General features: G+C 35.2%; 107 protein-coding genes (2 of these 107 only partly in view). 65 read left to right on the plus strand and 42 right to left on the minus strand.

What is annotated here, in order from left to right; translation table 11 throughout:
- Both ACQUQZ_RS17015 and ACQUQZ_RS17020 read left to right on the plus strand, forming a co-directional pair.
- A protein-coding gene (locus ACQUQZ_RS17015) for a M13 family metallopeptidase (RefSeq protein ID WP_435356225.1) crosses the window boundary here: on the plus strand, nt 1–1,021 show its 3' portion. 992 nt of this gene lie to the left of the window's left edge; 1,021 of the gene's 2,013 nt are visible here — the last part of the coding sequence; its start codon lies off the left edge, out of view; it ends in the stop codon at nt 1,019–1,021.
- Nucleotides 1,022–1,204: 183 nt separating this feature from the next.
- On the plus strand, nt 1,205–1,825 hold the full coding sequence (locus tag ACQUQZ_RS17020) for a Uma2 family endonuclease (RefSeq protein WP_435356226.1): 621 nt from the start codon (nt 1,205–1,207) through the stop codon (nt 1,823–1,825).
- A 60-nt stretch (nt 1,826–1,885) separates the two neighbouring features.
- On the opposite strand, the gene ACQUQZ_RS17025 is transcribed toward ACQUQZ_RS17020, so the two are convergent.
- The 15 genes from ACQUQZ_RS17025 to ACQUQZ_RS17095 form a co-directional block, all read right to left on the minus strand.
- Nucleotides 1,886–2,599: a thioredoxin domain-containing protein gene (locus ACQUQZ_RS17025; protein WP_435356227.1), complete on the minus strand. Its 714-nt coding sequence runs from the start codon at nt 2,597–2,599 to the stop codon at nt 1,886–1,888.
- A gap of 1 nt (nt 2,600) precedes the next feature.
- Entirely contained in the window at nt 2,601–3,032 is a 432-nt protein-coding gene (locus tag ACQUQZ_RS17030; RefSeq protein WP_435356228.1) for an OsmC family protein, read from the minus strand.
- A 2-nt stretch (nt 3,033–3,034) separates the two neighbouring features.
- Complete coding sequence (locus ACQUQZ_RS17035; protein WP_435356229.1) at nt 3,035–3,289, minus strand: hypothetical protein; 255 nt, start codon at nt 3,287–3,289, stop codon at nt 3,035–3,037.
- Nucleotides 3,286–3,600, minus strand: a complete 315-nt coding sequence (locus ACQUQZ_RS17040) for a rhodanese-like domain-containing protein (protein ID WP_435356230.1) — start codon at nt 3,598–3,600, stop codon at nt 3,286–3,288. The genes ACQUQZ_RS17035 and ACQUQZ_RS17040 overlap by 4 nt, the downstream gene beginning before the upstream one ends.
- 1 nt (nt 3,601) lies before the next feature.
- Nucleotides 3,602–3,889: a rhodanese-like domain-containing protein gene (locus ACQUQZ_RS17045; protein WP_435356231.1), complete on the minus strand. Its 288-nt coding sequence runs from the start codon at nt 3,887–3,889 to the stop codon at nt 3,602–3,604.
- Nucleotides 3,890–3,925: 36 nt separating this feature from the next.
- Nucleotides 3,926–4,117 (minus strand): DUF6132 family protein, encoded by a 192-nt coding sequence (locus tag ACQUQZ_RS17050; protein WP_435356232.1) that lies wholly within the window; start codon nt 4,115–4,117, stop codon nt 3,926–3,928.
- A gap of 67 nt (nt 4,118–4,184) precedes the next feature.
- The gene (locus ACQUQZ_RS17055) at nt 4,185–4,391 is read right to left on the minus strand and encodes a YgaP family membrane protein (RefSeq protein ID WP_435356233.1); all 207 of its coding nucleotides are present in this window, start codon (nt 4,389–4,391) and stop codon (nt 4,185–4,187) included.
- A gap of 71 nt (nt 4,392–4,462) precedes the next feature.
- Entirely contained in the window at nt 4,463–5,083 is a 621-nt protein-coding gene (locus ACQUQZ_RS17060) for a Crp/Fnr family transcriptional regulator (protein ID WP_435356235.1), read from the minus strand.
- Between the two features lie 103 nt (nt 5,084–5,186).
- Nucleotides 5,187–5,966 carry an alpha/beta hydrolase gene (locus ACQUQZ_RS17065; RefSeq protein WP_435356236.1) on the minus strand — a complete coding sequence of 260 codons (780 nt, stop codon included), beginning with the start codon at nt 5,964–5,966 and terminating at the stop codon, nt 5,187–5,189.
- 92 nt (nt 5,967–6,058) lie between these two features.
- A complete protein-coding gene (locus tag ACQUQZ_RS17070; RefSeq protein ID WP_435356238.1) occupies nt 6,059–6,646 on the minus strand; it encodes a Crp/Fnr family transcriptional regulator in 588 nt (195 codons plus the stop codon).
- 121 nt (nt 6,647–6,767) lie between these two features.
- A complete protein-coding gene (locus ACQUQZ_RS17075) occupies nt 6,768–8,111 on the minus strand; it encodes a RagB/SusD family nutrient uptake outer membrane protein (protein WP_435356239.1) in 1,344 nt (447 codons plus the stop codon).
- 41 nt (nt 8,112–8,152) lie between these two features.
- On the minus strand, nt 8,153–11,227 hold the full coding sequence (locus ACQUQZ_RS17080) for a SusC/RagA family TonB-linked outer membrane protein (RefSeq protein WP_435356241.1): 3,075 nt from the start codon (nt 11,225–11,227) through the stop codon (nt 8,153–8,155).
- A gap of 205 nt (nt 11,228–11,432) precedes the next feature.
- A complete protein-coding gene (locus ACQUQZ_RS17085) occupies nt 11,433–12,272 on the minus strand; it encodes a ThuA domain-containing protein (RefSeq protein ID WP_435356242.1) in 840 nt (279 codons plus the stop codon).
- A 74-nt stretch (nt 12,273–12,346) separates the two neighbouring features.
- Nucleotides 12,347–13,744, minus strand: coding sequence for a serine hydrolase (locus tag ACQUQZ_RS17090; RefSeq protein ID WP_435356244.1), 1,398 nt, complete (start codon nt 13,742–13,744; stop codon nt 12,347–12,349).
- 22 nt (nt 13,745–13,766) lie between these two features.
- Nucleotides 13,767–14,147 carry a hypothetical protein gene (locus ACQUQZ_RS17095; RefSeq protein ID WP_435356246.1) on the minus strand — a complete coding sequence of 127 codons (381 nt, stop codon included), beginning with the start codon at nt 14,145–14,147 and terminating at the stop codon, nt 13,767–13,769.
- Between the two features lie 211 nt (nt 14,148–14,358).
- On the opposite strand from ACQUQZ_RS17095, the gene ACQUQZ_RS17100 reads away from it, so the two are divergent.
- From ACQUQZ_RS17100 to ACQUQZ_RS17125, 6 genes are all read left to right on the plus strand, one after another.
- Nucleotides 14,359–16,767 (plus strand): penicillin acylase family protein, encoded by a 2,409-nt coding sequence (locus tag ACQUQZ_RS17100; RefSeq protein ID WP_435356248.1) that lies wholly within the window; start codon nt 14,359–14,361, stop codon nt 16,765–16,767.
- Nucleotides 16,768–16,891: 124 nt separating this feature from the next.
- Nucleotides 16,892–17,350: a (2Fe-2S)-binding protein gene (locus ACQUQZ_RS17105; protein WP_435356250.1), complete on the plus strand. Its 459-nt coding sequence runs from the start codon at nt 16,892–16,894 to the stop codon at nt 17,348–17,350.
- Nucleotides 17,351–17,453: 103 nt separating this feature from the next.
- Nucleotides 17,454–19,595: a molybdopterin cofactor-binding domain-containing protein gene (locus ACQUQZ_RS17110; protein WP_435356252.1), complete on the plus strand. Its 2,142-nt coding sequence runs from the start codon at nt 17,454–17,456 to the stop codon at nt 19,593–19,595.
- Between the two features lie 135 nt (nt 19,596–19,730).
- Nucleotides 19,731–20,102 carry a malonate transporter subunit MadL gene (gene madL, locus ACQUQZ_RS17115; RefSeq protein WP_435356254.1) on the plus strand — a complete coding sequence of 124 codons (372 nt, stop codon included), beginning with the start codon at nt 19,731–19,733 and terminating at the stop codon, nt 20,100–20,102.
- Nucleotides 20,103–20,160: 58 nt separating this feature from the next.
- Entirely contained in the window at nt 20,161–20,922 is a 762-nt protein-coding gene (madM, locus tag ACQUQZ_RS17120) for a malonate transporter subunit MadM (protein ID WP_435356256.1), read from the plus strand.
- A 41-nt stretch (nt 20,923–20,963) separates the two neighbouring features.
- Entirely contained in the window at nt 20,964–22,118 is a 1,155-nt protein-coding gene (locus ACQUQZ_RS17125) for a dipeptidase (protein WP_435356258.1), read from the plus strand.
- A 33-nt stretch (nt 22,119–22,151) separates the two neighbouring features.
- Here the strand turns inward: ACQUQZ_RS17125 and ACQUQZ_RS17130 are convergent, their stop codons facing one another.
- The 3 genes from ACQUQZ_RS17130 to ACQUQZ_RS17140 all read right to left on the minus strand — a co-directional run bounded on the left by ACQUQZ_RS17130 (nt 22,152) and on the right by ACQUQZ_RS17140 (nt 23,884).
- Nucleotides 22,152–22,685 carry a DinB family protein gene (locus ACQUQZ_RS17130; RefSeq protein WP_435356260.1) on the minus strand — a complete coding sequence of 178 codons (534 nt, stop codon included), beginning with the start codon at nt 22,683–22,685 and terminating at the stop codon, nt 22,152–22,154.
- 81 nt (nt 22,686–22,766) lie between these two features.
- Entirely contained in the window at nt 22,767–23,396 is a 630-nt protein-coding gene (locus ACQUQZ_RS17135) for a hypothetical protein (protein ID WP_435356262.1), read from the minus strand.
- The gene (locus tag ACQUQZ_RS17140) at nt 23,393–23,884 is read right to left on the minus strand and encodes an RNA polymerase sigma factor (protein WP_435356264.1); all 492 of its coding nucleotides are present in this window, start codon (nt 23,882–23,884) and stop codon (nt 23,393–23,395) included. Before ACQUQZ_RS17140 ends, ACQUQZ_RS17135 begins: the two co-directional genes overlap by 4 nt.
- A 187-nt stretch (nt 23,885–24,071) precedes the next feature.
- Between ACQUQZ_RS17140 and ACQUQZ_RS17145 the strand changes: the two genes are divergently transcribed.
- Nucleotides 24,072–25,376, plus strand: coding sequence for a glycosyltransferase family 4 protein (locus ACQUQZ_RS17145; RefSeq protein WP_435356266.1), 1,305 nt, complete (start codon nt 24,072–24,074; stop codon nt 25,374–25,376).
- 23 nt (nt 25,377–25,399) lie between these two features.
- Here ACQUQZ_RS17145 and ACQUQZ_RS17150 read toward each other — a convergent pair whose 3' ends face one another.
- The gene (locus tag ACQUQZ_RS17150) at nt 25,400–26,611 is read right to left on the minus strand and encodes a hypothetical protein (protein WP_435356268.1); all 1,212 of its coding nucleotides are present in this window, start codon (nt 26,609–26,611) and stop codon (nt 25,400–25,402) included.
- A 24-nt stretch (nt 26,612–26,635) separates the two neighbouring features.
- A complete protein-coding gene (locus tag ACQUQZ_RS17155; RefSeq protein ID WP_435356270.1) occupies nt 26,636–27,469 on the minus strand; it encodes a hypothetical protein in 834 nt (277 codons plus the stop codon).
- Between the two features lie 278 nt (nt 27,470–27,747).
- Here ACQUQZ_RS17155 and ACQUQZ_RS17160 point away from each other — a divergent pair, with 278 nt between their 5' ends.
- Both ACQUQZ_RS17160 and ACQUQZ_RS17165 read left to right on the plus strand, forming a co-directional pair.
- Nucleotides 27,748–28,935 carry a phosphoglycerate kinase gene (locus tag ACQUQZ_RS17160; protein WP_435356272.1) on the plus strand — a complete coding sequence of 396 codons (1,188 nt, stop codon included), beginning with the start codon at nt 27,748–27,750 and terminating at the stop codon, nt 28,933–28,935.
- A 470-nt stretch (nt 28,936–29,405) separates the two neighbouring features.
- Nucleotides 29,406–30,617 carry a saccharopine dehydrogenase C-terminal domain-containing protein gene (locus ACQUQZ_RS17165; RefSeq protein WP_435356274.1) on the plus strand — a complete coding sequence of 404 codons (1,212 nt, stop codon included), beginning with the start codon at nt 29,406–29,408 and terminating at the stop codon, nt 30,615–30,617.
- 39 nt (nt 30,618–30,656) lie between these two features.
- On the opposite strand, the gene ACQUQZ_RS17170 is transcribed toward ACQUQZ_RS17165, so the two are convergent.
- The gene (locus ACQUQZ_RS17170; protein WP_435356276.1) at nt 30,657–31,493 is read right to left on the minus strand and encodes a transglutaminase-like domain-containing protein; all 837 of its coding nucleotides are present in this window, start codon (nt 31,491–31,493) and stop codon (nt 30,657–30,659) included.
- 220 nt (nt 31,494–31,713) lie between these two features.
- On the opposite strand from ACQUQZ_RS17170, the gene galE reads away from it, so the two are divergent.
- The 8 genes from galE to pseI all read left to right on the plus strand — a co-directional run bounded on the left by galE (nt 31,714) and on the right by pseI (nt 38,769).
- Complete coding sequence (gene galE / locus ACQUQZ_RS17175; protein WP_435356277.1) at nt 31,714–32,727, plus strand: UDP-glucose 4-epimerase GalE; 1,014 nt, start codon at nt 31,714–31,716, stop codon at nt 32,725–32,727.
- A 209-nt stretch (nt 32,728–32,936) separates the two neighbouring features.
- On the plus strand, nt 32,937–33,998 hold the full coding sequence (gene rfbB / locus ACQUQZ_RS17180) for a dTDP-glucose 4,6-dehydratase (protein WP_435356279.1): 1,062 nt from the start codon (nt 32,937–32,939) through the stop codon (nt 33,996–33,998).
- A gap of 33 nt (nt 33,999–34,031) precedes the next feature.
- A complete protein-coding gene (locus ACQUQZ_RS17185) occupies nt 34,032–34,556 on the plus strand; it encodes a DinB family protein (protein ID WP_435356281.1) in 525 nt (174 codons plus the stop codon).
- Nucleotides 34,557–34,611: 55 nt separating this feature from the next.
- Nucleotides 34,612–35,301, plus strand: a complete 690-nt coding sequence (pseF, locus tag ACQUQZ_RS17190) for a pseudaminic acid cytidylyltransferase (RefSeq protein WP_435356283.1) — start codon at nt 34,612–34,614, stop codon at nt 35,299–35,301.
- 28 nt (nt 35,302–35,329) lie between these two features.
- Nucleotides 35,330–35,911, plus strand: coding sequence for a GNAT family N-acetyltransferase (locus ACQUQZ_RS17195; RefSeq protein WP_435356284.1), 582 nt, complete (start codon nt 35,330–35,332; stop codon nt 35,909–35,911).
- The gene (pseH, locus tag ACQUQZ_RS17200; protein WP_435356285.1) at nt 35,902–36,444 is read left to right on the plus strand and encodes a UDP-4-amino-4,6-dideoxy-N-acetyl-beta-L-altrosamine N-acetyltransferase; all 543 of its coding nucleotides are present in this window, start codon (nt 35,902–35,904) and stop codon (nt 36,442–36,444) included. The genes ACQUQZ_RS17195 and pseH overlap by 10 nt, the downstream gene beginning before the upstream one ends.
- A gap of 17 nt (nt 36,445–36,461) precedes the next feature.
- Complete coding sequence (locus ACQUQZ_RS17205) at nt 36,462–37,610, plus strand: tail fiber domain-containing protein (protein ID WP_435356286.1); 1,149 nt, start codon at nt 36,462–36,464, stop codon at nt 37,608–37,610.
- A 112-nt stretch (nt 37,611–37,722) separates the two neighbouring features.
- The gene (pseI, locus tag ACQUQZ_RS17210) at nt 37,723–38,769 is read left to right on the plus strand and encodes a pseudaminic acid synthase (RefSeq protein ID WP_435356287.1); all 1,047 of its coding nucleotides are present in this window, start codon (nt 37,723–37,725) and stop codon (nt 38,767–38,769) included.
- A 50-nt stretch (nt 38,770–38,819) separates the two neighbouring features.
- Here the strand turns inward: pseI and ACQUQZ_RS17215 are convergent, their stop codons facing one another.
- From ACQUQZ_RS17215 to ACQUQZ_RS17225, 3 genes are all read right to left on the minus strand, one after another.
- The gene (locus tag ACQUQZ_RS17215; RefSeq protein ID WP_435356288.1) at nt 38,820–40,487 is read right to left on the minus strand and encodes a DUF6044 family protein; all 1,668 of its coding nucleotides are present in this window, start codon (nt 40,485–40,487) and stop codon (nt 38,820–38,822) included.
- 6 nt (nt 40,488–40,493) lie between these two features.
- Nucleotides 40,494–41,618: a dTDP-4-amino-4,6-dideoxygalactose transaminase gene (gene rffA / locus ACQUQZ_RS17220; RefSeq protein WP_435356289.1), complete on the minus strand. Its 1,125-nt coding sequence runs from the start codon at nt 41,616–41,618 to the stop codon at nt 40,494–40,496.
- Between the two features lie 103 nt (nt 41,619–41,721).
- On the minus strand, nt 41,722–42,567 hold the full coding sequence (locus ACQUQZ_RS17225; protein ID WP_435356291.1) for a methyltransferase domain-containing protein: 846 nt from the start codon (nt 42,565–42,567) through the stop codon (nt 41,722–41,724).
- Between the two features lie 164 nt (nt 42,568–42,731).
- On the opposite strand from ACQUQZ_RS17225, the gene ACQUQZ_RS17230 reads away from it, so the two are divergent.
- Together ACQUQZ_RS17230 and ACQUQZ_RS17235 are read left to right on the plus strand one after the other, a co-directional pair.
- A complete protein-coding gene (locus tag ACQUQZ_RS17230; protein ID WP_435356292.1) occupies nt 42,732–44,243 on the plus strand; it encodes an oligosaccharide flippase family protein in 1,512 nt (503 codons plus the stop codon).
- Nucleotides 44,244–44,366: 123 nt separating this feature from the next.
- Entirely contained in the window at nt 44,367–45,260 is an 894-nt protein-coding gene (locus ACQUQZ_RS17235; protein WP_435356293.1) for a hypothetical protein, read from the plus strand.
- Between the two features lie 18 nt (nt 45,261–45,278).
- Here ACQUQZ_RS17235 and ACQUQZ_RS17240 read toward each other — a convergent pair whose 3' ends face one another.
- A complete protein-coding gene (locus tag ACQUQZ_RS17240; protein WP_435356294.1) occupies nt 45,279–46,493 on the minus strand; it encodes a PQQ-dependent sugar dehydrogenase in 1,215 nt (404 codons plus the stop codon).
- 312 nt (nt 46,494–46,805) lie between these two features.
- On the opposite strand from ACQUQZ_RS17240, the gene ACQUQZ_RS17245 reads away from it, so the two are divergent.
- The 9 genes from ACQUQZ_RS17245 (at nt 46,806) to ACQUQZ_RS17285 (ending at nt 55,672) form a co-directional block, all read left to right on the plus strand.
- The gene (locus ACQUQZ_RS17245; protein WP_435356296.1) at nt 46,806–49,256 is read left to right on the plus strand and encodes a glutaminase domain-containing protein; all 2,451 of its coding nucleotides are present in this window, start codon (nt 46,806–46,808) and stop codon (nt 49,254–49,256) included.
- Nucleotides 49,257–49,632: 376 nt separating this feature from the next.
- The gene (locus ACQUQZ_RS17250) at nt 49,633–50,106 is read left to right on the plus strand and encodes a nuclear transport factor 2 family protein (protein WP_435356298.1); all 474 of its coding nucleotides are present in this window, start codon (nt 49,633–49,635) and stop codon (nt 50,104–50,106) included.
- A gap of 114 nt (nt 50,107–50,220) precedes the next feature.
- Nucleotides 50,221–51,789, plus strand: coding sequence for a glycoside hydrolase family 43 protein (locus ACQUQZ_RS17255; RefSeq protein ID WP_435356300.1), 1,569 nt, complete (start codon nt 50,221–50,223; stop codon nt 51,787–51,789).
- Nucleotides 51,790–51,951: 162 nt separating this feature from the next.
- The gene (locus tag ACQUQZ_RS17260; protein WP_435356301.1) at nt 51,952–52,911 is read left to right on the plus strand and encodes a bifunctional methionine sulfoxide reductase B/A protein; all 960 of its coding nucleotides are present in this window, start codon (nt 51,952–51,954) and stop codon (nt 52,909–52,911) included.
- A 281-nt stretch (nt 52,912–53,192) separates the two neighbouring features.
- Nucleotides 53,193–53,522 carry an ArsR/SmtB family transcription factor gene (locus tag ACQUQZ_RS17265; protein WP_435356303.1) on the plus strand — a complete coding sequence of 110 codons (330 nt, stop codon included), beginning with the start codon at nt 53,193–53,195 and terminating at the stop codon, nt 53,520–53,522.
- A gap of 1 nt (nt 53,523) precedes the next feature.
- Complete coding sequence (locus ACQUQZ_RS17270) at nt 53,524–53,985, plus strand: SRPBCC family protein (protein WP_435356304.1); 462 nt, start codon at nt 53,524–53,526, stop codon at nt 53,983–53,985.
- A gap of 9 nt (nt 53,986–53,994) precedes the next feature.
- Nucleotides 53,995–54,378, plus strand: coding sequence for a DoxX family protein (locus ACQUQZ_RS17275; RefSeq protein ID WP_435356305.1), 384 nt, complete (start codon nt 53,995–53,997; stop codon nt 54,376–54,378).
- A gap of 5 nt (nt 54,379–54,383) precedes the next feature.
- On the plus strand, nt 54,384–54,962 hold the full coding sequence (locus tag ACQUQZ_RS17280) for a YdeI/OmpD-associated family protein (RefSeq protein ID WP_435356306.1): 579 nt from the start codon (nt 54,384–54,386) through the stop codon (nt 54,960–54,962).
- Between the two features lie 89 nt (nt 54,963–55,051).
- Nucleotides 55,052–55,672 (plus strand): YdeI/OmpD-associated family protein, encoded by a 621-nt coding sequence (locus tag ACQUQZ_RS17285; RefSeq protein WP_435356308.1) that lies wholly within the window; start codon nt 55,052–55,054, stop codon nt 55,670–55,672.
- Nucleotides 55,673–55,780: 108 nt separating this feature from the next.
- Here ACQUQZ_RS17285 and ACQUQZ_RS17290 read toward each other — a convergent pair whose 3' ends face one another.
- The 7 genes from ACQUQZ_RS17290 to ACQUQZ_RS17320 all read right to left on the minus strand — a co-directional run bounded on the left by ACQUQZ_RS17290 (nt 55,781) and on the right by ACQUQZ_RS17320 (nt 62,673).
- The gene (locus ACQUQZ_RS17290; RefSeq protein ID WP_435356309.1) at nt 55,781–58,996 is read right to left on the minus strand and encodes a S41 family peptidase; all 3,216 of its coding nucleotides are present in this window, start codon (nt 58,994–58,996) and stop codon (nt 55,781–55,783) included.
- A gap of 49 nt (nt 58,997–59,045) precedes the next feature.
- Complete coding sequence (locus tag ACQUQZ_RS17295) at nt 59,046–59,756, minus strand: SCO family protein (RefSeq protein WP_435356310.1); 711 nt, start codon at nt 59,754–59,756, stop codon at nt 59,046–59,048.
- Nucleotides 59,753–60,367, minus strand: a complete 615-nt coding sequence (locus tag ACQUQZ_RS17300) for a toxin-antitoxin system YwqK family antitoxin (RefSeq protein ID WP_435356312.1) — start codon at nt 60,365–60,367, stop codon at nt 59,753–59,755. The genes ACQUQZ_RS17295 and ACQUQZ_RS17300 overlap by 4 nt, the downstream gene beginning before the upstream one ends.
- Nucleotides 60,306–61,082: a YHYH protein gene (locus tag ACQUQZ_RS17305; RefSeq protein ID WP_435356314.1), complete on the minus strand. Its 777-nt coding sequence runs from the start codon at nt 61,080–61,082 to the stop codon at nt 60,306–60,308. The genes ACQUQZ_RS17300 and ACQUQZ_RS17305 overlap by 62 nt, the downstream gene beginning before the upstream one ends.
- 142 nt (nt 61,083–61,224) lie before the next feature.
- Nucleotides 61,225–61,770, minus strand: coding sequence for a Spy/CpxP family protein refolding chaperone (locus tag ACQUQZ_RS17310; protein WP_435356316.1), 546 nt, complete (start codon nt 61,768–61,770; stop codon nt 61,225–61,227).
- Nucleotides 61,771–61,774: 4 nt separating this feature from the next.
- Nucleotides 61,775–62,080: a hypothetical protein gene (locus ACQUQZ_RS17315; RefSeq protein ID WP_435356317.1), complete on the minus strand. Its 306-nt coding sequence runs from the start codon at nt 62,078–62,080 to the stop codon at nt 61,775–61,777.
- Nucleotides 62,081–62,097: 17 nt separating this feature from the next.
- Nucleotides 62,098–62,673, minus strand: coding sequence for an RNA polymerase sigma factor (locus ACQUQZ_RS17320; protein WP_435356319.1), 576 nt, complete (start codon nt 62,671–62,673; stop codon nt 62,098–62,100).
- Nucleotides 62,674–62,817: 144 nt separating this feature from the next.
- Between ACQUQZ_RS17320 and ACQUQZ_RS17325 the strand changes: the two genes are divergently transcribed.
- From ACQUQZ_RS17325 to ACQUQZ_RS17335, 3 genes are all read left to right on the plus strand, one after another.
- Nucleotides 62,818–63,699: a serine hydrolase gene (locus ACQUQZ_RS17325; protein ID WP_435356320.1), complete on the plus strand. Its 882-nt coding sequence runs from the start codon at nt 62,818–62,820 to the stop codon at nt 63,697–63,699.
- Between the two features lie 70 nt (nt 63,700–63,769).
- Complete coding sequence (locus ACQUQZ_RS17330) at nt 63,770–65,242, plus strand: multicopper oxidase family protein (protein ID WP_435356322.1); 1,473 nt, start codon at nt 63,770–63,772, stop codon at nt 65,240–65,242.
- An 11-nt stretch (nt 65,243–65,253) separates the two neighbouring features.
- Nucleotides 65,254–65,802, plus strand: coding sequence for a toxin-antitoxin system YwqK family antitoxin (locus ACQUQZ_RS17335; protein ID WP_435356324.1), 549 nt, complete (start codon nt 65,254–65,256; stop codon nt 65,800–65,802).
- A 90-nt stretch (nt 65,803–65,892) separates the two neighbouring features.
- Here ACQUQZ_RS17335 and ACQUQZ_RS17340 read toward each other — a convergent pair whose 3' ends face one another.
- Nucleotides 65,893–66,159, minus strand: coding sequence for a hypothetical protein (locus tag ACQUQZ_RS17340; RefSeq protein ID WP_435356326.1), 267 nt, complete (start codon nt 66,157–66,159; stop codon nt 65,893–65,895).
- A gap of 100 nt (nt 66,160–66,259) precedes the next feature.
- On the opposite strand from ACQUQZ_RS17340, the gene ACQUQZ_RS17345 reads away from it, so the two are divergent.
- The 4 genes from ACQUQZ_RS17345 to ACQUQZ_RS17360 all read left to right on the plus strand — a co-directional run bounded on the left by ACQUQZ_RS17345 (nt 66,260) and on the right by ACQUQZ_RS17360 (nt 70,042).
- Nucleotides 66,260–66,628, plus strand: coding sequence for a winged helix-turn-helix transcriptional regulator (locus ACQUQZ_RS17345; protein WP_435356328.1), 369 nt, complete (start codon nt 66,260–66,262; stop codon nt 66,626–66,628).
- Nucleotides 66,629–66,826: 198 nt separating this feature from the next.
- On the plus strand, nt 66,827–68,086 hold the full coding sequence (nhaD, locus tag ACQUQZ_RS17350) for a sodium:proton antiporter NhaD (protein ID WP_435356329.1): 1,260 nt from the start codon (nt 66,827–66,829) through the stop codon (nt 68,084–68,086).
- Between the two features lie 293 nt (nt 68,087–68,379).
- Nucleotides 68,380–69,078 (plus strand): hypothetical protein, encoded by a 699-nt coding sequence (locus ACQUQZ_RS17355; RefSeq protein ID WP_435356331.1) that lies wholly within the window; start codon nt 68,380–68,382, stop codon nt 69,076–69,078.
- Between the two features lie 31 nt (nt 69,079–69,109).
- The gene (locus tag ACQUQZ_RS17360) at nt 69,110–70,042 is read left to right on the plus strand and encodes an FAD:protein FMN transferase (protein WP_435356332.1); all 933 of its coding nucleotides are present in this window, start codon (nt 69,110–69,112) and stop codon (nt 70,040–70,042) included.
- 2 nt (nt 70,043–70,044) lie between these two features.
- On the opposite strand, the gene ACQUQZ_RS17365 is transcribed toward ACQUQZ_RS17360, so the two are convergent.
- The 3 genes from ACQUQZ_RS17365 to ACQUQZ_RS17375 all read right to left on the minus strand — a co-directional run bounded on the left by ACQUQZ_RS17365 (nt 70,045) and on the right by ACQUQZ_RS17375 (nt 72,908).
- Complete coding sequence (locus ACQUQZ_RS17365; protein WP_435356334.1) at nt 70,045–71,544, minus strand: hypothetical protein; 1,500 nt, start codon at nt 71,542–71,544, stop codon at nt 70,045–70,047.
- A gap of 21 nt (nt 71,545–71,565) precedes the next feature.
- Nucleotides 71,566–72,069, minus strand: coding sequence for a metallophosphoesterase family protein (locus ACQUQZ_RS17370; RefSeq protein ID WP_435356335.1), 504 nt, complete (start codon nt 72,067–72,069; stop codon nt 71,566–71,568).
- Nucleotides 72,070–72,164: 95 nt separating this feature from the next.
- Nucleotides 72,165–72,908 carry a glycosyltransferase family 2 protein gene (locus ACQUQZ_RS17375; protein ID WP_435356337.1) on the minus strand — a complete coding sequence of 248 codons (744 nt, stop codon included), beginning with the start codon at nt 72,906–72,908 and terminating at the stop codon, nt 72,165–72,167.
- 119 nt (nt 72,909–73,027) lie between these two features.
- Here ACQUQZ_RS17375 and ACQUQZ_RS17380 point away from each other — a divergent pair, with 119 nt between their 5' ends.
- The 8 genes from ACQUQZ_RS17380 to ACQUQZ_RS17415 all read left to right on the plus strand — a co-directional run bounded on the left by ACQUQZ_RS17380 (nt 73,028) and on the right by ACQUQZ_RS17415 (nt 80,335).
- Entirely contained in the window at nt 73,028–73,813 is a 786-nt protein-coding gene (locus ACQUQZ_RS17380; protein ID WP_435356339.1) for a TatD family hydrolase, read from the plus strand.
- 10 nt (nt 73,814–73,823) lie between these two features.
- Nucleotides 73,824–75,062 (plus strand): cation:proton antiporter, encoded by a 1,239-nt coding sequence (locus ACQUQZ_RS17385; RefSeq protein ID WP_435356341.1) that lies wholly within the window; start codon nt 73,824–73,826, stop codon nt 75,060–75,062.
- Between the two features lie 98 nt (nt 75,063–75,160).
- Complete coding sequence (locus ACQUQZ_RS17390) at nt 75,161–76,027, plus strand: DMT family transporter (protein WP_435356342.1); 867 nt, start codon at nt 75,161–75,163, stop codon at nt 76,025–76,027.
- Between the two features lie 65 nt (nt 76,028–76,092).
- On the plus strand, nt 76,093–77,448 hold the full coding sequence (locus tag ACQUQZ_RS17395) for a hypothetical protein (RefSeq protein WP_435356344.1): 1,356 nt from the start codon (nt 76,093–76,095) through the stop codon (nt 77,446–77,448).
- A gap of 35 nt (nt 77,449–77,483) precedes the next feature.
- Nucleotides 77,484–77,864 (plus strand): hypothetical protein, encoded by a 381-nt coding sequence (locus tag ACQUQZ_RS17400; RefSeq protein ID WP_435356345.1) that lies wholly within the window; start codon nt 77,484–77,486, stop codon nt 77,862–77,864.
- Nucleotides 77,865–77,942: 78 nt separating this feature from the next.
- On the plus strand, nt 77,943–78,392 hold the full coding sequence (locus ACQUQZ_RS17405) for a nuclear transport factor 2 family protein (protein ID WP_435356347.1): 450 nt from the start codon (nt 77,943–77,945) through the stop codon (nt 78,390–78,392).
- 138 nt (nt 78,393–78,530) lie between these two features.
- The gene (locus tag ACQUQZ_RS17410; RefSeq protein WP_435356348.1) at nt 78,531–79,895 is read left to right on the plus strand and encodes a CotH kinase family protein; all 1,365 of its coding nucleotides are present in this window, start codon (nt 78,531–78,533) and stop codon (nt 79,893–79,895) included.
- Between the two features lie 35 nt (nt 79,896–79,930).
- Nucleotides 79,931–80,335 (plus strand): OmpA family protein, encoded by a 405-nt coding sequence (locus ACQUQZ_RS17415; RefSeq protein WP_435356349.1) that lies wholly within the window; start codon nt 79,931–79,933, stop codon nt 80,333–80,335.
- A gap of 13 nt (nt 80,336–80,348) precedes the next feature.
- Here ACQUQZ_RS17415 and ACQUQZ_RS17420 read toward each other — a convergent pair whose 3' ends face one another.
- Nucleotides 80,349–80,828 (minus strand): lysozyme inhibitor LprI family protein, encoded by a 480-nt coding sequence (locus ACQUQZ_RS17420; RefSeq protein WP_435356351.1) that lies wholly within the window; start codon nt 80,826–80,828, stop codon nt 80,349–80,351.
- A gap of 217 nt (nt 80,829–81,045) precedes the next feature.
- On the opposite strand from ACQUQZ_RS17420, the gene ACQUQZ_RS17425 reads away from it, so the two are divergent.
- The 3 genes from ACQUQZ_RS17425 to ACQUQZ_RS17435 all read left to right on the plus strand — a co-directional run bounded on the left by ACQUQZ_RS17425 (nt 81,046) and on the right by ACQUQZ_RS17435 (nt 87,058).
- Nucleotides 81,046–82,332 (plus strand): Gfo/Idh/MocA family protein, encoded by a 1,287-nt coding sequence (locus ACQUQZ_RS17425; protein WP_435356353.1) that lies wholly within the window; start codon nt 81,046–81,048, stop codon nt 82,330–82,332.
- 233 nt (nt 82,333–82,565) lie between these two features.
- The gene (locus tag ACQUQZ_RS17430; protein ID WP_435356354.1) at nt 82,566–86,297 is read left to right on the plus strand and encodes a 7TM diverse intracellular signaling domain-containing protein; all 3,732 of its coding nucleotides are present in this window, start codon (nt 82,566–82,568) and stop codon (nt 86,295–86,297) included.
- A 110-nt stretch (nt 86,298–86,407) separates the two neighbouring features.
- Nucleotides 86,408–87,058, plus strand: a complete 651-nt coding sequence (locus ACQUQZ_RS17435) for a response regulator (protein WP_435356356.1) — start codon at nt 86,408–86,410, stop codon at nt 87,056–87,058.
- A 2-nt stretch (nt 87,059–87,060) separates the two neighbouring features.
- On the opposite strand, the gene ACQUQZ_RS17440 is transcribed toward ACQUQZ_RS17435, so the two are convergent.
- Complete coding sequence (locus tag ACQUQZ_RS17440; RefSeq protein ID WP_435356358.1) at nt 87,061–87,867, minus strand: response regulator transcription factor; 807 nt, start codon at nt 87,865–87,867, stop codon at nt 87,061–87,063.
- A gap of 96 nt (nt 87,868–87,963) precedes the next feature.
- The gene (locus ACQUQZ_RS17445; RefSeq protein WP_435356359.1) at nt 87,964–88,770 is read right to left on the minus strand and encodes a response regulator transcription factor; all 807 of its coding nucleotides are present in this window, start codon (nt 88,768–88,770) and stop codon (nt 87,964–87,966) included.
- A gap of 162 nt (nt 88,771–88,932) precedes the next feature.
- On the opposite strand from ACQUQZ_RS17445, the gene ACQUQZ_RS17450 reads away from it, so the two are divergent.
- The 11 genes from ACQUQZ_RS17450 to ACQUQZ_RS17500 all read left to right on the plus strand — a co-directional run bounded on the left by ACQUQZ_RS17450 (nt 88,933) and on the right by ACQUQZ_RS17500 (nt 104,304).
- Entirely contained in the window at nt 88,933–90,141 is a 1,209-nt protein-coding gene (locus ACQUQZ_RS17450) for a hypothetical protein (RefSeq protein ID WP_435356361.1), read from the plus strand.
- A gap of 75 nt (nt 90,142–90,216) precedes the next feature.
- Complete coding sequence (locus ACQUQZ_RS17455; protein ID WP_435356362.1) at nt 90,217–91,326, plus strand: hypothetical protein; 1,110 nt, start codon at nt 90,217–90,219, stop codon at nt 91,324–91,326.
- 13 nt (nt 91,327–91,339) lie between these two features.
- Nucleotides 91,340–92,308 carry a 3-coathanger stack domain-containing protein gene (locus tag ACQUQZ_RS17460; protein WP_435356363.1) on the plus strand — a complete coding sequence of 323 codons (969 nt, stop codon included), beginning with the start codon at nt 91,340–91,342 and terminating at the stop codon, nt 92,306–92,308.
- Nucleotides 92,309–92,450: 142 nt separating this feature from the next.
- Nucleotides 92,451–92,777: a LytR/AlgR family response regulator transcription factor gene (locus ACQUQZ_RS17465; protein WP_435356365.1), complete on the plus strand. Its 327-nt coding sequence runs from the start codon at nt 92,451–92,453 to the stop codon at nt 92,775–92,777.
- A 33-nt stretch (nt 92,778–92,810) separates the two neighbouring features.
- Nucleotides 92,811–93,587: a hypothetical protein gene (locus ACQUQZ_RS17470; protein ID WP_435356367.1), complete on the plus strand. Its 777-nt coding sequence runs from the start codon at nt 92,811–92,813 to the stop codon at nt 93,585–93,587.
- 82 nt (nt 93,588–93,669) lie between these two features.
- Nucleotides 93,670–95,472 (plus strand): hypothetical protein, encoded by a 1,803-nt coding sequence (locus ACQUQZ_RS17475; protein ID WP_435356368.1) that lies wholly within the window; start codon nt 93,670–93,672, stop codon nt 95,470–95,472.
- 61 nt (nt 95,473–95,533) lie between these two features.
- The gene (locus ACQUQZ_RS17480) at nt 95,534–96,823 is read left to right on the plus strand and encodes a 3-coathanger stack domain-containing protein (RefSeq protein WP_435356370.1); all 1,290 of its coding nucleotides are present in this window, start codon (nt 95,534–95,536) and stop codon (nt 96,821–96,823) included.
- A gap of 190 nt (nt 96,824–97,013) precedes the next feature.
- On the plus strand, nt 97,014–99,005 hold the full coding sequence (locus ACQUQZ_RS17485) for a tetratricopeptide repeat-containing sensor histidine kinase (RefSeq protein ID WP_435356371.1): 1,992 nt from the start codon (nt 97,014–97,016) through the stop codon (nt 99,003–99,005).
- A gap of 38 nt (nt 99,006–99,043) precedes the next feature.
- Nucleotides 99,044–100,579 carry a serine hydrolase gene (locus tag ACQUQZ_RS17490; RefSeq protein ID WP_435356372.1) on the plus strand — a complete coding sequence of 512 codons (1,536 nt, stop codon included), beginning with the start codon at nt 99,044–99,046 and terminating at the stop codon, nt 100,577–100,579.
- Between the two features lie 103 nt (nt 100,580–100,682).
- Nucleotides 100,683–102,194, plus strand: coding sequence for a DUF4394 domain-containing protein (locus tag ACQUQZ_RS17495; protein ID WP_435356373.1), 1,512 nt, complete (start codon nt 100,683–100,685; stop codon nt 102,192–102,194).
- A gap of 370 nt (nt 102,195–102,564) precedes the next feature.
- The gene (locus ACQUQZ_RS17500) at nt 102,565–104,304 is read left to right on the plus strand and encodes a gliding motility-associated C-terminal domain-containing protein (protein ID WP_435356374.1); all 1,740 of its coding nucleotides are present in this window, start codon (nt 102,565–102,567) and stop codon (nt 104,302–104,304) included.
- Here the strand turns inward: ACQUQZ_RS17500 and ACQUQZ_RS17505 are convergent.
- The gene (locus ACQUQZ_RS17505; protein ID WP_435356375.1) at nt 104,297–104,797 is read right to left on the minus strand and encodes a dihydrofolate reductase; all 501 of its coding nucleotides are present in this window, start codon (nt 104,795–104,797) and stop codon (nt 104,297–104,299) included. The two genes, ACQUQZ_RS17500 and ACQUQZ_RS17505, sit on opposite strands and share 8 nt — an antisense overlap.
- Nucleotides 104,798–104,970: 173 nt before the next feature.
- Between ACQUQZ_RS17505 and ACQUQZ_RS17510 the strand changes: the two genes are divergently transcribed.
- The 3 genes from ACQUQZ_RS17510 (at nt 104,971) to ACQUQZ_RS17520 (ending at nt 109,280) form a co-directional block, all read left to right on the plus strand.
- Nucleotides 104,971–106,386 carry an inorganic phosphate transporter gene (locus ACQUQZ_RS17510; RefSeq protein ID WP_435356376.1) on the plus strand — a complete coding sequence of 472 codons (1,416 nt, stop codon included), beginning with the start codon at nt 104,971–104,973 and terminating at the stop codon, nt 106,384–106,386.
- 175 nt (nt 106,387–106,561) lie between these two features.
- Nucleotides 106,562–107,875 (plus strand): porin, encoded by a 1,314-nt coding sequence (locus ACQUQZ_RS17515; RefSeq protein WP_435356377.1) that lies wholly within the window; start codon nt 106,562–106,564, stop codon nt 107,873–107,875.
- Between the two features lie 133 nt (nt 107,876–108,008).
- On the plus strand, nt 108,009–109,280 hold the full coding sequence (locus tag ACQUQZ_RS17520) for a sterol desaturase family protein (protein ID WP_435356378.1): 1,272 nt from the start codon (nt 108,009–108,011) through the stop codon (nt 109,278–109,280).
- A 40-nt stretch (nt 109,281–109,320) separates the two neighbouring features.
- Here ACQUQZ_RS17520 and ACQUQZ_RS17525 read toward each other — a convergent pair whose 3' ends face one another.
- Nucleotides 109,321–110,238: a patatin-like phospholipase family protein gene (locus ACQUQZ_RS17525; RefSeq protein WP_435356379.1), complete on the minus strand. Its 918-nt coding sequence runs from the start codon at nt 110,236–110,238 to the stop codon at nt 109,321–109,323.
- 330 nt (nt 110,239–110,568) lie between these two features.
- Here ACQUQZ_RS17525 and ACQUQZ_RS17530 point away from each other — a divergent pair, with 330 nt between their 5' ends.
- The 3 genes from ACQUQZ_RS17530 to ACQUQZ_RS17540 all read left to right on the plus strand — a co-directional run bounded on the left by ACQUQZ_RS17530 (nt 110,569) and on the right by ACQUQZ_RS17540 (nt 114,862).
- Nucleotides 110,569–111,543 (plus strand): polyprenyl synthetase family protein, encoded by a 975-nt coding sequence (locus ACQUQZ_RS17530; RefSeq protein ID WP_435356380.1) that lies wholly within the window; start codon nt 110,569–110,571, stop codon nt 111,541–111,543.
- Between the two features lie 82 nt (nt 111,544–111,625).
- Nucleotides 111,626–112,474, plus strand: a complete 849-nt coding sequence (locus ACQUQZ_RS17535) for a serine hydrolase (RefSeq protein WP_435356381.1) — start codon at nt 111,626–111,628, stop codon at nt 112,472–112,474.
- 156 nt (nt 112,475–112,630) lie between these two features.
- Complete coding sequence (locus ACQUQZ_RS17540; protein WP_435356382.1) at nt 112,631–114,862, plus strand: transferrin receptor-like dimerization domain-containing protein; 2,232 nt, start codon at nt 112,631–112,633, stop codon at nt 114,860–114,862.
- A gap of 45 nt (nt 114,863–114,907) precedes the next feature.
- Here ACQUQZ_RS17540 and ACQUQZ_RS17545 read toward each other — a convergent pair whose 3' ends face one another.
- Nucleotides 114,908–115,343 carry the 3' portion of an Fpg/Nei family DNA glycosylase gene (locus ACQUQZ_RS17545; protein WP_435356383.1) on the minus strand. The gene runs 371 nt beyond the window's last position, so the window shows 436 of its 807 coding nt (coding positions 372–807); its start codon lies off the right edge, out of view; it ends in the stop codon at nt 114,908–114,910.

Here is a 115,343-nt window from a genome sequence, read left to right on the forward strand (position 1 = left end):
ACAATCTATTCAAAAACCACGTGGCGAAGAAATTACCGATGCTGTAGATAAGTCGCTTGGGCATGGTTTGGCACAATTGTATGTAAAAAAGTACTTTCCTGAAGAAGCAAAGAAACGTATGCGAGTGTTGGTCGATAATTTGAAAAAAGCTTTTGAAAACAGAATCAATAATCTGGAATGGATGAGCGATTCGACAAAAGCAAAGGCAAAAGAAAAACTGTACGCATTCAGTGAAAAAATTGGTTATCCAGATAAATGGAGAGATTACTCGAAGGTAACAATCAATCGTTCAACCTACTTTGAAAATCGTTTGGCTACCAATCAAAACGATTTTAATTATGCCATCTCAAAAGTTGGTAAAGTAGTTGACCGTACCGAATGGGGAACAACTCCACCGACAGTTACGGCGTACAATAATCCACCATTGAATGAAATTGTTTTTCCTGCTGGTATTTTACAACCACCATATTTTGATTTGAATGCCGATGATGCTCTCAATTACGGCGGAATAGGCATGGTGATTGGACATGAGATTACGCACTCATTCGATGACCAAGGTGCTCAATATGACAAAGTAGGGAATGTCAAAAATTGGTGGAAAGAAGATGATTTTAAGAAGTTCAAAGCCAAAACTCAACAAGTAATTGACCAGTATAATCAATTTACTGTACTTGATTCGCTACATGTAAAAGGAGCTTTGACAGTTGGCGAAAATACAGCAGACATTGCAGGAATAGCCATTGCCTTTGATGCCTTTAAATTGACCCAGCAAGGACAAAGTGGTGTAAAAATAGATGGTTTTACGCCAGAGCAACGTTTCTTTATTTCGATTGCAAGAATATGGCGAGTAAAAACCAAAGACGCATTTATGAGGATGTATGTAAACACTAACCCACACTCGCCTGCCCAATGGCGTGTGAATGGCCCTTTGATGAATTTTACACCTTTTTATAAGGCATTTAATGTTCAGCCTGGAGATAAAATGTATAAACCTGAAAAAGACCGTATTACGGTTTGGTAATTTAAGTAGGGAAATCATAAAAAAGCTCTTAAATCTTTGATTTAAGAGCTTTTTTATATGTGAGAAGTTTCTTTAGAAAAAAGTTTATCAAATTTTATAAAGAATCTATCTCTTCTAATATTTTTAAAATGAGCATTTGTTTTTGCTTAGAAAGTATTTAATTTTGATAAAAATACTAAATACATGAGTGCTGCAGAAAAAATCAAAAAACATTATATTTCAGTCGAAGAATACTTTGAAATGGAAGAGCAAAGCGAAATTCGCCATGAATATTACGATGGTGAAATTTTTGCGATGGCAGGCACATCTTTAAATCATAATGAAATTGTACAGAATATAGGTAATTATATGCGTTCAATTTTTCGTCCAAAAGGCTGTAAAGTTTTAGTTGAAAGTGTCAAATTAGAAGCCATCAAGAACTTTTATTATCCATATCCAGACTTGATGCTTACTTGCGATACTGACGATATTAATGCTGAATATATCATCAAAAATCCTACTTTAATTGTAGAAGTTTTATCAAAATCTACAATACTTCAAGATAAGAACATTAAGTTGAGAAGATACAAGAATATTCCATCACTTCAATACTATTTGATAGTATCGCAGTACGAATGTTTGGTTGAGTTATACAGTCGTTTTGATGATTCTTCTTCTTGGCTGTATGATGTTTATGAAAACGAAACAGATATAATCAACTTTGACAAATTAAGCTTAAAACTTTCATTATCAGATATTTATGAAGGAATAAAAATGAAAGAGGAGGACAAAGAAAAATTAGAAGATTATATTTTAAAAGGATAATGAATTTTATAATTTTAAAAACTCGTAAATACCTATCCAAAAGGAATTTACGAGTTTTTTTTATTGAAGCTGTTTTAATACCTCAGCTTTTTCGATAAAACCAACATTCGTCCAAGTGAGAGTTTTGTTTTTATACAACTGTAAAACTGGCAAAGCATCAATTTGTAGTTCTTTGCACAAAGCTTGGTTTTCATCAGCATTTACACGAATCACCACAACTTTATCGGCCATCTCTTTAGTAATTTCGTCTAAATATGGCTTCATTTTCAAGCATGGGGCACACCAATCGGCATAAAAATCTACTAAAACCATTTTGTCGGAATTGAGCATCGCCTCAAATTGTTGCTTATTCATACTCGTTGATGCCACAGTGTTGGCAGTCGTTTCTGGCAAATTTGCACCTCGCCATTTCATGATACCACCTTCCAATTCATAGACTTCTTTAAAACCACTGGCTCGCATGGCACTCGCTGCCAACGCACTTCTTCCCCCGCTCAAACAATATACAAAAACAGGTTTTGATTTATCAAGCGATGCCACTTGTTTGTCAAAATCATTGCCTCGCCAATCTATATTTTTGGCATTTGGCAAATGTCCTTTTACAAACTCTTCTGGCGTGCGAACATCAATAATTGGAGTTGTTGGCATCGCTTTTATTTTCTCCGAAAACTCGCTCGCAGGAAGGTTGGTTTTGGTATTTTGTGACTGGCTATTTGTACAACTTTTCAGTAAAATGGCAAAAGTTGCAAAACCGATAACGATATATTTTTTCATCCTAATATTTTATAGTGCTTATTATTGAAACTTTCGACTTGATTGAATTTGCAATCAAACAAGCTGCTTCGGTTTTCTGTAATATTCTTTCTGCTCGGTCTTTGTCGGCTTCATTCTTAATCAGCAAAGTTGGTTCGAGCAATACTTCGGTCATTAAGTATTTTCCTTCAATTTGCTCCAATTTCCCTTTGGCATTGCAATCAAAACTCATAAATTCGAGTTTAGAGTTTTCGGCAACGGCTAAAAAAGTTGTCATAAAACAGCTATTTACTGCGGCCGTCAACAGATGTTCGGGCGACCAAATGCCCTCAATTCCTTTCGGAAAAGGCGGTGGTGTGGCTATCTCAATTTTATCATTTAGTTCAGGAGATGAAATTTCTCCTTTGCGGTCTGTAAGCCAATTGAGGTTTACATTAAAATAGTGTGGTTCCATTGTTATTTTGTTTTTATTTCTTCAAACTCCACATTTTCTATTTCTCTTGTACTTCGTTTAGTCGAAGTAGGCACAGCACAACCATTTGCTCCGCAGCAACCCGTATTGCTAATTGCTTGAAAAAGAAAAATAGCTGCAATAAAACCCGAAAGCGGATCATGTAGTTGAAAAGCTACGGTGGCGGCATAAAGTCCCATTCCGAGTCTTAGCCAACGCATCAAGTGCCAGCCTGAGAGTATTGTTTCTTTTGTTATCATAATTTGTATTGGAGACTTCCCCAGCCTCCGCCATTATAAACTTGTGTATAACCATTTGAGGCTAAAATACTTTTCGCCGAAGCACTACGCATACCCGAAGCACAACAAGTGATGATAGGCTGATTTTTGTCTTTGAGTTTGCTCAAATTATTGGCTAAAGTGTCAACCGAAATATTGATTGAACCTTTGATATGTCCACCAGCATATTCGCCTTTGCTTCTCACATCCAAAATAATTGCCCCTTGCTTTACTAATGCTGCGTAATCTACTTTTGGACCGAATCCAAATAAATTTTTGAGTGTATCTAACATTTTATGCGATTGCTTGAGATTTATAATAATTTACGTCTAACCATGAGCCACCATTGTAACACTCGATACCCTTCTGCGACAAATAATGATGTGCTTGTCCACTTCGATTGCCCGATGCACAGCAGAGAATCAATGGCATTTTAAGATTTTTTACTTCATCCATTCGTTGAACAATTTCCTGTAAAGGAATATTGATTGAGCCTGCCACGTGTCTGCCTCTATATTCTTCGGGCGTTCGTACATCTACAATTGTACCTTTGTTTTCTTGAATTATTTGATCGATATTCATTTTTAAACTGTTTTAATATATTTTTCAAGTAATTTTTCATGCTTCTTTTTTAAAAGCATTGAACAATAAACTTCCCATCACAGCACCATAAATTGTACTATTGAGTGGCTTAGAGGTAATCGGACATGTACCACTTGCACAACCCACAAAATGGTAGTAGAGATAACCACCGATTGCTCCAATCGTAACTCCAATAATGGTAAGTTTATGTTTGTTTATAAAATTCATTTTTTTAAGGCAATAGTAATTCTACCCAAGTAAAAACAAGGATATTAATAAGACTAAAATTACGATTTTACTTCTCTTTTTTTCTTGTCGAAATACCAAATGGTAGGTATAATGGGCAGAAACTCATAAAACTTGTCAGGATAAAGACTGCCGCCAATACTAAAAGTACAATGGCAACTGTGCCTGAAATTTGATTAGTAAAATATAATCCTGCGATAACAATTGCGACAAGTATTCTCACTACTTTGTCAACAGTTCCCATGTTTGGTTTCATTTGCTTGAGGTTTAAAGGTAAATTGATGATGCAAATGTCAAACATAAAAAATGAGCGTACAGCTACTTTTGTTACACAAGAGAAATTTTATTTCTGCCGAGTTTCAATAGCCCTCTGTCTTCCATTTGTTTGAGGAGTCGAGAAACCACCACTCGGGCAGTACCGAGTTCGTTTGCGAGATGTTCGTGAGTGATTTGAAGGGTTTTATTTTTGGTCAATTCACACCTTTTTTTGATAAAATTCAATAATCTTTCATCCATTTTCTTGAAAGCCACGTCATTGACAACTTCTAACAATTCTTCAAAACGCTTGTGATACAAACGGAAAATATAATCAAGCCATTCAGGATATTCTTTGATAAGTAGATTTACTTTGTCGATGGGAATAAAAATAATTTCGGTTTCTTCCTCCACAATCGCCTTTACTTTGCTGGTGTCATTATGAATACCCCCTAAAAAAGACATGATACAACTTTCACCAGGATTGATATAATAGAGTAGAATTTCTCTGCCATCGTCATCTGTTCGCATGACGCCAATACATCCACTCAATACAATCGGTATAGCTCGGATGTAGGCATTTTCATTTAAAATAATATCTCCTTCTGAAAATTTCTTGACAATGCCATAAGCCGAAAGTTTTTTTCTTACTTCGGGCGAAGATTTGAATTCTACTAAATTATCTAATTCCATGCGAGGCAGTTTGTATCTTTTTCCAAATTTAGCAGAAAAAATCAAAGAATATAAAATGAAATGGAAATACCTCAAACGTATGAGATATTTCCATTGTCTAAACTTATATTTGCTGCAACCAATCCAAGATATAATCGGCTACTTCCTCCCAATTTTGTTCGCCACAAGTATAGTGTCCTCTACCTTTGAATTCTTTAAAAGTTGTGATACTATTTTTGTCGGAATATGCTTCAAAATTCTTTTTATTCAAGGATGCTGGAATAATGTGGTCTTTTTCTCCTGCAATAATCAACAATGGATTATGTGGTTTTTTAAAATCAATTTTTGCAAAATTCTTCAATGTACCTCTGGCAATATTACGACTTTCTGGCACAACCAATTCGTCGAATACTTTGTCAGATGCTGCCCTCGACATGGTATTACAAAAAGTATAATGAAACCAGTCTTTGGTAGGTTCAAAAGCTGAATTGCCTTTCAAGAAATTAATCACTGTCAAATTCGACTTCCAGAAACTCCATTCAGTGGTAATAATACCTTGTGGAGCAGCTCCATCAATGGTAATTCCGGCAATGGCTTTGTCCATCGAAATAAGTTTTTGAACAACTAAACCGCCCAATGAATGTCCAATAATGATTGGTTTTTCAGGTAAAGTGTCAATGAAATTGGCAATGTTCATTACCACATCTTTAAAATTGACTTTAGTCAACTCTGGATTGATGTTTTCTCTGAGTTTTTTTGGATCACCTTCGTGTGAAGGATTTGCTGGAGTATAACAAATATATCCTTTCGCCTCAAAATAAGCTTTCCATCCTTCCCAACTTTTAGGATTGACAAATAAACCATGAATAAAAACGATTGCGGGTTTTGATTGAATTGCTGCCATGATTGGTATGTTTTAAAATTGTTTTTAAGTTCTTGATGACACAAAGGTCAATACTAAAAACAAAAGAAATTTTAACCCAAGTTAAAATCGCATTATTTTCCAATCATTCTTTTTCTAATGCGGCTTAATGAAGGCCCTTGAATACCCAAATAAGAAGAAATATGATAAAGAGGAATAGTATTGATGATGTCGGGATGATGTTTTATCAAATCAAGATAACGGTCTTCGGGAGTTTTGAAGAGAAAACTTTCAGTTCGGTCGATTAATAAATTAAACGCTTCCTGTGCCAAAAGCCTACCAAAACGCTCCCATTGATGTGATTGTTGATAAAGATTCAATAAATCAGCAATATTAATATAAATCACTTTGGCATCTGTCATTGCCTGCGTATGATAATCGCAAGGAAGTTGATTGATGAAACTTTTGAAAGTAACCACAAAATGATTTTTTGAATAGAAAAAGATATTTTTTTCTTCAGCAGTTTTTTCATCGATAATGTATGACCTAAAAACACCATCGGTAATAAACGCCAGATATTTACACACCGTTTTGTGTTGGTTATAAAAGTCACCTTTTTTATATTCTTTGAAATGCCAGTAAGGCAAAGACAGCTTAAAATCTTCTTCAGTCAAATTAGCAAAAGCTTGCAAAGTATATTTTAGGGTTTCTATTTCGCTCATCAGGATAGTGGTTTATGATTTTACCAACTAATATAGTAATATTTTTCTAAAACTTTTGATCAAAATAAAAGCGACGAGCCAATATTGACTCGTCGCTTTTGTTTACTATATTTTATTAAAATCAATATCCTGGATTTTGCACAAGAGATTTATTTGTATCTATTTCTCTTTGCGGAATCGGAATAACTAATTTATTATCACTGAATGCCAATGCACCAACGTTTCTTTTCAAACGTTTGGCATCGTGTACTTGCAATCCTTCAAAAGATAGCTCTAACTTACGTTCAGCTAAGATTGCATTCAAATCAACTAAAGGTAACGGCTTTGCACCTGATCTTGAACGAACAATATTAACGTCATCAAGTGGTGTAGCACCAATTGATGTTGATAAACGTTGATTAGCTTCCGCACGAATCAAATACATTTCTGCCAAACGCACAACTGGTACATCGCCATATTGGTCTAAGAATTTGGCAGTATAGTTATTATTTGATGCTCTCACAAAGAAAGTTCCTCTTGTATCACCAGCGGCATACAAGGCCAAATGTTTTGCTTGAATACGAATATCACCACGACCTTGGTAAGTAGATGGGGCATAAAATGTATTCAAATCGTTTCCGCCGTCTTGGTCGCTTACTTTGATTTTGAAAATCATTTCACCATCATTAGAAGCATCATCAAACACTTCTTCAAATGTTGGTGCTAAAGCAAATTGCGAACTTGTGATAACTTTGTTGGCTGCATCACGAGCAGCCGCATAATTGCCTTGTTGCAAATAAACTCTCGCTAAAATAGCTTGTGCTGCATTTTTTGAAGCAAAACCAGCGTCTGTTATATTGCCCAACAATGACTCTGCTTTAGTCAAATCTTCCAATACTTGCGTATAAACGGCCGCTACACTTGCTCTCGAACGACTATCGGCTTCACTAACAACACGAGTAGGTGTTGTAACAATCGGCACACCCAAGTTAGTATTGTTATCGCCATCGCCCCATGCTTTTGCCCAAAGTCTTACCAAATCGAAATAAACTAAACCACGTATAAAACGAGCTTCACCTTCTACTGTGCTTTTCTTAGCAGCCTCTACTTTGTCAAGCGATGCCAACACGTTATTGGCACGGTTGATAGTATTATAGGCTTGCAACCAAGTAGCTTGGGTTTGTCCATTGGTAGTAGTCATGGTTTTACGCCATAATTCATCTAAAGTGGCGAAAGTACCACCAAATCTTACTTCAGCATCATCGCCTAACAAATCACCAGAATATTGAACAGCACCACCATAAAGATTAATACTACTCAATCCATCATACGCACCAATCAGCGTTACTTCTACATCTTGCGAAGTAGCAAGTGCTGTTGACTCATCAATTGATTGTGTTGGCTTTACATCTAAGCGGCTATCACAACCTGCCATCAATGCGACAGTTGTTCCAACAAATAGCCAGTTTTTTATATTTTTATTCATTTTATCCAATTGCTTTTAGTAATTAATAAAGAGTACTGCTATTAGAAACTGATATTTAAACCACCCATAAAGGTTTTTGCTTGTGGTGTTGTATAAAAGTCATAACCCAAAGCAATATTTGTTACCACATCATCGGCATTTACTTCAGGATCCCAACCAGAGTACTTTGTAAAGGTCAAAAGGTTTTGTCCTGTAAAGAATACTCTTACATTACTTAGTTTTATTTTACTAACCAGCGTTTTTGGTAAGTTATAAGCCAAAGTTACATTACGCAAACGTACATAAGATCCATCTTCAATAAAACGGCTTGATGCTTGAGCTCCATTATTGAAGAATAAACGAGCTTGTGGCACTTTCGTATCGGTATTTTGAGGAGTCCATGCAGCTAATTGATTTACTGTTTGGTTATCTTCAAAACGACCATTAGCAGAAGAGAAACGTCCTACACCATAGAAATTAAGTTTGTTTCCGAATACTCCATTGAAAAACACGCTTAGTTCAACACCTTTATAGCTAAAAGTATTGGTTACACCAGCAGTCCATTTTGGTAGTGGGCTACCAATTACAACACGTTGTGCCTGGCTGTATGTTTTAGTTGTAGAACGGTCAATTGTTCCATCACTATTTTTAGTATTTTTATAGAAAAGAGCATCGCCATTGGCTGGGTCAACACCAGCATATTCTACAGTGAAGAATGTACCAAGAGGCTGACCTTCTACGGCACGGCTCATATTACTCAAACCACCTTCGATGATTTGCCCTTGCAAATCAGTGATTTTGTTTTTATTAGTAGAAGCATTCAAGCTTGTTTTCCATTTGAAATCACCTACAAGGTTATCAGTATTCAGCACAAACTCAAAACCTTTGTTTGTCAACGAACCAACGTTTTTCACTTGTGTTGCAAAACCTGTTGTTCCTGGAACGTTCACATTTAATAACAAACCAGTAGTGTTTTTCTCATAATAATCAATTTCACCATTGATACGATTATTCAATAAACCAAAATCTAAACCAATATCAATTTGTTGCGTTGATTCCCAACCCAATGAAGGATTTGCTAATTGAGAAGGGCGTTGTCCAGGAATAGCACCATAACCAGCATCACCTGTAAATAAACCTAACTGCGGGAAGTTTCCAACTTCTGCATTACCAGTTTTACCCCAGCTTGCACGTAATTTCAAGAAACTAATTAATTCAATTTTTTTCAAGAAACTTTCTTCTGAAAGTACCCAACCAGCCGAAACAGCAGGGAAGAAACCATAACGATTGTCCGCTCCAAAACGTGATGAACCATCAATACGAGCACTTAAACCTAACAAATATTTTTCATTAAATTTATAGTTAACACGTGTGAAATAAGAAGCAAAACGGTAGTCAGATTGCGTCGAGCTGGCATCAGTTTTACGAGCAGCACTTGCAATCATACGATAGGCATCTGATGGGAAATCTTTTCCTTCGGCAGCGTTGGTTTTGGTTTGTGAATTTTGATAAGACAAACCAGCCGTTGCATTAATCGTATGCTTGTCGAATGTATTGTCATATACAAAATAGTTGTTGGTATTGTAGTTTTCAACTCTCACAAAACGGTTGAAACCATAGCCCAATGGAGCTCCAAAATTACGTTGGGTTTTGCTATTATAATATTGCTCTTCTTGTTGATTCAACAAATCTAAAGCAAACTCTGTACGGAAACGAAGTCCTTTGAAGATGGCATATTCACCAAATACATTACTGATATTACGATGTACCGTAGTATTATAATAAGCATTACCGATATTAATCATACCATTATAGTACACTGGAATTGAAATATCACCTGGAGGTGTGCCCACTGGTAGTCCAGTTTCTGGGTCATTTTTAGGCGTCATCGGTGGCAAAGCAACCAATTGCAAAGGGTTATCAAATTGGCGGTCTCCTGATACACGCTCATTAAGCGAACGAGCAATACTCATATTCATACCGATACTTAGGCGTTCAGTAACTTTATGCGTTAGGTTCATGCGGCCTGTATAACGATTAAAAGCATTTCCCAAAAGAATACCTGTTTGGTCAAGCAATTGTCCCGAAATAAAGAAAGTAGTTTTGTCTGTACCACCGCTTAAATTTAAATCATATTGTTTAGAAGGGGCATCTTGAAATGCCAAACTACCCCAATCAGTGTCGGCTTGGTTGGCTGTTCCGAGTGTACCTAAACTTTGTGTTTGAAAGAAACTTTCCATATACGAAGTATATGAATCTGGGTCTTTGGCATCATAGCCATCAATCGCATCTGAATTAGCAGCAGCTATCTTATAAAAATCAATATACTGTTGAGTATTCAAAAACTTCAAGACTTTAGTAGGTTTACTTTTACCATATTGCATGCCAAATGTAATTTTGGTTTTTCCTACTTTTCCTTTTTTGGTAGTAATCAAAACCACACCATTGGCTGCACGAGCTCCATAAATTGCTCCTGCCGAAGCATCTTTCAAGATTTCGATTGATTCAATATCTTGTGGGTTAATATCAACCAATGGGTTAGTATCTCCACCATTGATTCCAAGGTCTCCTTGAGTTAAAGGAATTCCATCTAATACATATAACGGTTCATTTGAAGCAGAAACTGAAGATTGTCCACGCACACGAACTTGAATCCCTTGTGCCAATTTACCCGTTCCTTGATTAATCTGAACACCAGCTGCTTTTCCTTGAATACTTTGTTCAAAAGTAGTCACTGGCATATCTTGAATCTCACTTGCTTTAATCTTAACGATATTTCCCGTCAAATCACGTTTGATTTGAGAGCCATATCCAGTTACCACGACCTCATTAAGAGATTTAACATCCGAACTGAGCGTAAAGTCAACGATACTACGATTACCTACTGCTTGCTCAAGATCGGCAAAGCCAATAAAACTGGCTTGAAGCGTTGCATTTGCAGGTACAGAGAGTTTATAGACCCCTTTGTCATCTGTACTTGTGCCTTTAGTTGTGCCTTTGATTGTGATTGATACTCCTGGAAGTGGACTACCATCATCGCTGGATGTAACTTTTCCTGTTACAATGTTTTGTGCATTTCCCAAAAAAGAAACAGTGAGAAACAGACAAGCCAACGAAACTCGTAGAAGTTTGTTCATTCTTTGTTGTAGTTTGTTTATTGATTAGTATTTATAAAGGTTTAAATTTAGATAATTAACTCTTACAAATCCTTTAGAATTGAAATAAAAATCTTCATTTTTAAGACAAAACTTTATATAATACAAATAAGTTTAAAAAAACTACAATTAAATAGGATTAAATCAATACGATAAAAAAATAATTACGATTTTTCTAATCAGTTTTTCATCTTTTCTTCTTTGTTCCAAGCCAAAGCAAACTGTTAATAATTAACTGATTTTGAATTTCGTTGACAAACTGAAACGATAATTCTTTGTTGGTTTTGTGTTCGTAATCAATATCATTATGACCCATATTTAGGTACAACATTCGGTATTTTTTATTTGTCCAAACAACTGGGTAATAACCACTATGCCAAATTTCGTGAGCTTTGGGGCCAGTTCCCAAAGGGAAACTTGTAGAATCAATAGAAAGTAGGATTTTGATATCGGTATTTTTCCTTAAATCATTTTCCCACCTATACCATTCATTGGGTGACGATTTGAAAGTTTCTGGAAGTTTTTTGGTTGCAGGATGTTTTCGGTCTTCTACTCGCAAGACGGCTGAAGTAGGTCGCCAAGTGTTGCTTTTGTACTGTCCCGAGCCTAAAAATTGATTATGATACCAGTCCCAATCTTGATTAAATTTTGAATTATTTAGAGCAAATCCTGCAAAATGAAAACCAATCCAAGCTCCACCCTTTTCTATGTATTGTTGAAAAGCTGCCCTTTGAGCAGGTTCTTCAGGTCGAGTATCTAAAAAAAGTACAATTTGATATTTCGATAGAAATTCAGTGTTGAGGTTTTCCCAATTATTAGTTGAGTCATAAGAAAAATGATATTTTTGTGCAATTTCAGGAAACGAACGATTGGCTTCATGCACAAAACTTATGTGTGCTTGGTCGTTAATGGCTGTATAAAAAGCGATGACTTTGAATTTAGGTTTAGAATTTTGAGCCTTAACCACAATAGTAAGGCTCAAAAAAAGTAAGAAAAAGCCAATTATTTTGTTTGGTAAGATTTTCATTTGGATATTTTTTTGTATTGACATAAATCAATGCAATGATACATCTTTATCAACTAAACCCAATAAATAATACATTACTCTTTCGCCATTTTTTCAATAATTTCTTTTGCACCTGCATTTTTCGGGTCTAATGCCAAGGCTTTTTTATAATTCAATAAAGCCAAAGGTTTGTTGCCTTTATTGAGGTATGCTTCGCCTAAACTATCATAAGCATTACCGGATTGTGGAAATAATTTCACATTCAATTCAAATATTTGAATGGCATCATCGAAACGTTTTTTGTTCATCAAATAATATCCTATTTGATTCAAATCATTCTCATCTTCAAAATTAAAGTCATTTGCTTGACTTGTTTTTAAATGATTATATTGAGTCAATAATTCTTCAATATTTTGGGTATCAATATTTTTCCTCATTGCCATTAGCAATGACTTTTTTGGCGTTTTATATGTCACCCCATTGAGAATTGATTTGATGGCATCTTTGATTTCAAAAAGCTTAAAATTCATATTGTTGGTCAGCAATATAATGCTAATATCGGTTGTTGGCTCTGTAAACATCAATGCTTCAAAGTCAGTACTTGACCCGTGATGATAATGTTCTTTTATTCCATCACCATCAATGCTTCCAGCTCCTAAGCCTGATTGTTTATTGGCAAAAACAGGCACTAATATTTCATTAAATGAGGCCTTGTTAATGATTTTGAAATGATGCAAACATTGTGTCCACCGATACAAATCCTGGGTAGTAACGGCAGTCCACCCTGACATTACATACTGAAATTGTCGAGGAGATTCTATCAAATCATTGTTGAATGATATGGCAATATTTTTACCCCTCATATCGGGGTCAACTACCGATGATTTCATGCCACAAGGTTGAAGCATTTGGATTTCGACAAATGTATGAAAAGGTACATTTGTTATTTTTTCAATGATGCGTCGTTGTAGAAATACATTACTATTGTTATAGGCATAGTTAGTTCCTGGCTCAAAATCTAACTTCGTAACTTGCTTCATATCGCTTAAAATATCGGCATCGCTTTTGATAGTTTTCCAGTTAATATCGGGCAAACCACTAGTATATTGTAGTAGATTTTTGATACTTATTTTGGTCGCCCAATTAGGTAATTCAGGCAAATATTTCGACACTTTGTCATCTAAAATTAACTTACCTTGCTCTTTCAGCATCATTATTCCAACGGCGTTAAACTCTTTGCTTATTGAGCCGATATTGAAAATATAATCAGCATTGAGTTTGGTTGTTTTACTGGCATTCGCATAACCAAAAGATGACTGATAAATAGTTTTTCCTTTTTCAATTACCAACACATTTCCATTAAAAATGCCCAATTGATGGGATCTTTTCATCAAAGTATCAATTTGTTTTGCTTTATTTTCTTGAGCAATTAAATTATTGATAATCAACAATATAAAGCCAACAAATAAGAATATTTTTTTTTCCTTTTTCATAATTTTGTATTGAGTTTTTGAATTATTTTCCAGCCAAAAGCTCTTTTATTCCTACACCCATTCTTTTAATTCTTTGATATGACTCAAAAGAATTTGCTCGTTTATTAAGTTTGATTTTTACTTCTCCAGGATGTAATTGAATATAAAATTTTGTTCTGTCATCTAAAGTAATGTCAGCATCTATTTCAGCATTTCTAAAAGTATTTTGCTCTAAAAAATCATCCATAAATTGTTGAACTTTCTTACTTTGTTTTTCATTAAAGTCTGCCGAAAATTTGTACTCATCAGTAGATTCTTTTACTGAAACACGAATGTTATCTCCGTTCATTTCTTTTTTTAGAAATGGGAAACTGGCAATTGCCGCAAGCAAACCAATAGCGAGGATTAAATAAGCCTTTTTCATGTGATTTTTATTTTAAAAGTGATAGCAGAACAAATATAGTGTGATACATTGTACTTTGCAATGCACAGTATATAGTAAAACAATAAATTTGATAAACGGTAAAAAAACATTGATAAATGGGATGTAATATTTCTGTTAAAACTTTTCAAAAAACTTCAATTTATTCTTCCTATTTTTACAGCGTTTCTTCAACCCTAAAAACTGTTATTCGATGAAAATCTTCAAGAAAATCTTGCTTGGATTGCTTGTCTTACTTGTTATCGCAGCGATTGGCATTTATTTCTGGCTACAAAGTACCAAACCTAACCTCAACACCGAACTCCAAATCAAAGGCTTAAAAGCACCTGTCGAAGTAATTTATGATGACTACGGAGTGCCTCACATATATGCCCAAAACGAAGAAGATTTGTTTCATGCATTTGGCTATGTACATGCCCAAGACCGCCTTTTTCAAATGGAGTTGGTTCGCCGCTTGGCCGATGGCCGTTTGTCCGAACTTTTTGGTGATAAAGCACTCGCTTCTGATAAATTTTTCCGTACTCTAAGTTTTCGTAAGCACGCTCAGTGGACAATCGACTCAGTTTTGATGAAAAACCCAGAAGCACCTTTTGTAAAAGCAGCTCAGGCTTATATCAAGGGGGTCAATGAGTACATACAAAATGGAAAAACGCCTATTGAGTTTTCAATTATTGGCATCAAAAAAACGCCTTTTGAAATGGCCGATATGCAAATAATCATGGGTTATATGGGTTTTACTTTTGCTGAAGCGTTTCGTTCTGAAGCTATTTCTACCATGATTCAAAATAAATATGGTCCTGAATACCTAAAAGATGTAATGTCTGCTTGGCCAGCGACTGAACCAAAAATTCCCGTGCAGGCCCAAGAATCAATTGCTTCTTCGGTGGCTTTGGCTAAAATGTCCAATCAGTTGACTTCTATCGAAACCAATGCTCCTTTTCCTCCTTATCATGGATCAAATGGTTGGGTAATTGCTGGTTCTAAAACCAAATCGGGCAAGCCCATTTTATCAAATGATACACATATTGCTTTCTCGCAACCATCAGTTTGGTACGAAGCACATTTAGAATGTCCAAATTTCAAATTTTATGGGAATTTCTTGGCAGGAACGCCTGTCGGAGCTTTGGGACATTCGCAATATGGCGGCTGGGGTCTGACTATGTTTGAAAATGATGATGTTGATTTTTTCCGTGAAAAAGCCAATCCTGCCAATGCCAACCAAGTTTGGTACAAAGATCACTGGGAAGATTTGAAAATTCGAGAAGAATTTATCAAAGTGAAAGATGCAGCTGATGTAAAAATAAATGTAAAAACCTCGCGTCATGGTATTTTGATGAATGATAGCTTTGATAAAATGACTGATCAAAAAGACCCGATAGCTTTATGGTGGGTTTTCAATCAATTTCCAAGTTATCACTTAGAGGCTTTCTATAACATGGCTCACGCAAAAAATGCTGCTGAAGTTGGCAAAGCAGTAAGTAAACTCACTTCACCTGGTTTAAATATAATGTGGGGAGATACCGAAGGAAATATTGCTTGGTGGGCAGCAGGAAAATTGCCTAAACGCCCTGCTCATGTAAATCCGATGGTAATTTTGGATGGCTCGACAGGAAATGACGAACCACAAGGTTGGTACGATTTTTCATTGAATCCTCAAATTTTGAATCCAAAACGTGGCGTGCTTTATACAGCAAATAATCAACCTGCCGATATGGGAAATGGCCTAGTAGCAGGCTATTATGTACCTGGAAATCGAGCAAGTAGAATCGAAGAATTGATTTTTACAGATAAAAAAGATTGGACACAAGAAAGTGTACGAGCAGTTATCAATGATGTAACTTCTTCTTCGTTTAAGGGGCTTTTGAAAGATATTTTGCCAGTGATTCAAGTAGATAAATTGACTCCCTCAGCAAAAATTGGCTTAGAAAAACTAAGTAAATGGGACGGTTCTCACGACTTGGAAGACATCGAGCCAACGATTTATTATCGTTTTTTGTATCATTTCTTTGTCAATACCATCAAAGATGAATTAGGTAATGAAGTTTTCAAGGCTTTTGAACATAATGGTAATTTCAAACGAAACATGGCCTCTTTGATGCGAAATGATGCTTCACCTTGGTGGGACAATATTTCGACAAAAAACAAAGAAACTCGTACAGAAATATTAACAAAATCAATGAACGAAGCATTGGAGAGTTTAGAAAAGCAATTAGGAAATGATATGACTGCTTGGAAATGGGAAAAAGTACATACACTTACGCATAATCATCCATTGGGCATTTTGCCAGTTGTCGGGAAATACTTTAGCGTTGGCCCACTCGCTGCTCCAGGTGGACGAGAAACCATCAATAACCTTGATTTTTCTGTCGATTCGAGTGGTACATATAAAGTAACTTACGGGCCTGCGTTACGTAGAATTATTGATTTTTCCGATACTGACCATAGTCGAAGCGTGCTTCCAACTGGGCAATCAGGGAACTTTATGAGCAAGCATTATAACGACCAAGCTGAAATGTTTGTGAAGGGTGGCTCTCGCCCAGAATTGATGAATCGTGCAGAGATTGAAAAAGTAAAAACAGGAACATTAATTTTGAAGCCTTGAGATAATCGCTAAAAACATTCTTTTGGTCGAAAATATTTATAAAAAAACATACTTTTTTATCATTTTCAAGAACTTTTTGTCTAATTTTAGTTATAGATTCAGATATTCAATAAACATTTCAATAATGGCAAATTACAACCTTAAAATCAATGGTCGAGAGTACAAAACTGATGCCTCGCCAGATACCCCTCTACTATGGGTTTTACGAGATAATTTAGGCCTCGTAGGCACTAAATATGGTTGCGGAATGGCACAATGCGGAGCTTGTACCGTACATATCAACGGTGAAGCGACTCGTTCGTGTGTATTGCCCGTTTCAACAGTAGCTGATGCTAAAATCACTACCATCGAAGGGCTTTCTGAGAAAGGTGACCACCCCGTACAACAGGCTTGGGACGCAATTGATGTGCCTCAGTGTGGCTATTGCCAAGCAGGGCAAATGATGACAGCGGCGGCTTTCTTGAAAAAGAATGCAAAACCAAGTTTGGAAGAAATTGAAGCTACAATGTCAACGCATTTGTGCCGTTGTGGAACTTATCATCGCATCAAAGAGGCAGTACAGTTGGCTGCTAGCAAAATGTAAAAATGCTTTATGCTGAAATTTCTGTAATAAAAATTTAAAATTTGCTTCAAGATGCCTAAAGCGTATCGCTTAAAGCATACAGCAATAAAAACAGATACTAACAATGACAAAAAATAATAGCCGTCGAGATTTTTTAAAATCTGCGGCACTCACCAGTGGAGGCTTGATTTTGGGTTTCAATTGGTTTGGCAATGACGCTTTAGCCGCCAAAGTCATCAATCATATTCCAGCCGAAGGAAATACCACATTCAATGCGTTCTTATCTATCCAAAGCAATGGTATAGTCACGATTTTTTCACCAAATCCAGAAATCGGACAAGGTATCAAAACTGCTTTTCCAATAATCGTTGCCGAAGAGTTAGACGTTGATTGGGCAAATGTCAAAGTGGTGCAAGCTCCATTAGACACCAAAAAATTTGAACGTCAAGTAGCGGGTGGCAGTGGCTCGATTCCTCATTCTTGGCAACGTCTCCGCAAAGCAGGGGCAACCGCTCGCCAAATGCTTATAGGAGCGGCAGCCAAACATTGGGGCGTTCCTACAAACGAATGTTCGACAAACAAAAGCTTTGTCATTCATACATCAGGCAAAAAATTAGGTTATGGAGAATTAGCTACCGAAGCAGCTCAATTGACACCTCCGACCGATGTTAAATTGAAAGACATTAAAGATTTCAAATTGATTGGTTCGACAGTCAAAGGCGTTGATAATCAAGCAATTTTGACTGGAAAACCCCTTTTCGGTATTGATTTCTATCGTGAAGGAATGTTATTCTCGATGATTCAACGTCCACCTGCATTTGGCTTGAAACTCAAATCTTTTGATGCAACCGCAGCGAAGGCTTTGCCAGGAATTGTTGATGTGATTTCATTCAAAGATAAAGTTGCCATCGTCGGGAAATCGACTTGGGAAGTAAAAAAAGCCAGAGATTTAGTAAAAATAGAATGGGAGAAATCAGCCACGCTTGAAAGTAGCGATGACCATAATCGTATTTTTAAAGAACTTCTTGACGGAAAAACAGAAGTTCGTCGCAAAGATGGTGATGTAGAAACAGCTTTTAAAGACGCTGCTAAAATTGTAGAGGCAGAATACCAATGTCCGTTTTTGCCGCACAACCCAATGGAGCCGATGAACTTCTTTGCTCATGTACGAGCTGATGGAGTAGAATTAATTGGTCCAACACAAACCCCACAAAATGCCCAAAACCAAACGGCAAAATTATTAAATATCCCTGCTGATAAAGTCACCGTTGAACTTACTCGTATGGGTGGTGGTTTTGGTCGTCGTTTAGGCACAGATTATGTATTGGAAGCTGTAGAAGTTTCAAGTATTATGAAAGCTCCTGTAAAAGTCATGTGGACTCGTGAAGATGATATGACAGGCGGAAGTTATCGCCCAGCGGTACGCTATCGTTTCCGTGCTGCTCTCGACAAACAAGGCAATATGATTGGATATTCGCTTCGTGGAGCAGGAATCAATGCAGGAAATTCAACTCGCCAAGATAATTTCCCAGCGGGAGCAGTACCTAATCTTTTGATAGACTCGGCCGAACATAAATCTGCGATTACGACTGGCCCTTGGAGAGCTCCCATTACTAATTTCTTGGCATTTGCCGAACAATCTTTTATTGATGAAGTAGCAACTGCCGCTGGTAAAGATGCTGTACAATTTAGGTTAGAATTATTAGAAAAAGCCAAAACTGCTCCAACTGGGGAGATTAAATATAACATAGACCGCATGAAAGCAGTCATTGAATTGGCGGCCGAAAAATCGGGTTGGGGCAAGAAGAAAAAAGGGGTGAGTTTAGGTTTTAGTGTTTATTTCTCACACGCTTCTTATGTTGCTCAAGTGGCAGAAGTAGTAATGAAAAAAGGTAAACCCGTTTTACAAAAAATTTATGCTGCTGTTGACTGTGGTGTAGTCGTAAACCAAAGCGGAGCAAGAAACCAAATAATGGGTGGAATCATAGATGGTATTGGACATGCCATGTATGGTAATCTAACTTTCAAAGAGGGCAAACCTGACCAACAAAATTTCAATGCGTTTAGATTGATAAAAATGAACGAGATCCCTGCCATTGAAGTAAGTTTTGTTGATAACGGCATCGACCCAACTGGTTTGGGCGAACCTGCACTCCCTCCTACTGGCGGTTCGGTTGCTAATGCCATTTTTAAAGCAACAGGCAAACGCCTTCGCAACCAACCATTTATCGAGCAAGACGAAAAAATGTTTGAGAGCGTTTCGTAAGAATCGACTCGAATTTCATAAAACCTGTAAGGATTCCAAAAAATCCTTACAGGTTTTTTTTTGTATTAAAAAATGATTTTAATGTACTTTTTTGAAAAACTATTTTATCTTGCGGAAAAATTAAAATACAAAAACATGTTATTAAAAGGAGTTGCATTATTGTCGGGTTGTTTTATTTTAGGGCAGCTTATCGGCGAAACTTTAGGGCGGATTTTGCATATTGATGCCAATGTGGGTGGCGTTGGTTTTGCTATGATTTTGCTTATTTTTTCTCAAAATTACTTAGAAAAACGTGGACTTTTCAACCCAGAAATGGAGAGTGGTGTTATGTTTTGGAGTAAAATGTACATCCCTGTTATCGTTGCGATGTCGGCTATTCAAAATGTAAAAGTGGCAATTTCAAGTGGTATGGTAGCTTTACTGGCAGGAATTATACCTGTTGTTATTTGTTTAGCAACAATGCCTTTTATTTCAAAACTCACTAAACACAAAACAGAGAATGAATAGATTTACAAACAAAAAACTGTAATTCTTAATTCCCAATTCTAAATTCTAAACTCCTCAAATGGATTATATCTCTACCCTATTATCTAAAAATGGCTTAGTTGTAGCTTTCTTGGTTACAGGAATCGTAGTATTTTTATCAGATTGGCTTTCTAAAAAACTAACAAACAATAAACTTCCAGGCTCTGCTATTGCTATTTTTTCGGGTCTTGTATTGGCATACATTGGCGGAAGTATCACAGGCGGTAGCAAAGGTATTGCCGATATTGAACAACTTTCAGGTTTTGGCCTGATGGGTGGAGCGATGTTTCGAGATTTTGCCATCGTCTCAACTGCAATGGGAGCAAGTTTTGCAGTCATCAAAAAAACAGGTTTGGCAGGTATTACCTCGCTTTTTGTCGGAGTCATTTTATCATTTCTTTGCGGGGCAGCAGTTGCTGTTGGTTTAGGGTATGTCGATGCTCAAAGTATCACAACGATTGGTGCAGGAGCTTGTACATTTGTGGTTGGCCCAGTTACAGGTGCAGCAGTTGGAGCTTCGTCTGATGTCGTAGCAATAAGTATTGCTGCTGGAGTAGTTAAGTCTATAATAGTAACTATTGGTACGCCTTTTATTGCAAAATATATTGGTTTAAATAATCCACAAGCAGCCATGATTTATGGTGGTTTGATGGGAACAACCAGCGGAACTGCGGCAGGTTTGGCTGCAACCGACCCAAAACTCGTGCCTTACGGAGCTATGACTGCCACATTTTATACTGGTTTGGGATGTTTGCTGTGTCCTTCTATTCTGTTTGTTTTGGTTAAAATGTTTTTTGCCTAATTTTTCTTTCAAAACACTTCAACAACAAGCCATCTATAAAAATGAAAAAGTTGATTAAAATAACCTTATTTATTCTCGTTGCAATTGCCATTGTTTTTTTTGGATTCGTTCCTCAATATATTGATAAATCCATGAATAAAGTGGCTTTAAAAGGAGATTTTTCTAAAAATAGCTATTATGATTCTATTCCTTTTATTGCTGATTTGCACTGCGACGCTTTGCTTTGGGACAGAAATTTCTTCAAAAAACATGACTATGGGCACGTTGATTTACCAAGAATGATTGAAGGCAATATGGCATTTCAGGTTTTTACGATTGTAAGTAAAACACCACGAGGCATTAATATCGAAAAAAATGATGACCACACTGATCAGGTAGCTTTATTGAGTTTTGCTCAGTTAAGAAATCCTGCCGATTGGTTTAGCGTCAAAACTCGTGCCTTACATCAATGCGAGGATTTGCATAATTTCGCTAAAAACTCTGACGGAAAATTTAGAGTAATTACTAACAAAAAAGAATTACAACAATACATTTCTGACCGACAAAAAAGCCATGCTTTTACTGCTGGAATGTTGGGCATAGAAGGAGCCCATTGTTTAGAAAATGATTTAAATAATTTAGATGAATTTAGCAAAGCAGGAGTTAGATATATTGGATTGACACATTTCTTCGATAATGATTGGGCAGGCTCGGCACACGGCATGAAAAAAGGAGGTTTGACAGAAAAAGGGAAACAATTGATAAAAAAAATGACCGATTTGCACATCACCATTGACTTGGCTCATGCTTCTCAAAAAACTATCAGCGATGTTTTAAAATACCATAACGGCCCTGTATTAGTTTCCCACACAGGTATAAAAGGTGTTTGTGATAACAATCGTAACTTAAGCGATGAACAATTAATTGAAATTGGCAAGCATAATGGTTTGGTTGGAATTGGCTTATGGGAAACAGCAGTTTGTGGGACAGATGCTGCTGCTACTGCCAAAAGCATTCGCTACGTTGCCGATAAAATTGGCGTTGACAAGGTAGGATTAGGTTCAGATTTTGACGGAGCCATCGGAACACATTTTGACGTGACGGGATTACCGCTAATTGTAACAGCTTTAGAAAAAGAAGGCTTTACAAAATCTGATATAGAAAAAATTATGGGTGGAAACATTAGAGATTTCTTTTTACGAAATCTTCCTGATTAATTCGATATTTAATCATTCTCAAGCTGAAAAACCCTAAATAATACCTTGATAAATTTCCAATAATTGCCTCAAATGCCTTTCAAGATGAAACCTTAGAAATTCTAATCTTTGATGAATATCAAAAGGGCCAGAAATCGGATGGGGTGGTGTCATTATAGATAAATCATCATCTGAAAGTTCTTTTTCTAATACTGATAATACTTGTTCAAGGCTCAAAAGCATGGTTTTCCAATAAGAAATGGGTCCCCCTAAACGGGGAGCAGCAACTGCAGGAACTTCTTCTTTCTCTTTCCACGTTTGCTCGATAATCGTTTCCATTGTTTTTCCTGCATGAATTCTTTCTCCTTCCCAAACAACTTTACCTTCGCTTTTGGCGTGCAATGCTTTCCAAATACTTAAGATTCCACCTTGTTCTGCCCAAAACAAATGTTCTGTAATCTGAACAGCATTCCAAACATCGGGGGCAGGCTTCCACTGTGCTTGTTGCTCAGTTAATTGACTTACCTTTTCAAGGTAATTTTTTCTTGCTACCGAAATAGCATTAAATAAGATCTCTGTTTTTGTCATTTCTATCAAGTTGTAACACAAATATAAACAATAGATTGAAAAATTAAACTATTGAAAGCATTTGATTGTAGTGAAAAAACTTCAATTCTTAATCAATTCCAATGATAATTCTTCTAATTCCCTTAAATCATCCTTGAAACCATCAGCCTTACGATTTTTAAAAGCACCAACTTTGAAGGCTAAAAAATAAATAGCAAGACAAATCATCATCGGAATAGCTGTGTCAATCATTGCAGGCCATACACCTTTTTTATCCAATTTATTTGGCAAAAATGAAAGAACTGTCAAGCAACCTGAAGATAAAATAATGATACCAAACCATTTTTCAGCTTGCTTACTTTTTTCATATTCACCAATAATTTTTTTAAGAAATGCATTCAAATTGGTATTACTTATATCCGTATCTAACATTTTATAGTTTTTCAAAAGTACTGCTAAAGCCATAATTATTCCAATAACTAAAAATATAAATGGCACAAATTGCACCTTATATTTAAAATCAAATGGATTTCCCATAAAAATAGCTCCTAAAAGTAATAATTCAACAAATAAAATAGCGGATAATAAGGCATTTTCACGTCTAAGTCTTGCAACCCTCGACTTCGACCTTTCTTTAATCATACTTATGATTATTTTTTCGTCGATTGCTTGAGACGATTGTAATTTTTGATCGTAAACCTGCCATGCAGATTTTAGTTCTTCTAAGTTCATAATTCGTTTGATTTAATGATTTTTTCCAATTTTATTTTGATTCTATTCAACCTCACTCCTACATTTGAATTACTAATACCAATAATTTCAGCGATTTCATCATAACTTTTATCTTCTAAGTAAAGCATAATAATAGCTTTTTCTATTTCAGATAGTTTTTCGATGGCTTGTTTCAATAAATACAACTTTTCATTTTCATCAGCAGAAAAATTGATATCAGGAATCTGAAAATCTGCATCAGAAATTGATTTTTTTTCAGGTTTTTTGCTTTCTTTTCTGAAATTTGAAATAGCAGTATTCAGTGCCACCCGATACATCCAAGACGTATTTAGAGATTCATTCTTGAAACTTGGGAATGCTTTCCATAATTGCAAAACAATTTCTTGAAACAAATCTTTTTTATCTTCCTCATCATGACAGTACAAATTGCAAACTTTGTAAATAATCCCTCGATTTACATTTATCATCTCGACAAAATCTTTTTCCATCTAATTTCCATTTTGTTTGAACAATTAGTCGAAAAAAGATATAAAAACTTACAGAACTATAAATATTTTTTACAGTAAAATGAATTTCCTGACCTATTTTTAAGACAGGCGGGTTAGGAAACCCATCGTACTTTTTATTTATCTCGCAAATTTTTGCTTAATTCGCATTCAAATACACTTATTTTTCTTGAAAATTCTCCTGATCAATACCGACGATTCAATGGGCGGAGCAGCCATCGCTTGCTTGCGTTTACTTACTGCTTTAGAACGTACCGAAGGTATTGAAGTAAATATGTTGGTGCAAGAAAAAAAACGTAATCATTTGAATGTCAAGGCAATAGCAAATACTTGGTTGCAGAAAAAACTGGCTTTCGAGCGATTTGTCAGAGAGCGACTATATTTTCAATTTTATGAAAAAAGCAAGCAAATTCGCTTTGCTTTTTCACCAGCCAATACGGGTATTGATATTTCCGAACACCCTTTAGTAAAAGAGGCCGATATTATCCATTTACACTGGGTAAATTTTGGCTTTTTATCTATTAGCTCACTCGAAAAACTTTTTAAGCTCAATAAACCAATAGTTTGGACACTTCACGATATGTGGGCTTTTACGGGCGGTTGCCATCATAGCGGAGATTGTGAAAATTACCAAGTTGCTTGTGGTAACTGTTTACAGTACCTGAAAAATCCTTCCTTAAATGACTTGTCGAATCAAATTTGGCACAAGAAAAATACAATTTTTAACCCTACCCCAACCCTCCCCAATAGGGAGGGAGTTAGAATCATTGGCTGCAGTCAGTGGCTTGCAAATCGAGCTAAAAAGAGTAGTTTATTAAAAGATTTTTCAGTCAAAGCTATTCCTAATCCATTGGACATCAACCTTTTTCTACCTCAAAATAAAATTGAGGCAAGGCAAAAATTAGGTTTGCCAATTGATAAAAAGCTCATTCTCTTTGTGGCTGCAAAAGTATCGGTCATTTGGAAAGGTTTCAGTTATTTTCAAGAATCTTTAGAAATTTTAAAGTCGCAAATAGCTACTAAATCGCAAAGCCAAGACATTGAGTTAGTGGTTTTAGGAGAAAGTGATGAAGAAACAATTAATAAGCTCTCATTTAAAGCTTATACTTTAGGACGAATTTCCGATGTCAATCAAATCGTTTCGATTTATTCGGCTGCTGATATTTTTGTTACTTCGTCCATACAAGAAAATTTACCAAATACCATCATGGAAGCGATGTCTTGTGGCACACCATCAGTAGGTTTTGAAGTGGGTGGAATTCCTGAAATGATTGAAAACAAAACTAATGGTTTCTTGGCAAAGTACAAATCTGCCGAAAGTTTGGCCGAAGGGATGAAATGGGCTCTCTACGAAGCAAATTATGCTGAATTATCAAAAAACGCTCGCCAAAAAGTAGTTGATAATTATTCTGAGAAAGTAGTGATTGAGCAGTATTTGGAAGTTTATAAATCTGTTGTAGCACAAGTTTCCTAACTTGTTTGTATGCAAGGCACAAGTTAGGAAACTTGTGCTACGAACTCCGCAATTTCTTCATAAGCCTCAATTACCATTTTTTGAAGATGAACATTCAGTTTTTGAGCATTTTGTTTTCTAATAGATAATTCTTCTTTCGTTAATTTCGCTAAATAATATTGGATTTGGATGCCTAAGTTATCGTGCTCATTGATCAACCAAGCTGCTTCTTGCAGCATATCCCAATTATCACTTTCTTGACTTCCACAGAACAAAATCGCTCCACCCGCCGCTACCGCACTCACTGCTTTCGATGGAATCATCAAATGGGTGTATTTTGAAAGTAAACTCACTAAATGCACATCAATAAAATTGAGTTGGCTACGTGGCACATTTGGCAAAACAGTAATTCCTTCATATTTTTTAGAAAATTCAAGCACTTTTTCGGCTTTTTTACCATACAAAGCCAAAATCAAATGATGCTTTGCAGGATTCAAAGCTTTTATAAATTCAATCAGAAAATCTTCATTATGTGCATCATTCAAGTTTCCGCAATAACCAAAATAGATTTTGTCATCATCCACTTTTCGCCATGCAGGAAACTCATTTTCATAAGTTTGATGAAAAATTACACCACAAGGAAGGATAGTTTGCCAATTATAGCTCCCCTCCTGCCTCTCTCCCTGTAGCAGAGGTTTAAGGTAAGTTGTATTATTATACTTTTCTCTAATAAACTCAGCCTGTTTTCTTCCCAAAGCGATGAGTTTTTGAGGTGGGTTTTGGTATGTTTTTTTTAGAATCCAGCTATAGATAAAGTTCTTCTCAGCAATCATACCTATTGCCACAAAAGCCTCTGGAAATAAATCCATCGACCACAAAGCCCATTTTTTTTTATTTAAGAAAAGGGATGCCCAAAAAGGCAAAAGTGGCGGGCTGGTCATGCAAATAATTGGCGAATCAACGGCAATTATTTTAGCTTTTTGAATCAAAAAATAACCATCTAAAAAACTTGCTATCAAGCGAAATATCTTGTTTTCTCCTCCATAAATACTTGATAATGAATGTAGTACACCAACGGGTTCACGTACTTGTCCACCACCATCGTCACTCCCATTGATATGTACAATATGAACTTCGAATTGATGTTTTTCAATCAAATACTTAGCCAAATCCCAAGCAGATTCTCCCGTAATTCCAGGATTAGGTGGATAATGACGGTTGATAATTGTGAGAGTTTTGTTGCTTGCTTTGGGCATTGAAAGGTATAAAACGTAAATTCTCTAATCTTTTAAACTTTTGTATTTGTAGCCACGTGCTAAATCATATCTTAATACAAGTCCAAAATTATAACTAATTCCTTTCAAAAGTTGCTGTGTTTCAGCAATTTTATTGGCATTAATAGAATATATTAAATTAGATTGAACAATTCCATTGGCTCCAAAATTTCCACGACCAAAGATAGCAACAGAAAGAGAATTTGAAATTTTCCCACGCAATTCAAGCGAAAGTTCGAGTTGAGCGATCCCTTTGCTCTTTAAAAAAGTCTCACTTTTAAGTTTTATACTATCTCTTTGGGGGCCAGTAACACCTGTAAAGTTTCTTAAAAGTAGCTGCTGATTTTTAGCATTAGTCGCAAGCAAAACACCAGCCCCTACATAAATAGCAGCGGTTTTAGTAATGGCATCAAGTGTCAAAATTTTATACTTATAGCGAAGTGGAATAGTTTGAAGATTTGTTCCCAAGCGATAAATGAATGGCAATCCCCTACCTGAGCTAATCGTTTGAACAAAAAAACTTGGGTTTTTATAATAGCCTGTTTCTACCGCCCATTGGTCATTCATATTATAACCCAACTCTACTCCCCAAAACAAATCATTATTTTTTTGCCCTGAAGCTAAGTTATTGAAATAATTACTTTGGCTAAAGTAATTTTGTTTAAATCCACCTTCTATCCCAACATATAAACTCAATGCTTTTCTATTGAGATTTGGATATGCGTTATTCCGAACATCATTTCGTTGACTTGGTAGCTTATAATACTCATCTGTTTCTTGACTAAATAAATCAAAGGCAATCATTAAAAGTACGCTCGTAAAATATAAGAATGATTTCATCGGCAAAAATTATTTTCAAATCTATTCAAAAGACGAAAGCTATGAAAGAAAAGTTGCCAGTAAAAAAAACGAGATTTTCATTAGCCAAGAAATAATATAACTATTCGTTGATTTTTTAATTAATTATGAAAGAATCATTGTAAAATTTCATGATTATAGAGAAAAGAAAATTTATCTTTGTAAAAGAAATCCAAAAAGCTTACAAATGTTTGAGCGGAAAAAAAATGAGTAAATGTACTCATTTGCTCAATCATCACTCACTCACTATTCATTATTGAATGAAAACATTAGATACTTACGATTTTTCGGGCAAAAAAGCCCTCATCCGTGTAGATTTTAACGTACCTTTAAATGATAAGTACGAAATTACGGATGACACACGTATCACGGCGACTATCCCAACCATCAAAAAGATCTTGAAAGATGGCGGTTCGTGTATTTTAATGTCGCACCTGGGAAGACCAAAAGATGGTCCAACCGAAAAATATTCATTAAAACACTTAGTAAATCCACTTTCAGTAATCTTGGGTTTACAAGTGAAATTTGCTGATGACTGTATCGGAGCTTCGGCTTCTGAGCAAGCTGCCAGCTTAAAGCCAGGTGAAGTGCTATTGCTTGAAAACCTACGTTTTTATAAAGAAGAAGAAAAAGGCGATGTTACATTTGCAGAAAAACTATCGAAATTAGGCAATGTTTGGGTAAATGACGCTTTCGGAACAGCACACCGTGCTCATGCTTCTACGGCTGTCATTGGTCAGTTTTTTGAAGATAGAGTGTGTGGATACGTGATGCAAGCCGAAGTAGTAAACGCTCAAAAAATATTGAATCATGCCGAGCGACCTTTTACTGCAATTATGGGTGGAGCAAAAATATCAGACAAGATTTTGTTGATAGAACGCCTACTTGATAAAGTTGATAACCTTATCATTGGTGGTGGTATGACCTATACATTTACTAAAGCTCTGGGTGGAAGCATTGGGAAATCGCTTTTGGAAGCCGATAAAATGCCTCTTGCTTTAGAATTAATTGCAAAAGCTAAAGAAAAAGGTGTAAACTTGATTATGCCAGTTGATAATCTTTGTGCTGATGCATTCTCAAATGATGCTAATAGAAAAGTGGTAAAAACTGGTGAAATTCCTGAAGATTTTCAAGGACTTGACATTGGCCCAGATACAATTAAACTCTTCACTGAAATTCTTGAAAAATCAAAGACAATTCTTTGGAATGGTCCGATGGGCGTTTTTGAATTCCCTAATTTCGCTAACGGAACCAATGCTATCGCAGAAGCAGTAGTAAAAGCAACCGAAGAGAATGAAGCGTTTTCATTGATTGGTGGTGGCGATTCGGCATCAGCAATCAATAATGCTGGCTATGGCGACCGTGTTTCTTATGTATCAACAGGTGGTGGTGCTTTATTAGAATACATGGAAGGAAAAACTTTGCCAGGTGTAGCTGCTTTAGAATAAAAAAACAATAGGCCTTTATACAAAAAAGTCCCTGTTGCAGAACAGGGACTTTCTATTTTATGGACACGTATATTTTTTTACCAAAGTTTAATGTTAGTAAAATACAGCCCAATAGCAACTGCTAAGGCCAAAACGCTAATTAATAATAATTCAGCGTATTTCATTTGAGAGTTTGATTTTACTGTTTTGTTCATGGCGGAATATTTAGTTTATATGGAGTTTATTTATATTCTTACTTTAGACGTAAATTAGATATAAAAGACACTTATTTTACTAAACTTTGTATGAATTAAACGAATTTATTTGTAAAAGATTACTAAAATCAACAATATTTATTTAACGGTACATTATATTTTCAAAAAACCACCCTACTTTATTCCTCCAATTCTATTTCAAGTCGTATCTTTGTATTATATTTTATAGTGAATTAAAAGTATTCACTTAATCAATCATTCACTCATTATTCCAGAATGTCGAAAGTTATTATTATAGGTGCCGGTGGAGTCGGCAGTGTTGTTGCTCATAAGTGTGCAATGAACTCTTCAGTTTTTACAGAAATTTTATTGGCAAGTCGAACAAAATCGAAATGCGATAAAATTGCAAATGACATTGAAGAAATGCACGGAGTAAAGATTCAAACGGCCAAAGTTGATGCCGATAATGTACCTGAATTGGTTGAACTAATTAAAAGTTTTCAGCCAAAAATGGTTATCAATGTCGCTCTTCCATACCAAGATTTAACCATCATGGATGCTTGTTTAGAAACAGGTGTTCACTACCTCGATACTGCCAATTACGAGCCAAAAGATGTAGCCAAGTTTGAATATAGCTGGCAATGGGCTTATCAAGACCGTTTCAAAGAAGCAGGTTTGATGGCCTTGCTTGGTTGTGGATTTGACCCAGGTGTCACGCAAGTGTATTGTAGCTATGCGAATAAACACCATTTCGATGAAATGCACTACCTCGATATCATTGATTGTAATGCAGGAAATCATGGCAAAGCCTTTGCAACTAACTTCAATCCTGAAATCAATATTAGAGAAATTACTCAAAACGGCCGTTATTGGGAAAATGGAGAGTGGATCGAAATTGAACCTATGTCAATTCACAAGGCCATTGATTACCCTGGCATTGGACCAAAAGAATCTTATGTACTGTATCACGAAGAATTAGAATCTTTGGTTAAAAACTTTCCAACACTCAAGCGTGCAAGATTTTGGATGACATTCGGTCAAGCATATTTGACACATCTTGAAGTGCTTCAAAATGTTGGAATGACCAGAATTGACCCTGTAAAATTTAATGGAATGGATATTGTTCCTTTAGAATTTTTGAAAGCGGTTTTACCTGCACCTGATACTTTGGGCGAAAATTACACTGGACAAACCTCAATTGGTTGCCAAATTAAAGGAATTGAAGGTGGTAATGATAAAACATATTATGTTTGGAATAATTGTGACCATGCTGAATGTTATAAAGAAGTAAAAGCTCAGGCAGTATCATATACCACAGGCGTACCTGCAATGATTGGGGCAATGTTGATGCTCACAAATCCAGATTGGCAAAAAGCTGGTGTTTGGAATTGTGAAGAGTTAAACCCAGACCCATTTATGGATTTGCTTAATACACAAGGTTTACCTTGGCATGAACAGATAAATGGTGTATTGCCTCACGAATATTAAAATAGATGTGGCACACCTGATAGGTGTGCCACATCTATTTTAATCTATAAGCAATTTCAAAATTTCATCTACTTCTTTTGCTCGTTCAATATCGGCTACTTTTTCAAAAGCAACAACTAAATTTCTTAACACCCTACAAACAATATCAAGATTACTACAAGGTTGATAAAATGAGTCTTGTGGTTGGAGGTGCATTTGTTTGATATAATTGCCGATGTCAATTTTCGAAAAAATCAATCCACGGTTGAAAATATTGATATAAAACTGCAATTGCGGCGTTTTGTAGGTCAGTACAAACAAACTTGGCAGATTAACTCCGCTCACAGGCATGCCCAAACGCTTGGCAACCAATAAATATACCACACATAAAGAAATCGGATTCCCTTTTCTCAAATCAAATACTTGATTAAGCATTGAATTGGCTGCTGCATGAAAATTTTTAGTATTGGGTAAAAACTTATATTTATCAAAGAAAATTTGGTTTAAAACCCGTACTTGGTCATGAGGGTGCATATCATCCCGAAACTCCAACCACGTATCAAAATACATATCATTGATATACTCTTTGAGTTTATCAATATTTAAGTCTGGATATTGATAAGTAGCGATAATCCACATTCCTTCAAGCAAATCTTGATGCCCATTATTTTTCCATGTAAGTAGTCGCTCACGTACCAAATTATATTGCAAATCGTGAATCAAGTCTTCGATTTTTTTCTGTAAATTTGGATTTAATCCATTCTCTTGCCAACGGTCTTCCAAAAGTGGAATAACCGTACGCCCAAGTGTTCGTAAGTGTTTTTCTACATGTTGAACCACCTCTCTATCATCATCATCAAGAAGCGTCACTAAAGCTTTTATTTCTGATTCATTCATTTTTCAATAGCCACTTTTAGCTGTAAAAATAGTTTTTTTTTACATTCAGAAACAAATTTTTATACTATAAAATTGATAAAACATTGATAATAAGCCTATTAAATATAAATGAAAAGAAAATATTCGTTTTTTACAATTAATTCTTCATCAGACATACGTGAATATTTTTCAATTTCTCCCCTAAATTCATACTTTTGTAAAAAAAACAAACATCTTTAATATGAAAATTTTAGTTACAGGTGGTGCAGGTTTCATCGGTTCGCATACTGTTGTCGAATTAGTAAATGCAGGACACGAACCAATTATTATTGATAATTTTAATAATTCGGAGAAAGCAGTATTGAAAGGACTCCGAAAAATACTAAAAAAGCCCATTAAGTGCTACGATAAAGATTGTAATGATGCTAAAGTTTTGGAACAAATATGTGTAAAAGAAAATATTGAAGGTGTGATTCACTTTGCTGCTTATAAAGCTGTTGGTGAATCTGTTCAAAAACCTTTAAAATATTATGAAAATAACATTGGCTCAACATTGACAGTGCTGAAGGTAATGCTCAAATTAGGTATCAAAAACTTAGTTTTTTCTTCTTCTTGTACTGTTTATGGTCAGCCCGATGCGATTCCCGTAACTGAAGATACACCTCGCCAACCTGCTACCTCACCCTATGGAAATACCAAAACAATCTGTGAAGATATTTTGCGAGACACAATCACCGCAGGAAATCCACTTAAAATTATCTCACTTCGCTATTTCAATCCAATTGGAGCTCATCCATCAGCATATATTGGCGAATTGCCAAGTGGCGTCCCAGGAAACTTAGTCCCTTTTATTACACAAACTGCAGCTGGAATTAGACAAAAGTTAACGGTTTTTGGTAGTGACTATAATACACCCGACGGCACAAATATACGAGATTTCATACACGTGGTTGATTTAGCCAAAGCCCATGTTTCATCAATACAACTACTTGATAAACAAGCAGATAACTATTACAATGTTTTCAATATTGGTACTGGAACAGGCAATACAGTTTTAGAAATTATTAAAACTTTTGAAAAGGTAAACAAGCTAAAACTCAACTACGAAATAGGACCAAGACGAGCAGGCGATGTTGAGAAAATTTATGGTAGTGTAGAAAAAGCAGAAAAAATCTTAGGTTGGAAAGTTGAAAAAACATTGGCTGATAGTCTTAAAGATGCTTGGCGTTGGGAGAAAAAATTGATGAAGAAATAAAGTCAATATTTCTAAAATTCTTCATGAAATAAATCAACTGATACCGTATAATAACAATATGGTTTCAATTGTTGTAATCGAAAAAGTTGGTATGAATTTGGAGGGAAGAAAAAGACAGCACTGACCACTTAAAACTGGTTGGTCTGATAATTTTGGGTATGCAATTTTATCGTCAGATTTGTAAATATACAATTTAGAAAAACTAAAAAATGAACGCAGACAAAACAATCTTAATTACTGGTGGAGCGGGCTTTATTGGCTCTCATGTTGTCAGACTTTTTGTAACGAAATATCCTAATTATCAAATAGTTAACCTTGATAAATTGACGTATGCAGGCAATCTCGAAAACCTTACTGATATTGAGTCTTTGCCCAATTATACATTTGAACATGGTGATATAACCGATGCTGATTATATCAATGGTTTATTTGAAAAGTACAAATTTGATGGCGTTATTCACTTGGCCGCCGAGTCGCACGTTGATAGGTCGATTACGGACCCAATGGCATTCGTTATGACCAATGTAATAGGCACAGTAAATTTGCTCAATGCAGCCAAAACAGCTTGGAAAGAAGACATGGCAAACCACCGTTTCTACCATGTTTCCACCGATGAAGTTTATGGAGAATTGCACAATCCAGAAGAGTTTTTCTTAGAAACTACCAGTTATGATCCTCGTTCGCCTTATTCGGCATCGAAGGCTTCTTCTGACCATTTTGTGAGAGCTTATAACAATACTTATAAATTGCCTGTTGTTATTTCCAATTGTTCAAATAATTATGGGCCTAATCATTTTCCTGAGAAATTGATCCCTTTGATGATTAATAATATCATTCATAATTTTGCATTACCTGTTTATGGCAAAGGCGAAAATGTACGTGACTGGCTTTTTGTAAAAGACCACGCCCGTGCTATCGATGTAATTTTTCACAATGGCAAAAATGGTGAAACTTATAATATTGGAGGTTTCAATGAGTGGAAAAACATTGATTTAGTACATCTTTTGTGCAAAATCATGGACGAAAAATTAGAACGCCCAGAAGGTACTTCAGCAAAGTTGATTCATTATGTAACTGACCGTGCGGGACATGACTTACGTTATGCGATTGATGCTACCAAATTAATGAATGAATTGGGCTGGAAACCATCTCTACAATTTGAAGAAGGACTTACTCAAACCGTTGAATGGTATTTGGCAAATAAAGAATGGTTACAAAATGTAACAAGTGGCGATTATACCAAATACTACGAGAAAATGTATAAGGCTTGAGTTATTGGGTTTTACTGATAAAATTCACTAAAAATGGTTCCAACCGAAATTTACAAAAACCTTGAAATAATTGTTCGTCAGTATATTAGCAGCCTCAATGCTTATACTGACGAACAGTTTTTTTACAAAAAAGATGAAGAAACTTGGTCTTTAGGGCAGATGTATGAGCATTTGACGAGTTCTTCAAATTTTTTCTTTTTAGCCAATTGTGTTCGGTGTTTAGAAAAACGCAAAGGACAAGAAGGAGGTGAAAAGAATGAATTTGGCACAAAACTTTTTATGAAAGGTAGTTTCCCTCCTGTAAAATTAAAAATTCCAGATGCGATTCGTGGGCCAGAACCAGTAGCAAAAACAAAGCAAGAATACCAACAGATTTTAGAAAAAATATTAGTTGATACTAAGAATTTAATTGAGGCAGTTAACAATGATGATGGATCTTATAAAGCTCTGCAACCTGCGATGGGTTGGCTCGATGCTCAAGAGTGGTTCTTTCTTCATGAAATGCACTATCGCCATCATTTACGCCAAAAAACAGAGCTGGAAAGTGCTAAATTCTGAGTGCTAAGTTTTTGATTCATGAAATTCGGCTCTCTATTTAACAGATAATTGATAAATGACTATCGCCATTATACCCGCAAGGGGCGGAAGCAAGCGTATTCCAAGAAAAAATATCAAAGATTTTTTAGGGAAACCCATTATTGCGTATTCGATTGAAGCTGCGATTGAAAGTAAGCTTTTTGACGAAGTGATGGTTTCAACTGATGATGAGGAAATTGCTGCAATTGCACGCCAATGTGGGGCGAAAGTCCCGTTCGCCAGAAGCAGCGAAAATGCCAATGATTATGCAACCACAGTCGATGTTTTAGTGGAAGTTTTAGAAAGCTATAAAGCCCTCAACCGTACTTTCGAGACAGGTTGTTGCATCTATCCTACGGCTCCTTTTGTTTCAGCCGAAATATTGCAAAAAAGTTTCCAAATACTTGATAATGAGAAACTTGACTCTATTTATCCTATTCAAAAATTTTCTTTTCCACCGCAACGAGGCGTAGTTTTTGATGCCAAAAAACTACGTTGGCAAAATCCTGAAAATGCACAAATTCGCTCGCAAGACCTAACGCCAATCTACCATGATGCTGGGCAATTTTATTTCTTCAAAACCGAAAAATTATTAAAAAATCGTAGCATTTTGACCCAAAACACAAGCGGGATTGTTATATCAGAAATGGATGCCCACGATATTGATAATGAAGAAGATTGGAAAATCGCAGAGTTTAAATATCGGTTGAGGTCGATGGGTCAATAGTTAATTATAAATGTGATTCGTTTTATCAATGGAAAATCAATATAAATGTTTAGAAAAACAGCGTTTTGAATATGGTGAATTTTCTTTGATTCCGATTAGGAGTGAAGATATTTTAAAAATTAGGATTTGGCGAAATGAGCAAATGAAAATTTTACGCCAAAATGAATTTATTACAGAGGAAAAGCAACTCCAATATTATGCGAATCAAATTGTTCCAAATTTTAATGCCGAACAACCCAAACAACTTTTATTCAGTTACTTCAAAAATAATGAGCTGATTGGCTATGGGGGATTAGTTCATTTTAGTTGGCTTGATAAAAGAGCTGAAATATCATTTCTTCTTGATACAAAATTTGTAAATGATTCTACAATACATGATTTATATTTTGAAAATTACCTACATTTGATTCAAAAGGTTGCTTTTGAAGAGCTAAAATTAAATCGATTACATACTGAAGTATATGATACTCGACAGCACCATGTTGATATTCTTGAAAAATGTGGTTTCTTGTTAGAAGGTCGATTAAGAAATCATATTTTCATCGAAGAGAAAATGGTTGACTCTTTATTACACGGAAAATTAATAAATGAATATAAATTATGGATATAGTATTAACACCATTGACTAAAAATGATATTGAATTAGTACGTGTTTGGAGAAACTCACCAGAAGTTGCCCAATACATGTACACAGAAGATGAAATTACTATTGAGCAACAAGAAGCGTGGTTTGATAAAGTTAAAAATGATGATAGTTGTAGATATTGGATAATTGAATACGATAATAAGAAAATTGGTCTAGCATCTATTACAGGAATTAGTAAAGTTTTGAAAAGTTGTTATTGGGCATTTTATCTCGGAACTGATGTGCCAAGAGGTGGAGGAATTGGTTCAAAAATCGAATTTAACATACTTGAATATGTATTCAATGAATTAAAATTAAATAAACTACGCTGCGAGGTAATGATTTTTAACGACAAAGTTATTTCTATGCACGAAAAATTTGGTTTTAGAAGAGAGGCTTACTATCGTCAACATGTCAAAAAAAATGGCAAATGGATAGATACAGTTGGGCTTGCTATCTTGAGTGAAGAATGGAACAAACAAAAAGAATTCATGCAAAAATTAATATATCGCACATAAACTAAACTTTTACCAAAATGAAAAATTTGCTGTCCCTTTCAATCTTTTTTTCTATTTCCGTACAATTTTCAGGATATTCACAAGATCCATCTTCTGATAGATGGTATGACTATGGAGATAATACTAATATCAATATTCCCATTAATGGACGTATAAATGTATCTAAAGATGCCGAAAATAGTTATGCTTTAGAAGAGTTTAAAAGGTTTAGAGTCTCAGATGCTCAATATGATTTTTTAAGTATAAGAAATGCCACTGTAACTGATAATATTTTTATCCCATGGATTTTTGGTCATAATCAAACAGATTCTAGGGTATCTTTATTTATTTCAGGTGTAACAAATTACAATAACGATATTGGGAATGCACCCCTCATCGTTTTCGATGCTCGAAAATACTATGATCCCAGTTCCTCACTTGCTGGTGGATCATCTGTTTATAATAGATCATTATTCCAATGGAGAAATTATGTTACAAATTATATGACTCTCTCAGCCAACGGCTCACTTGGTATTGGAACGGAAGCTCCACAAGCACAACTCCATACAACTGGCAGTGTAAGATTTGAGGGACTTTCTTCAAACATAGGCAATTCGGTTATCATGTCTGATTATTGGGGAAATATCTCTCGTTATGCTTTACCTTCAAGTTCGTTTATGGCAGTTACTACCTCTTCACCTACTACTTATTCACTACCAAGATTTAATTCTTCGAATGTATTAGTGAATAGTCAAATTTTTGATAATGGTACCAACATTGGTATTGGTGGCAGCCCCGCAGCAAATGCAAAAGTTACTGTTTATGGTGTGGTAAATACTCTTTCTGATAAACGTTTCAAGACAAATATTCATCCAATTAATAATGCTTTAGATGTTATAAAAAATATCAATGGTTATTTTTATAATTGGCAAAAAGGCATGGCAAATGTTGGTACAAACACAGAAATTGGTTTACTTGCCCAAGAAGTAGCAAAAGTGCTACCCGAAGCTGTTAGTCAAAACCAAGAAGGCACATTTTTCTTGAATTATAATGCCATTATTCCCGTACTAACAGAAGCAGTAAAAGCACAACAACAAATCATTTCAACCCAAAACCAAAGAATTGACAATCTCGAAAATGAGTTGAAAGAATTGAAGAAAATAGTAAGAGAATTAGCAAAAAAGTAAATTTGTTTTCTAATATTATCACATAAAATACTGACTATAACCAAATTAATATATATTATGACAGCCTAATTCGTAAATCGTCATTAATAAATCGTCATTCGTAAATTCAATAATGTTTAAAATAGCAAATACAATCATAAGTCCCGACCATAAGCCATTTGTCATTGCTGAAATGTCAGGAAACCATAATCAGTCACTCGACCGAGCATTTGCCATTGTAGATGCTGCTGCCGAAGCGGGCGTTCATGCCCTCAAATTACAAACTTATACGGCTGATACGATTACTTTTAATGGTTCTTCAGACGAGTTTATCATCAAAGACCAAAACTCGCTTTGGAAAAACCAAAACTTACATAAACTTTATCAATTGGCTTATACGCCGTGGGAATGGCACAAACCTATTTTCGATAGAGCTAAAGCACATGGAATGTTGGCTTTTAGTAGTCCATTCGATACAACGGCCGTTGATTTTCTTGAAAGTTTGGATGTTCCTTGCTATAAAATTGCTTCTTTTGAAAATACCGACCATATTCTGCTCAAAAAAGTTGCTCAAACTGGCAAACCCGTCATTATGAGCACGGGAGTTGCAAGCATTGCCGACATACAAGAATCGGTCGAGGTTTTGCGAAAACATGGCTGTAAAGATTTGGTTTTATTGAAATGCACAAGCACCTACCCTGCCACTCCAGAAAGCACTAATTTACTCACAATACCACATATGAGAGAGCTTTTTGATTGTCAAATTGGACTTTCTGACCATACGATGGGTATTGGAGCAGGCATTGCCGCAGTCGCTTTAGGTGCAAGAGTTTTAGAAAAACACTTCACGCTTCGCCGTGCTGATGGTGGCGTTGACTCAGCGTTTTCATTAGAGCCAGAAGAGCTCAAAAATCTTGTGATAGAATCTGAAAGAGCATTTTTGGCAATGGGAAAAGTCAATTATATACTTTCAGAAAAAGAACAGAAAAGTTTACAGTACAAACGCTCTTTGTATGTAGTTGAACCAATGAAAGCAGGTGACATTTTTAATGAACAAAATGTCCGTTCTATACGTCCATCAAATGGCCTACATACGAGGTATTATGAAGAAATTTTAGGCAAAAAAGCCAGCATAGCTATTGAAGCAGGAACAGCATTGAGCTTTTCAATGATACTGTAGAGCAATTTTCCAAATTGCTCTATTACAATTTGGAAAATTGTGTTACTAAATTATAGAATTTTATATATCCAAATTCGCCAGTTGGCATCTTCCACTTTTGAAAGCAATTGAATTTGAGGGGAAAGATGCTTTACTTCAACGGCTGAAAGTAAATAATTACAATTCAATTCTTTGAGTTTTGTAAAATCAAAATCCAATTGATCAGTGCAGCATTGCTGATTTTTTTCAATGCCATTTCCAACGATAATAGCCTCATTATCAAATAAATAACATCGATTCCCCCATTGTTCAAAATAAGTTTTATTAAATTTATTTTGATTCAATTCTGATTGAATAATCGCTTGTATTTTATGCTTATAAGCCAACGAATAAAGCACTACATAGCCATCAATGGTTGGAATTCCATTGTATTGAGCCATTGCAGGATGAAGGCCAATCATACCAACCCTTATTTGTGTCTCTTTATCTTGATTCAAAACTTTTTTTACTTTAGAAAAAAGGTCTTCTGCATAAAATTCTCGGTAAGAAATATAATCTTTTTTGAATAAATTTTTCTTGGCTAAATCATTGACTGCTTGAAAAGAAAACAAAACGACAATTGCTTGAATTATGGCTAATGTAAGTCCAATTTTAACATCTATCTCTTTGATTATCAGCATAAAAACTATTGTCCAAAGGATGGGGTAGAGCGAATAAAAACGGTCTAATTGAATCGCTTTTAATATAGGTAATTTATCTTTGAATGATTCAAATGCAGTATAATTCCAGAAGCCATCAATAATGGCAATTCCTGCCAAAAGAATAAGGCAAAGTAAAATCAGTTTAATTGGTTTTGATTTTATCAAAGCATAAATCAAATAAAGAAAAACCGCAGGCAAAATCAAGTAAGTATGAAAAACAGGAAAATGATTTTGTCCACCAATAAATGAATTCTTTGCAGCTTTCACACATTCAGCAAACGTATTTCCTTGCACAAATTCTACTCGGTGCGGAATAAAATCGGGAGGAGTACTACCCAATTTTAAAATATCTAAAAACAAACGATATTCTACAAAAACATACAATATCGAAAGTATCGCTAAACATAAAACTCCTGCTCCATAAGCTATATTTTTTTCTTTTTTTAGGAAATTATAAAGCAAATAACCCACCATCAAAGCCAACATAAAAAGTCCAGCAATAATGAAAGACGAGTAAAATGGAAAAAGTGAAAGTAATAGCCAATCTATCCAAGAAGATTGCTTTTTTGTGATTCTATAAAAACTCCAAAAAAGCAAAGGCTGTCCCGCTGCACTAAGTCCTGCTGAGAACCAAAACGGCAAAAAAGCAAAAGTTAGAGCAATTATTGGGGCAATTTTGGGTGAAAGTTTAAGGGTATCTTTGGCAAATAAATAAGTACCGATAAATGCCACCAAGCTCATCAAAGTTACATTGATATTATAAGCTACGATTGGCTTGAACCAAACAAATAGCCATGCAATCAAACTCCATTCCGAGCCAAAGGCAATCCGAGGAGCTTGCATCACGGTTTCGTTAGGCGTATATGAACTCGCCAAAAGTAAATGTTGGTCAGCTAATGACTTATACCAAGCAATATTTGCTTCAAGGTTATCATGGATTCTGATAGAAGCATCTTGCCCTAAAATCCAAAGAAAAACTAAAAAACAAACTAGCACGAAAGTGCCGATAGTAAGGAATTTATTTGAGGTAACAAGCATTCAATTTTATTTGAAAAATTCTAAAACTTTATCAATTATTTGGTGTTGTTCATTTTCTTGTAATTCATAAAAAAGAGGAAGTCGAACCAAACAATCAGAATAATTATCACTTATTGGCAAAGATATATCGCCAGCTTTTTCTTTATAAAATGGACTACTATGCAGCGAAATATAATGAAATACAGCATAAATATTATTTACCTTCAAGAAAGCGATCAACTTATCTCGCTGTTCAACAGACTTGGTAAGTATGTAAAACATGTGGGCATTATTAGTTGCATACGTTGGCACAAAGGGAAGTTTTAGCTTATTTTCTTGCTCTAAAACCTCGAAAGATTGGTAATATCGCTCCCAAATTTGCTTCCTTTTAGATTGAATTTTATCTAAATTTTCTAACTGTGCATACAAATACGCAGCCACAATTTCGGAAGGTAAAAACGATGAACCAATATCCACCCAATTATATTTATCAACTTCGCCACGCCAAAACGCCGAACGATTAGTGCCTTTTTCCCAAATAATTTCTGCACGTTTTTCAAAACGTTCATCATTGATGAACAACATACCACCCTCGCCAGAGATAATATTCTTTGTTTCATGAAAACTAAAAGCCGACAAATGTCCAATGCTTCCTAATGGACGACCTTTGTAAAATGAATCAACGGCTTGGGCAGCATCTTCGATCACAAAGAGCTTATTTGCCTCTGCGATTGCTATGATTTTGTCCATATCGCAAGCAATGCCTGCATAATGCACCACCACAATTGCTTTGGTTTTAGGCGTTATTAAATCCTTTAATTTATCGGCATCAATATTGGGATTTTCAACTGAGCTATCGGCAAAAACTATCTTTGCACCACGCAATACAAAAGCATTGGCTGTCGAAACAAAAGTATAAGAAGGAATAATTACTTCATCACCGACTTGAATATCGCACAGAATAGCCGCCATTTCAAGGGCATCTGTACAAGACGTAGTTAGTAAACAACGGCGAAAATGATATTTTTCTTCAAAAAAATGCTGACATTTCTTGGTAAAATGTCCATTTCCAGAGATTTTTCCTGACTGAACCGCTTCTCCGATGTATTGCAATTCTTTGCCAGTAAGATAGGGTTTATTAAAAGGTATCACGGTTAGTTAATGATGAATGAGTGAATGAGTGAATGAGTGAATGAGTGAATGAGTGAATTGATTAAGAAAAAACATTCAATCATTCTATCATTGAGGCATTCAATCATTTGGTTTTAAAAACAACTGCACAACTTGCTCCGAATGGAATTTTGCTTTTACTTAAACGCTTAAGCTCCCAATTGTGCAGTAAATTAAATATTGAAATAGCCAATTTTGAAGGCGTGTGATTGTCAAATTCAGCATCTAAAGTATTTTTTCTGGTTTTGCCAAGAAGTCTTGCCAAGCGATAAGGAATTGCACGCAAAATGCCCATTATTGGTGGCAAATACGAAAAAATATAACTTCCGTAAGCATATTCCAAACCACATTCTTTAGCTAATTTTTCGAGCGAAGCAAGGTTATGTCTTCTGAAATGTCCACTTTCATCATCTACTTCCGACCATAGCCATTGATGAGCCGGAACTGTGATATAAATATGTGCCTTGGATGGAAGATATTTGGCTAAATCAGTCAAAAAACTTTTATCGTCTTCGATATGTTCAATCACATCAAAAAGTCCAACGGCATCAATTTGTTTTTCTTCAAAAGGAAAATCTTGAAAAAATATATTATAGGCATCTTTTACACCTCTTTTCTTGGCATTGAGGCAACCAGCATAACCTGGTTCAATCAAAAAGATTTGTTTTTGGGGGTATTTTTCTGACAAAAACTTGACCTGAAAACCATTTCCTCCACCAACGTCGGCGAAATTTTTGGCATAGGTAAAGCGTTTGGTTAATTCAAAAATCACGTCATTTCGGTGTTTGAACCAAAAACTATTGTCTTCTACCGCAAAACAATAATTATTTCCTTCTTCGGGATACGACATTTTTTCGGCATGAGAGGCTTGCCAAATTTCATTTTTATCAAGTACTAATTGGGGAGCTTTTGTCACTTCAGAAACATTCATCTTACAAACAAATCAATTTTACTGCAAATATTATCTATTTTGATGATTAACTTTGCAAAATGTATGCTAATCTTTTGTTGATTTATAATAATTAGCTCATTATCAAGTTTTTTTCAAACGCATCTATCATTAGACGGGTTAGGAAACCCGTCGTACGTTTATAAATGAATGTCATAAAAAAACAAGCTTTTCTTAGTACGATTTTCTCTTATGGGGGCGTGTTGGTGGGTTTTGTCACGCAGTTTTTCTTAATTGGCAATTTTCTTGAACCAGCCCAAAATGGACTTTTAGCTGTTTTACTTTCCTATATGTATGTTTTAGTTCAGCTTTCATCGCTGGGGTTTAATGCCGCAGGAAGTCGTTTTTTTCCACATTTTAGGAATGCCGAAAAAGGGCATAACGGCTATTTATTTTTAGGCCTTTCTATTGGTATAGCTGGGTTTGTACTGACAAGTACTGGGCTATTTTTATTGAAAGACATTATCATCAAAAATGAAGAAAACTCAACTCTTTTTGCTGACAATTTTTACTTCTTATTGCCTCTTACTTTTGCTACGCTTCTTTTTAATTTATTAGATAATTATGCCAAAAACCTCTACGATACAGTTACAGGCACATTTTTGGCACAATTTCTACAACGGTTGCTCCAATTAGTGGCGATTCTTTTTATCATTTTTCAAATTGTTGACTTTCAACAATTTATGTATTTGTGGGTTTTGGCGGTATCATTTTATGTTGTTCCAATGCTGTGGAAAGCAAGTAAATTAGAAGGTTTTTCGCTAAAACCTAACTTTTCTGTCATGACGCCGAAGTTTAGCAAAGAATTTGGTTTTTATAGTTTTCTTACCATTCTTACAGGGTTTTCGTCGATGGTGATTTTATATATTGATAAAATCATGTTGGCAGGCATCACTACTTTTACAGATACAGGTATTTATAATACTGCCTCATTTTTTGGTAGTGTGATGGGCATGTCTCTTTTGGCAGTCAATAAAGCGGCACAACCACTGATTGCCGATTCTTTTGCAAAGAAAGACTTAGCAAATATTTCTACTATTTATCGAAAAAGTTGTACCACATCTTTGATAGTTGGCTGCTGGATTTTTCTTGGTATATTTCTAAACCTTGATAATCTTTTTTTGTTTCTAAAACCCGAATATTCAGCAGGAAAAATGGTTGTGATTATTATTTGTTTGGGTAAATTATTTGACTTGGCAACAGGCTTAAATGGGACAATCTTAACGCTCTCAAAATATTATATTTATGATACTTACGTCATGGTCAGCTTGATTATCATTACAGTTTCATTAAACTATTTCCTAATTCCCATTTACGGCATGAATGGAGCGGCCTTTGCTTTAGCTATTGCTACGATTTACTATAACCTTGTTCGTTATTTATTAGTATGGTGGAAATTAGGCATGCAACCTTTCTCAATTGATTTAGTTAAAATTATTGTTTTTTCAATCATTATTGGCTTGATTATCAAAGTATTACCCAACCTTGAAGGAAATAAAGTTTTGGCTACGATGGATATGGCTTATCGCTCCATAACACTGACATTGCTTTACGGAATTGTTATTTATTGGAGCAAAGTTTCACCTGAACTCAACGGTGCAATGCGGAATGCGTGGGAGGGAGTGAGAAAGGTATTAGGTTTAGGTTTTAGGAGTTAGGGGTTAGGTTTTAGGGGGCATTTTATTTTCAAATTTAGGTTATACATTTTAGTTTATTACCCATCAATATTTTCAAAAAAAGCCTAAAGCATAAGCTTATGGCAAAAAGTAAAACAGATTTTTATGCAAAAAACACTTGCTATATATCTTCAAATTGGAGCATTTTTCAAGAATCTTTTCGGTAGTTTTTTATCTATTTTGAAAGTACTTTTATTATCAAAATTTTCATTAAAACTTCCTAAAGCTACGCTCAAAAAAGCATCTATTTTGGGCAATGGACCTTCTCTGAAAACGACGTTGGCCAATGATTTGGATTTTATCAAGACTACCGATATTTATGCGGTTAATCTTTTTGCTTCCTCTAAAGAATTTACAGAAATAAAACCGCAAAACTACGTCATTCTTGACCCTGCCTTTTTCTTGTTTAGTCCAACAAATAATGGAAGAGAAGATATTAAGAAAACCCTTGATTGTTTGATTAAAAATACCATTTGGGAAATGAAACTTTTTGTGCCTTATAAAGCAAGAAAGTCATATTTTGTGCAGCAAATAAGTAAAACCAATCAAAATATTCAGTTTTGTTATTATAATTATACGATTGTCGAAGGTTTTGCATGGTTCCGACATAGAATCTTTAATCTCAATTGGGGGATGTCGCAATGCCAAAATATCTTGGCTTGTGCTTTATTTTTAGCCATACGCCGTAAATATGATGAAATTTATATCTTTGGAGCAGACCACTCATGGCACGAAGAAATCAGAGTTACTGAAACCAATGACATCGAAATAAAACAAGTCCACTTTTATGATAATCCTGCCGAAGTAAAACACCAAAAAGTATTAGATGTTAATACAAACATTCATTCTAATATGCAAGCCACCTTCTTATCGCTTTATAAAGCATTCTATGGATACAGTATTTTAAAACAATACGCTGATTATCAAGGCATTAAAGTTTATAATGCAAGTACAAAAAGCTATATTGATGCTTTTGAAAGAGTGAAAATTTCAACATAATGGAGGAAACAAAAGACTTTACTTCTTAGCCAAACTATAAATTTTCCCGCCTGAATAATCGCAAATGTATAATTCGCCATTAGCATCTTCTCCAAAGCTTGAAACGGTGCTTACATTGGTGATTTGGTCGCTTTTTGTGACGGTTTTTCCATCATAAGTCAATGCCCAAATTTTGCCACTTACATAATCTCCGCAAATATATTTCCCATTCAATTCTGGTAGTTTTTTGCCTCTATAAACTTTACCACCTGTTACCGAGCGTCCATCATCTCCTTGTTCATAGCTCCAAACTGGTGGAATTAAATCAGTTGCTTTATTACAATCGCTACTTGTACCATAGCAATTATTTGCCTCTCTGATTCGCCAACCATAGTTCCCACCCTTTGTTACCACATCAATTTCTTCGACTCTATTTTGTCCGACATCTCCGGTCCAAAGATTTTTTGTTTCAGAGTCAAAGCTAAAACGCCATGGATTTCGGAGTCCATACGCATAAATCTCTTCTCTAAAATCTTCCGTATTTCCCACATAAGGATTGTCTTTTGGAATACCATAATTCCCCTTTTCGGTCGAATTTACATCGACTCTTAGTATTTTTCCCAAAAGACTTTTCCTATTTTGGGCATTATTTTGTGGGTCTCCCCCACTTCCACCATCGCCAGTTGAAACATATAAAAAACCATCTGCTCCAAAAGCAACTTGACCGCCGTTATGATTAGAATAAGGTTGGTCGAAAGTAAATAAAATTGCCTCACTGTTGGGGTCGGCCACTTGTCCATTTGCTTTAAATCTTGAAACCACCGTTTGTCGGCGAGGAGAATCTCTTGTATAATTAACAAAAAAGTAACCATTTTTCTTGAAATCAGGATGAAAAGTTAGTCCAAGTAAACCCATTTCACCACCCGAGGCTACTCTTGCATCAATATCTAAAAAAATTGATGACTTTTCTGTGGACGCAATGTTTTCAAATACTCGAATAATGCCTTTTTGTTCTACAACAAAAAGCCGATTAGTGCCATCATTGGCATGCGTAAAATCAACTGGATCGGAAAAAGATAAATTTGGGAAAGCCAAAACTGCTTTGTAAGAAGCAGCTTCTATGGGTGTGACGATTGGTGTGGTCACTACGGTAGTTGGAGTAACCGTCGGTTGTTCGTCAGCAGGAACTTTGCAATTGAAAGCCACTAAAGCTACTGAACTAAATATTCCTATTAAAGCAATTGTTTTTTTCATAAAAGTGTTGATTTTATTATTAAATAACGAAATTAATATTGTTTTTGGTTTAGATGTGGCTAAAATGTTTGAAAGAATTTCTAATTGACTTTAAAAGTTCATTCTTTGAAAAAAACTATTGAAGATATGACAAATAATATCCCATAAATAAAAATCACAACCTATTTATTCTCTAACATTTTAAAGTAAATTTGTACTATTACTTCTTAAAGTAAAACTTTTTTGTTAATCCGATTAAGAATAACTCTTTTTAGAATTTTTAGGGGAGATAAAAACTCTTTTTAAGCCAAATATTTTAGAACAAAAATGAGCATGAAAAAAATTGTCATTTCTTTATTTTCAATCCTTTATTGTTTTTTGTCTTTAGCTCAAAGCACCAAAGCACCTTCGTATCCACTCATCACACATGACCCTTATTTTAGTATTTGGTCAAATACTGATGAATTAACAAAATCATCTACTAAGCATTGGACTGGAGCAGACCATTCTTTGATTGGAATGATAAAAGTTGACAATGAAATTTACCGTTTTTTAGGAGAGGAATCTCCTCGTTTTGAATCTATACTTCCAGCAAGTGATATTTCAAATTTTGAGGCAAATTATACTGAAACAGAACCATCTGATGATTGGTCAAAAGAAACTTTTGATGATAGCCAATGGAAAGTTGGTAAAGCACCCTTTACTGATAATCCCAAAAATGCGATAACACTCTGGAAAAGTCGAAATATTTGGGTACGACGCACTTTCGAGCTTCAATCATTAAACTTTCAAGAACTTTTCCTCAAACTTAAACATGATGATAATGTTTGGGTCTATTTGAATGGCAAACTGATTTATGAAAAAGGCTGCTGTGCCAGTCGTTATAGTATTTTAGCTTTGGATAAACTATTGAAAAGTAATCTAAAATTAGGCAAAAATACTTTAGCATTGCATGTAGAAAATACGGCAGGACTTGGTTTTTTCGATGTTGGCATCGTAGAGAAAATTGTACCTAAAAATTCAACGCCAATTCAAGAAGCTATCCAGAAAAGTGTTTCGGTCAATGCTACTCAAACCATCTATCATTTTGAATGTGGGAAAACTAATCTTAATCTGACTTTTACCTCACCTCTTTTGATTGATGATTTAGCAATAATGTCTCGACCAGTTTCATACATCAGTGCGAAAGTAAAATCTAATGACGGAAAAAACCATCAAGTAAAAATTTATTTAGGAGCATCTTCTGATATTGCCATTAATGAACCTGGACAAATTGTAAAAGCACAAAAAAGTGTTAATAACCAACTTGCTATCTTACGAGCAGGAACGACTGAACAAGCTGTTTTACAGAAAAAAGGCGACGATATACGAATTGATTGGGGTTATATGTATGTGGCCACCGCACTCAACAAATCTGTCAATCAAAGTATCAGCAAATCTTTGCCTATCAATCCATTTGAAATACAAAAAGGTGATATTTTAGAGGGGAGAAATCTACTACTTAATACGGTTTTAAATATTGGAAATGTTAATAGCTCTGAAAAAGAAGGCTTATTTTTGATAGGATATGATGACTTGTATTCCGTTCAATATTTCAATAATAATCTTCTTCCTTGGTGGAATAACTCAGGTAAAAATAACATCGAACAGCAATTGTCGCTTGCAGCTAAAGATTACAACACTATTATCAAAAAATGTACAATCCTTAACCAAAAGATTTATCAAGATGCTTTGAATGCTGGAGGCGAAAAATATGCAAAACTCTGTGAATTAGCTTATCGTCAAAGTATTGCCGCTCATAAATTGGTTAAAAGTCCTGAAGGAGATATTTTATTTCTTTCAAAAGAAAATTTCAGCAATGGCTCAATCAATACTGTTGATGTGACCTATCCTTCTGCTCCTTTATTTTTGACCTATAATCCCGATTTACTCAAAGGAATGTTGAATGGTATTTTTTATTATAGTGAAAGTGGAAAGTTTGCCAAACCATTTGCTGCTCATGATTTAGGTACTTATCCAATTGCCAATGGACAAACCTATTCTGAAGACATGCCCGTAGAAGAAAGTGGCAATATGATTATCTTGACGGCAGCCATCTGCAAAGCCGAAGGAAATATTGATTATGCAAAAAAACATTGGAAAACACTCTCAATTTGGGCAGATTACCTAAGTAAAGAAGGCTTTGACCCAGCCAATCAACTTTGTACTGATGATTTTGCTGGGCATTTAGCACATAATATTAATCTTTCTGCCAAAGCCATCGTGGCATTGGCTTGTTTTGGTACTTTAGCCGAGCAAATGGGTGAACAACAAACTGCCGAAAAATTCAAACAATTGGCAAAAGGATTTACAGCAAAATGGATAGAAATGGGCAAAGATGGCAACCATTATTCACTTGCTTTTGATAAAAAAGGTACTTGGAGTCAGAAATACAATTTGGTTTGGGATAAAGTATTAAAATTGAATTTATTTCCTAAAGAAGTGTATGATTTGGAAATCCAATATTACCTCACGCAGCAAAAAGAGTATGGTTTACCTTTAGATAGCAGAGCAGATTATACCAAATCTGATTGGGTGATTTGGACTTCGGTGTTGGCAAGTGACAAAAAAGACTTCGATGCCCTTATCAATCCTATTTATCATTTTGCTACGGCAACAAAATCAAGAGTACCGCTCTCAGATTGGCATTGGACCACTACTGGATTGATGCGTGGTTTCCAAGCAAGAAGCGTAGTGGCGGGGTATTATATGAAAGTTTTAGAGCAAAAAATGATAAATAAATAGACAAATTAACGTGAGTTCGGGCTTAAAACAAGTTGGATTTTATGTATTTTAAACTAATCCCGAACTCACAAATGAATCTGTTTTGTCATTTCACTTTTTAAAAAGGAATTTTGAAGTTGGGGTTTGATAAAAAAATCAATAATAAATTTGTTTTTTTGATTTTAAGCAAGTTATTTTAAATAATATTTAGAGAAAATTAAACAACATAACTGGCTGATAGCCAACGTTTTGCAATTATTTTTTTTCATTCAATTATACGTTGCGTGCCAATAGAGCTAACGCACTTCAAGTCAAGCATTAGGCTTTAAACGTCTATATCAGACAATCTACACATTTGATGATTCCCAAGCGAACTTATTCGTAAACAATAAATCAAATGAATAAACTATTGATACTTTTTATCTTTGCATCATTCATTTTGACATCATGCAAAAACAGTTTTAGCAAAAAGCAAACACAAACAGCTATGGTAACTGAAACAAAAAATAGTAAGGAAAGTCTTACTCTTGCCGCAGTAGAAAAGTTCAATGAAGCGTTCAATCGCCACGATGTTGATGCCGTAATGAATGCAATGACGGAAGATTGTATTTTTGAAAATACGAATCCTCAACCAGATGGTACTCGTTTAGTGGGTGCTGTTGAAGTCAGGGCATATTGGACAAAGTTCTTTGCTAATAATCCAGATGCTTTTTTTGAGGCAGAAGATGTATTTGCCAGTGGTGACCGCTGTGTTGTCAGATGGATTTATCGTAAGACAAAAGATGGAAAACCTTGGCATTTGAGGGGAGTAGATGTTTTCAAGGTCAGAGATGGTAAGGTGTTGGAAAAACTGGCTTATGTAAAAGGTTGATAGTGATGATATAAAGATAGGTTGTTTGCCTCAGTTTTTCGATAATTCATCTAATAGGATTTATTATATCGAAAAAAAGCCTTTTCTTCGTCCTATCAATCAATCTACGACCTAATGAGAATCCTATCAATCCTTTTTGTACTAACATTTGTTCTTACTGAGAATGCCCTCGCTCAAAAGCCAATGCCTACTCAGGTGAATACTTATAGAAATCCTGTTATTGCTGGAGATTTTGCCGACCCTTCGGTTATTCGTGTGGGCGACACCTATTATGCTGCTGGAACATCATCAGAATGGGGGCCAGCTTATCCAATTTATACCTCAAAAAATCTGGTTGACTGGGAATATGTCGGCCCAATATTTAACGAATTACCTGAGTGGACAATGGGTAGTTTTTGGGCCCCAGAATTATTCTACCGAAATGGTATTTTTTATGCTTATTATACTGCTCGACGGAAATCTGACAAGCAATCTTTTATTGGTGTAGCTACTACAACTGATTTAAAAAAAGGTTTTACAGACCACGGTTTGCTTATTGAATGGACATCAGAAGCCATTGATGCTTATGTAGTAGAAGACAGAGGAAAATTATTTATTACATGGAAAGCCTACGGCCTGGACAAAGGCAGAGTCATAGAATTATTAGGAGCAGAACTATCGCCCGATGGCTTAAAAGTAACAGGTGAAGCTTTTACTTTGATTAAAGCCAACACTACTGACTGGGAAGGCGGTGGTACCGAAGGTCAGTCCATTTTTAAAAGAGGCAATTACTGGTTTATGCTCTATTCGGGCAATTCATGCTGTGGGAGCAAATGCAACTATATGGTTGGGTTGGCAAGGGCTGAAAAACTACAAGGTCCTTGGACAAAGTATTCGGGCAATCCCATTCTTGTGAGTGATGACACTTGGAAATGTCCGGGACATGGTACGGTTGTAACTACCCCCGATAATCGTTATTTTTATTTGCATCATGCTTATAGTGCATCCGATTTTACCTTTGTCGGCAGACAAGGGGTGCTTAGCGAAATGGTTTGGAATGAAGCCACCCAATGGCCTACTTTCAGGTATGGCAAAACCACTCCAGCACAAGCAGAATCTCCAGCAGGCATAAGCATAGTTAACCATGATGGTTTTGCCATCGACTTTAGTAAAAATATGCCAAATCTACGTTGGATACATGATGTCCGTCAGCCGAAACCTATTTATATCGTTCAGAACGGAACACTACAAATTGAAAACAAAAACCAGACAGAAACAGGAAATTTCATTGGATTTAATATCAAAAAAGGTTCTTATACTTTCACAGCAGAGATAATGCCGAAGACTGACATCATACAAAACATTGTTATCTATGGCGATGCTCAAAATGCCATTGGTTATGGGGTTCGCCAGCGTACAGTGGAGTTATGGCGGATAAAAGATGGTACATACGAAACCATCAAAACACAGGAAATTCCAGCAACCGAGAAAGGCATCATACTAAAATTACAAAGCTATAATGGCCGTTTTTATGAATTTAGTTGGGTAGAAAAAGGAGAGAAAATGGATGTTGCAAACAAGTCTTCACAAACAGAAACACTTTGGCTACCTCGCTGGGATAGAGCTCCAAGAGTCGGACTTAATGTTTCGGGAAAGACATTGGGTAAAGGAGAGGTAAAAACTATTGAAATGAAATATGAGTAAGTATTTCGCTTTCTGCAAGCGGAAGTTAATACTTAACTTTAGCTAAACCATAAATCTTTTAAGAATACTATCACGTATTTATTTACTACACGGTAATTTGAATTGGTACAATTTTATATTATCGTGAATTTACAAATATTCGATTTCTAATTAAACAAAAAAATGAAAATTTCAATAGTTGCTTTTGCTTTAATCGCTCTTTTTCTATTTTGCTTTTTCAGTTGCCAAAGCCAAAGTGCAAAGAATAAAAAAAGTTCAAGCAATACTACCAAAGAAGGCCTTCGCCTCAACGAACTTACAGATGAAGAAAAGTACGTAATTTTGAATAAAGGAACAGATATGCCTTTTACAGGCGAACTCACAGATAATTTCAAATCTGGCACTTATTTTTGCCGTCAGTGCAACGCTCCACTCTATCATTCTACCTCAAAATTTCATTCAAATTGTGGTTGGCCAAGTTTTGATGATGAAATCAAAGGTGCTGTCAAGAAAACATTAGATGCCGATGGAGAACGCACAGAAATTACATGTAATAGATGTCATGGGCATTTAGGTCATGTTTTTTATGGAGAAGGCTTTACTGCTACCAATGCCCGTCATTGTGTAAATACCACTTCATTAGTTTTTGTTGAAACGCCCAAAAATGCAAAAGCGATATTTGCAGGTGGGTGTTTTTGGGGTGTTGAATATTATTTCCAAAATGAAAAAGGGGTTAAGAGTACAAGCGTAGGTTATACTGGCGGGAATTCAGAAAACCCGACTTATGAGGCTGTAAGTAGTCATACAACTGGGCATTACGAAGCCATCGAAATTACTTACGACCCTAAACAGACAAATTACGAAGCTTTAGCCAAGCTATTCTTTGAGATTCATGACCCAACACAAGTAAATGGACAAGGCAATGATATTGGTCAACAATACCAATCAATGGTTTTTTATTTAGATGAAAGCCAAAAAGCTATTACCGAAAAATTAATCAATACCTTAAAGAAAAAAGGGTATAAAATAGCTACTCAAATAAAACCTGCCAATAAGTTTTGGACAGCAGAAGAATATCATCAGAGATATTATGCAAAAGAAGGTGGTACGCCTTATTGCCATAAATACGTAAAAAGATTTTAAGTTTTATGAAACGCTATGCCGCTGTAAGTCAAACACATGAAAATTCTGAGAGGATAATATGATTATAGAAAACCATAAGAATACCCTCGTTTAAACCCCGACGAGATGATATTTCACATCTCTAAAGTGTCTTTTTAAATTATAAATCTTTCACTATAAGCACTTTAGGTGTTTTTACTAATCCCTTACTCAAATAAAAACACTAAAATTTTTCAAAAAAAACAAGAAAAATTTGCGTAGTCAAATAACTACATATATATTTGTAGCCAAATGACTACATAATGAATTTAAGACGAGATGTATTTCAAGCCATTGCCGACCCAACAAGAAGAACCATCCTTCTGTTGGTTGCTACGCAATCGATGACCGCAGGTGCAATAGCTTCTAATTTTGATACTGCGAGACCAACAGTTTCAAAACATTTGCAAATTCTCACCGAGTGCGAATTGCTGGAACAAAAGCAAAACGGCAGAGAAATTTTCTATCATATCAATGCAAAAAAGATGAAAGAAGTAGCTGAGTTTATTGAGCCATTCCGCCAAATGTGGGATGATAGATTTAATAAATTGGAAACAATTATGAAAACTTACCAATCCAAAACAACAGAATGAGATGGAGCTAAAAACAAAAATCAATGCTGACGACAACAAACAAGAATTGGTGATTATAAGGGAGTTTGATTTGCCTTTAGAATTACTGTTTAAAGCCTACGTAGAACCTGAAATTGTGGAGCAATGGATGGGAACAAAAGTGCTGAAACTTGAAAACAAACGACATGGTAGCTACCAATTTGAAACAACTGACCCAAAAGGAAACAAACATCTTTTTAATGGCGTAATCCATGAATTTAGTCTGAATCAGAAAATTACAAGGACATTTGAGATGGAAAACACTCCTTTTGCTGTACAGCTTGAATTTTTGGAATTTGAAAAACTCACTGACAATACCAGTAAATTGAGCATACATATCATTTATAAATCTGTAGCCCTGCGTGACCAAATGTTACAACTACCCTTTGCTCAAGGTATCAACATGGCACATAATCGTTTAGAAAGCATCGTTAGTAAATTATAATACAATATTATGGAAAAGAGAAATAAAATTATCTATTGGATTGCTACGCTATGGCTTGCATTAGGAATGCTATCAACAGGCATAGTGCAGTTAATCAAAATGAAAGAAGAGGTAGATAAAATGGCACATTTAGGTTATCCAATCTATTTTCTCACATTGCTTGGTGGCTGGAAGATTTTGGGAGTGATAGCAGTGCTTATTCCTAAATTTCCAATCTTGAAAGAATGGGCTTATGCAGGCTTTTTCTTTGCAATGACAGGAGCTGCCTTTTCACACATTGCATCAAGAAACCCTATAACTGAAATTTTACCTTCCTTACTATTATTAACTTTGACAATAGTATCGTGGTATTTCAGAACCAATGATAGAAAAATCACTACCATAAACCAATAAAAAAAATGAATCCTAAGGTTGATTTTTACTTCAATAAAGCCAAAAAATGGCAAGAAGAATTAGAAAAATTGAGAATAATCATGCTTGATTGTGGGCTGAACGAAGAATTAAAATGGGGTGTACCCTGCTATACTTTTCAGAAAAATAACATCGTTTTAATCCACGATTTTAAAGAATACTGTGCTGTATTGTTTTTCAAAGGTGCTTTATTGGCTGATACCAATGGTATTTTAATCCAACAAACAGAGAATGTGCAGGCGGCTCGCCAGATTCGGTTTACAAGTATTCAGCAAATAGTTGAGATGGAAGCTACTTTGAAAGCCTATATCTATGAAGCCATTGAGGTAGAAAAAGCAGGTTTGAAAGTAGAGCTAAAAAAGCCCTCGGCATATAAAGTTGCTGAAGAATTTCAATGCAAATTGGATGAAAATCCAACTTTGAAAACAGCTTTTGAAACATTGACCCCAGGGCGGCAAAGAGCATATCTTCTTCATTTTTCTGCTCCAAAGCAAGCAAAAACTCGGGAAGCAAGGGTTGAAAAATATATGCAGCAAATACTCGATGGCAAAGGCTTAGATGATTGATAATGAACAATTTAACCATTATCTAAAGCCTACATCTTGCTATTTTAGCTATTATTTAAAAAATCTTCATTAATCTATAAATCAGTAAAATGAACTCTTTAGTAGATGATTATTTAGCCGTAGGTTGTGGGCGTTGTCCTTTGGGGGGAACTCCCAACTGTAAAGTCAATAACTGGAAAGAAGAATTAGCGACCTTAAGAATGATTATTCTTAAATTGGGACTAAACGAAGAATTGAAATGGGGTGTTCCTGTGTACACTTTTCAGAAAAATAACATCCTAATACTGGCAGCATTCAAAGAATATTGTGCATTGAGTTTTTTCAAAGGTGCTTTGCTTAACGATGCTAATCATATTTTATCAAAACCTGGGGAAAATACACAATCGGCACGCATCATTCGTTTTACCAATGTTCATGAAATAATTGAAATGGAACACCTCTTGAAAGCCTATATTTTTGAAGCGATTGAGGTAGAAAAACTTGGCTTGAAAGTCGATTTAAAAGAGAAAACGGAATTGATTTTTCCTGAAGAATTTCAAAATAAATTAGAAACAGACCCTACTTTGAAAGCTGCTTTTGAAAAACTGACATTAGGCAGACAAAGAGCCTATTGTCTATATTTTTCTGCTCCCAAACAATCCAAAACTCGACAAGAAAGGATTGAAAAATATAGACAGCACATCCTCCATGGAAGAGGAATAAATGATTAATAGTCGGTTATTTCATTGTTAACATAATAATTAACGTTGCCGTTTTTTAATCAACAAAAAAAGTATAGCTGTTTTCACAACTACACTTTCCTGAAAAAAATAAAACCCTTATTTCTTCGCTCCAATTTCTTTCAATAACTCATCTACTGCTGCTTTTAGCTGGTCGTCAGTACCTTTTGAAATCCAATCGGGTTGATTTTCTACAATAATATCTGGTACGGCTGGCCCAAGTTCCTGATTTTTGTCAGTAGTTTTTGTGAACCATCCACGGCCTGGCAAACGCACAAACGAACCGTCCATCAAGCCTTTACCTCCTGTCGAAATTACTGAGCCATTGGTCGGAACACCAACTAATTTTCCTATTCCAAGTGTTTTATAGGCATGCGAGAAGATTTCAGCATTTGAATAACTTCCCTCATTACAAAGAGCAATCGAAGGTTTTGTCCATGCTGCATAAACCAAACGCTCACCAATTGGATAGTAATCTTTAAACTTCAATTTATCTTTTTCCAAATCTTCACTTGCTCCTCTTGGAACAGTGTAGGCATGTTGTTTGTAGTTCAAAATCGTCATTAAATAGTCAGTAGTAGAGCCTCCGCCATTATAACGCACATCAATTATCAAACCTTCTTTGCCAAATCCTGCTGCAGTAAATTCTCTTTCTACCACTTCAAAACTCGGAAAATCCATTCCTCTGATGTGAATATAACCCAAACGACCATTCGAGAATTTCTCCACTAACTTCTTGCGATTTTCTACCCATTCTTCATACAAATTATTAGTAATACTGGCTGTCAATCTGATAGCTACTTCTCTTGTTTTACCATCGGCAGCTTTGACGCTCAATAAAACTTTTTCATTCACTAAACCATTCAAAAGATTGTGAAAATTTTCATTGTCGCTGACAGCCTCACCATTGACGGCCGTAATAATATCGCCTTCATTGAGTTTGCTTTTTTCTTTGTCGGCAGGTGTTTCTGGCACAACGTGGTTGATTTTTACACCCCCACTCACTGGCGAAATCTCAGCACCTAATAAACCTGTTGTTTCTCTTTGTGTTTCTGTTCTATCCGCAACAGTCAAGCCCATGTGACTTGAATTGAGTTCACCTAAAAGTAAGTTGAACATATCTCTAAAGTCATTGCTTGTACTAGCATTGATACAACGTTCTTTGTATTTATCGTGCAATTTTACCCAATCATGGCCATGAAATTTTGGATCATAAAAGCCATCACGGATGGTTCGCCATGCTTCTTCAAATACTTGTGTACGCTCTCCATTATAATCAATCTTCATTTTTGATACGAAAGGCAGATTCTCGGAAACACTTGTTTTTATATCAATTCTTGCCAAAGCCCCTTGCTTCGCATAATATAGATATTTACCATCTTTATCCATTGTTACACTATTTGGATTGGCACCGCCTTTGGTGATTTCTTTCAAATCTTTGCCATCCCATTTGATGCTGTATAAATCTCTTCCTTTGGCATTGCTACTGTTGGTTGTATAATAAAAAGTTTCTCCATCTTTCGAAATAACGAGGTCGCTTTCATCACCAGTAAAATTGGTCACTTGCACGATACGTTCATGAATTTTATCAAAATCAATCTTGATAGGTTTTGGTGCTTTTTCTTTTTTATCGTTTCTTGCTGGTGCAGCTTCTGTAGCTGGCGTTTCTCTGTCTTGCCAATCTTGGGTTTCTTTTTCCCAATCTTCTTTTTTGAGCCATACAAACCAAACATCTGCACTACGACCAACACTTCGCTCCGAAATAAAGCCTAATTTTGAACCATCCGCACTCCAAAACGGACGACCGTCGGTACGTGGGTGCATCGTCACATTGACAGGTTTTGAAGAATTATCAGCAGCCTGAATAAAAATTTCTTGGTTGAAATACAAATCGCTGATGGCATACGCCAACCACTTATTATCTGGACTCCAAGCAATGCCATTGGGTGCATCCCAAGTATCGCTTAATATTTTTTCGTTAGATAATTTTCCATCAGCACTCATATCTGCTACTACAAAAGTGCCTCTGCCACGCACGTAGGCAATCTTTTTACCATCCGATGAAATAGTCATGGCCGTTTCATCACCAGGAGTTTTAGTAATTTGTACGATTTCGTGCTTTAAAGATTTGAAGATATTCCGTTGGGTAGTATCAGAAGAACGAGCCATATAAATATCAAAATTTCCATTGGCACAGTCACTGCTAAACAATAGTGTTGAGTCATTCAACCAAGTTGGTTCTACATCTCTAAATGGATGCTCCGACACATTGATACTTCTTGATTTTTCTTTGTCGGCTTCTTTCACAAATACTTCTCCACGAATCGAATAAGCTAATAATTTACCATTGGGCGAAACTGCATATTGGCTTGCACCCGTTGTCAATGTTTTTTGTTCACTGGCATCAAGGCGGTCGTCAGCACTGATTTGAACATTCAATTTCTGAGCAGAGCCACCCGTCGTCTTCATGGTATAAAGATTCATATCTTTCTCAAAAACGATTGAGTTTCCATCAGTCGAAACACTAAAAGTACGAATAGACTCATCTTTATAATTTGTCAATTTTTCAGGTTTATTAGTGGCTTTGCCACTACCATCAATTTTTAGGCGATAAACATTATACGCACCATCAATGCTACTCAAAAAATAAAGTGTATTATTTCCACCCCATTGTGGCAAAACGTCGTTGGTTTCAAAACCTGGCAATTGCTGATAAGTTTTGTTTTTTGTATCATAAATCCAAATATCTCTATCAGAACTTCCTTTGTATTCCTGACGAGCCACCGGATTAATATCTCCACGCACAAAAGCAAGGAAACGACCATCGGGCGAGAGGATTGGTTCATGTCCAACAGCATCCAAAAAGCGAGATTCTGTTCCGCCTTTAGGGTTAATCACATAAACTTCATTTGGGCGTTCGATTTGTTTAAATTCTCGATTGGTCGAAAAGAAAATTTTGTCAGCTTTTGTCCAACTCGAAATATTGTCTGCTCCCGAATGATAAGTCAATCTTTTTGGCAATCCACCCTCTGTAGGCATCACAAAAATGTCATTATTGCCAAATCTTGCCCCCGAAAAAGCAATTTGGTTGCCATCTGGACTAAAAACTGGATTACCTTCATAAGCTTCATGGATAGTCAATCGAGTAGCTTTTCCGCCCGCACTTGGTACTGTCCAAATATCACCTTGAAAGGAGAAAGCGACCAAAGAACCATTATAATTAATAGCGGGGTGTCGAAGTAAAAGAGAATTTTGTGCTTTTAAAAAAAAGCTTGAGCATAAAGCGATAGCTCCTACAAGGAATGTTTTTTTCATAAGTGTTAGTTTGATGAAGACCGATTGCAAACTAACAAAGTTATGAATTTTACTGAACCGATTGTAAAACTCTTATGTCATTAATTAAGTTTTCGACATCAAGGGCTAATGTAGCGTTATAAACACCTCGAATGTAGCCTTGTTGATCAATCAAAAACGCATTTTCAGTGTGAAGAAATTCATTTTTTTCTTTTTGTAAACCAATTTCTTTCTCAGCAAAATAAGACTGTCGAGCCAAAGTATAAATCTGTTCTTTTGAGCCAGTTAATAAATGCCATCGCTGAGAGTTAATCTTCCAGCGATTGGCATATTTTTTTAATTGGGCTACGGTATCAGTAGCTGGCATGACCGAATGTGAAAGCATCAGAATGCAAGCATCATCTTTGAATGCTTTTTGAACTACAAGCAAATTTTGAGTCATTGTTGGGCAAATACTCGGACAAATTGTAAAGAAAAAGTTAGCAACGTATATTTTGCCTTTTACAGTTTCATTTGAAACTAAATTTCCATCTTGGTCAGTAAACTGAAAAGTTGCTATTTTATGCAATTTCACAGTATCTAACTGCTTTTCACTATACCAATTTGGTGTAAAATCGGCTGAATTATAATAGGGTAAGGTTTCTTTGGAGGTTTGTTTTTTAGTTTGGCAACTTATTGCAAAAACACCTATCATCAGTAATGCCAATAATAATAATGGAGCTGTTCTATAAACCTCCATCCTCTTCAAAGAAGAAATTTTATTTCGATAATTTAATGTCATTTTTTTGCTCGAAAAGTGTTATTTTCCACCACTGAGACACAATTTTTTACCCCAGGAAGGCCATATCTTCTACCATTTTTAATGATATAATTAGCTTTCAAAGAACCGTCGTCAAACCACATTTGCTGTTGACCTTCTTCATGGCCATTATGATAATTAAATATTTCTGCGAGTTTACCATTTGGAAACCAATCTTGCTGAATTCCTTCATGCTCATCATTCTTGAAATGATACAAAAATTTTGGTTTTTCATCTGGCCACCAAGCTTTGTGTTCGCCTTCTTTTTTTCCATTTTTAAAATAACGCTGCTCAGCTAAAAGCCCATTTTCATACCAAATTTTGCTCCAGTCATCTTGCTTTCCTGATACAAAAGATACAATTTTTGCAGTATCGCCATTAGTATATAAAGCATATTGCTTGCCCGAAAAAGGCATTTCATTATAGAATAATCTACCCTCATTGTGAGTAAAAGACGGATCATTCTCTAAGACCCAAAGCATTGACGTTTGGGTCTTAGAATGCTGGCAAGCAAGCATCATCCAGAAAAAACTACTTAGAAACAGTACCTGCCGTGCCATAGAAGCCATTGCCATTGAGATAGGGGTCTGCATCAGTAATATGATAATGATAAATGCCGTTGGGATATTCTGTTGTAGCATGAGAATGTCCATGATAGCCATCCAAGTCAGCATTTGTAACTGTTTTCCCTTTTTCCATTGGGCCATACACTGGGAATCCATCTAACAAAAAACCAAGCAAAGCATCTTTTCCTTTTTTGGTAGTCAAATATGTTGGCTCGACGTGGTAGTGGTACTGGCCTTGTTGTTGAGGATGCCCACCATATTGGTCAAAACCATTGACTTCGTTAGTCAAAGGAGCATTCATGGCAGCATATTGGTTAAAAAAAGGTACTCCATTTAATGAAACACCAATTGGACCAAGTGGAGTAGCACTTGATTTTGCTGCTTTAACAGGACTTATTGGAATTTTAAAAACTAAACTTTGTGTTGCAATCCGATTAGGATTTAACCCAAATTTGGTATTTGTACCATTATATGCTTCATACATGGTATTTGCCCACTGCGTATCTTTATAATAAGGCGATTTGTGGTCGGGTAAACCATTGGTTTTGATTACGGCATAATTGCCATCAATATAAACCTCGGTAGCTCCATAAATATTCTTGAATATTTCAAGCGATGTAGTAACATTGCTTGGGGTAGTATTTTGAGAAGAGCTTGGAGTAGCGGTCTCTTCTTTACTACATGCCATGAAAATTGCAACAACAATTGTTAAAATCCCGATGGTTGTGCTTAGTTTCTTCATCTTGAATTGATTTTAAAGTGAAACATTAAAAAGGTAAGTAGGTTTTACTTGTAAAGTTCAATTCATAAAATACTGATTGTTTTTGTTTATAGGTATTTAGATGTAAACTCAAAAAAAAACTTGCGGCTAAAATCACTTTTTTTTAGTTTGGTGGTGGCATATTTTCTGGTGGTGGTGGCATACCCCCCGCTGGTGGTGGGCCATCAAATGGTGGTCGAGCATTTCGTGGTGGTGGTCCTCCACCTGGACGCTCAATTGAACGAATCAAATCTATCACCACTTCATCAAAACGTTTTTGTTGTTGAGGTGTACACATTTGACGTACTTTTTGAAAATGTCTGAATGTAAGCACATCCGCATCAACCATTTTTGATTCAATGGCTACAGCTTTTGCACGAAGCGAATCATCAGAAATATTTGGAAGAGCTAATTCTTGATAATACGCTGTTTTCATTGTTTTCACATCCTCTCTCAAAGCTCTCATTTGTTGTGCATGTTCTTGACGTAAAACCTTATATACTTCTGACTGTTTTTGGTCAAACTGTAATTCTTTTTCCAAAAAAAGTCTTTTAGGCTGAAAAGGATTATTTTGAGCAAAAAAAGTAAACCATGCAAGCAAACCAATATTGAGTACCAAAAGCAAGCCAATGACAACCCAAAATATTCGATATTTATTAATTTCTTTCATCACATTACAAATTTGTTTCAAGCGAACTTAGTCCATATTCTTGTGCAAAAGCATTGGCATTTTGCTCTTCTGATACTTTATTATTTTGCGAATAACGTATCACTACACTTATATTTAAAATGACAATCAGAGCTAAAAATGACCAAATAAAAGTAGGGTTCAACACAAATTTAGGCATCGGGGTATAGCGTTGTTGTAATTTCGCTTCGAGACGTGTATAAAAAAAAGGTTTGGGGGTTGCTCTTTGTGAGCCTTCAAAAGATGCTAATGTTTTAGCTATTTCTTCTTCTACTTTTTCTGTATTTTTCATAACTATCGTTTTTTAATTTATAAATTTTGGCTCATATAATAGTCTTTCAGTGTTTTTCTTAAATTATTTTTTGCCCTAAATAATAATGACTCTACTGATGATAAAGATAATTGCATGACTTCGGTAATTTCTTGGTAACTCAGTCCTTCAATATTACACAATGTAAATGCAACTTTCTGATTATCAGGCAATTGATTGATATGAGCAAACAACAACTTACTTCTTTCTTTATTTTCTAATACTACGCCCGGATGTTCAAAAGTTGCAGGATGATGCACTATTTCATTATCATCACCAAACAAACTCGTCAAAAATGCAAAACGTTTAGATGCTCTTTTCTTACGGTAAGCTTCCAAAGCTTTGGTACTTGCTATTCTATAAATCCAAGTCGAAAGTTTTGAATCTCCTCTAAATTTCTTGACAGACTCATAGACCTCAATAAAAACTTCCTGCGACAAATCTTCGGCCTCCTCATTATTTTGCACTATGGCCACAACCGTATTATACACCTTGTTTTGAAATAATTCAACAAGATGACGAAAGGCACTTTCAGAGCCATTTTGCAGGTCGATGATGAGTTGTTTTTCGTCCAAAAGGTGGTTTTAAGTTCGTATTTGAATAATTAGATGTTGAAGATAAAAAAAACTTGCGGGTGTTTGTTTATTTTTTTCTGTACAATTAAGTTTTATGATTAATTTTATCAAAATATCATTGATTCGATCAAATCATCTTTTTGTATGAAACATTTATACCTATTTTTCTTTCTTAGTATTTGTATGTCAATTTTTGCACAACAAACAACAAGCGAAAACTTGAAAACTGCCATTGAAACCAAACTAAAAAGCGTTGAAGGAGATTTTGCCGTTGCTTTCAAAGATTTACAAACGGGTAAAACATTATTTATCAATGAAAAAGAAAATTTTCATGCTGCCAGTACCATGAAAACACCAGTGATGATTGAAGTTTTTAAGCAGGCCAATGCAGGTAAATTCAAGCTAACTGACTCGATTTTGGTAAAAAATGAATTTAAAAGTATTGTTGATGGCAGTTTGTATGGGATGGATATCAATGATGATAGTGCGGATGGCATGTATAAACAAATTGGCAAAAAAATGACGATTTATGACCTCACTTATCAGATGATTATTGTAAGTAGCAATTTGGCAACTAACATTTTAATTGATTTGGTCGATGCTAAAAATGCGAATGAAAGTATGAGAAAATTAGGTGCAAAGGATATTCAAGTTTTAAGAGGCGTAGAAGACAAAAAAGCTTTTGAGAAAGGTCTTAATAATTCCGTAACAGCTTTCGATTTGATGTTGATTTTTGAGAAAATTGCACAAAATAAAGTGATTGATAAAAAATCGTGCGATGAAATGCGTAAGATTTTGTTCGACCAAAAATTCAATGAAATTATTCCCGAAAAACTTCCGAAAGATGTAAAAGTAGCTCATAAAACTGGTTCTATCACAGGTGTTCAGCATGATTCGGGCATTGTTTACTTGCCTGATGGCCGAAAATATGTATTGGTTTTACTCTCAAAAAAACTAAAAAATGCCGATGCTGGTGTAAAAGTTTTGGCCGAGGTTTCGGAATTGATTTATAATTCTGTAAAATAATTTTAAGGCACGTGCAAGTTTATGAAGATTTTTGCATCCAAAAGAGTAAATTAACTCAAAGAAAAACTTCATGACCAAAGTAGCACTTTTTTTAGCCTCACTAATTTTCATCTTTATTTACGGTTGCAGTAAATCAGATGATACAACAGTTATTCCGAGTACAACCACTACCACCACGAATGCTTCTTACAATGATCTCTGGATTCCGCCTACTATTACGGGCAAAACCTTTGATTTGACATTGTCAAAATCGAGCAAACAACTTCGTACAGGTGCTAAAACTGCAACTTATAGCTATAATGGCTCAGAGTTTTGGGGGCCAACCTTGATTATGAACAAAGGCGACTTTGTTCAAATGAACGTAACCAATAACCTCTCTGAAACCACCACTACGCATTGGCATGGTTTTCATATTCCTGCAATTATGGATGGTGGTCCACACCAAATGATTGAACCCAATACCACTTGGAAACCATCTTTCGAGATAAAAAACAATGCAGGTACTTATTGGTATCACCCTCATTTACATGAAAAAACCTTTCAGCAATTAACTTATGGTGCAGGTGGGCTCATTATCATCAAAGACCCAATTGAATCGGCTTTGGCTTTGCCCAGAACTTATGGTACTGATGATATCCCATTAGTATTAACAAGCCGTAGATATAACTCTGATAATTCATTTACCACAACCGAACATGCTTATGGAGATTATGCGATGGCAAATGGCACGCATGATGCTCAAATTAGTTTACCTAAGCAATTGGTACGTTTCAGAATTTTAAATGCAGAAACCGAACGTGGCTATAATCTTGGATTTAGTGATAACCGAAGTTTTTATGTCATCACTAATGATGGTGGCTTGCTCGATGCACCTGTTGCCGTTACACGTGTAAAATTAGCTGTTGGCGAGCGTGCCGAAATTTTAGTGGATTTAAGTAAAGATGCAGTTGGAGCAAGCTTAGATATGAAAGCCTATAATGCCAACCAAGAATTTGGCTTTGGCGGTAGTGAGCCGCAAACCTCTGGCCAATTTGGGAGTTTATTAAATAACAAAGATTTTAATGTACTGCATATCAATGTAAAAGCTGCTACTGCAAATGCGATTGTGGCCGTGCCAGCAAAGTTGACTACAAATACTTACTGGAAAGAATCAGATGCGACTACCACCCGAACAATCAAAATAACTGGTGGACAAGCAGGGTCGGCATTTACATTTGATAATAACACCTATGGCTTCACAACGATGAATCAAACTGTGAAACTAAATGCCATTGAAAAATGGACGATTGTCAATAATAATATATTCGGTCATTCATTTCATATTCATGATATCCAATTTAAAATTGTTTCTCGAAGCTCTGGAGCAATTGCCGATTATGAATCAGGTTGGAAAGATACATTTTATATCCGAACTGGCGAAACAGTTTCGGTGGTGGCAAAATATGATGATTTTGCCAGTGGTACCAATCCATATATGTATCACTGCCATTTCCCAAACCATGAAGATGCTGGTTTGATGGGGCAGTTTTTAGTAACTCAATAAATATTGATATTTTGAATTATAAGCTACTAATAAGTTTACTGTTTGCTTTTCTAATTGCCTCATGCCAAGAAAGAAAAGCAACACTTCATGTACTAAATATTGATAAAAACCTAAAAAAAACTGATAAAGGCTGGCTTTATAAAGGTCTGCCTTTTTCGGGCTTTATGCTTGAAAAGGAAGAAAATAGGGTAGTTTATCAATTACCCATTGCGGAAGGAAATGAGCAAGGCTTGGCAAAAGGTTGGTATAATAGTGGTGAAAAGCTCTTAGAGCGAATCTTTATTAATGGAAAAAAAGAAGGAGTTTTCAAACAATGGTGGCCAAACGGTAAGCTAAGATATTTATTTCATTATAAAAATGACCAATTCGATGGCAAACAATTGGTTTATTTCCCGAATGGAAAAGTAAGAGAAGAAAGCAATTATTTAATGGGCGAAAAAGAAGGAACACAAAGGGTTTGGGATGAAAACAGTAAATTGATTTCAAACTATTTTATTAAAAATAAAAGAATTTATGGTGTCCAGTCGGTTAAAAGTTGCATACCTGTGGATGGACATTGATAAAAAAATAATAAATTAGTTTAAGACAGCTTGAAAGCATTAAAATAATCTTGATTCAAGTATTTTATTGCTTTCAAGCTGTATCAAAAATTAGAACATTTTATCGAAACTCAAATACTCCACTTTTTCCATGAAAGGGAATAGAGGGAGGTGTTCAATATTTTTAACTACTTCTTGCATTTCAGTATCCTTAAAAACTAGCATTGCACCATCTTTTTCAGATTTGATATAGAAATTCTCTAAAATACCAGCCTCCTTCCAATGCATGATATGAGCCATTTCTTGTTTTCTTAGTTCTTCAAAATTTCCTTTTGAGTTATCAAAGTGCATCGTAATTAATACTGTGATTCTTTTCATTTTATTACTTGTTAAAATTAATGTCTTGGCAAAAGTATTACCTTTGTCTATTAATATAGCATAGACAATATTTATGTATATAGACTAAAATTTTAGACTAATGGAAAATACGACAATTAGAAAGACAAAAGATTTTACACCAGGGAATTGTCCAGTGGTATATTGTATGAATATTATTGGAGGAAAATGGAAGCCAAGCATCATTCACATGATACGAACCGACAGAAACAGATATAGCATTTTATTGAAAAATATTACTGAAATTAGTAAACAAACTTTGACCAATCAGTTACGAGAGTTAGAAGCCGACGGTATCATTGAAAGAATAATTTACCCAGAGATTCCACCAAGAGTTGAATACAAGATTACTTCTTATGGCAGCAGCCTATTGCCAATAATTGATAGTATGTATCAATGGGGCAGACAATACATGGCAATCGACAAAAAAAGCTATTGCGATGAAAAATAACAGTTAAATAGAAAAAAGTAGTGAATATTTGAGAGCATTCCTATTTGGCAAAGTCAGAATTATCGTTAAGTTATTACAATATCAAAAACTTTGTAAAACATTCAACTCACTAATTTTCTTTTAGACATTTCTCATTGCTTCATAAACTTACGCTATCTATTTTTACAAAAAAGTATTTTAGACGAAAAGTTTATCACCATGCTCATTACTCTCATTTTCATAATTGGCTACGCAGCTATTGCTTTTGAGCATCAAATCAAAATCAATAAAACAGCCTCCGCCCTACTTGTTGGCACAGTCTGTTGGACTTTTTATGTACTTGATAATCAAGAAATTACATCTATTCAAGAACAACTTTCGCATCATCTTTCAGGCATTGCAGAAATACTTTTTTTCTTACTTGGAGCAATGACTATCGTTGAGCTAATAGATGCTCATCAAGGTTTTAAGCTCATTACTGACCAAATTTCAAGTAAAAAATCTGTTTCTTTACTTTGGACAATTGGTCTCATTGCTTTTTTCCTCTCCGCCATTCTTGATAATCTTACGACATCTATTGTAATGGTTTCACTCTTACGAAAAATCATTTCTAATGCCGACCAACGTAAATTTTTTGCGGGAATAGTCATCATCGCTGCCAATGCGGGTGGAGCGTGGTCACCAATTGGAGATGTAACTACCACCATGCTTTGGATTGGCGGTCAAATCAGTGCAATAGGCATTATGAAACAATTATTCTTACCAAGCTTTGTTTCATTAGCGATTCCTTTGATTTATTTAAGTTTTAAAATGAAAGGTCAAATTATTGATAGTCAAGTTGTTAATGAAGACACTTTCACAGAAACAACACCAAAAGAGCGAAATATTATGTTCTTTGTGGGTCTTGGAACATTACTTTTTGTGCCAATCTTTAAAACTATTACTCACCTACCACCTTACATGGGCATGATGCTTGGTTTGGGTATAGTTTGGCTTGTGGGAGAAGTTTTACACAGCGAAAAAGACGAAGAAGAACGTAAACCCCTTACAGCCTCTTATGCTCTCAGTCGCATTGATTCGAGTAGTATTTTGTTCTTTTTGGGTATTTTATTGGCCATTTCTTGCTTAGAATCATCGAATCTTTTACACGATTTAGCGGCAAGTATGAATGAAAACATCGGAAATCAGGATATTATAGTTTTACTCATTGGTTTGGCTTCGGCGATTGTTGATAATGTACCTTTGGTAGCAGCTACAATGGGTATGTATGATTTGAGCTTATTTCCAACAGACCACAAAATTTGGGAATTTTTGGCTTATTGTGCTGGAACAGGTGGAAGTATTCTCATCATTGGTTCAGCAGCAGGTGTGGCGGTTATGGGCATGGAAAAAATAGATTTTGTTTGGTATTTGAAAAGAATATCTCTTTTAGCACTTTTAGGCTACTTTGCAGGAGCTGCAGTTTATTTATTTTTTTAGTTGTGAGGAGTTAGGTTGTAGGTTTTAAGAGGTAAAAATTAGAAGATATTAAGGTTTAGAAAATGAAGTTTTCAGAAATTTAGTCAGTATCTTGATTGAAAGCATCTCTCTTACCTACAAAAACTACCCCAACTCCTAATTCCCAGCCTCTAATTCCTAAAACCTACCTCCTAAAACCCAATTCCTACCCCCTAACTCCTAAAACAACCAATTGTCACAAAAATATTTGGAATATATTCGAGGGTTTTACACCTTTGTTACAATTTTAAACTTTAACAAATATTAATAAACCGATGAAAAAAATCAGTTTTGTATTTTCTGCACTATTAATAAGTACTATATCTTTTGCACAAACTGCCGAAGAAGTGGTAGGTAATTATGTAAAAGCAGTAGGCGGCATTCAAGCAATCGCCCAAATCAAAGATTTGACTGTTACCTTTACTGGCGAAGCACAAGGTGCATCATTAGAAATTGTCATTCAGAAAAAGCCATCTAATAAGTTTATTCAAACTGTCAGTGTAACTGGTATGGGTGAAGTTTCAAAAACTGTTTGTGATGGAACAAAAGCACAAATCGGTGGTATGCAAGGTTCTCAGGATATTACTGATGCAGCAAAGGTAAAATCTATTTCAATGCAAGCAATGATTGTTCCTGAAGCTGAATACATAGCTGCTGGTGCAAAACTTGTTTTGGTTGGTAAAGAAAAAGTGGGTGATGAAGAAGCATACAAAATTTCGGTAGAAGTAGGCGAAACTAAATTGACAGAGTTTTATTCAGTAGCAAGTGGCTTAAAAATTCGCCAAGTGATTACTGCTGAAACACCAATGGGTTCGCAAACGATAACATCTGATTATGCAGATTATAGAGCTGTCAATGGCGTAAAATTACCTTACAAAATGAGCCAAGATTTAGGCATGATGCAATTGGCATTGACCGCTTCAAAAATCGAAGCAAATACTAATTTAGCTGATGCTTTATTTGTAATCAAGTAAGACTAATTGATTTATAATTTGATTTCTTTCAATGAAAATTTTCTTTTCAAGAATGATAGATTTGAGGAATAGCTTCTTAGGGCTATTCCTCTTTTTGTCTTTATGGGCATCAGGGCAAAATAGGTATGAATTTACGCACCCTCAAATGGGTACGATGTTCAAAATTATCCTTTATTCCACCGACTCGTTATCAGCCATCCATGCTTCTCAAAAAGCATTTTCTCGCCTTGATGAATTAAATCTTATATTGAGTGATTACAGAGAAGATAGTGAAATCAATCGTTTGTGTCGCACATCAGGAACAAATGAATACATCAAAGTAAGCAATGATTTATGGGAAATTTTACAAGAATCTACTAAAGCTGCGAAACTATCTAAGGGATATTTTGACGTAACCATTGGCCCAATGACGCAACTTTGGCGAAGAATGAAACGTCAAAAACAATTGCCCAGTCAACAACAAATTGATGAAGCACGAGCCAAAATTGGCATAGAAAATATTAGCTTCAATGCAAAAAAACAATCAATTATGCTAAAAAAACAAGGAATGAGAATCGATTTTGGCGGGATTGGTAAAGGCTTTGCCGAAGATAAAATGATCAAAGTGTTGCAAAAAAATGGCATCAAATCTGTCTTGATTGAAGCTGGTGGAAATATAGTGGTTGGTGATTCACCAACTGACTCACCAAATGGTTGGGAAATAGCTATTAAAGATAAAAAATACTTCTTGAAAAATTGTGGCATTTCTACATCAGGAGATTTGTATCAATTTGTTGAGATCGAAGGTAAAAAATATGCTCATATTCTCGACCCAAAAACTGGTATTGGCTTTACCGAACCTCGACAAATAAGCGTTGTTGCCAAAGATGGAACAAGTTCTGATTGGCTTTCAACGGCACTCTACTTAATGAAACAAAAAGATGGAGAAAAATTAATCAAAAAACTGAAAGTAAGAGCTTTCTAAAATCAATCTCTTTTATCTTCTTTCAAGGCGTAAGTTAATTTTGTCATATAAAAAACTTCACGATTCAATAAATCATTGTTTTTTCTGATACTTTGATAGCCATAAGCTAAAAAACTATGGCCATACCAAGCCGCTAAGTTTGTTTGTTCAGCATTCGTAATTTTTTCAACATCTGTGCCTTTTTTCAAATCGAAAGTTTCTAATTCTTTTGCTTTTTCATTGCCCCGAATCACCACTGTTCTGATTAAGCTTTCGTCAGGATAGGCCAATATTTGAAAATCATCTTGCTGTGTGAGTTGTACTTTTGCATTCAGTTCACTACTTTCAATCTCTTTCAAGGAAACACTGTTATCCCAAAGCATTTTTCCGTTTTTATCAAAACCACAAATAATAGCGTGTGAATAGCGGAAATTATTATAAATATCATTACCGATGCGGTAGTTTCGCCATGAACCCCAAGTCGTGGCATTTGTATTGGATTTATATTCAGGATAAAAAATCTCAGCCAAAACCACCCATCCATCATTCGTTGGAATGAGGTCGTGCAACAATAATCTATACCTCAGTTTGATTTCTTTCCCTTTTTTCTTTTTTTGGCTGATTCTGGTCTTTATTTTTTCTTCTCTTTTAGGGGTCATGAATCGAAAAAAGTTTTGTAAATCAGCAAAGTTGATATATTGTGTTTTTGAATCGTCCGATAGGTTTTGTAAGTAAATTCCGAGCGAAAGTTGCGAACATCCCTCGGCATAATTACCCATTAAAATAGGTTTTTGAGAATCTATTTTCAATAACTCTCCTGAAATTGGGGCAGTTTGTTTATCTCCCAGTGCCAATGAATTGATTAATTTCCCTTCATAAGAATAGGTTTTCAAAATAAACTGACAATTTCGTTCATTTTTAAGCATCAAATAAACTTTTCCGTTTTGCTCATCAACATCTAAATCATTGATTAACAGGTAGTTATTGTGTATTTCTGGTAATACTTTTGAAGATTTATCAAAAAAACTAAACATCACTACAACGGGGCGTTCGTTGTATTTTCCACCTATAAAAGCCTTACTTGATAAAACCACAAAGTGTTCAATTTCAACATTGGTGAGTAAATTCCCTTCCACATAAGTTTTATCACCAGTTTCAAAATCTATCCTCAAAACCCCAATCTCAATTTTATCATCTTTCTTAAATAAAGCATATAAAAAACGCTCGTTGTAATAGGTTTTTTCAAGATCATAGCCTTCATCTGGCAAAAATGTAGTTTTCCAAATTTGGGTGAGCGTACTATCATATTTATAGAAATCAAGGGTAAATTTTCGTCGATATGCTTCTTTTTTTGATTGAAGCAAAACCACTCCATTTTCTTTCAATGGAATAAGGAGATTTTCTTCTTCTAAATTACTATTTTGTTCAAATTCTATACGTTTTCCTTGCGTCAATTGAGCAGAAGCAGAAAATGACATTAGCAAAATAAAAAAGATAAGTGTCTGATATGGGTGCTTTTTCATAAAAATAATACTAAAAAATAATCACTTCCCTCGCAAACCTAATTCAATAACCTCTAAGTTAGACATTTTTCCAGAATCAAGCGTAAATCTAAGTAAAGTTTTCATTTGATGCCATCCCACTTTTCCTGCAGCCCCTGGATTTAGATAAATTAAATTATTATGTTTTGCATCACGCATGGCTTTCAGCATGTGCGAATGCCCACAGACAAAAACATCGGGTATTTGTATTTTAAATTGTTTTTTCACCAAAGAATTATAATTTGGTGGATACCCTCCTATGTGAGTCATCCAAACATTCAGCCCTTCTATCGTAAAATGTTGATTTTCAGGCACTAACCATTGAATCTCTTTGGCATCAATATTTCCAAAAACAAATTTTGTTGGCTTAAATGCTTGCAGTTTATCAATAATCTCGATCGAACCAATATCACCTGCATGCCAAATCTCGTCACAATCTTTAAAATGCTCAAATACGGTTTCGTCTAAAAACCCGTGTGTATCTGATATGAGGCCGATTTTAGTCATATAATATTGAGTGAATGAGTGATTGGTGAATGTGCGATTTAGTGATTTTTTTAACGTGTACTTAATTTTTACTTATCTAATCATACATTCACCAATCACTCATTCGCCAATTCTCTTAGTTTTATATACTTCAAAGTCGCATAAACGGCTTGTGAAAATGCCCATACAAAACCTCGATAACCATTCAGGAAATTTAATCTAATGAAATATTCTGTAAAAAACGCGATCGGAAATTTAGTAATAATTTTGAATAAAGATGCCTTCTTTCCTCGTTTATGTAGCTCTTTTGCTCCACGAGAAGAGTAATTATTGATTTTCTGAAAACATTCTGACAAATCAGCATAACTATAATGTAAAACATGGTTTTTGAGTGTCAATGTTTTGCCGTTCAATATAATATCTTCATGTACTTCTCTGTCATTATAATTTCCAAATTTTCGATTGAAAAGTCTGAGATGAGGCATTTTATACTCACGCCCGTATCGCATCATTCCACCCAAAAACATCAAGGTATTCGGAATCATAAAACCCTGATATTCAGTATTTTGCAATACATCATCAATTTCTTTTTTTAATTCTAACGTTACAACCTCATCAGCATCCACAATAAAAATCCAATCGTTTTTTGCTTGGTCAACAGCAAAATGTTTTTGAGTTCCAAAACCATCAAATTGACGGTACATTGTTTTACATCCAAACTCACAAGCAACTGTCAAAGTTTCGTCTTTACTTCCACTATCAACTACCACAATTTCATCAGCCCAGCCAGCTACGGCTGCTAAAACTTCTTTGATGGTTCGACGATTATTGAGGGTAATAATTACAACAGAAACTTTCATAATTAGGGTTTTAAGTTCCAAAGTTAAGATTTTTGGTTTTTGAATTGTAATTTTGTTGTTAATTTAAAACCTGTAAGGTCTTTTTTTGACCTTACAGGTTTTGCGAAAACCATAAAAAAATGATAGAAACCCACGCACATATTTACGATGAGCAATTTGACACCGACCGAGATGCGATGCTTGAAAGGGCATTTTCGGCTGGAATCAAGCAAATTTGGATGCCAAACTGCGACCATGAAACCATTAATGGAATGCTTACTTTGGAGCATCAATACCCCAATGTTTGTCATGCCATGATGGGTTTGCACCCTTGTTATGTAAAAGAAAACTTTGAAGAAGAGTTAGCTATTATTGAGCAATGGCTCGAACAAAGAAAATTTATTATGATTGGTGAAATTGGCATTGATTTTTATTGGGATTTAACTTTTGTTGACCAACAAGAAGAGGTCTTTTTGCGACAACTGGCATTAGCTAAAAAGTATAATTTGCCCATTTGTATTCATTCACGCAACTCGAAAAACAATGAGCATAACGCAATTCTTCGTTGTGTTGAGCTCATCAAAAAGTTTGGATGGAAAGATTTAAGAGGTATTTTTCATTGTTTTTCTGGAAATTTGGCTGAAGCACAACAAGTTGTTGAACTGAATTTTATGCTTGGCATCGGTGGAGTAGCTACTTTCAAAAATGGCGGAATGGAAAATGTACTGCCTTTCATTGACTTAAAAAGTATTGTTCTTGAAACCGACTCGCCCTATCTTGCTCCAGTGCCACATCGAGGTAAAAGAAATGAAGTCATGTATCTTGAATTAGTTGCTAAACGAATTGCTGAATTAAAACAAATAGAATTGAGTGAAGTTTTACGGCAAACTACCCAAAATGCTTTATCTTTGATTGAAATGATTTAAAAAAGCAAGCATGAATATTTTTGTTACGCTCACATGGCTTATCATTTTTTGTTCGATATTTTCATATATCAACATCAAGTTTTTGAAGCTACCTAATAGTATTGGTTTGATGTTGATCGCCGTGTTCATGTCCTTATGTATTTTAGTTTTGGGAAGAAACTATGCCGAAGTTGCCCTCTTCAAGGAATTTGTGAATAGTTTCAATTTTTCGGAATTTTTACTGGAATACATGTTATGCTTTTTGCTCTTTGCAGGTTCATTACATGTTGATATTCAGCAACTTAATCAACAGCGAAAACCTATAATTATCTTCACTATATTAGGTGTTATACTTGCCACATTGCTTATTGGTTATGCTCTTTTCTGGATAGCACCTTTGTTTGGATTCAAGATTCCTTTGGTTTATTGTTTTTTATTTGGGGCTTTGATTTCTCCAACCGACCCAATTGCAGTTTTGGGCATTTTGAAAGAAGCCAAAGTGCCTAAGAATGAGGAAGTGATCATTACAGGAGAATCACTTTTTAATGATGGCGTGGGTGTAGTAGTTTTCTTAACAATACTGCATTCTTTAGAAGGAAATAGTGCAGAAACACTTTCTTTTCAAGCCATTTGGAAAACATTTTTGGTAGAAGTTGGTGGCGGATTATTGCTTGGATTTATGGTTGGTTATCTCGGGAATAAACTACTCAAAAGTATTGACCATTATCAAACTGAAGTGATGATTACCCTCGCAATGGTGATGGGAGGCTATACTCTAGCAAAATACCTACATACATCTGGGCCTCTGGCAATGGTAGTAGCTGGGCTTTACATTGGTAATATTGGGCGTGAAGTAGCGATGTCGGACATCACCAAACAACAAGTTGATACTTTTTGGGGGTTGATAGATGATCTTCTCAATGCATTTCTTTTCGTATTAATTGGATTTGCTATTGTGAGCATTCCAAACTTAGAACAACATATTTTTTTAGGAATAAGCGTTGTTTTTATTGTGTTAATAATCAGATATTTGTCTATTATTATTCCTTTCAAATTATTGGATTTTAAGAAACTATTAAACCGAAACTTCCCTTTAATTATGACTTGGGGAGGTTTGCGTGGAGGCATTTCTATTGCACTTGCACTCTCGTTGCCAGATTTTGAGTATAAACCTTTAATAATCAGCATCACTTATATTGTAGTTTTGTTTGCAGTTTTAGTACAAGGTTTAAGTTTGGGTAAATTGGTAAAATATTTGAAAGAGAAATAGATTAATTCAGTCGGCAGACGATTGCCTATGGTATAAAATATCATTGAAGTATCTGTCGCAAGAAGAAAATCATCAATCGAAAAAAATTATATAAAACATTGAATTTAAAAACCATTTTCCTCGGTATTATATTCGCTGCACTCTGGGCATCCGCATCAGCGGCAGCAAAAATCGGACTTCATTCGGTTGAGCCTTTGGTGCTTTTCCAAGTTCGCTTTTTAGTGGCAGGAGTTGGGATGCTTGCTTATTCTTTTTTTGTTCAAAAAGACCGCCTTCCACAAGGCAAAGAATGGAAAGAATTAACCATTTTTGGCTTACTCAACGTAACACTTTATTTGAGTTTTTTTGTACTCGGTGTCAAAGAAGTAGCTGCAGGTATTGGCAGCCTTTCTACAGCAACCAATCCTCTGTTTATCAGCATTTTATCTGCATTTTGGTTAGGTAAAAATGTAAAGTTTTCAGAATGGATTGCTGTATTTTTAGGAATGTTTGGCGTAGGAATTGCTTGTTATCCACTTATTCAAAATAGTTTTGCAACACCTTTGGGACTTTTTTACATGTTCCTTTGTATGCTTTCTTATTCGGTCGGAACAATTTATTACTCAAATATCAACTGGAAACTTTCACGGACTTCCATCAATGGTTGGCAAGTTTTTTTGGGTGGAATTTTGATGCTTCCACTTACTTTTTTACTACATAAAGCACCTAATAATTACGACCTGACTTTCTTATTATCAGAAATTTGGCTTATCGTTCCAGTTTCCATTATTGCTGTTAATTTATGGTTATATTTACTTAAAATTGATGCTGTAAAAGCTTCCTTTTTCTTGTTTTTATGTCCAATATTTGGTTTTACTTATTCTTATTTTTTGCTCGATGAACCTATTACTTATCATACTTTTTTGGGTACAGCTTTAGTAATCATAGGACTTTATGTAGGACAGCGAGAGAAACAGAAAGTATAATTTTTATTAAAAAATAAACGTTTAATGATGAATTTTCGTTAAAATCAAAGCTATCAACCATTCCTATGAAATATTCTCTCCTTATCGCTTTTTCAACGGCAATTTTGCTTTGTGCTACTTTGATGAATTCTTGTACCAAACAAGAGCAAGAACAAGTGACGGCCGATGCGGCAAGTTTTGATTTGATTCAAGATAAAATTTTAACAAAAAGTTGTGCAATTTCGGGTTGCCATTCTTCCGAAACAGATGGCACATTTGGACAACATGGATTAATTTTGGCAAAAGGCAAAGCTTATAAAAATTTGTATAATATTGACCCAAGTAATGTTGGAGCAAAGCAAGATGGCTTAAAACGTGTCAAACCATTCAAATCTTTAGAAAGTTTGTTTTTCAATAAACTTTTCTATGATGCAAGTCATCATGGCGGCAAAAGTTATGGAGCAGTAATGCCATTGGGAGGAGATTTACTTTCTTATGGTCAATTGGAGTTTATTAGGCGTTGGATAGAAGCGGGAGCTCCCGAAAAAGGAAGTGTTGCAGATGTCTCATTACTCAATGATACCACACCAAGTGATGCACTGTTTATAAGTTTGCTTAAGCCTAACCCGGGAACTGGTTTTCAAATGACTTTAGACAAATTTGATGTAGCCCCAAATTTCGAGCGTGAATTTTTTGTTAGAAAGGCTCTTGGAAATACTGAAACTGTCTATGTCAATCGCATACAAATAGCTATGCGTACGGGCAGTCACCATTTCATTTTATATGGTTTTCGAGACCAAACCAACTTAGCTCCGCTCAACCAAGTGCGTGATTTGCGAAATGCTGATGGAACATATAACCTCGTTACTTTTGCTCAAATGAACAATCATATTTTTAATTTTGGTGGGAGCGAATCAAGTCTTGATTATACTTTTCCTACTGGTACAGCGGTGGAAGTCCCAGCCAATGCAACTTTTGATATGAATTCTCACTACTATAACAAAGGCACCAAACCACTACCTGGAGAAGTCAATATCAATTTATACACTACTAAGAAAGAAAATGTCAAAAATATCTTAAAAGTGATTGATTTTGGCAATCAAAACCTTACCATTCCACCAAAACAACGAACTGTAATTTCAAAAGATTTTACTTTCGACAAAAACGTAAAGATTGTAACCCTTTTCTCGCATACACATAAATTGGGTGAAAAGTTTGAGATTTTGATTAAAGGTGGGGCAAGAAATGGCGAGCTGGTTTATACTTCGACTAATTGGGAACATCCTGAAAAAACTGATTATCCTACCTATATTTCCTTGAAAAAAGGCGAAGGTTTGACCTCAAGAATTACTTACAATAACTTTACTGATAAAACAGTAAGATTTGGTTTAACCACCGAAGACGAAATGGGAATTATTTTTGGGTATTATTTTGAAGAATAAGGCTTTAATCTTGATATAAAAACGAAAGGAATAACATGAAAAAACAACTTATTCTTCTATTTGCCATCGCTTTTTTTGCCGCTTCCTGTGGGAATAACGCTGAAATAGAAAACTTAAAAAAAGAAAATGCCGCTTTAGTAGAACAAATAAATGCCTTAAAAGCAGGCACTTATGCAAAATCACCCAAATACTTTTTGAAGCTTCGATTGAAGCAATCACATCTTTCTTTAAGTATAAAAAAACATGTAAAGGATGCTATAAATGCCATAGAGTTTGAGCTACCCGTTGATAAAGACTTTTATGACTCAGTTTCTGAAGGCACTGAAATTATTGATAAATTTCGCTTTGGTTCTTTTATTTTATACGGAAATTGGGGCGATTGGGAGATGGCTGTTAAGGAAAAGTATGTAAAATAGTACATTTGGTTTCGACTTCGTTCAACCAACTGAATCAGAAAAAACTTGATAAATAATTACTAATCTTTTGCTAAACTAATGAAAAAACTACTAACAATCTTTCTTGCAAGTTTCGCCTTGATTTCTTGCAAGAAAGAGGAAGACAAAAACAAAAATGAAAAACTCATTAGACAATATTTCGAGCATTTTAATAAGCACGATTGGAATAAAATGGCCGCAATGTATGCCGAAACTACCGAATTTAAAGACCCTTCGCTCGGGCAGGGAATTGTGAAGCAATCTCGTGAACAAACAATCAAAAAATACAGTGAACTCAATCAAATATTTCCTGATCTCAATGATAAAATAACAAACATTTATCCTTCAGGCGAAAACCATATAATTGTAGAATTTATTTCGAGTGGCACAGCACCAGATAATTCAAAGTTTGAACTACCCATCTGTACTATTTTCACTATCGAAAACGGTATAATTACAAAGGATTTTACCTATTTTGATAATTTTGACGAGCCAAATAACAAACAGTAAAGCTGTTTTTAGTGCATTTAACAAAATGTCACGTTTTAACATTAAAAAGCGATGTAAATATTTCAATATTTACATCGCTTTTTTTGTGCATCCGTTGTAAATTGATAAATTACCACAAAATTGAAAAAGCTATAAAAAATGAAATTTAAACTGACCATCTACACATTCATTGTGTTTGGGTTTTTGACGTGTAATAGTTCGAACAAAAGCCATTATGTCATCAAAACCCCTAAGAACAAAAATGTTCCCTACCTTATTATTAAATCTGCTAAAGAGATCATTGATTCCCCAAAAAGAAAAGCAAGTTTGAGTATCGTGCTAAAAGATAGTACTATATTTAATTCAGACATTGGAATTGAGCTACGAGGAGCAGTTTCTCAAATGTTTTATGATAAAAAATCTTATGGTTTTGAGCTTCGAGATGCTAAAAATGAATCTTTGGCAGCTCCGCTTTTAGGTTTACCAAAAAACTCGGCTTGGATACTACACGGCCCTTATGGTGATAAAACACTTTTGCGAAATACAGTTGCCTACAAAATCTCGAATGACATTGGGCGATATGCCGCTCGAACTAAGTTTGTAGAATTAGAAATCAATGGTGAATATCTCGGATTTTATGTTTTGATGGAAAAGCTCAAACAAGACAACGACCGAATAAAAATTACCAAATTGAGCAAAAACGATACTATTGCCGAGAAAATTACAGGCGGGTATATCTTGAAAATTGATAAAACAGCAGGCAATAGTAATGACCAAACAAATTATTCGAGCGAAAATGCATTTCCATCTCGCTACGATACCAAAGGCAGACTTAGTAAGCGAAATATTATACATTTTTTATATGAATATCCAAAACCAAAGAATATTTCGCCGATTCAGCAACGATACATTCAAAATTATATGGCTGAATTTGAAAATGCCTTAGCCTCTGAAAACTTCAAAGATGAAGTAAAAGGTTATCAAAACTATATTGATGTTGATAGTTTTATTGATTTTTTTATCTTGACCGAACTTATGCAAAACCATGATGGCTATCGACTTAGCACATATTTGCAAAAAGACCGAGGCAAAAAACTGCAAATGGGTCCAATATGGGATTTTGATATTGCTTTTGGTTCGGATAACGGTTTTTGTGATGGCATGAATCGCCATGCTTGGGTGTTTCAATACAATCAATATTGCGGGGGCGATACTTGGCTCGTACCTTTTTGGTGGAAACGCTTGATGGCCGATGAAACTTTTAAAAATAAATTGATTGCAAGATGGAAAAGTCTTCGAGTAACACAACTATCTGATAATCAATTAGATAAAACGATTGATGATTTTTCAAAACAAATCACTGAAAGCGGAATGGTGGCTCGAAATTTTGAAAGATGGGATATTTTAGATGAAAGAATTACGCCAAATTCGACCAAAGGTTCGCACGAAAAAGAAATTGTCAGAATGAAATCTTGGCTAAAAACTCATGCCTTATGGATTGATGAAAATATTGGAAGATTGTGAAGTTTTTTTTATAAATTTGATAAACAATAACTCACATGAAGATTCTTTTTGTATTATTTCTTTTTTCTTTTAACACCTCTTTCGGGCAGGAAGTGAAAGAGATTGTACGAAGTATTTATTTTGGTGGTGGCAGTGCATATATCGACAGACAACAAGCCCAAGAGCTATATGATTTTGTAAAAAGCATCAAACACCTTGAATACTACGAAATCAATATCATGAGCCACACCGATAATATTGGTGGTAGGGAATACAACGAATATTTGAGCAGAATGAGAAGTAAATCAGTAATCGACCTACTAAGAGCGATGGAAATTTCTCAAGAAAAGCTACGATTTAAAGATTTTGCCTTCGAGGCTCCTGCTTACGATAATAATACATGGGAAGGCCGTGAACGAAACCGTAGAGTTGATATTCAATTTAAGCCGATTGTGTTTTGAAGGGAGGTTTATATCATTCTGCCGTCAAATAATAGCATAAACGATTGACTCTTTCACTTATTAATGTGTAAGTCATGACTGATTCTGTAATATTTATTTGTGAACCATAACCATATTTGGAATAGTTAGACCAACTTCTGAAAACTTCATTTGTAAAACCTGTCTCTGCTTCAAAAAATTTAAGCCAAGTTCTTTGGCTTATTCTTAGTTTTTCTTGGTCTTCTTTTTTGAGCATTTGAAGTGCTTCTTTATATACAATATTCAATAAAGAATCCATTTTAACAGTACCCTCATAATAGCAACCTCTCATTCCAAGTGTGGAACTGCCTTCATTTGTACTCAGACATTTTTTGACAAAACTATCAATTTGAGAAATTCGTTTGTCATTGCTTCTCAGCATTTCATAATTATCAAAAACTTTCGATTGAGCTTTTGCAAAAAAACAATTCATAAAAAAGAAAGCAATTCCTATAAATTTTATTTGTTTTTTCATAGGTTTTTATGTGGATTTAATAAATTCTCAAATTTTATTCAAACTTAGTTTACAACGAATTTTATGACAATTATCGTTTGTATGTAAAAAATAAATTATCTTTTTGTTTATTTGAAAAGTTTATTTTAAATAAATTAAGCATCTAAAAAGAAAGAAATACCTCAATTCTTTATAAATTGCTTGTCAATCTTCAACGCTAAAACTTTACCTTATCTAAATGCAAAACCAACTCAATCGCCGTGATTTTATTCGCCAAAGTAGCCTTGCTGCTCTGGGACTTGCCATTACGCCCAGTTTTCTCAAAAAAGTAGCTCCCAGCGACCGCTTGCGAGTGGCACACATAGGAATCAATGGCATGGGAACACAGCATTTGAAATGGTTTGCAGCTTTGCCCGAAGTGGAGATTGTTGGCCTTTGCGATTTAGATAAAGACCATTTAGCCAAAGCTAAGAATTTACTCACCGAGCTACATCCCGATACAAAAGCTCAAACTTATGATGATTTTAGAAGAATTTTAGATAGAAAAGACATTGATGCCATCACCTGTGCTACGCCCGACCATTGGCACGCACAAATTGCCATCATGGCGTTTCAAGCTGGTAAAGACGTTTATGGGGAAAAACCACTCTCTTATAATGTACGTGAAGGCCAACAGATGCTAAAGGCGATGAAAAAGCACGACCGAATTTTTCAGCTCGGCACACAAATTCACGCGGGTGAAAATTATCACCGAGTAGCCGAAATTATTCAATCAGGAGCAATCGGAAAAGTGAAAACTGTCAGACTTTGGAAAACTGGTTTTCCGCCAGTGCTGGGTCCTGCCAATTATCAAACACCACCTGCCAATTTGAATTGGGATATGTGGCTCGGGCCTGCCCCCTACTCACAATATACGCCTGAGCGTTGTCATTTCAGCTATCGTTATTTTCTTGATTATTCGGGCGGCGTTTTTCAAGATTTTTGGTGTCATATTGCTGATATTGTTTGGTGGTCTATTTCACCAAAAAACCTTACGAGAGTGAAAGCCAAAGGCGAAGCTCCCGAAGGCACTGGCGATGCACCAAAATGGATTGACATTGAATATGATTTTGAAGACCTAAAACTTTATTGGACATCAACTCCACCGAATGTTCCAGGTGCAGAAAAACGTGGCATCGGAGCATATTTTGAAGGAGAAAAAGGCACTTTGATTTGTGATTATACCACCAAAGAAATTACAATCAATGGCGTGACGATGAGTGATATTCCCGAAATACCAAAAATCATCGAACGCTCGTCGGGGCATCAGCAAAATTTTGTAACGGCTGTAAAAAACCGTACCCAACCACAATCGAATCTGGAATATGCTCGTCAAATGACCATGCCGATGCACTTGGGGCTTATTTCTTATCGTTTAGGCGGAAAAGAATTACATTGGAATGCCAAGAAAGAGAAGTTTCGTCACGATGCCGAAGCCAACGCTTTTCTTTCAAGAGAATATCGCAAGCCCTGGGATTTGATTTGAAAATTCAAAATTATGTACTTTTCATTTATTTCCCCTCCTTTTTTCAAGGAGGGGCGACCGACGCTCGGTGGCAAAATTCTGACGAAGTCGAATTTTGACGGGGTGGTTCACTCCAATTTTGCATATTTTCAAGCATTTATTGCCCTAAAACCACCCCGTCCGACTATCGTCAGGACACCCCTCCTTGAAAAAAGGAGGGGAAATTATACACTCCAATAGTAAAAAAAACCTTTATGTCTTACCAACAAAAGTTCTTAGTAAAAAGCATTTTGGTTGGGCTATTTATTTGCTGTTTTTTTTTCTCGAAAGCCCAAAAACTAAACTATCGAATTGACCATTACGGTACGGAAATGGGACTTTCGCAAGGCTCTGTTTTTGCTATGTTGCGAGACTCAAGAGGTACGATGTGGTTTGGTACACAAGATGGTTTGAACAGATGGGATGGAGAAAATTTTACAACTTTCAGACCTTCAAAAAGTCATAAAAATAGTATAAATGGCATAGAAATTAAAAAAATCATTGAGGATGACAAGGGTGATTTATGGATTGGTACAGAAAATTCATTGAATCACTACCGATATATCAGCAATGATTTTGAGACTTTTTTTACTAAAAATAATAAAAACGAAATTGTCAAAAATGAGGTATTTCCCATCAAAGCCACCAGTGGTATTGTATGGTATTGGTCGGATGCAGAAGGATTAGTAAAATTATTTCTAAAATCTCAGAAAAAACAGATTATTCTTTCCAATACCTCTTTCAACACCAATTATTTTCGAACTATCAATTCTACACAATTTGATACTTTTGGCAAACTTTGGATTCATACAACCGATGCTGTTATTAGACTTGATACTTCTAATAAAAAAATTGATTATTTCTTTTCCAATCATCCTAAAAACAAAGCAGGAAAACCACTTGAAATTATTAAAATATTGCCCGTCGGCAAGCTACTTTGGATTGCCACTTCTGATGGCTTAGTTTCATTTGATTTTCTTTCAAATGAAATAAAGTATATCAACGAATTTGAAAAAAACAAACTGATTCAATTGGTATTTGATGTAGATACCGACCATAAAGGAAATTTATGGTTGGCCACAGAAAAGCATGGAGTATTACGTTATTCTACTGATAATCAAAACTTTATACAAATAAAAAATGAAAGTTTTTTAGGCAAAAACAACCTTTTTATTAACGAAGTTAGTCAAGTATATGTTGACTATGACGGTATTATTTGGGCAAATACTGACCCTTATGGTATCGATCGTATCCAACTTTTGCCTGGCAATTTGAGTAGTTTCAGAATTCCTTTTCCTGAAAATTTCCCGAAAGATTTGCTCAATTATTCGGTCAGATTTATTTTGAAAGATGAGGCTAAAAATCAACTCATTTTAGGCACACAACAAAGCGGACTTTGGATTATCAATGATAAAAACCTCAGTATCGAAAAAAGTTTTTATAATGATGAAAAACATAATCCATTGCCCTCTAATACCATTCGGTTTTTGAAGCAAGATTCTGCAAAAAACATTTGGATTGGCACTTCACAAGGCTTGGCTTTTTTACAAAATCACAACATCAAAAAAATCAGTAATCTTTATGGAAAAGACCGCTCTTTGTCCAATTTTATTCGATATATAGAAGAGGATAAAAATGACTTATTATTAGGTACAGAAGCTGGGATTTATTTTTTGGATAAGCAGAAAAAAGTTATCAAAAACAAAGTAATTTTTCAAGATAAACGCATTTCTTTGCTAAAAAAAATAACTGATAATCAATACTTTATTGGATTTTATAATGGCGGATTATGGGAATTAACTACAACAAATAATTTCGATAATTATACTGTTAAACAAATCATTCAAGATGGGATCCCGATTTGTGTCAAGCAATCAAAAGTAGATTTTTCTTGGTGGATTGGCACAAGCAACGGGCTTTATCATTACTTCCCTAAAAAGAATAAAAAAGATTTTTTCACAACAGAAGATGGCTTGCCCAATAACTTTATTTATGCTTGTGAAATTGACAAAAATCAACAGATTTGGGTAAGTACCAATCGTGGACTGGCTCGTTACGATGCCCAACAAAGACGCTTCACTTCATTCAACTTGAATGATGGGCTGCAAGCTTATGAATTCAATGGTTATAGCTCCTTGCAATCGACTAATGGAGAATTGTTTTTTGGTGGTGTGAATGGACTCAATCGCTTTTTTTCTGATGATATAACGAAGAGTAAACAAACACCAAATTTTGTTTTGACTAAAGAAATGACGCATCAATTTGTTGCCAATCAGTGCCTAGGTTTTGTAGATGAAAGAGAAATTTTTAAACGCCCAAATGTCGAAAACGCTCAGTTTATGAGCAGTTTTAAGCCCATTATAAATGATATTCCAAATTATGGTTATGTCAATAAACCTGTTTGGCTGATGATGCGGGTGATGAATTTGGCTGATAAAAAATGGTTTTTAGAAATCGAAAACAGTCGAATCAATGAAGTTGAGTTATTTGTTTTGGAGCATAACAGAATCATCCATTCCAAGAAACAAGGCGACCATTTTCCTTATCAACTCAGTCCGATTAAAGATGCCAATCCGATTTTCAAAATTGACATGATTGAAAACCAAGAATACTTGATTTTCTTGCGTTTTAAAAGTACCGAAGACTTGAAATTTCCCATCAATTTTTGGCAAGAGTCCGAACTCTTTCAACAAATTTCTACTCGTAAAATTATTTGGGGCATTTACTTTGGTTTCATTTTATTGATTGCTCTCTACAACTTATTTTTATGGATCGTCATTCGAGATAATTCTTTGATTTATTATATTTTTTATGTGCTGTGCTTCGGGGCATTACAAGCCGTTCTTTATGGCTTTTTTTACCAATATATTTGGTCAAATTCTTGGTTAAATGATTGCTTTCATTTAGTTTTCTTGAATTTCTCTTCATTTTTTATGATTTATTTCACCATAGAATTCTTGAATTTCAAAACCTATATTCCACAAATAATTATACCCGTTAAAGCTTTTTCATTAGTATTTTTACTGTTTAGTTGTAGTTTGCTTATACACTATGATTGGTACTCAAATTTCATAGGTATTGCCCTTACTTTCTTTTTGTTGGTGCTACAATCATGGGTAGTTTACACTTATTTTTTACGAAAAATCCGTATCATTCGTTACTATGCTTTGGCTATGGTGAGCATTTCGTTAGCTGGAATTATTGTTGCGTTAAAGAACCTCAATCTTATCTCGGCTATGAACCAAGAATATTACTTAATGGTTGGCTCAATGCTCGAAATTGTCTTGTTTTCAGTCGCTTTTGGCGATAAACTACGGCAAAGTCAGAAAGAACAGCAACGACAACAAAGCATTAGAAACGAAATTTCAACCAATCTGCATGACGATTTGGCAGCTTCATTGAGTAGCCTGACGATGTATTCGGAATTAAGTAGGCAAAGGGCATCAAAACAAAATTCGGAAATTGCCAATAGATTTGATACAATTAGCCAAAAATCAAGAGATATTTTGCGATTGGTGCGAGAAGTTGTTTGGGATATCAATCCTTCCAATGACCAGTCAGAAGAATGGCTCGAACGCATTATCGCTTTCGCAAGAGATGTTTTTGATTCAAAACAAATCGAGCTACAAATTGATGTTGATGCCGCTGCTTACCAAATTATTTTGCCTGTACTTGAGCGGCGAGAAGTTTATCTAATTTTCAAAGAAGCCATCAATAATATTGCTCGCCATTCAGAAGCTACGGATGTAAATATTTCGGCTAAAACTTCTGACAAAATTCTTATTATCAGCATTTTAGACAATGGTAAAGGCTTTGATAAAGAAGCCATTCAGAAAGGAAATGGTTTAGAAAATCTCCAAAAAAGAGCCGACAAAATCAATGCGAAATTGGCAATCAAATCAAAAGAAAATGAAGGTACAGAAGTAAAGCTAATTTTGAATTATTGAAGAATTTTCATTAAAATTTAGACCCAAATTCGTAAATCGTCATTCATAAATCGACATTCCTCTTACCTACTAAATCTAATAGTTTTTTTAGAAAAATAAATATCAAATCTTTGCAAGAAAAAACTGCTATGATACGAGTTTGTATTTACGAAGATATACCTGATTTGCGAGAATTGCTCACTGAAACTGTTCGGAGTGTGCCAGAATTGCTATTCGTAAATGCGTACCCAAATGCGAAGAATATCTTGGAAAATACCCGTAGAGATAAGCCAGATGTGATTTTGATGGATATTCAAATGCCTGGCATTTCGGGTATTGAGGCGGTGCAACTCGTGAAACAAAAATATCCAGAAGTACAGATGTTGATGCAAACGGTTTTTGAAGACAATACTCGTATTTTTGCGGCGATTTGTGCAGGTGCAAGCGGTTATATTCTGAAAGCCTCTTCGCCCGAACGTTATGTTTCGGCAATAATTGATGCCTATCAAGGCGGCTCACCCATGACTCCGAGCATTGCCCGTAAGGTGCTGACGATGTTTCAAAACCAAAATCAAAAAATCAATGATTTTATTGAATTGACCGATAGCGAACAAAAAGTTTTGGAACTTTTGGTACGTGGACTCAGCTATAAGCTGATAGCCGATGAATTAAAAATCTCTTATCCGACGGTCAATTTTCATTTAAAAAATATCTACCGTAAACTTCATGTAAATTCGGCAACCGAAGCTATTTCTAAGGCTTTACAGAATAAATTGGTTTAATTCTACAAATACCCCGATTTTATGGCATAACTTATCAACTCTCCAGTAGATTTCGAGTTAGTTTTCTGCAACATATTTTGCCTGTGGTTATCCACTGTTTTTATCGAAATATTCAATTCGCTTGCAATTTGTTTGCTACTTAGCCCAATGGATAATTGATTTAATACTTCAATTTCTCTTTTTGTTAATGCAATAGTATAGCCTTGGACTTCAAATAATCCATTTTCGGTAGAACAGAAAAAATGCTGACAGACTTCATCTTCTGAGTCTACGATACTCATCATGGCGGGGCCTTCGGTTTTGATATGAGAAATATCTGTAACCAATGTGAAAGCATAAGTAACGTTTCCTTCCTCATCGAAAATATGGTCAATGTATTTTACCATCGTCCATTTGTAGCGTTCCTCGTGGTTTTTTAACCTAATATAAATAGTAGGATGCAATTGTTTTTTTTGCTCCAATGAAACACTATTCATTATATGAATCCATTGGTTAGTAAAAGCAAACATTTGAGAAATATCATCGGGGTGGGCTCTATTAAATAATGTATCGGGAGGAGTAGAAACTAGGTTATCGAGCGAGACCCCAATAATTTGCTGAGACATACCTCCAGCCAGACACGTTCTTCCTTCTACAAGATTGGCAATAAACCAAAAGTATTGTCCAACAGCAAACTTTTTTATGTGTTCTATTAAAGGAGAAAAATAGACTTCTGGCTGAATCTGCTTATTGATGACGGCATTTCTATTGACAATTGGAGAGAAGTCGTCTCTATTGACAGGTTGGAGTGTTTTTCTATTAAAAATCATGTAAAATAATTTAAATAACTTTTGTAATCTAAACTTAACATTTGAGGTCGGTTGAAAAATTTGGTTCAAAAAGTACTCATTTCTTCAAGTAAAATACTACAAATACCCCGATTTGATAGCATAACTTATCAATTCACCAGTAGATTTTGAATTGGTTTTTTGCAACATATTTTGGCGATGGTTATCAACTGTTTTTATCGAAATATTCAATTCGCTTGCTATTTGTTTGCTACTAAGCCCAATTGATAATTGATTTAAAATTTCAATCTCTCTTTTTGTTAGAGAAGTAGTATATTCTTGGGCTTCGAACAAACCATTTTCGGTAGAACAGAAAAAATGCTGACAAACCTCATCTTCTGAGTCTATAATACTCATCATAGCGGGGCCTTCGGTTTTTATATGCGAAATATCAGTAACCAATGTAAAAGCATAAATAACGTTTCCTTCCTCATCAAAAATATGGTCAGCATACTTCACCATCGTCCATTTGTAGCGTTCCTCATGGTTTCTTTGTCTGATATAAATGGTAGGATGCAGTTGCCTTTTTTGTTCCAACGACACATTATTTAGTATTTGAATCCATTGATTGGTAAAGGCAAACATCTGAGAAAGGTCGTCGGGATGTATTCGGTTAAGTATTGTATCAAAAGTAGTAGAAACTAAGGTGTCGAGGGGAACTCCAATAATTTGCTGAGACATTCCTGCCGACAAACACGTTTTGCCTTCCAAAAGATTGGCAACAAACCAAAAGTATTGTCCGACGGCAAACTTTTTTATGTGTTCTATTAAAGGAGAAAAATAGGCTTCTGGTTGAATCGGCTCATTGATGACGGCATCTCTATTGACAATTGTAAAAAAATCGTCTCTTTTGACAGGTTGGAGTGTTTTTCTATTAAAAATCATGCAAAAGTTATCTAATTCATAAGACAATATAGGGATAAATCCCTATTTGAAGCAATTTTTAGATAACATAATTTTGATAAAGTATTTTTTTAACGGTAGCACCAATCATTCGATTGGTAGTTTTCATTTTACAAAAACATCAAAATCTTAAATTTTAAAGCCATGAAAAAAACAATCACAACCTTCATTTGTTTACTACTATCTTTTCAGATAGCATTTTGTCAAACGCAAGCCGAAAAACTTTTTGCTGCCATGAAAAAAGAGTTTGAGGCAAACCCCCATAAAGCCATTCAGGAACGAGCAGTAGAAAATTATGTATTAGTATCGGGAAGCGGCTACATTGCCAATAAGACTCAAATTATGGGTTTATTCAAAAATGTAAGAAATGTAGATATCAGTTTTAAAGATTTAAAGATTCGGCAATCGGGTAATACCGTGATAGCAATAGGTATTGAACATTCAATACGACATTATAATGATGGAACTCCCGACCTAATATCAGATTATGCCTCTACTTATGTTTACGAAATCAAGGGAAATAATTTGATGTACCTGAATGGTCAACATACTTATCTTGCCGCAGAAAATACCTTAACTGAACAAGAAAGTATCAAAAAAATGCTCAAACAAGAAACCATTGATGTTTATGCTACAAAAGATGTAAACGGTTATTTTCTTGACTCACCAACAACCTTCAGAGGCTGGAATACACGCACAGGTTACTCAACAAAATTTGGTTTTGCCGAAATCAAAAAAGAAAATGATGCAACATTTGGTAATAGACCTCGTGAAATGAATCCAATCAATGAGAATTTCACATTCAAATTTTATAGCTCAAATGCTGTTTTAGTAACCTACGACCAATATTTGTATGGTAAAGAACAAGCTCCTTCAAAAGAAATGAGAATGCTCGAAAAAGTAAATGGTAGCTGGAAAATTGCAGGGTTAATAGCTCTTTGGGACTATTCAGGCAATGCCTTTGAGCAAGGAAACGTAAAAAAAACCATTGAAGCAGAAACTAACGCTTATCATGCTGGTGACGTTGAAACTATGAATAAACAATGGGCTTATAATGCCCAATATGTGGAACGTCAGCAAGCTTATCTCAAAACACTCGGTATGCCTGTCTATCTCAAAGGCGAACAATTAAGAGCCTTCGGCGAAGAGTTTAAGAAAGTACATAAACCTACTGGACAAACCTACAAAATCTCAGATTATGAAGCTCATGTTGGTACTACCAACGCTTGGGTAACTTATACGCAGGAGGTATTCAATGCTGATGGCAAGCCATTCAATAAAACTCGTGAATTACGTATTTTGGAAAGACTCGACGGCTGGAAAATTGTGGCTATGAGCCATGTGGAATTTTAAAGCTAAAAGCTTTAGTTTTCACACTTTGCCTATTCAAAAATTCTAAATAAATATCATTAAAACTAAGAAAACACCATGAAAAAACTCAATTTTACACTTTTTCTCTTATTATCTTTAGCTTCTCGTGCCGCAATATTTACAGTAAATAATAACCCAGGTGGTGCAATGTACAGCAGCTTACAAGGAGCGATAGATGCCGCAGCGTACGGCGATACAATTTATGTACACGGTAGCACAACTTCTTATGGTGATGCCACAATTATAGGCAAAAAATTAACAGTTATTGGCCCTGGCATGGAACCAGACGTAACACCCTCTTTTCGAGCAACCATTGGCAACCTTAGAATTTTGAATATCGACGATGAAAATAGTAATGGCTGTGTTATCATGGGTTTAAATTTTGAAGGCTCGCTAAGAAGCAATACTGCCTATGCAAATCCAATCGTAAAAAATCTCAAGATTGTCCGAAACAGGTTTCAAAATGCAAAATTAGTCTTTGATAATGGCATTGGATTCATTTCAGGACACTTGGTAGAAGGAAACTTCTTTCTAAATAGCACAATAGATGTGCCAAGCAATAATCCTATTTTGAATTGTATTTTTATAAATAACATCATGTGCCGCAATAACAGTAATAGTTATTTTTTATACGGTTTTGCCAATTGTAGCAATGTGGTATTTGATCACAACGTGTTTTATTCAAATGATAACACTAACAGTCCTCTATTTTTCAGTACAATCAATAATGTTATATTTAAGAATAATGTTTTTTCCAAACTATTAAATAATGTTACTCCCCATAACGGAGGGGCAAACATTTTTAATTGTAGTTTTCTCAATAACATCACATTCAACTGTGCTGATAATAGTCCGTGGTTGTTAGGAAATAATGCCAATTTAGGAGGAAACATTACAAACCAAAGCCCTCAAATGGTAAGTCAAACTGATATAAATAATGCAGTTGGTAGCTCATTACTAAATTTTACCATTGCTACGGGTGTGGCGAATAATGCAGGTACAGATGGAAAAGACTTAGGGGTATTATTTGACACTAACACTTACATGAACTGGACGAATGGCAGAAATAGTCGCATACCTTATATTCGAACTATAACAATAAATAACACTACGGTTACCCAAGGAGGAACACTCCAATTGCAACTAACAACCAGACGTGCCAACTAAATTCATCAACATTATGAAAAAACAAAATTTATTACTAATAATCACTCTTTTTCTGTCACAAATAGTTGTAGCACAAATCAATAATAATGAACCAATTGTAGCTGCTGAATACTTTTTTGACAATGACCCTGGCATTGGAAATGGAATACAGATTTCGGCTGTTCAAGGTGACATAGTAACGAAAAATATTGTTATTCCGAACAATTTACCTGTTGGATACCATCTTCTGGCTGTGAGAGTCAAAAACGCAAACAATGAATGGAGTTTATTTCAACAACAAAATTTTTATGTGGTTAAATCAGTCAATGCTCTAAGCGAAATTGTGGCTGCAGAATACTTTTTTGACAGCGACCCTGGCATTGGAAATGGAATACAGATTTCGGCTGTTCAAGGTGAAATCTTATCTAAAAGCATTGCTATTCCGAGCAATTTGCCTGTTGGATACCATCTTCTGGCCGTGAGAGTCAAAAACGCAAACAATGAATGGAGTCTATTTCAACAACAAAATTTTTATGTGGTTGAATCAGTCAATGCACCAAGCGAAATTGTAGCTGCTGAATACTTTTTTGATAATGACCCTGGCATTGGAAATGGAATAAAGCTTTCGGTTACTCAGGCAGGTGAAATAGTAAATCAGGCAATCAGTATTCAGCCCTCTTTTCCAGTAGGTCAACATTTATTTTCAGTTAGAGTAAAAAATGGGAAAAACCTATGGAGTTTACAACAAGTTTTTGAAATAATCGTACGAGCACCTTCCCCGCAATGTGCAGATGCTATTAATTTACAAAGCCCAACTGATGATTTCATATCTGTAAGTACTATCAAGCAAACCAACAATATAATTACTGCTAATAATAAAATATCAGGTTCTTCAAATGTAATATTTCGCTCTGCAAAGTCAATACTTTTAACACCTGCAAATGGTGGTTTTAGGGTAGCAAGTGGTTCTATTTTCAAGGCTGAAATTGGCGGCTGTCAGTAAATATTAAATCTTTCTAAAACTTTCTCAGTAGGATATTACTCTTTTCATCATGCATGATGAAAAGAGTAATATCCTACTATATTTAGTAGTTTTTCTATGCTTATTCTGTAATTAATTTTGGACATTCAAAAAACTAAAAACCATGAAAACTCTCTCACTATCAAAGCATCGTCCACAAGAACAGTTGCCTCACGCAAACATCATTTGGATTGAAGGTCAGCAAAATTATTGTGTACTACATTTAGCCGAAGGAAAACCTATCGTTTTGACCAAAACGCTTAAAAACTTGGAACAAGTTTTAGCAGATAACACATTTGTCAGGATTCATAAAGAGCATATCATCAATCGCACTTTTATCGCCTCTTTTTCCGATACATTAGTAGTGCTAAATGATGGTACTTCGCTTGGTTTGGCAAGGCGAAGAAAAAGGTTGATTTTAAAAAATAATTCAACAGTTGTACTTATTTGATTATAAATTACCTTTTTGTAAACACTACAAACAATGAAAAAAACGCTTATTATCTACACCCTTTTTATCTTTTCAAAGCTGACGGCTATGGCACAATCTTTCGATGGGAATTGGTACGGTCAAGTGCAAGGTACTAACGGAACTCTACAAGCCGAAATGAATTTAAAAACTTCAACAAATCAAGTAAATGGACAAGTGATAGTATCATCAAATGGTGCGAAAGAACTTTATACTCTTAGAGGCAACATGAATAGTAGCACCGTTACAGGAACATTGGCCTATAAAGATGGTACAATATTCAACTTTTCGATGCAGCTAAATAAGGGAAAAATTCAGCAAAATATAAACTATAATGGTCAAGTGATTTTACAGGGAAATTATACAAAAGAAGCAAAAATAACGATACAAAATACTCCAAACAATAAACCTGACGGGCTTTATCGAGACCCAAATTTAGTTGGAAAATGGACAAACCAAGAGAATTATTCAAGCAATGGTGGGTTTTATGGTGGAAGTAGCACTTCCATTATTTTGAATGCTGATGGAACGATTGATGATGGCGGTTCAAGTTCGTATGTGAGCGGTCCAAATAGTTCGGGAAATTCTTCGGGTGGAGGAAACTCTGCCATTGCCCAAGTAAAAGCTGCTGGGGCAAAGTGGTTTACGAAAGGCAATATTTTGTATTGGAGAGTTACAGTCAATGGCAAAACTACCGATGTTGCCAACTCAAAATACTACATTGAGCGAGGTGCATTATTGCTCACTGACGTAAATACAGGCAAGAAATTGCTTTATTATAAAGGGAATTGAAGCATGTTTGCATTATCCTACTATATTTAGTAGTACCCTTCCATCTTTCTATTCCATAGTTTTGAACAAAAATTCAAAAGCTATGAAAACTATCACAATTTATCTTTTATTGATTATTTTCTGTAAGTCGGCATTCAGTCAAAGTATTACATTGACTCCCAATACTCAAAGTATGATTGATGCCAATAGCACAACGCAAGGAGTACTTTTCCCAAGAATGAACTCTACTCAAAGAACAAACATTGTTAGTCCAGCCAATGGTTTATTAGTTTATGATACTGATACAAATGGTTTTTGGTATAGTCAAAATGGTGTATGGACTGAACTACCAAAAAATAGCTTGTGGAGCGTCAATGGTTTAGCAGGAAATGAAATAAGAAATACAAATGCGGGTGGTTTTTGGTCGAGTAATCCAACGATTTTGCCTTTTATTGAAGACAACGGTCTATCACAAACTGCACCAACTTCTGGTGCTGGCACACGTCTAATGTGGGTATCTTCCAGAAGTGCTTTTCGCTGTGGCACTGTAAACGGTGATGCTTGGGATGCTGCCAATGTAGGATTACATTCTTTCGCTTCGGGTTATAACTCAAGAGCAACAGGTTTAGGATGTATTGCCTTTGGCACAAATGCCATCTCCGATGGTACTTCAAACACTATTGCTTTTGGAGAAAATACACGAGCGATAGGTACTAATGGTTTGGCAATGGGCTATGGTGCAAGAGTAAATGCTCAATATGGCGTGGCTATTGGCAATAACTCCATTGCCGACGGTACTTCCAATACACTTGCTTTTGGAGAATTAGCCAATGCTTCTGGCACAAATGGCGTTGCTATCGGCACAGGTATAAATGCCAATTCCTATTATTCGGTGGCTATGGGCTATTATAATGTTATTCCAGTAGCAAATGCTACTTCTTGGGTGGCTACTGACCCTCTTTTCACCATTGGAAATGGACAAAGTAATGCTGCTCGAAGCAATGCTATGATGATTCTGAAAAACGGCAATGTTGGCATTGGTGTATCTCCAGTTGCTCTATTTCATAGCCATCAAACCAACAATAGCTCAAAAGGTATCATGAAATTGACCAATTCATTGTCAGGAATTACAGCTACTGATGGCTTAGATATTGGTTTTGAGCCCAATGTCGCTAATGCAAGGCTTTGGAATTATGAAAATGGAAGTTTATCAATTGGGACTAATAATACAGAACGTATCAATATTTCAAGTACTGGAAATGTTGGAATCGGCGTAAATAATACGCTTAGTTATAAGTTATATGTAAATGGCTCTACTGCCATTATAGGAAATGTACTAATTAATAGCTTAGCTGGTACGGGTTTGCGACCTGTTCATGTTGATGCCAATGGTTTTTTGGTGGAAGGAACAGCAGTCACATCAACTAATACCTACTCAAAATACCATAATGTATCTGCTGCCAATGCCAGAAATATCGGATCAACACCTTCAACAAATTTTACCTACATGGCTACTGCTTGCTTGGCTTATTTTTCGAGTGCTGTAAAAAAAGGTGATGGACAAATCGTAATGCCAGTGGAGTTTCCTGATGATGCCATTTTGGGCGAAATGGCTATTCATGCTGTTGATAATGTAAGCACTGATTTTTTAGAAGCAAGCCTAATAAGAGTTCCAAGAATAGGGACTCCTACCAGTCAAACAATTATTGCTACGGTAAATACAGCATCACTAACTTCAAGTGCCAATGTTCAGGCAGCTACCTTATCTATGTCTCCTGTAATCACCGTGGATAACGCTAATTTTTATTATTATATTTTAGTTGATATTAGTTCGGGAGGAGCAAACTGGGGTAATAATGCCTTGGCTCTTCGTGGCGTAAGATTTAAGTATTCTATTACTTATTAATTTTAGACTAATCATTTGAATAGTATATTTGTCAGTTTACTTGACCCAAGCAACTTTATTTATGAAAACAAGTTTCAGTACTATAAAGATACTATTTTTCCTTATTTATTGTTTTCAATCATCGGTTGTTTTCTCAAAAACAGACTCTACTATTTTCTTAGAAGATAGTGTGCATTATTTTTTAGACAATGGTATCATCCGTATTGGTTTTGATAAACGAATGGGGGGTGTTGTCAGTTATTTTGAAAGAAAAACGAATGGAATAAATATTATCAACAACCATGATGCTGGCCGACAAGCAGGTTTTGAAGCAAGAATTTATCCCGATGCTCCATCTACTTGGAGACCCTACCCTACTGCAAAATATTTATCAGAAGTTTATCTCGAAGCAGGGGGCGGTTCAAGAGAATGGAACGGTCTTCCTCAGGGAAATTTCTATAACCAACATTTTAATAACTTAGAAAATTTAGGCGGATTACCCGAAAAAATTATTTTTAATAAGCAAAAAGGTATTTTATATATCAAGTCAAAGCTTTGGGAATGGGGATTTATAAATAATGAAAATAGTATATATAAAAAAATTGATGCTGGAGCATATAACGAATATTGGGTGAGTTTGTCTGGCATTTCAGCAAATTTTACAGCAAAACAAGTTCGAAATATTCCTTATTTTGTCAGTAATACCAATACAGGAGTTTCGTTACATTTATTTGCCAATATCAACTACCCTTTTGCTAATAAATGGCAAACTTATAACGAGGCAAATCCTTTTACCAATCAAGCAGTTCAATCAGGTACTAATTTTTCTCGAAATCAAAGCAATGTATGGGATATTCCTACTGAAAATTGGGTGATGATGACCAACCAAGATGATTTTGGCATGGGAATTTATACAACTGATACTCGTTTTAGGTTTTTATATGCTGAAAAACAATATAAAAATGAGTGTCCTTTACCTCTACTTACTTGTAGTGATGAACAAAAATATTCATTCGGCACTTTTTCTTTTAGCACTTATGGTTTCCCGTGTGGCGAACCTTGTACAACTCCTAATAATTCGACCACACTTAATTTTAGCTTTTTGGCTGGTACGGTAAGTGAAATCCGTCAGTTTGCCTATCAGAAGCAAAATAATCCCTGCGATAATGTGATTGCATTAAGCAGTAAAAATGATGACTTATCAGTAAATGCTACGATTAAATCGAAAATATTGATTGATGCCAATAACAAAATATCCAATGCTTCTACCCATTATCAAACAGGTCAAACGATTCTTCTACAACCTGGATTTAAAGTAAATAGTGGTGCCATTTTCAAAGCTGAAATTAGTGCCAATCCTTGTGATGAGTGAGCAATTTTTCAAATGTAATTTACTACAAAACAACCATCTCTTCTAAAATTCTTTTCTCTTCTCTTTTGGTTAGCCTTCGTCTTCCTTCCGTTCAATAAAGTTAAAGGTCTGTATTTGCACAAACAGAATAAAAATTTATATCTTTATTTCCATTTACTAACCAAAATGGAACGTCTTCTGCATGAAAATAATGACCTTTACTCTTCTTCTCGCACTTACTTATGGTGTTGGCTTTGCCCAAAATAAGCAAGATGTAAGATTAACATTGAAACAACAATTAGTAACTGCCCAAGCCGATACAACTAAGTTCCGTCTGCTTGGTGAATTGGTAGATTCATACCTTTATAATAATGTAGATACAGGGTTGGTCTATGCTAAACAAAAATTAGAACTTTCAAAAAAACTTAATGATAAAAAAGGAGAAGTAATTAGTTTAGCAGAGATAAGTACGGCTTTAACAATTTCGGGTAATTTTACATCTGCTTTGTACTATGGATTTGAAAACATAGCTGTCAGCGAAAAGCTACAAGATTCGCTATCTATTTGTATAGCTTATATGATGCTCGGAGTTTGTTATAGAGAACAAGAAGATTATAAAGAAGCTCTAAAATTTGCTTATAAAGGTTTGAATTATTCTAAAAACTTAAGGTTAGAACCCAATGCATTAGGTCTTGTTAGCTCAATTTATGAAAGAAGTAATCAACTTGATTCAGCACTTTATTATGGGCTTAAAGCAAATAAACTTACAAAAATATGGAGCGGACTATATTTGATACTTGGGAATATATATCTAAAACTGAAACAGAGAGATTTGGCATTTGATTATTATAGAAAGGGAATTCCAGTTGCTATCAAGTATTTCGTTTATATAGACTTAGTGGACATTTATAATAAAATGTCAATAGAATATGAATTGGCGGGCAAAAGAGATTCATCTATTTATTATGCACGAAAATCTATTGATGTAGAAGGTGTAAATTCCTATGCTGAAGGTAAGTTGCGGGCTTCAACACAATTAGCAAAACTTTATGAAAAAAAAGGTATCAAAGACAGTACCATAAAATACCTAAAAATATCTGAAACGTTAAGAAATAATTTATTTAATCGACAAAAAATTAGAGAAGCACAAGCATTTGCCTTTAATGAAAAATTACACCAGCAAAAATTATCTACACAAATACAGGAAAATCAAAATAAAATAAAGTTGTATGTTTTACTCGTCATTATCATCGCTTCTCTAGGAGTAGTATTTCTTTTGTGGAGGAATAATCAACATAAACAAAAAGCAAATAATTTACTCTCTCGCCAAAAAGAAGAGATAAATCTTCAAAGAGAAAAAGCAGAAAAGGCTCTTATCCAACTCAAAGCTACTGAAGCTCAACTCATCCAATCTGAAAAGTTAGCTTCTTTAGGCGAACTTACGGCAGGGATTGCCCATGAAATTCAAAACCCATTAAATTTCGTCAATAATTTCTCAGAATTGAGTGTCGATTTAGCAAAAGAGTTAAAAGAAGAAATCAAAAAGCCTGAAAAAGATTGGGAATTAATTGATGATTTAGCAAATGATTTAAGTCAAAACCAAGAAAAAATCAACTATCATGGCAAACGAGCAAGTAATATTGTAAAAGGTATGCTCGAACATGCTCGCACAAGCTCTGGTGTGAAAGAATTGACTGACATGAATGCTTTGGCAGATGAATATTTAAGACTGGCATATCATGGACTACGAGCAAAAGACAAAGATTTCAATGCAACTTTAGAAACGCATTTTGATGAAAACTTACCTAAAATCGAAGTTGTCACTCAAGATATTGGTCGGGTTTTGTTGAATTTGATTAATAATGCTTTTTATGCTGTTTCGCAGCGAAAAAACCTGCAAGGTCTGCAAGACCTTACAGGTTTGGATATTTATGAACCAAAAGTTATAATTAGTACAGAAAACATTGATAATCAATTGACTATAAAAGTAAAGGATAATGGCATAGGAATGTCAGAAGCTACCAAAGCTAAAATCTTTCAACCGTTTTTCACCACCAAACCTACTGGGCAAGGCACAGGTTTAGGACTTTCATTAGCTTATGATATTATTACCAAAGGGCATGCAGGCACAATTGAAGTTAATTCATTTGAGGGAGAAGGAAGTACTTTTATTATAAAATTACCTATAACATTTTCTAAATAATTGATTAGATTTGTTTTCTCCTTAAAACCACTTTTCCTATGAAACGATTCTTTATTTTATGTAGTTTTTTGATGTTTTCTTCTTCAATATTTGCTCAAAAAGCAATAGTCGAAAAAAAAACACTTACTGATGCTCAACTCCCAGAAATCCTTGACAACTATATCCAAAATTCCTTATCTACTTGGAAAACACCTGGACTTTCGGTAGTAGTTGTGAAAGATGGGAATGTGGTTTTAAAGAAAGGTTTTGGTGTACAAAATATCACCGATAAAACGCCTTATACGACCGCTACACTATCCACTTGTGCCTCTACAACCAAGGCTATGACGGCTATTTGTATGGCTATTTTAGTCGATGAAGGCAAAGTAAAATGGAGCGATATTGTCACTAACATTCTTCCCGAATTTAAATTATCGAATCCGTACGTAACTGCTGAAATTACTGTAAAAGACCTTTTTACACATAATACAGGCCTCGGAAATGCCGATATGCTATGGGTTTTAGGTTATTCCCGTGAAGAAATCTTACAACGAATGCAAGCTATTCCATTATCATATTCGCTACGTTCTTCTTACACTTATCAAAATTTGATGTATATGGTGGCGGGCGAAGTGATAAAAAAAGTTAGCGGTAAAACTTGGGATGATTTTATAACAGAAAGACTTTTCAAACCTATTGGGATGAATAATACTTATGCTGATTATTCAAAAATTCCAACAAGTGCCAGCAAAACAACACCGCATTTCAAAGACAAAGAAAAGCAAGACGAAGTAAGAACCATTAGTTATTTAGATGGCGATAATGTAGGTGCTGCAGGTGGTGTTTGGTCGTCTGCCGATGACATCAGCAAATGGTTACAATTTATTCAAGACAGCACCAAAATCAACAAAAATCGCTTACTAAAAGCCGAAACTTTTGCCGAATTATTCAAGCCACAAGCACTTATTCCACCTAACGATTTTTATCCAACTACTAAGCTAACCAAACCTCATTGGACAAGCTATGGTCTTGGTTGGTTTCAGCATGATTATCGTGGAAAAATGGTGCAATTCCATACAGGAAGTTTAGATGGTTTAGTGGCAATTTATGGAATGATTCCAGAAGAACGCATTTCTATTTATGTTTTCGGAAACCTCGACCATACCGAGATTCGTCATGCCTTGATGTATAAAGCTTTCGATTTATGGAGTTTTCATGATAATACCAATGATTGGAGTAATGATTTCTTTCATTTATACAAAGGCTTGAGCGATGAAGCACGCAAAAAAGAAACTGAGCAGTTGGCTAAACGAGTATTAAATACTCATCCCTCGTTAGCATTAGAAGCATATTCAGGGAAGTATGCCAATAAAGTTTATGGCAATGCTGAAGTAACTTTAATAAATGATGTCCTCACTGTAAAGCAGCCTAATCATTTCAATTTCCCTTTACAACATTGGCATTATGATACTTTTATGGGAAGCAGCATCAATTGGTGGTGGGGAAAATCAATTGTACATTTTACACTTGATATTGAAGGAAAAGTGACAGGATTTTCGATAGATGGCATTGCTTATAGTAAGGAAAAGAAATAGATTCAAAAATATATTTTCTCCTAAACAATTCCAAAAATTATAAAACCCATAAAACCGAGTAGTTGATGGTATCGTATATAAAATAAACAAAACTTTATTTTATATGCACACTCCAAAACTCAAGGTGCTTGTTATGGCATCGCTCATCGCTCTAGGTTTTACAATGTTTTCTTGTAAAGAAGAAACCGTGAATATAGTAAAACCTGATGTGACATTTTTTGCTCTCGTCGATGGTAAGCAACTTATTAAAGTCAATGCCATGAATTCAGAAATGGCAACTGCAACAACTCCAATTACAGGTTTGCTTGCAAGCGATGCTTTAACAGCTATTGATTTCCGTCCTGCAACAGGTGAATTGTACGGAGTAAGTACACAAAATCGTTTGTATGTTATTAATCAAGAAACAGGTGTTGCAAGAGTAATCGGAACGACTACCCTCAATCCGACAATTAATGGTACTTCAGTCGCTCTTGATTTCAATCCAACAGTAGATAGAATCAGATTAGTAACTAATACAGGTCAAAATTTGCGTTTACACCCTGAAACAGGAGCAGTTGCAGCCACCGATGGAAGTATCAATGGAGGAGCAAACTCAAGCATAGAGTCGGTCGCTTACACAAATAATACTGCTGGTGCCACAAGTACAGTTTTGTATGATATTGATGCAAAATCTGATAAACTTTATAAACAAGATCCTCCAAACAATGGGACTTTGGTTGAAGTCGGTTCATTAGGCACTGATATCACCATGTCAGCAGGTTTTGACATTAATCCAACAGGCGATGCCGCTCTAACAGCTGTAATGGTTGGTGGAAAATGGGAACTCCACCAAGTAGATTTAATGAATGGAAAATTAACCAAATTAGGTAACTTACCCGCTGGAAATATCAATGGATTGGCTATTCCAACTTCACCAGTTTCTTATGCAGTTGATGAAACAAATAATCTCTTGATTTTTAACTTTATGAATGTAGGTACACCTGTCAGCAAAGCCATTACAGGCTTGCAGAGTGGTGAAACCATTTTAGGAATAGATATTCGTCCGGCAACTGGACAATTATACGCCTTGGGTAGTAGCAGTCGCTTATATGTACTGAATACTTCATCAGGAGCAGCAACAGTGGTTGGTACAACGCCATTTACAACATTATTGTCAGGAACATCTTTTGGTTTTGATTTTAATCCAACCGTTGACCGCATTCGTTGCATTAGTAATACAGGTCAAAACCTTCGTTTACACCCAGAAACTGGGGCAATTGCCGCCGTTGATGGCATTTTAAATCCAAATACTCCAAGTGTCACAGCTTCAGCTTATACAAATAATTTTGCAGGTACCACGTCAACAATATTATATAATATTGATAATATGACAGATAAACTTAATAAGCAAGACCCTCCAAATAACGGTACACAAGTAGAAGTAGGTACTTTAGGAATCAATGTTGAAGCCACAGGTGGGTTTGATATTACAAGTCGAAGTGGCATCGGATATGCAGCATTGAAAGTTGGCGATAAACCTGCTATATATAGCATCAATTTAATGTCGGGTTTAGCAACCAAAGTAGCCGATTTACCAAATACAGTTCGTGCATTTACAATTGGTACAGGATTTTAATCAAAAAAAATCCTTACCAAAGCCTCAAGATTTACATCTTGAGGCTTTGGTTTTAATTAAAAAATTACATATCTTAAAAAATTACATAAATTCTGTTCATTTTATTATTATTTTTACTCATATTTGTTGAACCTATTCATTAAAATTTCAGCCCAGCCAACCAAATCTATAAAATTGCCCTCATTATAAATACTGTGCAAATATTTCATAGAATACTTTCCTACTGAATATTATCACTCTCTGCCATTGGATACTCTTATAAAGTTTTACTTAAAATTTAGCCAATATAACTATTTGATTATAAGCATTTTGCTTACTTTATCATTTTTCAATACGTTCATATTGTTTTCTCAAAAGTGGTTTCATATTCATGAAAAAAATAGCCTTTTCTGTTTTCTTTGTGGTGTTTGTATGGGTTTCGGGGCGTTCTCAACAAACAGATTGTAGTAATATCGGTTTTGAGTTAGGTTCAACGCTCGGTTGGGTACTCACTAACGGAACTGTTACCGATGCCAACTCAAAAACAATCTATTCTGCCGAAAGAGTAGGTTCGATTGAAAACGAACATTTAATTACCAAATTAAGTGATGGAAACGACCCTAAAATCACCACCGAACAAATTCCGATGGTTGCTCCTGGTAGCAATTATTCAATAAGGATTGGCAATACCACAAGAGGGACTCGTTTCGACCGCATCAAAACTTCCTTTCTTGTAACGCCTGATAATACTTTATTTCAATATCAATTTGCTGTTGTACTACAAAACGATACTCGTGGCCATGAATCTTATCAAAAACCTGGCTTTAGCATTCAAATAACCGACAAAAATGGCAAAGAGTTGACTTGTAGTTTCTTTGATGTACAACTTTTGTCATCAGGATCTGTTACAGGTTTTAAAATCCAAGGTGATTTAGAATACAGAAATTGGACTAAAGGAGCAATTGACCTTCGGAATTATATTGGGCAAACAATCAATATTGAAGTTTCAGCTCATGGTTGTACTAAGCAAAGTCATTTTGGATATGCTTATTTTGATGCTCAATGTCTTAAATCAGAAGTAGAACAACCTTATACTTGTCCAGATGCAGATGGCTATTTGACACTAAAAGCTCCCGATGGTTTTGGAAAATATACTTGGAATACAGGAGAAACTACACCAACGCTAAAAGTTAAAGCAAAATTAGGCGATAAATATTTTGTAAAATTATTACCTATCGGAAGCCTCAACGACCAATGCGAACTACAATTAGACTACACCCTAAAATACCAAAACACAGCAAGCACAATAACAACAACACTTTGTGAAGGCGAAAAAATTGTGGTTGGCGATGAAACCTATCAAAAAACAGGGAAATATGTCAAAGTCATCAATCGGGCGGGAGTTTGTGATAGTACAGTTACGCTCAATTTGACTGTAAACCCCATTATTAAACATAGTCAAACGATTTCAATTTGTGCGGGAGAAAACTTTAAAGTTGGAGATGAAACTTATAATTCGTCTGGCATATATAATACTATCATCAAGCGACCTGCCAAATGTGATAGTATTGTCACAACTAACTTAACTGTACACGATTTTGATATCTCAATTGCAAGCAAAGACTCACTCATCACTTTAGGTGATAGCTTAAAACTCAATGCCTTGATTACTCCTGCAGGAACTTTTAGTTATCAATGGAGTTCACCCGTTGGTCTTTCGTGTGCTTCATGCCCCGAAACTTGGATAAAGCCCACTGAAACTACCAAATACACTGTTTTGGTAACAAAATCTGTCTGCTCAAAAAGTAAATTTATCACTATAAAAGTATTACAGTGTAGCACTGTTTACGCTCCTGAGGCTTTTTCGCCTAACAATGACCAAGAAAATGACGTATTTTTCGTTTACGGAGCGAAATGTGTCAAACAAATCAAAGAAATGAGTATTTTTAATCGTTGGGGCGAAAATATTTTCTTTGGGGAAAACTTTCCACCATCCAACCCAAAATATGGCTGGGATGGTACTTTTCAAGGACAAATCGTTGATACAGGAATTTATACTTATCGCTTATTTATCGAACTCAATGATGGCAAACTAATAAAAAATGAAGGTGCAATTACCTTACTTAGATAGGCTTCCGCTGATAAGTAAAAATAGTAATTGTATAAGGAGTATTTTCACCTACTTTAAAATCTTTTTGCTCAATAATATCAAAAAGGGTTTCATCAAATTCAGGAAAAAAAGCATCTCCCTCAAAGGTTTCATGCACAAGCGTCAAGTAAATTTTATCAGCAAATGGCAATGCTAAACGAAAGATTTCTTCACCACCCAATACAAAAACTTCATCTTCATTTTTGCATTTTTCAAAGGCTTTTTCCAAACTATCTACCACCTCAAAACCCTCATCAACTATGTAATCAACTTGCCGTGTAATAACAAAATTACCAAATTCGGACCAAATTCTATGTGGATTATCGTAGCTTTTTCGCCCCATAATCATTTTTTTTCCTTTGGTTACTTCTTTCAAATTATCCCAGTCGGCAGGAATGGGAGTCCAAGGCAATGCATTATTCAAGCCTATCGCTCGATTCTGGCTCATAGCAGCAATTAATGAAATAATGGGCATTTTGTGTATTTTTAATGTTTTTTGCAAAAATATGATAAAAACAATTTAAGTTTATTAAGACTTAACAATTTCATAACATTGTATTTTTCTAAGATTAATGAAAAATACTCACTTTTGTATCAAAATTACAGACACCAATAGAATCAATTACTAATAAAAAAAACTAAAACCTTATGTTTGGATTAGAAACCGACATTTTCCTGCTATTGTCATTCTGCCTTTTGGCTGCTTGTGCCTTTGAGTTTATCAATGGATTTCATGATACCGCCAACGCTGTTGCAACCGTAATTTATACCAATTCACTCAAGCCAACACAAGCTGTTGTTTGGTCTGGCCTAATCAACTTTGTAGGAGTTGTAACAGGCGGTGTTGGAGTAGGTATGAGTATTGTAAATTTGCTTCCTGTAGAACTACTAATTGACCAAAATGTTTACCATAGTATCGCAATGGTGCTTGCATTATTGTTTAGTGCCATTATTTGGAACTTCGGAACTTGGTATTTTGGTATTCCAGCTTCAAGCTCACACACCTTGATTGGTGCAATTTTGGGCGTAGGATTGGGCTATGCACTACTTCCTGACAACAAAATGGGTATGGCTGCAGTAAACTGGGATAAAGCAAAAGAAATTTTTTCAGCACTTCTACTTTCGCCTATGGTAGGTTTTGCTTTAGCTGTTTTCTTGATGTTTGCCCTACGTAGATTACTAAGCAAATCTATCAGAAAACAAGTCTTTGACGAACCAAATAAAGATGAAGCCCCACCATTCTGGATTCGTGCTATATTGATAACAACCTGTACATTGGTGAGTTTTTTCCACGGCAGAAATGATGGTCAAAAAGGAATTGGTTTAGTAATGTTAATCTTGATTGGTATTTTACCAACTTACTTTGCTATTAACAAAACCATTGATTTCAAAACATTACAACCAGAATTAGCTACGATTTCTAAGCAAATTGCTTTGATTGATACAACTCATGCCAATATCGCTGAGAAAGAAAAAATTGCTAAAATTAACAAAAGTATTGCTTTCTTGAATAATGTTGCTGATAGTGGCAAAGTTGAGAAAGCGAATGCTTTAGATATTCGTAAAGCTCTTTTGACAATCAGTAGCAACACTAAAAAATTGGTTGAAGATGAAGATGTTGTTTTAAGCGATACAAACAAATCAATTTTAAAAGACATCGCAACTAAAGAAGAAAAAGGTATCAGAAGATTTACTGACCATGCTCCTATGTGGGTAATTTTGATGATTTCTTTGTCTCTTGGTCTTGGAACAATGATTGGCTGGAAACGTATTGTAGTAACTGTCGGTGAAAAAATCGGTAAATCTCATCTTACATACGCACAAGGTGCTTCGGCTGAATTAGTTGCAGCTACAACCATTGGTTTAGCTTCTTGGTTCAAGCTTCCAGTAAGTACTACCCACGCCTTATCTTCTGGTATTGCAGGTACGATGGTGGCAAGCAAAGGTATCAAGAATTTGCAAGCTGGAACAATCAAAAATATCCTTTTAGCTTGGGTCTTGACCTTACCTGTGGCGATTATTCTTTCGGCTTCATTATTCGTATTCTTCCGTTGGTTGTTATAACCTTCTGAGAATCATACACACATCATTTCAAGATTAAATAAAATATTAGAGATAGTACTTGAGTACTATCTCTAGTATTCCTTTGCCTAAATTTATCTATCTGCAATATAATTTAGGATTGTACTAACTTATTTAATTTACGACTTAACACCTCGTATTTAACAAAAACACCAATATGAAAATCTTCTCAAAAACACTCTTCACGAGAGGGGTGATTCTTGCTATGCTATGTCTTAGCATTTCAGTTGTTCATGGGCAGCAAAAAGGAGCTTTGATGGAATTTGATACTTCAATGGTTAAAAGGCTGTTACTCACAATCAAAAAGTATGAATATGTCGGTATAAGCGGTTATATGCAACCTCAATTTCAGTTTATTCAGTCTGAAGGAGCTAAATCTTTTAATGGAGGAGATTATGCAGCAAATGTTAATAATCGCTTCATGCTTCGCCGTGGGCGTATTCGTTTCGACTATGCTCGATTTGATAAGAATAATATGCCACAAATAAATTTTGTATTTCAGTTTGACGGCACAGAAAGAGGTGTTGTAATTAGAGATTTTTGGGGTCGGATCTACGAAAATAAACTAAATATGTTTTCTCTCACAACTGGAATGTTTGCCCGACCGTTTGGTTTTGAAGTCAACTATTCTTCTAGTGATCGTGAAGCTCCTGAACGTGGAAGGATGTCTCAACTTTTAATGAAAACTGAGCGTGATATTGGTGTTATGACAACTTTTGATAGCCGAGTTATCAAGAATTTTATGAAAAATATTAAATTTGATATAGGTGTTTTTAATGGGCAAGGTCTGGCAGGAACAGCAGATTATGATAGCCATAAAGATGTCATTACAAGGCTTTCGTTAAAACCTTACAAGGTTTCTCGTAAATTAATCTTCAGCGGTAGTGTTTCAGGCTTATTTGGTGGGATGGAGCAATTTACTAAATATATCTACAAAATGTCAGGAAATCAATCTTTTGTAGTTGATTCTTCTGCTTCAAATGTAGGTAAAATTGCACCACGTACTTACTACGGTGCTGATGTGCAGATAAAAATACCAAACAAAGTAGGGCAAACCGAATTTAGAGCTGAGTATATTAGAGGAACACAAACTGCTACACAAAGTACAACAGAAACTCCTGGGGTTATACCAACTGCTAATGGCAAAAATGCTCCCTTATACATTCGTAATTTTGATGGTGCTTATTTTTATTTCTTACAACATTTAGGTAGCAAAAAACATCAATTTGTAGCAAAATATGATTGGTATGACCCTAATAAAAAAGTAAAAGGTACAGAAATCAGTAAAGCTTTTACAGCAGCAGATATTAGATTTAATACATTAGGTTTAGGTTATGTCATTTATCCAAATGATAATCTAAAAGTGACATTTTGGTATGAAATGCCTAAAAATGAAAAGACCACTTTAACAGATTATACCTCTGACTTAAAAGATAATAACTTCACTTGCCGAGTACAATATCGTTTCTGAGACATATTTTTTTGTTTATTCAAGTCCTACTGGTATTTCAGTAGGACTTTTTATTTGCAAAATTTTGCACTTTCATAAAAATCAAAATACTTTTTCATAAATTTGTACCATATCATTATGCAAGCATACTATTATGGAAACCTACGGAAAAATTTTGATGATTGCCAGTCCAATATTTTTGGCATTAGTACTACTTGAAAAAGCTTACGGATATTTTGTCAAAAAAGATTCATTCAAGGCAATGGACATGATTTCGAGTCTTACTTCGGGCTTCACCAATTCTGTTAAAGATGTATTAGGCTTAAGTGTTTCTATTCTTTCTTACGAATGGATGGTTAGCCATTGGACTATTTATAAAGTTGAATCAACAATTTGGGTTTATATGATTGCTTTTATTTCTTTAGATTTAACTGGCTATTTGGTTCATAGAATGGCCCATGAAATCAACTTTTTTTGGAACAAGCACGCTATCCACCATAGCAGTGAAGAATTCAATTTAGCTTGTGCTTTACGTCAAAGTATTTCTTCGTTTGTGAGTTTATTCACGATATTTTTATTGCCTGCTGCTTTGTTGGGTGTAGAACCAAAAGTCATTGCTATTGTAGCACCCTTGCATCTTTTTGCTCAATTTTGGTACCATACCGTTTATATTGGTAGAATGGGGATTCTCGAAAAAATCATCGTTACACCCTCGCACCACCGAGTACATCACGCCATCAATCCAGAATATTTAGATAAAAATCATGGACAAATTTTTATTATTTGGGATAAACTTTTCGGTACCTTTCAAGAAGAATTGCCCAACGTTCCACCTGTTTATGGTATCACTCGCCCAGCCAGTACTTGGAATCCGATAAAAATAAATTTTCAGCACTTATGGCTACTTATAAAAGACGCCTATCATGCCAACAGTTGGAAAGATAAACTCCGTATTTGGTTCATGCCCACAGGCTGGAGGCCAGCTGATGTAGAAGTACGCTTCCCTGAAAAAAAGATTGAAAATCCGTATAATTTTGAAAAATATGCCCCAAAAAGCTCAATATCAATGCTAATTTGGGTTTGGTTTCAGTTTATTTTCACTTTCGGGATGCTTTTTTATTTCTATGGTAATATTGCCAAATTTGGCGTTCCCAATATGTTTGTTTATGGTGGATTTATTTACTTAAATATTTTTGCCTACACAGAGTTAATGGACAGAAACCCGAAGGCAATTGTTTGGGAAATTATTAAAAATATCATCGGTTTTGCACTCATTTATTCGATGGGAGATTGGTTTGGTAGCAGCTTGCAATATCCTTGGATTACAAGCGTAATGATGGCTTATTTTCTACTTTCAACAGTCATTACCGCTTATTTTGTATGGTTTGAAATTCGTGGAGAAAAAGAGAAAATGGCATTTTCATAAAAAAACCTGTAAGGTCTGGGCGACCCCGTCTTTTCAGACCTTACAGGTTTGGGAACAATTTTCCATGCCCATACTCATAGCCCTGTTTGATAATCTCTTTGATGTCTTTAATTGTAAAATCTGTTAGTTCGATATGTAGCGGTTCTTCTGGGCGAATAACTGTTAATTTAACTTTTTTTGTAATATTAAACGAACCAATACTTCCATAGCTTTTGGCGTAATTCTCTGCCCATTCAATATCACTATTTTCAAATTGGTTGACTGTGATATCTTTTATTCGTTCTATTAAGCTAAAAAAACTACGATAGTTGAAATGTTCTAAAGGGCGATTTTTAGGATGCGTAGCTACACAATAAATCTCAGTCGCACCATCTTCAATTGCTTTTCGTAGCGGTACAACTTCTCGCAAACCACCATCCATATAAGCCTCACGATGATCGCCTCCAATTTGAATAGCTGGCATAATAAACGGCAAAGAACTACTTGCTCGAAGATAATCTAAAAAATGTTGTTCTAAGGGGTCTGCATAGTGCATTTGCCCTGTATTGATATTAACAGTACCGACTTTTAACTTTATTGGGCTTCTACGCAAAATGGTCATATCCAAATGCTTCTTGAGCTTATCATGAAGTGGATTTGTATCAATCAAACCATCAAATCTGCTTAAAAGTGTGTCAATGCCAAGTGAAAATTTCGATTTCAAGACGCCAATATCAGAAGGTTGTGTAATGTTTTCTAACCAAAACTTCAGGAGTTTTTTATTGACTAAATCCCAATCAATTGTTCCATTTTCGATAAATTGCTTTCCAGCTTCATTCACCATAAACGATCCATTCAATGCCCCTGCTGATATTCCATAAATCATTTCTGGTTTAAATCCAGTATCTAAAATCGCATGAATCACACCTACTTGCCAAGCTCCTTTTAGCGAACCACCACCCAAAACTAATGCCTTCATTGTAAAATATTTATATTAAAACGCTCTTTACATCCCTAAAAAATTAGCCTATCACTTAAAAAAAAGAAAGATCAGACTAAAAATTGCACTAAACATTTAAATCCTTTTATTCTTTTCTCAATTATACGATGAAATTAGCTATTTTTGAAAAAAAATTTAGAAAACTTCTCAAATGATAGATAAAAAAATATTTATAAAATTGGTATAATCCAAGAATATTTTGAACAATAACACTAAAAATATATTATTTTCATTAATTCTGCTCAATAAATCAGAATTCAGTTGTAAAATTGTACCCTCGGAGCAAAACGACTTTTTGCTCACTTCTTCATGCCATTAGATATTAATCAAATACAAGCCCCGATCGAGCAAGATTTGGAAATTTTCGAGAAGAAATTTCGTCAGTCAATGAAGACCGATGTAATGCTACTCGACCAAATAATGAAGTACATTATTCACCGAAAAGGCAAGCAGGTAAGACCCATGTTTGTATTTTTAACGGCTGGTACGCTCGGAACAATCAATGAGGCCACCTATCGTGGTGCAGCTTTAATTGAATTGCTTCATACCGCTACACTCGTACACGATGATGTAGTAGATGACTCTAATTATAGACGAGGTTTTTTCTCTATCAAAGCTCTTTGGAAAAACAAAATTGCTGTTTTAGTAGGTGATTATTTATTATCAAGAGGGCTGCTATTGAGCGTTGATAATGGAGATTTTGATTTGCTCAAAATTGTTTCCACTGCCGTAAAAGAATTGAGTGAAGGTGAATTATTACAAATAGAAAAAGCCCGCAAGCTCGATATTACTGAAGATGTTTATTACGAAGTAATTCGTCAAAAAACTGCATCATTAATGGCCTCTTGCTGTGCAGTTGGAGCAGCATCAGTTGGTGTATCAGCTGAAATTGTTGCAAAAGCCAAGCTTCTAGGCGAGAAAATTGGTATGGCTTTTCAGATAAAAGATGACCTTTTTGACTATGGCGATGCTGAAATTGGAAAACCAACAGGCATTGACATCAAAGAGAAGAAAATGACATTGCCATTGATTTACGCCTTAAATCATGCCTCTTGGTCGGAAAAACGCAATATCATTAATCTTGTAAAAAATCACTCTGAAAACCCTAAAAAAGTAACAGAAGTGATTGATTTTGTTAAAAAATCAGGAGGTATTCAATATACAACTGAAGTAATGAAACGCTTTGTTCAAGAAGCTAATGAAATTCTATTTACTTTCCCTGATTCTGCCTTTCGTAAATCTCTACACGACTTGGTGCAATTTTCTATTGAACGTACAAAATAAACTATATTTATATTTTATACAACTTATTCAATAAAAACAAACAATATTAAACAAGTTGTATATTTTGAATTTTCAATATAAAATGAAAAATATTTTCAATTCATTGATAATGAGCCTATTAGTTGTTTCTACATTTGCTCAATCTTCTTTTAAGCAGGTAAATAAAGTTAAAATTGAAGAGTATTTATCTAAACTCCCTGCTACGTTTAAGGTAACAATGTTGGTGGAAAGTATTGAGGGGAAAGTATATTTTAGCCATAGAGCCGACGAACGTGTGCCATCCGCAAGTGTTATCAAGATTCCGATTTTGATAGAATTGATGGAAAAAGTAAAAAAACATGAGCTAAGTTTAGATAAAATTCATACGCTAACCAATGCAGAAAAAACGGGTGGTTCGGGTATTTTAGCAAATATTGCAGAAGGCAAACAACTGACTATCAGAGATATTGCTCAAGAAATGATTCGGTCAAGTGACAATACAGCGACTAATATCTTGATTCATGAAATCGGTATGGAAGCCATCAATCAAAATTTAGCCCAATTAGGTATGATGAAAACTCGCCTCAACCGAGTGATGATGGACACCGAAGCTGTAAAACAAGGCCGAGAAAACTATGTAAATGTAGTAGAAATCAATGCCTTGATGCGACTGATTTATAATAAAAAGGTGGCCACTCCTACCCTATGCGATGAAATGATAAGCATGCTGAAAAACTGTGCCGATACCGCCACAATTCCAAGAAATTTACCAAAAGACCTCATTATCGCTCATAAAACAGGTGGTTTACCTTATGTACGAGGCGATGCAGCGATTATTTATACTACTAAACCTTTCATTATTTCTATTTTTATTGAGGGTTTTAATGATGAAACCGCCGCCGAGCAAGCCATTGGCGATTTAGCTGAGATTTGTTGGAGGGAGTTAAGGTGATGTAAATCATAAACCTCTCATACTAAATATTCTCGCAGAAACATCTCCTTTATCTCAATTTTTCACCATTATTTCTACAAAATCCCAAGCACATTACTTATATTTACTGCTTGTGATTACTTCTTTATTTACCTAAACTTCTTCATTAATATTGCTATGAAAAAAGCCTTATTTTTAATTGCTGCTCTTTTTATATTGAGCGGTAATCAAACTTTTTCGCAAAGTTTACTTGGCTTTGATGCCAAAAGTATTCAAAAACAATTAGATTTAGAAACCGAGTTTGATGCTCGTTTAAATGCCAAAAATCTACAAGAATGGCTTAAGCGAATGTCATCAAAACCTCATTTTGTGGGCTCTCCACATGACCGTGACAACGCAGTTTTTATGCGTGATTTGTTTCGTTCATGGGGTTATGAAGCAAGAATAGATACTTCATATACACTTTTTCCAACACCTAAAGTTCGCCAATTAGAGTTAGTTAGTCCAACAGTTTTTAAAGCATCATTGGTTGAACCAGCCCTGAAAGAAGATGCTACTTCAAGCCAACTGAAAGACCATTTGCCTACTTATAACTGTTTTTCCGGTGATGGAGATGTGACGGCTGAGTTAGTTTTTGTCAATTATGGTACACCTGCCGACTACGAAGTATTGGAAAAAATGGGTATCAGTATCAAAGGGAAAATTGCGATTGCAAAATATGGCAATTCTTGGCGTGGATTAAAACCTAAATTGGCTGCCGAAAAAGGAGCAATCGGTTGTCTCATTTACTCCGACCCAAAAGATGACGGTTACGGACAAGGTGATGTCTATCCAGCTGGGCCATTCCGCAATGAAAATGGGGTGCAGCGAGGTTCGGTTTTAGATATGCCCGTACAACCTGGCGACCCATTGACTCCAGGCTATGGCAACACTAAAAACGCCAAAAGATTAGATTATAAAGATGCCACCACTATCATGAAAATACCAGTGCTGCCAATTTCTTACGCTGATGCTTTGCCTTTACTCAAAGCAATCGGTGGCAGACTCGCACCAGAATCTTGGGCTGGGCAGTTGCCCATTGCCTATCATATTGGGCCAGGGCCGGCAAAAGTACATTTAAAATTAGAGTTTGATTTCAAAGTAGAACCACTTTTCAATGTAATTGCTGTAATGAAAGGTTCGGAATCGCCTGACCAATGGATTTTGCGTGGTAATCACCATGATGGATGGGTTTTTGGTGCTGCCGACCCATTGAGCGGCATGGTGGCTGTGATGGAAGAAGCAAGAGCGGTAGGAGAATTAGTCAAAACTGGTTGGAAACCAAAAAGAACAATTGTGTATTGTGCTTGGGATGGCGAAGAACCTGGTTTATTAGGTTCAACCGAGTGGGCGGAGACTTTTCAAGAAGAATTACAAAAAAAGGCGGTTGTTTATCTCAATTCTGATGGAAACGAGCGTGGTTTTTTATATGCGGGTGGTTCACATACATTAGAAAAATTCTTTAATCAAATTTCTCGTAATGTAACTGACCCACAAACAAATATCAGTGTTTCTGAGCGTTTACGTTCAAGTATCTTGGTAAATGGCTCGCCTGATGGAAAAAAAGAAGCGAAAACACGTAACGATTTACGTATTGGTGCTTTAGGCTCGGGGTCAGATTTTACACCTTTCTTACAGCATTTGGGTATTTCTGCTATGAATGTTGGCTTTGGTGGAGAAGGAGAAGGTGGAGAATACCATTCGATTTATGATTCTTATGATATGTTTGTTAGATTCAAAGATCCTGATTTTTCTTATGGTGTAGCTTTAGCAAAAACAATGGGAAGAACGGTTCTACGCTTAGCTAATGCAGAAATATTGCCATTTGAATTTCAAAGTTTTGCCAATACCATGCAAATTTATAGCGATGAGGTAGAAAAATTACTTGAATCACAACGTAGTAAAACCGATGAAAATAACCAGTTAGTGAAAGACGGACGCTTTGCTGCTGCCACTGACCCTACAAAACCCTACACGGTAAAGTTATTAGACGAAGTACCTTTTATTAATTTTGCTCCTTTAAAAAATGCTTTACAAAGATTAGAAAAAAGTGCCAATGACTATGCAGCTGCAAGTAAAAATGCTGACAAACTGAGTGCTGAACAAATGAAACGCTTAAACGAAATTTTATATAAAGCCGAACGTTCGCTATTATTACCTGAAGGTTTACCGATGCGTCCGTGGTATAAACATCAAATTTATGCTCCAGGATATTATACAGGTTACGGTGTAAAAACAATGCCATTGATTCGTGAATCAATTGAGCAAAGAAAATGGAAGGATACTGAAAATGGCGTAGAAATTACGGCAAAAGTATTAGATAATTTTACTGCTCAGATTGATTTAGCGGTTGGCTTATTAGGGAAATAAAAAAAATACTCCTTAGGCAGATAATCTGCCTAAGGAGTATTTTTTTTACAAAACCTGACGATTCGCACAGAAAAAAGTCGTTCGCCCACCTACTTTTGTAATCTCAATTTTTTCACCACATTCGGGGCATTTTCCTATTAAAATTTCGATATTTTGGATTCCCCAACCCCGTGCGTGTATCAGAAAGTTTTTGGGAAAATCATCATAATTGGCTTGTGAATCAATCGCTGTTTGTATCACCAAACGCATCGCTTCGTAAATCATAATTATTTCATTTTCAGATAATTGGCTTGACACTTTCTCGGGATGAATCTTCGCTTGAAACAATACTTCATCAACAATCCAATTACCAATTCCTGCCACTGTTGATTGGTCGAGTAATGCCGATTTGATGGGAGATTTCTTTTTGACCAAACTTTTCTTCAATTCTTCAAGAGTAATTTCTAAAGCATCTTTATTTATTTTCTTGCGAGATAAATAT

Origin of the sequence: Emticicia sp. SJ17W-69 (assembly GCF_051209875.1) — a bacterium.
Classification (GTDB): Bacteria; Bacteroidota; Bacteroidia; order Cytophagales; family Spirosomataceae; genus Emticicia.

Bases quoted from the DNA above. Each gene is read 5' to 3' on its own strand.
- ACQUQZ_RS17020 (WP_435356226.1), top strand. From the start codon at position 1,205: ATGAGTGCTGCAGAAAAAATCAAAAAACATTATATTTCAGTCGAAGAA.
- ACQUQZ_RS17025 (WP_435356227.1), bottom strand. From the start codon at position 2,599: ATGAAAAAATATATCGTTATCGGTTTTGCAACTTTTGCCATTTTACTG.
- ACQUQZ_RS17030 (WP_435356228.1), bottom strand. From the start codon at position 3,032: ATGGAACCACACTATTTTAATGTAAACCTCAATTGGCTTACAGACCGC.
- ACQUQZ_RS17035 (WP_435356229.1), bottom strand. From the start codon at position 3,289: ATGATAACAAAAGAAACAATACTCTCAGGCTGGCACTTGATGCGTTGG.
- ACQUQZ_RS17040 (WP_435356230.1), bottom strand. From the start codon at position 3,600: ATGTTAGATACACTCAAAAATTTATTTGGATTCGGTCCAAAAGTAGAT.
- ACQUQZ_RS17045 (WP_435356231.1), bottom strand. From the start codon at position 3,889: ATGAATATCGATCAAATAATTCAAGAAAACAAAGGTACAATTGTAGAT.
- ACQUQZ_RS17050 (WP_435356232.1), bottom strand. From the start codon at position 4,117: ATGAATTTTATAAACAAACATAAACTTACCATTATTGGAGTTACGATT.
- ACQUQZ_RS17055 (WP_435356233.1), bottom strand. From the start codon at position 4,391: ATGAAACCAAACATGGGAACTGTTGACAAAGTAGTGAGAATACTTGTC.
- ACQUQZ_RS17060 (WP_435356235.1), bottom strand. From the start codon at position 5,083: ATGGAATTAGATAATTTAGTAGAATTCAAATCTTCGCCCGAAGTAAGA.
- ACQUQZ_RS17065 (WP_435356236.1), bottom strand. From the start codon at position 5,966: ATGGCAGCAATTCAATCAAAACCCGCAATCGTTTTTATTCATGGTTTA.
- ACQUQZ_RS17070 (WP_435356238.1), bottom strand. From the start codon at position 6,646: ATGAGCGAAATAGAAACCCTAAAATATACTTTGCAAGCTTTTGCTAAT.
- ACQUQZ_RS17075 (WP_435356239.1), bottom strand. From the start codon at position 8,111: ATGAATAAAAATATAAAAAACTGGCTATTTGTTGGAACAACTGTCGCA.
- ACQUQZ_RS17080 (WP_435356241.1), bottom strand. From the start codon at position 11,227: ATGAACAAACTTCTACGAGTTTCGTTGGCTTGTCTGTTTCTCACTGTT.
- ACQUQZ_RS17085 (WP_435356242.1), bottom strand. From the start codon at position 12,272: ATGAAAATCTTACCAAACAAAATAATTGGCTTTTTCTTACTTTTTTTG.
- ACQUQZ_RS17090 (WP_435356244.1), bottom strand. From the start codon at position 13,744: ATGAAAAAGGAAAAAAAAATATTCTTATTTGTTGGCTTTATATTGTTG.
- ACQUQZ_RS17095 (WP_435356246.1), bottom strand. From the start codon at position 14,147: ATGAAAAAGGCTTATTTAATCCTCGCTATTGGTTTGCTTGCGGCAATT.
- ACQUQZ_RS17100 (WP_435356248.1), top strand. From the start codon at position 14,359: ATGAAAATCTTCAAGAAAATCTTGCTTGGATTGCTTGTCTTACTTGTT.
- ACQUQZ_RS17105 (WP_435356250.1), top strand. From the start codon at position 16,892: ATGGCAAATTACAACCTTAAAATCAATGGTCGAGAGTACAAAACTGAT.
- ACQUQZ_RS17110 (WP_435356252.1), top strand. From the start codon at position 17,454: ATGACAAAAAATAATAGCCGTCGAGATTTTTTAAAATCTGCGGCACTC.
- madL (WP_435356254.1), top strand. From the start codon at position 19,731: ATGTTATTAAAAGGAGTTGCATTATTGTCGGGTTGTTTTATTTTAGGG.
- madM (WP_435356256.1), top strand. From the start codon at position 20,161: ATGGATTATATCTCTACCCTATTATCTAAAAATGGCTTAGTTGTAGCT.
- ACQUQZ_RS17125 (WP_435356258.1), top strand. From the start codon at position 20,964: ATGAAAAAGTTGATTAAAATAACCTTATTTATTCTCGTTGCAATTGCC.
- ACQUQZ_RS17130 (WP_435356260.1), bottom strand. From the start codon at position 22,685: ATGACAAAAACAGAGATCTTATTTAATGCTATTTCGGTAGCAAGAAAA.
- ACQUQZ_RS17135 (WP_435356262.1), bottom strand. From the start codon at position 23,396: ATGAACTTAGAAGAACTAAAATCTGCATGGCAGGTTTACGATCAAAAA.
- ACQUQZ_RS17140 (WP_435356264.1), bottom strand. From the start codon at position 23,884: ATGGAAAAAGATTTTGTCGAGATGATAAATGTAAATCGAGGGATTATT.
- ACQUQZ_RS17150 (WP_435356268.1), bottom strand. From the start codon at position 26,611: ATGCCCAAAGCAAGCAACAAAACTCTCACAATTATCAACCGTCATTAT.
- ACQUQZ_RS17155 (WP_435356270.1), bottom strand. From the start codon at position 27,469: ATGAAATCATTCTTATATTTTACGAGCGTACTTTTAATGATTGCCTTT.
- ACQUQZ_RS17160 (WP_435356272.1), top strand. From the start codon at position 27,748: ATGAAAACATTAGATACTTACGATTTTTCGGGCAAAAAAGCCCTCATC.
- ACQUQZ_RS17165 (WP_435356274.1), top strand. From the start codon at position 29,406: ATGTCGAAAGTTATTATTATAGGTGCCGGTGGAGTCGGCAGTGTTGTT.
- ACQUQZ_RS17170 (WP_435356276.1), bottom strand. From the start codon at position 31,493: ATGAATGAATCAGAAATAAAAGCTTTAGTGACGCTTCTTGATGATGAT.
- galE (WP_435356277.1), top strand. From the start codon at position 31,714: ATGAAAATTTTAGTTACAGGTGGTGCAGGTTTCATCGGTTCGCATACT.
- rfbB (WP_435356279.1), top strand. From the start codon at position 32,937: ATGAACGCAGACAAAACAATCTTAATTACTGGTGGAGCGGGCTTTATT.
- ACQUQZ_RS17185 (WP_435356281.1), top strand. From the start codon at position 34,032: ATGGTTCCAACCGAAATTTACAAAAACCTTGAAATAATTGTTCGTCAG.
- pseF (WP_435356283.1), top strand. From the start codon at position 34,612: ATGACTATCGCCATTATACCCGCAAGGGGCGGAAGCAAGCGTATTCCA.
- ACQUQZ_RS17195 (WP_435356284.1), top strand. From the start codon at position 35,330: ATGGAAAATCAATATAAATGTTTAGAAAAACAGCGTTTTGAATATGGT.
- pseH (WP_435356285.1), top strand. From the start codon at position 35,902: ATGGATATAGTATTAACACCATTGACTAAAAATGATATTGAATTAGTA.
- ACQUQZ_RS17205 (WP_435356286.1), top strand. From the start codon at position 36,462: ATGAAAAATTTGCTGTCCCTTTCAATCTTTTTTTCTATTTCCGTACAA.
- pseI (WP_435356287.1), top strand. From the start codon at position 37,723: ATGTTTAAAATAGCAAATACAATCATAAGTCCCGACCATAAGCCATTT.
- ACQUQZ_RS17215 (WP_435356288.1), bottom strand. From the start codon at position 40,487: ATGCTTGTTACCTCAAATAAATTCCTTACTATCGGCACTTTCGTGCTA.
- ACQUQZ_RS17225 (WP_435356291.1), bottom strand. From the start codon at position 42,567: ATGAATGTTTCTGAAGTGACAAAAGCTCCCCAATTAGTACTTGATAAA.
- ACQUQZ_RS17230 (WP_435356292.1), top strand. From the start codon at position 42,732: ATGAATGTCATAAAAAAACAAGCTTTTCTTAGTACGATTTTCTCTTAT.
- ACQUQZ_RS17235 (WP_435356293.1), top strand. From the start codon at position 44,367: ATGCAAAAAACACTTGCTATATATCTTCAAATTGGAGCATTTTTCAAG.
- ACQUQZ_RS17240 (WP_435356294.1), bottom strand. From the start codon at position 46,493: ATGAAAAAAACAATTGCTTTAATAGGAATATTTAGTTCAGTAGCTTTA.
- ACQUQZ_RS17245 (WP_435356296.1), top strand. From the start codon at position 46,806: ATGAAAAAAATTGTCATTTCTTTATTTTCAATCCTTTATTGTTTTTTG.
- ACQUQZ_RS17250 (WP_435356298.1), top strand. From the start codon at position 49,633: ATGAATAAACTATTGATACTTTTTATCTTTGCATCATTCATTTTGACA.
- ACQUQZ_RS17255 (WP_435356300.1), top strand. From the start codon at position 50,221: ATGAGAATCCTATCAATCCTTTTTGTACTAACATTTGTTCTTACTGAG.
- ACQUQZ_RS17260 (WP_435356301.1), top strand. From the start codon at position 51,952: ATGAAAATTTCAATAGTTGCTTTTGCTTTAATCGCTCTTTTTCTATTT.
- ACQUQZ_RS17265 (WP_435356303.1), top strand. From the start codon at position 53,193: ATGAATTTAAGACGAGATGTATTTCAAGCCATTGCCGACCCAACAAGA.
- ACQUQZ_RS17270 (WP_435356304.1), top strand. From the start codon at position 53,524: ATGGAGCTAAAAACAAAAATCAATGCTGACGACAACAAACAAGAATTG.
- ACQUQZ_RS17275 (WP_435356305.1), top strand. From the start codon at position 53,995: ATGGAAAAGAGAAATAAAATTATCTATTGGATTGCTACGCTATGGCTT.
- ACQUQZ_RS17280 (WP_435356306.1), top strand. From the start codon at position 54,384: ATGAATCCTAAGGTTGATTTTTACTTCAATAAAGCCAAAAAATGGCAA.
- ACQUQZ_RS17285 (WP_435356308.1), top strand. From the start codon at position 55,052: ATGAACTCTTTAGTAGATGATTATTTAGCCGTAGGTTGTGGGCGTTGT.
- ACQUQZ_RS17290 (WP_435356309.1), bottom strand. From the start codon at position 58,996: ATGAAAAAAACATTCCTTGTAGGAGCTATCGCTTTATGCTCAAGCTTT.
- ACQUQZ_RS17295 (WP_435356310.1), bottom strand. From the start codon at position 59,756: ATGACATTAAATTATCGAAATAAAATTTCTTCTTTGAAGAGGATGGAG.
- ACQUQZ_RS17300 (WP_435356312.1), bottom strand. From the start codon at position 60,367: ATGCAGACCCCTATCTCAATGGCAATGGCTTCTATGGCACGGCAGGTA.
- ACQUQZ_RS17305 (WP_435356314.1), bottom strand. From the start codon at position 61,082: ATGAAGAAACTAAGCACAACCATCGGGATTTTAACAATTGTTGTTGCA.
- ACQUQZ_RS17310 (WP_435356316.1), bottom strand. From the start codon at position 61,770: ATGAAAGAAATTAATAAATATCGAATATTTTGGGTTGTCATTGGCTTG.
- ACQUQZ_RS17315 (WP_435356317.1), bottom strand. From the start codon at position 62,080: ATGAAAAATACAGAAAAAGTAGAAGAAGAAATAGCTAAAACATTAGCA.
- ACQUQZ_RS17325 (WP_435356320.1), top strand. From the start codon at position 62,818: ATGAAACATTTATACCTATTTTTCTTTCTTAGTATTTGTATGTCAATT.
- ACQUQZ_RS17330 (WP_435356322.1), top strand. From the start codon at position 63,770: ATGACCAAAGTAGCACTTTTTTTAGCCTCACTAATTTTCATCTTTATT.
- ACQUQZ_RS17340 (WP_435356326.1), bottom strand. From the start codon at position 66,159: ATGAAAAGAATCACAGTATTAATTACGATGCACTTTGATAACTCAAAA.
- ACQUQZ_RS17345 (WP_435356328.1), top strand. From the start codon at position 66,260: ATGGAAAATACGACAATTAGAAAGACAAAAGATTTTACACCAGGGAAT.
- nhaD (WP_435356329.1), top strand. From the start codon at position 66,827: ATGCTCATTACTCTCATTTTCATAATTGGCTACGCAGCTATTGCTTTT.
- ACQUQZ_RS17355 (WP_435356331.1), top strand. From the start codon at position 68,380: ATGAAAAAAATCAGTTTTGTATTTTCTGCACTATTAATAAGTACTATA.
- ACQUQZ_RS17360 (WP_435356332.1), top strand. From the start codon at position 69,110: ATGAAAATTTTCTTTTCAAGAATGATAGATTTGAGGAATAGCTTCTTA.
- ACQUQZ_RS17365 (WP_435356334.1), bottom strand. From the start codon at position 71,544: ATGAAAAAGCACCCATATCAGACACTTATCTTTTTTATTTTGCTAATG.
- ACQUQZ_RS17370 (WP_435356335.1), bottom strand. From the start codon at position 72,069: ATGACTAAAATCGGCCTCATATCAGATACACACGGGTTTTTAGACGAA.
- ACQUQZ_RS17375 (WP_435356337.1), bottom strand. From the start codon at position 72,908: ATGAAAGTTTCTGTTGTAATTATTACCCTCAATAATCGTCGAACCATC.
- ACQUQZ_RS17380 (WP_435356339.1), top strand. From the start codon at position 73,028: ATGATAGAAACCCACGCACATATTTACGATGAGCAATTTGACACCGAC.
- ACQUQZ_RS17385 (WP_435356341.1), top strand. From the start codon at position 73,824: ATGAATATTTTTGTTACGCTCACATGGCTTATCATTTTTTGTTCGATA.
- ACQUQZ_RS17395 (WP_435356344.1), top strand. From the start codon at position 76,093: ATGAAATATTCTCTCCTTATCGCTTTTTCAACGGCAATTTTGCTTTGT.
- ACQUQZ_RS17400 (WP_435356345.1), top strand. From the start codon at position 77,484: ATGAAAAAACAACTTATTCTTCTATTTGCCATCGCTTTTTTTGCCGCT.
- ACQUQZ_RS17405 (WP_435356347.1), top strand. From the start codon at position 77,943: ATGAAAAAACTACTAACAATCTTTCTTGCAAGTTTCGCCTTGATTTCT.
- ACQUQZ_RS17410 (WP_435356348.1), top strand. From the start codon at position 78,531: ATGAAATTTAAACTGACCATCTACACATTCATTGTGTTTGGGTTTTTG.
- ACQUQZ_RS17415 (WP_435356349.1), top strand. From the start codon at position 79,931: ATGAAGATTCTTTTTGTATTATTTCTTTTTTCTTTTAACACCTCTTTC.
- ACQUQZ_RS17420 (WP_435356351.1), bottom strand. From the start codon at position 80,828: ATGAAAAAACAAATAAAATTTATAGGAATTGCTTTCTTTTTTATGAAT.
- ACQUQZ_RS17425 (WP_435356353.1), top strand. From the start codon at position 81,046: ATGCAAAACCAACTCAATCGCCGTGATTTTATTCGCCAAAGTAGCCTT.
- ACQUQZ_RS17430 (WP_435356354.1), top strand. From the start codon at position 82,566: ATGTCTTACCAACAAAAGTTCTTAGTAAAAAGCATTTTGGTTGGGCTA.
- ACQUQZ_RS17440 (WP_435356358.1), bottom strand. From the start codon at position 87,867: ATGATTTTTAATAGAAAAACACTCCAACCTGTCAATAGAGACGACTTC.
- ACQUQZ_RS17445 (WP_435356359.1), bottom strand. From the start codon at position 88,770: ATGATTTTTAATAGAAAAACACTCCAACCTGTCAAAAGAGACGATTTT.
- ACQUQZ_RS17450 (WP_435356361.1), top strand. From the start codon at position 88,933: ATGAAAAAAACAATCACAACCTTCATTTGTTTACTACTATCTTTTCAG.
- ACQUQZ_RS17455 (WP_435356362.1), top strand. From the start codon at position 90,217: ATGAAAAAACTCAATTTTACACTTTTTCTCTTATTATCTTTAGCTTCT.
- ACQUQZ_RS17460 (WP_435356363.1), top strand. From the start codon at position 91,340: ATGAAAAAACAAAATTTATTACTAATAATCACTCTTTTTCTGTCACAA.
- ACQUQZ_RS17465 (WP_435356365.1), top strand. From the start codon at position 92,451: ATGAAAACTCTCTCACTATCAAAGCATCGTCCACAAGAACAGTTGCCT.
- ACQUQZ_RS17470 (WP_435356367.1), top strand. From the start codon at position 92,811: ATGAAAAAAACGCTTATTATCTACACCCTTTTTATCTTTTCAAAGCTG.
- ACQUQZ_RS17475 (WP_435356368.1), top strand. From the start codon at position 93,670: ATGAAAACTATCACAATTTATCTTTTATTGATTATTTTCTGTAAGTCG.
- ACQUQZ_RS17480 (WP_435356370.1), top strand. From the start codon at position 95,534: ATGAAAACAAGTTTCAGTACTATAAAGATACTATTTTTCCTTATTTAT.
- ACQUQZ_RS17485 (WP_435356371.1), top strand. From the start codon at position 97,014: ATGACCTTTACTCTTCTTCTCGCACTTACTTATGGTGTTGGCTTTGCC.
- ACQUQZ_RS17490 (WP_435356372.1), top strand. From the start codon at position 99,044: ATGAAACGATTCTTTATTTTATGTAGTTTTTTGATGTTTTCTTCTTCA.
- ACQUQZ_RS17495 (WP_435356373.1), top strand. From the start codon at position 100,683: ATGCACACTCCAAAACTCAAGGTGCTTGTTATGGCATCGCTCATCGCT.
- ACQUQZ_RS17500 (WP_435356374.1), top strand. From the start codon at position 102,565: ATGAAAAAAATAGCCTTTTCTGTTTTCTTTGTGGTGTTTGTATGGGTT.
- ACQUQZ_RS17505 (WP_435356375.1), bottom strand. From the start codon at position 104,797: ATGCCCATTATTTCATTAATTGCTGCTATGAGCCAGAATCGAGCGATA.
- ACQUQZ_RS17510 (WP_435356376.1), top strand. From the start codon at position 104,971: ATGTTTGGATTAGAAACCGACATTTTCCTGCTATTGTCATTCTGCCTT.
- ACQUQZ_RS17515 (WP_435356377.1), top strand. From the start codon at position 106,562: ATGAAAATCTTCTCAAAAACACTCTTCACGAGAGGGGTGATTCTTGCT.
- ACQUQZ_RS17520 (WP_435356378.1), top strand. From the start codon at position 108,009: ATGGAAACCTACGGAAAAATTTTGATGATTGCCAGTCCAATATTTTTG.
- ACQUQZ_RS17525 (WP_435356379.1), bottom strand. From the start codon at position 110,238: ATGAAGGCATTAGTTTTGGGTGGTGGTTCGCTAAAAGGAGCTTGGCAA.
- ACQUQZ_RS17530 (WP_435356380.1), top strand. From the start codon at position 110,569: ATGCCATTAGATATTAATCAAATACAAGCCCCGATCGAGCAAGATTTG.
- ACQUQZ_RS17535 (WP_435356381.1), top strand. From the start codon at position 111,626: ATGAAAAATATTTTCAATTCATTGATAATGAGCCTATTAGTTGTTTCT.
- ACQUQZ_RS17540 (WP_435356382.1), top strand. From the start codon at position 112,631: ATGAAAAAAGCCTTATTTTTAATTGCTGCTCTTTTTATATTGAGCGGT.